Source organism: Paenibacillus sp. FSL M7-0656 (assembly GCF_038003225.1).
Taxonomy (GTDB): Bacteria; Bacillota; Bacilli; order Paenibacillales; family Paenibacillaceae; genus Paenibacillus; species Paenibacillus amylolyticus.
Window position 1 is genome coordinate 3,517,957 of sequence record NZ_JBBOOT010000001.1, and the last position, 115,343, is coordinate 3,633,299.

Genomic DNA, 115,343 nt, shown 5'->3' on the forward strand with positions numbered 1-115,343 from the left:
CGGGACTTCTCACGCTGGGGCTCCTCTGCCCGATAACCGAAGGCTGCCATCATAGAGACGCCCCATGCGCCATTTTCCAGCAAGCCCTCTTCTTCCATAATACGGTGGACGCCCTCACGGCTGAAACCTTCGATTGGACAAGAATCAATCTCGATCTGAGCTGCCGCCGTCATCATGTTGCCGAGTGCAATATAAGTTTGTTTAGATGCCCAGTCAAATAATGATCGTGGATTATCCAGAATCTTCTGGTTATTTTGGAACTTTCCATAAGCCTCACTTGTTAGCTCAAATACGTTATTTGGCATTCCCTTTGTTTCCTTCAACATGTACTCCGCATAAGGAGAATTATAACTGGCATCTGACCGTGCCAAAATAACAACAAAATGGCTTGCTGTAGCCAATTGCTTTTGCGCGCCGGAAGAGACTTCGGACAGACGCTTACGCAGGTTCGGATTTTGTACAATTAGAAACTTCCACGGTTCAAGTCCAATGGAACTTGGAGATAATCTGCCTGTTTCCAATATAAATTGGAAATCCTCATCCGAGATTTTGCGGGTATCATCAAATATCTTTGTTGCATGCCGGAAATGATACGCCTTTAAAATGTCTTCCTTTGTCTTAGACTTTGCTGTAACTTCCATGGAGCTCCACGTCCTTTTTATATATTTTTTTTTTATGTTGAACAATAATGTTAAAGTGGTTTCATCTCAAGTATTAGTTTAGGACCTATGTGTATAAATTAAAAGTACGCACATTATTGTTTCTTGGTTTATAAAAGTAAGTATTGGATGAAAGACAGCAATAATCCACTGGGCATATACATGGCCCTAGTGGATTATCTATGACTCTTTTCCTTTTAAATCTTGAAATCTTGAACCAGCTTATTCAGATTTAATGCACTATCCTTGACTTGATCAGATTGTTTAACTACTTCCACAGATTGCGCAGCAGAAGCGACCATATGTCCTGCGATTTCCTGACTGGATGCGGCGGATTGTTCACTGGCTGATGCAATCTCGTGAATGGAGCCCACTAGTATTTTGATATTTGCAGTCACTTGTTGTGAGGTTGCATTGAGATCTTTAACTGCATTGGCATGATCAAGGGAATCGACATAATACTGTTCAGCTGTATCCTCCAATAATTTATAATCTTTGCCAACCTGATTGAACATAAAGGATAGCAATTCTTTGGCATTCGAGGACAGATTGGTTACAGACTGCATAACTTCTTCCGTGACCTGCTGAATTTGATCGGCAGCCTGTCTGGAATCATCAGCCAACTTTCGAATCTCGCTTGCAACAACCGCAAAACCCCTGCCTGCTTCTCCAGCCCTTGCAGCTTCAATGGATGCATTGAGTGCAAGCAGATTAGTCTGCGCTGTAACATCCAAAATAGATTGAGATAATATACCAATCTGATCTACAGCAGTTGCACGTTCCAGCGCTTCTGACATCTTCTTACTCGTATGATCGTACATGTCTATGGCTGCTCGGCTCGATTCGCGGGCTTCCTGCTTCAACTTTTCAGCCTTCGTGCTGGTCACATAGGCGGACTCTGCTTGTTTAGATGTCTGTTCCGATATATATTCAGCTCCCTGTTGCATCTCTTTAGCCGAATGATTCATATTTTCCGTATGGGCTGAAGCCTCTTCCATTGCAGCAGAGAGCTCTTCAACTGTAGCTGATACTTCACGAATTCGTTCATTCAGACCAGCCATGTTCTGGTTGGTAAGATCGCTAACCTGGTTGATATGATGAGATTCCTGAACTACACCACGAATGACATTTGTTGTGGAATCGCTCATTGTACGAATAGCTCGTGCGATGACACTTATCTCATTATTTCCCTGTGTTAGATGCGGATCTAAGGATGCCGTTAAGTTGCCTTGTGTTATTTCTTCACAATAACGGGTGATAGCTTTCATTCGTTGACGTATACTGCGAATCACTACAAATGAAATAAGAATAAGTGCTGCAAGTGAAAACAAAAGAACCGAACCGAGCACCAATGCTCGCTGCTGAATTACTTCCTGTGTATCCGCATAGAGCTTGGCTGACTCTTCTTCGTTATGCGCACTCAAAAGGGTGATCGTCTCCACAATCGCTGTACTGCTTTTGTTAATTCTTCCTCTCTCATCACTATCGTAGGTGCCCGACATCTTTTTGGTATCCATGATTTGCTCAATATCCTGATAATATGTATCCATCTTTGCTACCAAATCTGCAAATATCTCTTTTTCTTTGGTATCCAATGTTCTTGCTGAAAATTCATTCAAACCATCCGTGATACTCTTCTTACCTTTCTGAACCTGATCGTACTGTTTGTCGGTATACTCTGCATTATCAAGAACCTTTGTATAATTGGCACGCATATTATAGAAATTACTTTTCAATTCAAGAACATTGGTTTGATGCTGGAAGCGATCATTGTAGAGGATACCTTGTCCCGTTTTTGCTTCGTTCATTCCGAAAATCCCAATCAGAAAAACAGTAAACAAGCCGATTAGACTAATTACAGTCATGATGACCATCGTTGTTGTTAATTTCATATTTTTGAGTTTATTTCCTTTCTTATTTTTTGGCTTAGACTGAATTGACATGATTTTTCCCCCACTTTAAATAGTAGATAGCCTTATATATCTTATATCTATATCGTATGTATCCATATTGTTTGTTAGCATTTCAGGAAAATCGACTTTATTCTTTTATTGAGAAAAGTAATGGGAGACAACAGAAAAGCCGCCAGGATATAATCCAGCGGCTTTTCTGTGAATATGAAACGATATCTGTGCGACCTATAGTTGCTGCATCCACTCATTTTCAGAAATGACGGTATATCCTTCTTGTCGCAGCAATGCTGAGGTGACACCTTCTCCAGTTACCTTGTGATTGGCAAAATTCCCATCATAGATCATCTGTGTACCACAGGACGGACTAAACTCCTTCAGTACCACACAAGATACATTCAATTCTCGCGCCCATTCGAGCGTCTGATAGGCTCCCTTAATATACAACTCTGTGACGTCCTTGCCACTTTTCTCGATCACTTTTGCAGTGCCTGCCAGTACGTCCTTGCCCGTGCCACCGATAATTTCAGCTGGTTCCCGTGGAGTGGAGAATCCGCCGAGCAGCTCCGGACATACCATCTTAGCCTGCTCCTGCTCCACCAGCTCCTGAATCTTCTCTTCCAGACTCGCTGTTCCGTTGTAACGGCAAGCTACCCCTGCCAGACATGAACTCACCAAATATTTCATCGTTATCTCCTTATACCCATTCCATATATGAAGTAAATTGTAACATATAAGATCAAGCTCTATAAATCGCCTCTGGTGATCATCTTGATCCGTCCATCTTCCCTGTATTCAACCTGAAAAACATCCTTGCTCGACTCCAGTTCAAATGTGACCATGCCTGGACGGTCAGGATTACGGTGAAGTTTATACGCTTGAAGATCCATTTTAAATATTTTTTTAATTATAGGTTCTACTTCTCCTCTAAGAAGAGACTCCTGTATGTTATATAGTTCCTGATAATAAGCCTCTATTTCTTCCCAGTCTGCAAAGTCTTGCTCATAGTGATTAGCATCCCCAACCGTATAACCCATGCCCGCTTTTCCTTCGGTCATCTGTACAAAGTAGTTATCTTTAAAGGAAAAAAAGACTGTATCCTTACCGAGTTCATCATCTTTGCTTCGGCTTGCTCTTACCAGATCAAGATTGGCTTTACCAGACAGAGCCTCAATCGCGTTTCTGGCATCCGTCAGCGCTGCCTGGGATACTTGATCAGGTCTAAGGTCGCCTGTGATCGAGACAGCCTTGTCCTGCTGCCATACAATCTCCCCATAACCATCGCCAGTCTCATTCTCTAACGCTAATGTCGTATGCGATATTGGCTCCGACTCCCCTTGCTTCATACTCACAAAACGTTGGACTGATGCAGGTTTAAGCGTTGGAGTGCTGCCTATACTTTGCAAAAGCGATGGAACTTGACGCAGATAACGGTGTTCCAGCTCGCTTGGCTGCATCTCTCGTCTCATCTGTACTTCACGCAGATTTCCTGTTGTCGCATCGAGCCATATCTGTGCATACTCCTTCTCGCTTTCATTTCCAGCCTCTACATATACTCTGCCGGACACAGGCAAGTCTTCCACTTTCTTAATCTTCAGCTGTTTACCCAGATCATCTCGCATCGTAATCGCAACATTTCTTTTCATTTTGTCGGTTAGCAGATTTGTGTTCAAACCATCGAATAACTGTAACGCTGCTGTCGGATAGACCTGCTCGATCACGGGTTTCACCAGCTGTCCATCATCCCAGATCCATAGGAACAATCCAGCAGCAATAACCAACGCACCCGTCCCGGCAACAAGAGGCCCTCTTTTAGGGCGACGCTTGTGTGACACGTTGCCTACTTGCGGCCTGGATGACCTGGATGACCTGGATCTGCTCTCTCCACTATCTCCCTTGCTTCCCTCTTCCGACTTCTTCATCCACTCCACCTGTTGAAGCACCTTTCGCTTGTGATCCTCTGTAAAAGGAGACGAAGCAAACGGTCCCTTCCGGATTTCCTTCTCCCATTGCTCATCCTTGTGTGTCATTTGCTTCGCTCCTCCCATTGTTTCCGTACCTTATCCTTACCTCGGGATAGTCTGGATTTTACTGTTCCTAAGCTGATTTTCAACATCTCAGCAATCTCACTCGTCGTAAGCTCATACTTCAGATTCAGCAAAAGAATCTCCCGGAACTTCTTTGGCAACGCCAGAACAATATCCCAGATTTCATGGATATGCTCCTTACGCATCACTTCCATCTCGGCCGAAGGATGTGCAGGCTGCTCTGCAATCATGACTCTTTGGCTCGAACCCCCACGCTCCGTCTCAATGGGTAACGTCTCTCCCCACAGACTGCTGCGGAAAAATCTGGATTTTTGATATGTAAAAGTCGTGTTCCTAGTAATCGTCAACAGCCAGGTTTTCAGTGAGCAATCTCCACGATAATGAGCGATCCCCGAGTACGCCCGAATAAATACCTCCTGTGACAATTCATCTGCCTGTTCGGCACTTTTGGTCAGAAAATAAGCGTAATTCCACACGTCATTTCCGTAGTCATCCATTATGCTGCTAAGTGTGTAATTATCTATGGTCTGAGCCTGTGCCAGTAATTGATCATCCAACTGTTGTTCACCTCACTTAATATGACTGAGTCTAATGTGGTTTGGTTCCCTGTTTTGGACATTATTTCTTATTATTGTAGCAAAATAAAAAACAGCATGTTCAACATCGCTGAACACGCTGATTCCTTCAAGTTTGCTTAGTTAGAAATCTCTATCAGAAAGCTTTTAAGCGAACGCTCCACTTCCTCAGTTTCTTTCTGCCCTCTGGTCTAACGTATCATTTTCATCGTTATACTTTCACCGCAGCAATCATCAGAAACATCGGTCTTCGATTCTCGTCTCTCATGCCTGGGACCTGTTCAATCATCTCCGGTGATGGTTTGGATTCAGCCACCTTTTGAATAGCAAACCCTGCCTTAATCAGTTCATTGAGATGTGTTGCCAGAGTGCGATGATATTTGACCACATCCTGATTCAGAAAGTCCGCCACACGCTTCCCTTCATCGTGGTAATCATCCACGGGCCAGTGTAAGATCTCACCTTCGGGTCCATAATGCCAATCCTGCGCAGCACGAGCGGTAAAAATGGGATGTTCAGATGAAAGGACAAACGTGCCCCCTTCTACGAGACAATCATTGATCTTAGCGTACACCGTGTCTAACAGTTCAATATAATGCAAGGCAAGTGAACTGATCACAACGTCGAATTGTCCCGGTGCAAAATCAATATCTTCAATTGCCAGCTGCTTGTACTGGATCTGCGGGTCGTCCGTCATTTCACGAGCACGTTGAAGCATATTTTCAGACAGATCTACACCGATTACTGAACTCGCTTGTTGCTCTCGCGCATACCGGCAGTGCCAACCAAAACCACATCCCAAATCCAGCACACGCTTGTCCTTCAAATCAGGCAAAAGAGTCTGCAGTTCATGCCACTCCCCGGCTGCATCCAGCCCTTGAACGGAACGAGACATCTTACTATAGTTATTGAAAAACTCTGCTTCATCGTATTTATTTTGTTTCATCAAGAGATTCCTCCCGCCTTATAAATATCCACCTACTCTATCACATAAACAATATTTAAACGCAAAAGTTGCCAAGAGAATTCATGGCGTGTTATCATACAGAACGAACGTTCAGTATTATTAAATACAGAATGAACATTCAGTTTACTAACGGAGGTCATTATGAATACGAATTGGACGCATCCATTGGAAGGGCAATCTGTAGGTAAAGCTTTTATAAGTTACCTCGTGCCTTCTGTATTGGGGATGCTGGTAGTTGCTTTTAATTTTATTATCGACGGCATTATGGTTGGACACAAACTGGGTTCTACCGCAATGGCCGGGATCGGCATTGCCTCACCTGTCTACACGCTCTTTGTTGCCATGTCGCTGTGGATTGGTATGGGCGGGGCAACGTTGTACTCCAACGCTATGGGTAGAAAAGATATCACTTCAGCCAAACAAATTTTCACCAAATCCATTATGCTCATTATGTTAGTTACGGTAGCCATTGGATATGTTGCATTTACATTTAAAGACAAACTGGTATACTCCCTCGGTGCGAACGCCGAGACTTTCCCGTTTGCTTCGGACTATATGAATATCATGTTATTGTTCGGGTTCGTTTTCACCATTGAGAATGCACTCTCTATCTTTGTACGAAACGATGGGAACCCCAACACGTCCATGTACGCTCAGATTACGTTTGCTGTAGCCAATATCATCATCAATTATATAACATTATATGTACTTGAATGGGGTGTACGCGGTGTGGCCCTCGGTACAATTGTATCGGCGTCTCTTGCGCTACTTGTCCTGTTTACTCATTTTTTCAAAAAAACAAATAATCTCACGTTCACCCGGTTCAAATGGAAAAACAAACTGCTGGCTTCCCTGCTGCTCATTGGTTTCCCCAGCTTTCTGGCTGAACTTGGCATGTCGGTCTTCTCTGTATCTCACAATATCTCCATGGACCGCATTGCGGGCACGGATGGTGTAGCATCCTTTACCGTATTGAACTATATTCATGGTGTGGTACTGTTAGCGTTCCTGGGTCTGGCGTCTGCTGCCCAACCTCTGATCAGCTATTATCACGGTGCGAAACAGATTAAACGGGTACAACAAACGATACGTTTAGCTACCAAAACGGCTCTGGCATGCGGTCTATTGTTACTGGTTGTTGTTCAGATCGGTGCACCTTATTTCGTGCAAATCTTTGGAAACTTCAGTAGTGGCGTAACGGATAATGCCGTTTACGGATTACGTATATTTACATTTGCCTATGTGTTTATGGGTGTTAACTTTGTCATGAGCACCTATTTCCAATCTGTTGGTAATGCCAAAATGGCCATCTGGATTACAGCTGCGCGTGAAATGATCATCATGATTGCGTTGATTGCGATCCTGCCTTCATTCTTTGGTGTCACGGGTGTGTGGCTTGCCGTACCGCTGTCCGAAATGCTGGTTCTCGCAACCATAGCCCTGTACTATAGAAAACGATCCCTTACGGATCGAATAAACGCGTTGCAGTCTGAATAACGTTAACAGATAATAACAGCAACAGATAGAAGATCAATGGAACGTAGATAAACTGTAGGTAGACCTCATAAATAATCTAATAAACAAATTAATAAAGCCCTGCACGATCAATATAGATCGGTCAGGGCTTTTGTTTTATCCTAAATTTAGATGGAATTAGATACGTATATCCAATCGACCATTGCTGTCTGTCGTTGCGTTTGCAATCTCCTTAGGGGTAGCTACGCCCATTCCATTGGATGGTGGTTGGGCAGGTGGAGCCTCCTTCGTAGCAGTTGTACCGGCTCCTTGAGAGCTTTGCTGTGCAATCTGTGTCTCAATCTGTTTGATCTGCTGTTCACGCTGTTTGGTCTTTGTCTCCTTAGTCTGTTCATCGTCCTTGCTGGATTGCACTTTCTCCAGTTGAGCCTCAAGCTTCGTCTTTTGTTTCTCCAAGCTACTTGAATTGTCCGAACTCGAAGATGTCGATATGTATGATGTAGTGGAGCTGGCTGTAGAAGATATATTCATTATGATTCCCCCCCTCTTTACTTAGCTTCACTATACCCTATCCCACTGAAACGTACGTTAAATTCAACTGAAAGGTTGCTGAAGGAGCTAAGAATAAGAAGTCGAACAGATGGAAATATACCTACCAGCATTAATAGTCTGATCAATAATATTGGAAGTCTTCATATAAGTGAAGAATCTTAATTTCGTCTCATCTGTAAGTTAGTTGTTTGCCAGTGTAAAATAGTAAAAAAAAAAGACACACTCGATATCATCAAGTGTGTCTTTAGATTGCTTGGCGGCGTCCTACTCTCCCAGGACCCTGCGGTCCAAGTACCATCGGCGCTAGAGGGCTTAACGGTCGTGTTCGGGATGGGTACGTGTGGAACCCCTCCGCCATCGCCACCAAACGCATAGCTTAGCTTACATTTCAGAGATCGTTCTCTGAAAACTAGATTCGAAACGAAACATGCGAATTATCACTTGCTATTGGATAAGCCCTCGACCGATTAGTACTGGTCAGCTCCATGCATTGCTGCACTTCCACCCCCAGCCTATCTACCTCGTCGTCTTCAAGGGGTCTTACATACTGGGAAATCTCATCTTGAGGGGGGCTTCACGCTTAGATGCTTTCAGCGTTTATCCCGTCCGTACATAGCTACCCAGCGGTGCTCCTGGCGGAACAACTGGTACACCAGCGGTACGTCCATCCCGGTCCTCTCGTACTAAGGACAGCTCCTCTCAAATTTCCTACGCCCACGACAGATAGGGACCGAACTGTCTCACGACGTTCTGAACCCAGCTCGCGTACCGCTTTAATGGGCGAACAGCCCAACCCTTGGGACCTACTTCAGCCCCAGGATGCGATGAGCCGACATCGAGGTGCCAAACCTCCCCGTCGATGTGGACTCTTGGGGGAGATAAGCCTGTTATCCCCAGGGTAGCTTTTATCCGTTGAGCGATGGCCCTTCCATGCGGTACCACCGGATCACTAAGCCCGACTTTCGTCCCTGCTCGACTTGTAGGTCTCGCAGTCAAGCTCCCTTATGCCTTTGCACTCTTCGAATGATTTCCAACCATTCTGAGGGAACCTTTGGGCGCCTCCGTTACTCTTTAGGAGGCGACCGCCCCAGTCAAACTGCCCACCTGACACTGTCCCCGCACCGGATTACGGTACCAGGTTAGAACCTAGATACGATCAGGGTGGTATCCCAACGTTGCCTCCACGCAAGCTGGCGCTCACGTTTCAAAGGCTCCCACCTATCCTGTACAGATCGTACCCAAATTCAATATCAAGCTGCAGTAAAGCTCCATGGGGTCTTTCCGTCTTGTCGCGGGTAACCTGCATCTTCACAGGTATTAAAATTTCACCGGATCTCTCGTTGAGACAGCGCCCAAGTCGTTACGCCATTCGTGCGGGTCAGAATTTACCTGACAAGGAATTTCGCTACCTTAGGACCGTTATAGTTACGGCCGCCGTTTACTGGGGCTTCGGTTCACAGCTTCGGATTGCTCCTAACCACTCCCCTTAACCTTCCAGCACCGGGCAGGCGTCAGCCCGTATACTTCGCCTTACGGCTTCGCACAGACCTGTGTTTTTGCTAAACAGTCGCTTGGGCCTTTTCACTGCGGCCCCCTCGTGCTATTCACACTACCGGGGCACCCCTTCTCCCGAAGTTACGGGGTCATTTTGCCGAGTTCCTTAACGAGAGTTCTTCCGCGCGCCTTAGAATACTCTTCTCGCCTACCTGTGTCGGTTTGCGGTACGGGCACCATCACCTGGCTAGAGGCTTTTCTTGGCAGTGTGAGATCATGACCTTCGCTACTATAATTTTCGCTCCCCATCACAGCTCAGCCTTACAATGTGCGGATTTGCCTACACATCAGCCTTACTGCTTAGACGGACATCCATCAGTCCGCGTCACTACCCTACTGCGTCCCCCCATTGCTCATAACGGCTTACGGTGGTACAGGAATTTCGACCTGTTGTCCTTCGACTACGCCTTTCGGCCTCGCCTTAGGTCCCGACTTACCCTGAGCGGACGAGCCTTCCTCAGGAACCCTTAGGCTTTCGGCGGATCAGATTCTCACTGATCTTTTCGTTACTCATACCGGCATTCTCACTTGTATAATGTCCAGCGCTCCTTACGGTACACCTTCAACCCTTATACAACGCTCCCCTACCCCTGATGCAAAGCATCAAGCCATAGCTTCGGTGGTGTGTTTAGCCCCGTTACATTTTCGGCGCAGAGTCACTCGACCAGTGAGCTATTACGCACTCTTTCAATGATGGCTGCTTCTAAGCCAACATCCTGGTTGTCTGTGCAACTCCACATCCTTTCCCACTTAACACACACTTGGGGACCTTAGCTGATGGTCTGGGCTGTTTCCCTTTTGACAATGGATCTTAGCACTCACTGTCTGACTCCCGGAAGTAAGTCTATGGCATTCGGAGTTTGACTGAGCTTGGTAACCCTTGCGGGCCCCGCACCCAATCAGTGCTCTACCTCCACGACTCTGTTTTCCGAGGCTAGCCCTAAAGCTATTTCGGGGAGAACCAGCTATCTCCGAGTTCGATTGGAATTTCTCCGCTACCCCCACCTCATCCCCGCATTTTTCAACATGCGTGGGTTCGGGCCTCCAGTGCGTGTTACCGCACCTTCACCCTGGACAGGGGTAGATCACCCGGTTTCGGGTCTACGTCCACGTACTATGTCGCCCTATTCAGACTCGCTTTCGCTACGGCTCCGGCTCTTCACCTTAACCTTGCACGGGAACGTAACTCGCCGGTTCATTCTACAAAAGGCACGCCATCACCCCTAAAACGGGCTCTGACTTTTTGTAAGCACACGGTTTCAGGTTCTATTTCACTCCCCTTCCGGGGTGCTTTTCACCTTTCCCTCACGGTACTGCTTCACTATCGGTCGCTAGGAAGTATTTAGCCTTGGCAGATGGTCCTGCCGGATTCATACGGGGTTTCACGTGCCCCGCACTACTCGGGATCCGTCTCGGAGGGAACAGACTTTCAACTACAGGGCTTTTACCTTCTTTGGCGGGCCTTTCCAGACCTCTTCGCTTAACCGGTTCCTTTGTAACTCCATGTGAGACGTCCCACAACCCCAAAGAGCAAGCTCTTTGGTTTGGGCTTCTCCGCGTTCGCTCGCCGCTACTGACGGAATCACTATTGTTTTCTCTTCCTCAGGGTACTTAGATGTTTCAGTTCCCCTGGTATGCCTCTACATAACCTATGTATTCAGTTATGAGTAACTGGAAATTACCCCAGCTGGGTTTCCCCATTCGGACACCCCCGGATCAAAGCTTGCTTACAGCTCCCCGAGGCAGTTTCGTTGTTCGCCACGTCCTTCATCGGCTCCTAGCGCCTAGGCATCCTCCGTGTGCTCTTAGTAGCTTAACCATTTTGTTCCGGTTTCGGTCGCTCGCTTCCCTTGTTTTGCTTGCGCAAAGCCAAAAGTCGCTCTCACCCGATACCCTCACAAAAGCAATTTAACTACCTTTATACACTTGACTTGTTTGCACAAGTTCAGCTTAAAGGAATGTTCTAATTCGCGTTTGTTTCGTTTCGATATCTAGTTTTCAAAGAACAAGCTCCATGCAAAAGCAAGCTGTTTGAGAGTTTGAGCTCTCAAAACTGAGCAACGAGTGAGTGTTTGCAGCTAAGCTGCGTATTTGAATGTTTCCGTTGCAGGAAACGATTCTCCATAGAAAGGAGGTGATCCAGCCGCACCTTCCGATACGGCTACCTTGTTACGACTTCACCCCAATCATCTATCCCACCTTCGGCGGCTGGCTCCTTGCGGTTACCCCACCGACTTCGGGTGTTATAAACTCTCGTGGTGTGACGGGCGGTGTGTACAAGACCCGGGAACGTATTCACCGCGGCATGCTGATCCGCGATTACTAGCAATTCCGACTTCATGCAGGCGAGTTGCAGCCTGCAATCCGAACTGAGACCGGCTTTGTTGGGATTGGCTCCATCTCGCGATTTCGCAGCCCGTTGTACCGGCCATTGTAGTACGTGTGTAGCCCAGGTCATAAGGGGCATGATGATTTGACGTCATCCCCACCTTCCTCCGGTTTGTCACCGGCAGTCTATCTAGAGTGCCCATCCGAAATGCTGGCAACTAAATATAAGGGTTGCGCTCGTTGCGGGACTTAACCCAACATCTCACGACACGAGCTGACGACAACCATGCACCACCTGTCTTGAATGTTCCGAAGAAAAGGTACATCTCTGCACCGGTCATTCAGATGTCAAGACCTGGTAAGGTTCTTCGCGTTGCTTCGAATTAAACCACATACTCCACTGCTTGTGCGGGTCCCCGTCAATTCCTTTGAGTTTCAGTCTTGCGACCGTACTCCCCAGGCGGAGTGCTTAATGTGTTAACTTCGGCACCAAGGGTATCGAAACCCCTAACACCTAGCACTCATCGTTTACGGCGTGGACTACCAGGGTATCTAATCCTGTTTGCTCCCCACGCTTTCGCGCCTCAGCGTCAGTTACAGCCCAGAGAGTCGCCTTCGCCACTGGTGTTCCTCCACATATCTACGCATTTCACCGCTACACGTGGAATTCCACTCTCCTCTTCTGCACTCAAGTCACCCAGTTTCCAGTGCGATCCGGGGTTGAGCCCCGGGATTAAACACCAGACTTAAATGACCGCCTGCGCGCGCTTTACGCCCAATAATTCCGGACAACGCTTGCCCCCTACGTATTACCGCGGCTGCTGGCACGTAGTTAGCCGGGGCTTTCTTCTCAGGTACCGTCACCTTGAGAGCAGTTACTCTCCCAAGCGTTCTTCCCTGGCAACAGAGCTTTACGATCCGAAAACCTTCATCACTCACGCGGCATTGCTCCGTCAGGCTTTCGCCCATTGCGGAAGATTCCCTACTGCTGCCTCCCGTAGGAGTCTGGGCCGTGTCTCAGTCCCAGTGTGGCCGATCACCCTCTCAGGTCGGCTACGCATCGTCGCCTTGGTGAGCCGTTACCTCACCAACTAGCTAATGCGCCGCAGGCCCATCCCCAAGTGACAGATTGCTCCGTCTTTCCAGTTTCCTTCAGGCGAAGAAAACAATTATTCGGTATTAGCTACCGTTTCCGGTAGTTGTCCCAAACTTGAGGGCAGGTTGCCTACGTGTTACTCACCCGTCCGCCGCTAACCATCCGAGAAGCAAGCTTCTCTTCAAGTCCGCTCGACTTGCATGTATTAGGCATGCCGCCAGCGTTCGTCCTGAGCCAGGATCAAACTCTCCAATAAAGTATTGAAAAGAGCGATAAGCTCATTTTGAATCTGACGAGATTAAAAATCTCATTTGTGCTCCAGTCGATCCAAGCCAAGGCTTGTCTCAAACTTTTGCGTTCATTCTGCAAGCAGAATGTTTACTCACTCGTTGTTCAGTTTTCAAAGATCAAACTCGTTTTGTTACCGAATGTTGTTCTCTTCAGCAACTCTTATATAATATCATGTCCGAACCAACTTTGCAAGCTCTTTTTTTAAGTTTCTTTCGAAGCTTATTTCAATCGCTTGCCGCACCGTGTATCTCGTGTTTTTTTGGCCGGAAATAGAATATACCATGTAGAACACACACTTGTAAAGAGTTAATTTCAAAACATATCAAATCCACGATCTAACCATATTAAGGACCTTCAATCTACAATGAACTCTTAGGTTCAATTTTATTATCCTCAGCTTAATCTTCTTTATTTAAATCTGTCTTTCTTCTATATATAAGAAGGCAACCCTCTCAACTCTCATATTCGAGACGAAAGGGTTACCTTCTATAGTAATCTATATTTATTTCCGTTCTACTTTATATCCTTTATCCTCAAGCAGTTTCACGATGCCATGATCGCCCAAGTAGTGTGCCGCACCAACAACAATGAAATACTCCTCACCTTTGCCGTTTTTCAAGTAACCATCGATTTTGTCCGCCATACCAATGTTACGATCAACCAGCATTGCTTTGTTATATTCCTCGTTAGTGGAGAAGCTGTTTGTCAGTTCAAGCAGTTGCTCGTCATTACCCGTTTTCCACATCTCAGCCATTTCTTTCACACTGTTATCCAACACGTCGAAGTTTTCGATTGTCGCTTTCAGTGTTTCCTCCTGTGTTTCTTTGGAAAAGTCGTTAAACATGCCAAGTTGAGATTGATAACTCTCCAACTCAATAACTGGAAGTTTGCGCTCGATCGCTTTCTGGATGAAATACAGATCCACTCCTGCTGACGCTTCGTATCCTGCCGTTGTGGACTTCAAACTTGCAAGTGTGCTCTCTACTACCCAAGGCTTAAATGCATCCAAGGCGTTAGACTCCAGACCATTTTTCTTCAATACATCACCCAGCTTAGTATACGTTTCACTGGAAATGTGGTCTTTCAGTGTTGTTCCATCTTGATACGAACCCAGACTTAGAACCAGCTTTTGCTGCTCTTCATCAGCGGCTTTGCTAATATCAATCTCTACCCCGAGATAGTCAGCTTCCGCAAAGGCTTCTTCAAACTCCGGACGCAGTGGATAGAAGCTCTCATCCGCAATATGCATGGACCCTACCAGATAGATCGTGTTGCCATTGCTTTCAACTTCCCACATGAAGCCACGTCCACCGGTTTGAGCAGTTTCAGTTGCTCCATCTTTGGATACCAACAGCACGGTGCGCGTTGCAGCATCCCAGCGAACTTCATAACCCGCTGCATCACCGACGATGCGGATTGGCGCATACGTTACACCGTTGATGCGCGTAAGCTTGCTTTTAAGTGTAATCGTTTTGCCATCTACCACTGCTGTGATCGTATCATCTGTCGCAGTTGTTAGCTTCACATCCATAGCATCCAGCGTAGTCCGCAGTGGAACCAATGTTGTACCTTTCTCCAGGATTGGTGCTCCTGTAGCATATTTCACAGCTTGATCATTAACCTTTACGGAAGTTCCTTGTGGAGCAGCCATAGCTGGCACTGCAGATGCAAGCAAACCTACTGAGATGGTTAGAGATAAGAGCATGCGTTTCCAATTCTTCATATTATGTAATCTCCTTTATTGAATATAGTTGCCAATCCAATTTTTAATAGAATAGACATACTTAGATACTACGGTTAAAGATGGGAATTGGTGCCACTCCAAAACGGAGCGCACTTTCTCCCTTCATTACTCTCATTAGATAAGAAACAATAAAAACGAAACCAACATACAGGTTCAATGCAACATATTCGCAAAGCCAAAGCTATTCCTTGATAAATAGATACTTATCAGCGCTAGGAAAAAAAAGGCTATAGAAACCTTCGGATTGCCCCACAGCTTCACTCCATATGCGACGAAGAAAATAGCGATAGCTAATTTGGAGATGCTTTGGTAGTTGCCCTGCTCTGAAAAGGCTGAACTGCTAAATACAATTGAAAGTAGTAGTGTAGTCAGGATCGATCAATGCTTTAAACCACAGAGGTTCCCTCAAAAACTTTATATAGAACCCTTTTAACTGTTGCATGATCATCGACCCTCTCCTGAACTCGATTTAATATGACCACCGACACAGCACACCACTTGTCATAATTAGTGAGAGAAAGTCATCAATAAAGCTTATCTATCAGGACATATTTTCATGATAAGTAGGAAAAAGCGCAAAACTCATTTTGCATCTTCATGCATGCTAATATATACGGATTTTTGCGATATTTTTTCTTAATTATACATAGCAAAAAGACCACTATCTAGTATTAGATAACAGTCTCATTTTAGAATACTTTATTCATTTAAATTAAAATCATTCCGTCTTCTATTCTTCTACAGAAACATAAATACTTAATCGTATGCGAATTGCCGCTATCTCAAAACCAGTTAGAATCATAATCCAGTGATCTTTCCTTCCCTTCTTTCTCTAGTAATATGTTCAGGAAAACATCAAGCAGCTCCTATCAGCTTGAGTACAACTAAAAATATTGCTGGGATAATCGAATTGATGGAATTAAATATTCAGTGAACGATGATATTCGACCATATATTTCTGATAGCTCCTTCTAAAGTAAGTAGAAGCTGGATCCTTATTCTTGCTGCTTCATTCGGAAAGAATCTCACAATTTTTGTGCTTCGGCATGTAGTTGTCATGATTCATCCTCTGGTATAGAGTCTAACTAATCTTCTTGCACATTTCGGTACAGTTTATCTAATATCATTTTTAACTGATTTAATTCATCGTGTTCCAAACCTCGTGTAACATAGTCATGCGCGTTTTTAACTGTTAACAACAGTTTTCCTTTAACTTCTTGACCTTTAGAGGACAAATATAGATAATGTGAGCGCTTATCTTGATCATGAACAATACGTCGAACCATGCCCTTGCGTTCTAAAGAATGTATCATTCTCACTACCGTTGTTTGATCCCGATCGATGGCCTCCGCCAGCTCTTTTTGAGTCATAGCTTTATCTATATTAAGACAAGAGATAATGCTCCACTGCTCCGGTGTCACCTTGTAGGGCTTTAATTGTTTCGTAAAATAGTTTGTAAGCTTGACATCTGTACGATGGATCAAGAAGCCGGTAATATTATATAAGTCCATTGCAGTACCCTCATTTATCATTTTCTTAAATCAAATATAGTCGATCTCTCAAAGGTTACACATGAAATCCGTCAAAAATTCGTTAATTTCGTTTAGAAAAAATGATACATGGATACAATCAAGCTAAGTATGAACAAAATGAGTGCTGGAATGGCCTTCTGAATCGGATCTTTAGCTAAGACTATTAAAGTAAACGCTCCAGCAAGCATTGTTCCGGCTAGAAGCAAACCAGCTAAAATTGCTGCGACAGGCATCCAGATGCCAACGATCATACCAGCTGCCCCCACAATTTCGAACGAACCAGTCAAAACATTAAAGAACGATGGCAGTCCAAAACGTTTAAACTCATTGGCCATTTTACCGGAAATAATTTTGCTTCCTGTAAAAAGGAAAAAACCACCTAATAGAACCTGTAAAACTGTGATAAAAATGAACATATCTACCCCTCTTTCATAAAGTTATGCATATGAATTTTATATATGCTATAGCATGTATTTTGTTTGAAATTTTATATATTGTCAACCCTAAAATAAAGCTTTATAAATTATAGCCCTCTTATATCCTTTTAATTTTTCTTAGATTATCGTTCCAAAGGAAGGTTTCTTTTTCACATATCGTTAATATTTTCTAGCATGGATAATTCAATTTCTGTTCTTTGTTGAACTGTGGTAAATTTCTCTGTAATCAGCCAATTAAAAGCCTATGCTTCTTACTTTCAATAAATTTAGTAACAAACAAAGGTAATTTACTTAACTTATTGTCAATTCGACCTACGGAATGTAATTTAGCTTGTTTATACAAAAATCAACCATCCCAAATTAAATATAACTTCTAAGTAATTATTCGTTCTTGACTGTTTGTATCGAACACCATTAAACAACATGTAGCGCGTTCAACATTAAATTGGCCACCAATGGCTGCAAGCTAATTTCAAAAAGAGATATGCGTATTTATGGATAAATACGCATATCTCTTTTTGCGACAACACACATTATTAAAAAACACTCAACCTAGATCTTATATGCCTTCATGGCTTTAAACAATTCCTTAAAGGTTGGGCGTTTACCGTACATCAACACACCTGTGCGATAGATTTTGGCTGCAAGCCATCCGAAGATGATAATGGATACGATGAGAATCGCTAAGGACGTTATAATCTCCCAAGTTGGCGCAACTCCTGCGCCAATTCGAACCAGAATCGCGGTCGGCGATGTGAATGGAATGAAGCTTGCGATTTTCAACAACAGAATGTTCGGCGTAGAAATACTGAAGATCGCAATATAGAAGGAAACAAGCGACAACATCGTAATCGGCAGAACAGCCTGACCGAGTTCTTCAGTACGGCTTACCATTGAACCAATGGCAGCAAACAACACGGCATACAGGAAGTAACCCAGAATGTAGAATATGAGTCCGTACACAATAACCGCAATATTCACATCACTTACACTCATATTGAAATTACCTAATACTGCACGGTTATGCGGCAGCAAGATATTTCCGGCAACCACCGCTCCGAAGATCCCGATTTGCAGCATCCCCACCATGAAAATCCCGATGATTTTACCAAACATCTGACTGAGCGGTGATACACTCGTAATCAGAATCTCCATAATACGTGAGCTCTTCTCAGCTGTGATCTCAGAGGCAATCATGTTACCTGTCATCATCGTTGAGGTAAACAGCAGGATGATCAGCAAGTACACCACAATATAGTTAATCGGGCTCATATTACCTTCAGACTCAGTACCTGCTCCGCTCTCATCTGTACTCAAACTTTGCTCGGTGAGCTTCACAGGTGTTGTAATCAGTTCCTTCTGCTCCGCTGTGAGTACATCCTTCACAACCACATCCAGCTTCACACTCTGCAACGCTGCTTCAATGGAAGCAATGATCTGAGGTGATACGTCTTCTGCTGAATATAGAATGGGCTGCGGGAACTCTTGCCCGGAAACAGCTTCAAACTTCAGATAACCATCGGTAAGCCCTGCTTCCACATCCGCCGCAAGAGCAGCCTCATCTTTGTCACCACTGGCAATGAATCGATAGGCCTGATCTCCTTGAGCCGCAGAGAAGCTCTCCAGTTTCTCGGAAACTTCAGGCTGCCCTGTACTCAAAAGACCAATATTTACAGGATTACTGCTTGAAGCTCCACCAATGGAACCCCCATTAAATAAGGTAATGAAATACGGGACATTGAGTCCGATTGAAATTAAAAGTGCAAGTACAATGGTAGTTACCATGAATGATTTCGTTTTAACTTTGTTTTTGAATGTAAAACCCGTAATCGTTCCCATTTTATTCATTCGACTCACCTACCTCACGAATAAAGATTTGGTTAAGCGTTGGTTCCTTCAGTTCAAAGTGTTCCACTGTCGTCTGGGTCATGGCTGTTCTGAGAATCTCTTGAGCCGCTTCCACCTGACTAATATGTATCAGGTACCCACGCTCATTCCGCTCGACTTTCTTCACACCAGACAACTGTTCAAGTCCTTCCACACTACCAATCGTACCCAGGAATACCTGTTCACGCGGATACCGGCTCTTGATCTCCTTGATCTCTCCTTGTACCACCGTGTTGGAACGATGCAGAATGGTGATCTGACGACACAACTCTTCAACGTGCTCCATACGGTGTGTTGAGAACAGAATGGCCGTGCCTTCGTCACGCAATTCTTTGACGGTGGACTTGAGTAATTCCACGTTCACGGGATCCAGTCCACTGAACGCTTCATCCAGAATGAGAATCTGCGGTCTATGCACCACAGCCGCGATAAAACCCATTTTCTGCTGATTACCTTTGGATAACTCCTCGATCTTCTTATCGTAATACTCAGGTACCTCAAACCGATTCAGCCAATACTTGAGGCTCTGATCTGCGTCCTTACCATTCATGCCACGAAGTCGTGCCAGGTAATTAATCTGTTCGCTGACTTTCACCTTCGGATACAATCCGCGCTCTTCCGGAAGATAACCCATAATCTGTTGCAGCTCCGTATTATAGGGCTTGCCGTTGTACAGGATATTCCCTCCGTCAGGGTGAATCAGTCCGAGCACCATACGCATTGTGGTTGTTTTACCTGCACCATTGGCTCCGAGCAGTCCGTAAATCTCCCCCTCTTTTACATTGAGCGTGACTCCATTAACGGCTGTTTTGTCTGCATATTGCTTGACGACTTGCTTCAATTCCAATCGGTTCATCATTTATCGTCTCCCTTCGGTTATTTCCACTGTACGGGTGCATACCCGGCAATCCAGAATGCCAGCACTTCATCCAATTCCAAGTTACGGATTCTCAATACCCGGTTATTGGACAGCTCCAGCCTCTCCTGCGCCTCGCTGACCCGGGTTGTAATTACGTGAACCAGACCTCCCTCTTCTATAGAAGATTCCACAACACCGGGGATACTCTCTGGTCTTAAGTCTCCTTCATACCAGACTTCCTTCCACTGATCGAGCACCATATCTTTCTCGGCCATCCCCAGCGACTGACCACGGTGCATCAATACGATGTAATCCGCAAGCCTTTTGACTTCGTCCGCAATATGTGTGGCAATCAGAATCGTGGTGTCTCCCCCCGCCATGAAGGTACGGAACTGCTCAACCATCACTTTCCAGGCAAAGGGGTCCAATCCTGATGAAGGCTCATCCAAAAGCAATAGTCTTGGGCGAGCTGCAATTGCAGCTGCAATCTCAAATTTTCGCCGCTCTCCCTTGGACATCTTGTTCAGCTTCACATCAACAGGTACTTCCATATCCTGAATCAGTTGGTCGAACAACTTCATATCCCAACGTGGGTACCAGTACGCCCGGAAATGGGCCGCTTCTTGTGCTGTTATCCGGTTCTCTTCTGAACCAGCGTTATCTGCCACAAAACCAATCTGTTGTCTCAGTTCAATGGGAAGTGGCCCATCATGTTCCTGACCAAACCATATAATCTGCCCAGCATCTGGCAGCACCACTTGCTGTAACATGTTAAGAAGGGTGCTTTTGCCTGAACCATTGTGACCGAGAATAGCCACTATATACCCTTCCGGGATGGTCAGATCAATTGGGCCAATAACTCTGCGTTTTCGCATTTTGGATACGCCGTTCAACTGGATTGCTATGGGTTCCACGTATGAATCACTCCCTTACTTCACGTAAATAGCCTTCAGGACTTCCCGGAATAGGCTCTCCATCTCTTCTTCCGTACAGCCTACCGATTTCCCGGACTGCACCGCTGCCTGCATCGCTTCCTGTGCGGCCTTTAATCTATAATTTTCTCTGTCACCGGCTTCTACCTGGGCCACAAATGTACCTGTCCCCTGCTTCGTACGAAGCAAGCCTTCATTCTCCAGATCCTGATAGACCCGTCTAACCGTAATAACACTGCAATTCAGTGCTCCGGCGAACTCACGAATGGACGGCAAATGTGTTCCCTCCCCCAACTGACCCGTAATAATTAACGATCTTAACTGATTTTCAATTTGGTGGTATAAAGGTTCAGCGCTATTTTCATTAATTTGAATGGGTATTTTCACATCTTGCACCTCGCCCTCCGGTACACTCCAGTCTGTTACCTGACCGTGCCGGTTTCATCCTGTATTCGTACATAAGCTCAATTCTCATTTTAATTCAAATCCCGATGAACCAGCTTCTTCAGCGTAAAACGACTAGACAGCCATAATCCCGCTACGCCAGCCACCAGAGAAATCCACATGATCGGGGAAAGCAGCCCCCATGATTTACTTCCATCCATTACAATCCGCAATCCGTAACTGCCTGATATTCGAATCAGTATGGATATGACAATGGCGAATGGTATAAAAAGCATACTGAGAAGCAAGTATTTCTTGCCACTGTTCAGAAACTCTCCGTAAATATAGAACCCTGTTACCAAAAGGCCATAACCTGTACAGGTAAGGCTAAAGGCCAGATACTGATCCCATCGGAATCCTTCGGCATGAAGGTTAACCACGTATAACGATCCGTAGAAAAAGATTCCATTGTACGTAAACGCCATCAGAGACTGCTGTAGCCTGGACCACATCACCACTTGTTCAGGAATGGGAATTCTACGATAGTAGGCCAGCATCTGCGTATAAGAATCTTCCTGTATGTAACGGAAGGAGCGCCTGCAGAACATAAACCCTTGGAATGGCAACATGATTAAAAAGAAGGAATCCACTACTGGATTAATAATATCTGTCTGTTGTTGTCCTAAAAACATCACACCGCTCATACCGCCAGTGTATATCATGAATAATGCAGACCATAGCCATTGGAGCCTATCCTTACTCATCTGGCTGCGGGTCAACCACCACGCCTGCTTCCATTCGTTCATATGCATGCCTGCCTTTCACCTGTCATTCACTCATGTTGCTTACTGTGATTACTGTATATATCAATATACACAGTATACAGACCTGTTTCTCATCCCGTCAACCCCTAATTTTCCTGAATCAGGAAGACGGGATGGGACACAGTACGAATTTACGTTAAAATAAATTATAGTAACGAATCATAGAAAGGAAGGTTACAGCTATGGATTGGCTGGTAGAGATCGGATTTGTCCTCCTTTTCCTTATCGTCGTAATCTGGTTGGTCCTCCGGGATGAGCCTCATCGTCATTCTGCCAAAAAAGGCAGACACCGCATCCGCCGTAACAACGGTTATACCGACTCTGCTTCGGGATATCCGGTCATTATGGGAGATGACCCCTACGATCGACATGCTAGACACACACCGGATCACAAACATCATGATTCAGATTCTTCAGGAGGCACACATTCTCATCACAACAGCGATAGTGGTAGCAGCAATGACAGCAGTGGGGATAGTGGCGGCGGAGACAGTGGGGGTGGCGGGGATTAAACATCATTTCCCAATCACAAAAGAAGGGCTGTACCCGTTATTGTGTAAACACAATTCGGGTACAGCCCTTTGCCGCTCTCTAGCACCTGTTAGAAGAAGAGGCCTTACGATTAAACGAGGTTATAGCCACTAGGCAGACTGCGATCCCTGCGGATTGCGCGAATCTGAGCCAGCGTTAACCGTTGATTGGTGGAGATCAGGGATTCCACGTCATTGCCACGGATCAGATCATCCAAATCTCTCAAGTTGGTGTTGCCTCGGAAGACTCGGAATCCACCTTGGAAGTTAGGACGTGTAAACACAACCAGTGTTGCATTGGAACTTGTTGAGAAAAAGCGCAGGCTCTCCACCCCATCCAAAATATTGTCCAGGTTACGAAGACCCGTGTTGCCACGATAGATGCGGCTTCTCCCTCTGTAGTTCTCTTCTGAATACACGGTAAGACGTGGATACGTTTGACTGACGTTGACTGTTTTTTTCATTTTGTTTCCCCCTCTCGAACTCATTCTATGAATGAATGAGAGAGGAAGCGTGGACGAATGATCTGCTAGATTCGTCCATTTTCATATTTTCAGAAGAGAGTAGTGACGCCGCCCAAGTAACAGGAGGTTATATCTCTACTTTTATACGCCGAGGATAACTTCCCATACCGGACGTGTATGACCACCAGGATATAAGAGATATAGAAGAACATACACGACAACACCTGTTAGCGCTGACCCGAACCAGATCATGGACGTGAACTTACCCCAGCGGCGATGTTTTCCGAACTTCTTTTTGAACCCCAGCACCAGTGTGGAGATGCCAAATATCGCTGCCACGGTAGCCAGGATAATATGAAAGATCAGAAATATCCGATAAAAGATCTCCAGATCCGGGTCCCCGCCCCAAGCCGTATTGCCCACGAACACTGTACGAGACATATAGATCACAAAGAAGATTAGAGCTGCAATCGCACCTGCTACCATGGCGGACTGATGAGCCTCACGTTTCCCCCGAATAATCAGTACCCATCCAATCCCCACCAGTACTGCACTAATCACAATGAAAGAAGTACTGATCGTTGGTAGCCAAAAATACATATCCATCGTGTGTTCCCCCTCTTGTCAGAACATTACTTCATTATTTGGCAGCCGGATTGAGCGGCCCTCCTGCGCCCCCTGCAGGATACGAATCATCATCATCTTCCTGCTTCTCTTTCCGATACCATTGGAAAAAGACATAAGCCAGCATCGAGGCAAAGATTCCTTCCTGAATAAACTTCATGACAATGCCACCGACCTGCTGATCTTCTTTCGCAGAAGACAGGAAGTTGAAGAACGCAGGCCCACCGAATGAGCGAAGTAATGCCGTAGAATCTCCAGACACACAATACCGCATTGCTTCAGCCCATACGGCCGGGTTGCTGTACGTCTGATACAACGGCTCGGCCGCAAAAATAATCAATCCACACGCAGGCGTGAGCAGTACCATATTCAGAAAAATAAAACCAATCTTGGATAACCCCGATGCTTGTCTGCCTTCTGGCAACGGATTCAGCAATGTCCACCACATGAGCATCGAGGTGATGAACAGCGCAATATAATACAACCGGTGAACGGTAAAATTCAGCATGACGTAATCATGTACAATCGGTAGGTGATACAGCGAGAACAGCCCGTTAAAGAGTACTGCCGCAACGATCGGATGAGCCAGGAACGATAGCTGTCGTGTAGGCAACCAGCGCACGATTCTGCGCCATACCCAGATCGGCAAACCTTTCATCATCAGCGGCGAAGCTACCAGATAGGAGAACGCCATACTTACCATGTGGAAGCTAAACATCACGTGACCAAGCAGATTAAAGGGTCCAGCTTGAGCCAGATACAGGACAAACAGTCCTGTAATAAACATGATTTTCTGTGCAGCAGTCGCAGGTTCTGCATCCTTTATTTGTTCGCTTAACGGTCCCACAAGTACCAGATAAGCCGCAGCAATGATTAGAAATAAAGCCAATATAAGCGGACTCCATAAATCGTTGAAGCTAAAATATTGCAACCCGAGCATACGGGAAACCTCCCCGTGACCTGATTTGGTTGTTGCCATCATTACTTTGTGAAGATTCATTCGCCAAAAAGGGGAAAAGACGGCGGCAATGCGCCGCCGCCATCTCTTTTACCACCAGACCCAATAGAGTGCCATAATGATGCACGTAAAGGCTACGAAAAAGCCAAAGGCCATGAACAGAATCGGCATCAAGTGCCCTTTGTCCTTCAAGTGCATCCAATAACCCAATTGAACGAATACTTGAAGAATAGCCATGACGAGCAAAATAATAATGATAAAGGTTGTGTTGACCCCTCCGGCAGAAGCAGCCGCAAACGCAATCAGCGTAAGAATAATGGAGAAGATAAACACCACGACGTGTTTCTGTGGCCCTTCCGTCCGGTGACGGTGTTTCACAGGCTGTTGATCTGTCTTATCCTGTGCCGACATGTGCTACCCCACCTTTCCGAGCAGGTACACGACCGTAAAGATGAACACCCATACCACGTCAATAAAGTGCCAGTACATTGCGGAGACGTATACTTTAGGTGCGGTTACGACCGTCAATCCTTTTTTGAACAGCTGACCGATAATGATTCCGATCCACACAATACCAAAAGCAACGTGGGCTCCGTGGAACCCGACCAGTGTATAGAATGCTGAACTGAATGCACTCGTGGTCATGCCAAACTCTTTATGTTTCACATACTCGTAGAACTCGTAAATTTCCAGTGCGAGAAATCCCATACCCAGTACTACCGTGATGCCAAGCCACAACGCTAGTGCATCTCGCTTGCCCTTATGCATGGCCTGAATCGCAAATACACTCGTCAAACTACTGACCAGGAGAATGAACGTTGCAGCGGCCACAAGTGGCAGGTGGAACAGTTCATTCGCCGTAGGTCCATCATTGGTTTGGCCACGAAGAGCCAGGAAGGTAGCAAAGAGTGTACCGAACAGTACCGTTTCGCCGCCAAGGAACAACCAGAAGGCGATAAGCTTGTTACGGCCTTCCAGCGTTGCTTTCTCCGGTTCATGCGGCAATTTGTCGTTCACCGGTTCGGCATGTGAGGTTGTCATGTTCTAGCCCCCTTCTCATCCTGATCCTCCGGTTCAATATGCCAGCCATGATCATCATAAAGTGAACGAAGTGCCATTGCACCAAATGTGATTACGAGACCAATAATAACTACAATATAATTGTTGAAAATGACATTCATAAATGCATTACCAAATTCATCATTGCTGAACATCAAGCCAAGTCCGGCGATAAAGATACCTACTGACATTACAAACGGCAACGGCGTTGCTGAAGGCATATGAATCGAACCTACAGGTTCTGCCGGTGTCATCTCCGTATGTCCTGCCATTTTTTCCTTCCAATATGCATCAATTCCGCGTACCAGCGGCGTCTGCTTGAAATTATATTCCGGCGGCGGAGATGGAATAGACCATTCCAGTGTACGGCCGTCTTCCCACGGATCGTTTGGCGCGCCAGCCGGTTTTTTCATTGTGATCACGATGTTCACGAGGAACATGATAACCCCAACACCCATTAGAAACGCACCGACGGAGCTGACCAGATTGAGCAGGTCAAAGTCCTGATTCGGCAAGTATGTAACGATCCGGCGCTGCATCCCCATCAGACCGAGGAAATGCTGTACAAAGAACGTTAATTGGAAACCGATCATAAATGTCCAGAACGTCCATTTGCCCAGTGTTTCGCTGAGAATACGTCCGAACATCTTCGGCCACCAGTAATGTAGTCCCGAGAACAATCCAAGTACGAGTCCCCCTACAATAACGTAGTGGAAGTGGGCTACAACAAAGTACGTATCATGGAACTGGAAGTCTGCCGGAGCAGATGCCAGCATAACGCCTGTAACACCACCCATAACGAAGGTTGGGACAAATCCAACAGCAAACAGGTTTGCCGCTGTAAAACGGATCTGTCCACCCCACATCGTAAAGAGCCAGTTAAAGATTTTGATCCCGGTAGGTACGGCAATCAACATCGTGGAGATGGAGAAAAGCGCGTTGGCTACATTACCCAGACCTGTTGTAAACATGTGATGCGCCCAGACCATGAAGCCCAGAAAGGCAATCAGGATGGTGGCAAATACCATGGAGCTGTATCCGAACAACCGTTTACGCGAGAAGGTCGGAATAACCTCCGAGATAATACCAAATGCCGGCAGAATCAGAATGTATACTTCCGGGTGCCCGAAGATCCAGAAGATGTGCTGCCAGAGTACGGGGTTACCGCCACCTGCGACATCGAAGAAATTCGCTCCCAGTATACGGTCAAACGTCAAAAGTACAAGCCCTACCGTGATGGCAGGAAAAGCAAAAAGGATAATGGCAGATGTAATAAATGTCGTCCATGTAAACATCGGCATCCGCATGTAGGACATGCCTGGAGCACGCATTGTAATAATTGTTGCGAGAAAGTTAATGCCCCCGATGAGCGTTCCCAGACCCGCGATCTGAAGGCCGATGGTGTAGAAATCCACACCATGCGTTCCACTATACTCACTGCCCGAAAGCGGCGTATATGAGGTCCAGCCCGCATCCGGTGCTCCGCCCATAACCCAGCTCAGGTTCAGCAACAATCCACCAAACAGGAATGTCCAGAAACCCAACGCGTTAAGAAACGGGAAAGCAACGTCCCGTGCCCCGATCTGCAAAGGCACGACAGCATTCATAATGGCAAAAATAAGTGGCATGACACCAAGGAAAATCATCGTTGTTCCATGCATTGTAATCAATTCGTTGAAGATCTGTGCCGATACAAAATCATTCATAGGCTTCATCAGTTGAATCCGAATCAAAATGGCTTCAATGCCGCCGATTCCAAAGAAAAATCCACCCGCAACCAAATAGAGAATGGCAATTTTTTTGTGATCGACGGTGGTGATCCAATCCATCAAGCCCCTGTACCTCTTGACGCTATGCGCATGAGCCAAGGTTGTGTACCCCCTTCTTCGTCCTTGCTGTTCTATTCATAGTCCAATTTGTAGTTGGCCAGATATTCGGCAATTCCGTCGATTTCTTCATCCGTCAACCCAAGATCTTTGGGATTCGGCATGGTATTGCCCGGCTTCACGGATTGTGGATCATGGAGCCATTCTTTCATGTTATCCAGTACCGGACTACCTTCTTCCTGTCCCTCGCGAGAATTCAGCAAAATGCCTGCGACAGATTCCTTGCCGCCGATTCCCGTCAGGTTAGGTGCAACCGGTCCACCTTGATCACCAACAGCGTGGCAAGAAAGGCAGTTTGTTTTGAACTTTTCAGCCAATTGAGTGTCTTCAGGAAGGACTGCGGGTGCTTTCATCTGGTTCACCCATCTGTCAAAGGATTCCTGACTCACTGCTTTTACCTTAAACTCCATGAAAGCATGCGATCTGCCACATAATTCGGCACATTTACCACGGTAAACGCCTTCATTCGGTGCAGAGAAACTGAACTTGTTAAGTGTTCCATCCGGGTTTGTGTCCATTTTGCCCGCAAGTGACGGCACCCAGAAGGAGTGAAGCACGTCAGCGGTTTTTAATTCGAATGCAATTTTTGTTCCGGTCGGGATGATGAGATCTTGAGCGGTGGTTACGTCATATTGAGGATAAGTGAATTCCCACCAGTACTGATGCGAGGTGACTTGGACCTTAAGTGCATTTTTGTCATTGGACAGATCTTCGCCTTGGGCAAAAATCGTTTGGACCGTCGGTACTGCCAGAACAATAACCAGCAATAACGGAATGGCTGTCCAGATTACTTCCAGCTTGAAATTACCTTCAACCTGTTCGGGCATCTCAGTCTGCCCGGCTCGTCTACGAAACCGGATCAGAACATAGGCCGCTATGGCAAATACAATGATGAGCACCACGATCATAATCGCGATGGATAACTTCATCAGATCATATTGGCCTTGCGCTACAGGACCCTGAGGTTTCATTACCGACAAGTCTTCCCGCCCGCATGCGGATAGCAGCAAAGAGAACACCGCCAGCAAGGGGAGAATTCGCTTTGCAACCTGCCACTGTTTCATCATTGATCTACCCCACTTTTTTACGTTTTCGTAGATTACCGTTGTCGTTCGGTAGAAAGGCAACAAAAGGTACGTTTCAGCACGATACGCATAATCCTCTTCATCATACAGAACGCTTAGAAAAATAACGCTTCCAGTACTCCCGTGATTTCCTGCTCAGGGCATGTCTGCGCATTCTTCCAATTCATTCTATATGCTTCAATCACTTATTAAATATAAGTTGAGGGTATGATTTTGTCAATCTTTGGACACATGTTCACAAATTGTTCACTTTATGTAAAAAACCGCTCTACAACTTGATTTGCAAACGATTTCAGTTAAAAGTATTACACTCTACATTTGAAAATTTTTGCCAAATTTCGGTGATAAAACTCGATTTATTGGTGATTTTTCTCACAATGAAAACATGTGCTATTATGCAAAAGAAAGATCAGAATTTATGGAAAACCTCTTCCATATCCATTCAGAAGACATGCCTATCGCTCCATACCGCTATCTTCAAGCTCAAAACAGCATGGAGCATTTCGGAGAAAGTTCAACTCAAGCCCTCTTCTTCACTGAGTTCATCTCACGTGCCATCGGTCAGAATCAAGGGGCCATTCCCAGTAATCGCAACCGTATGCTCATACTGGACCCCCCAGCTGCCATCTACCGTCCTTACCGTCCATCCATCTTCATCCCAGACAACGGCCCCAGAACTGCCTTTTGTAAAGATTGGTTCAATCGTAATAACCATGCCCTCGGTGAGCATCGTGCCCGTTCTACGTTTGCCATAAGGCAGAACATTTGGGGGTTCATGAATATATTGACCAATCCCATGACCGATGAGAGGCTTCACAATCCCGTACCGATACAGTCTGGCTGTTCGTTCAATGGCACTTCCAATATCTCCGAGTGTATTCCCTGGAACTGCCTGGGCAATCGCCCGCTCAAGTGCCTTCTCCGTGCGCCTCATCAGCTTGCGAATGGATCTGCTTGTTTCACCAATTCCATATGTCCAGGCCGAGTCAGCAAGCCAGCCGTCTTTGTTCACCACCATATCGATGGTCACTACATCCCCGCTCGCCAACTCCTCTTCCCCAGGAAATCCGTGGCAGACCACTTCATTAACAGAGGCACACGTCGCGTAAGGATATCCTTTATACCCTTTTTGCTCCGGTGTGGCTCCTCGTGCTGCCAGAAACTCTTCCACCCGCTCATTAATCGCTGCTGTCGTGATACCAGGGACCATCCACTGCTCAATATGCTGGTGACAACTTCGCAAAATTCGTCCTGCTTCCCGCATGTAGCCAATCTCTTCTTTGGTTTTCAAAATAGGGTCCACATGCATTCATCCTTCCCGCTGTAGGTGTACTCCCATATATATGCAGCAGGAACGCAAAAAAAACCGCCTTCCGGAGCTTAACGCCCGAGAGACGGTTCTATTCATTATCGGAACAGTATAATCAGAGTTGTGTGTTGTTTCAGGACACGGAAGAATCCATCTTGACAAGCTCATGCTCAACCACAGAAGTCAATTCTTCCTCATATCCACCCGTAATCCGGTATTTTCTCACGTACTCCTTCACGAATTTTTTTGGATCTTTAGGACGGAAAATCCGAGTCATTTCCCTCAAACTTTCTTTGACCTCATTGTGACCTTTCGTTGCCATTGTAATTCCCTCCCAAAACGTTGAAAGTGAATGCTCCGTTTAGAGAATGCCGAATAAGTCTTAAATGCCATCCATGAAGTTGTGTGCGCGGCTTAAAGCAAGCTTTAGGTCGGGAACCTCGCTAGAAAGCAAGTACCTGACACTATAAATACCCGATATGATTCGGAATGAATCATAATCTTATTGTAGCATATTCGGAAGTATCTTACGACTTGACGATTTCCTCTAATAAATATAACGGTTTTCATGCCCAAAAAGTTTAATTCCGAATCATATGTTAAGATTGCCACCATTCTATACGGAATTAATATATCCAGCATAACACTGAACTATTCGGGGGATATTATCACGGACAACCCATACAGTTAAATTACTGGTATCCAAAGGAGGCGTCGTCTCATGGACCGCAAAGAACAAGATATGCTGCCCCTTTCGCATGAAAAGGTGGAAGTAGACGGAGTTTACATCAATGAAGCCGGACGTGAGGAACATCTGCACCGGGGGCAACATTTCCCGGCTGATCCCGTTCTTGGCAAGTCGGAATGGAAACTGACGGAATATGCATATGATAATCATCACGAAGGAAGAACCGATGAGCGGTTGGTTCCCAAAGAAAACGACACCGATAAAAACGGCAAGATCAACAGCCCACGCAGACAGATCGAGGGCGGGTAGTCTTGTTTGTTAAACGTATGTAGTGCTAGAAAAAAACAAGTGCAGTACAAGCCATATATCGGCTTGTACTGCACTTGTTCCATTTTAAGATAAATTTCAATTTTTTTGTTAGTTTCCCCTTAAATCACTCAGTAGAATTTTCTGGGAGCTCTGTTCCAATAGACGAAATTCCTCGTTGATTTTCCGTTCTCTGGCTGCATCAGGCCGATAACCCGGAATCATTGCCCAATGCTCTCTTATCAATTCAATGCGATACATTGTTGGAGGATGATACGCATGATCCTGGGTATCACGTGTTACCTGCAAACGTTGAAGTCGAAGAATCTCTTGGCTTGGAACGGCAGAAATACGACTTCTGAATTCCTCATACAATTCCTTGTTGTACTGATATTCTGCCACTTGCTCAGCTGTAAGTGCAAAAAGGCCTGCCATCTCAGACTTTAAGAACAAAGACTCTACCGCTTTACTTCCAGCTGTCTCCGAAGCTTCATGATCTGCGATGTAGAAAGCTCGCTGCATCTCAGGCCTCATGCTCCAAAGCAATAAGACATATATCCCACCAACAATGGCAAGCAACAATAGACGAAATATGATGATTGGGAATACTACCCAAGTTAATAAACCGCTTCCCTCCGGATTAATCGTGTCGAGCCAGGAATGAAGCACGTGTTTGGCACGTTCAACGAAAGAGCTATTAGATATGTTGGGGTGTGCCAACTGACTCATTTGATGACTAATTGCGGCTACCTTCTCCTCTAGTGTCAAGGCTGCAAACAAAGGGATTCCCAAGACGATAGCTCTCTTTTTTCTTTTGAGATGTAGTACGTACCCGTTATATTCCTCATTGATGAGAATCATATCCACAGGCGGAACATTCATACGCTCCCCAATCTCATCAATCATCCCATACAATTCGGGAAACTCATCTCTTCTGATGATTCTACCTGGAAGACGTTTCCGATACGGCAAGATAATCGTAATCCATAGAAGTACCAGGGCAATACCTAATACAAAGAGCCAAGAAGAAGTGGTTGAAAAGAAATAAATTGCCAATCCTAAAATAGCTAATGTTGAGCTATGGACTAGAAGGGCAATCAAATAGGTAAATATACTCTTTTTAGTAAAGGGAATCTCTCTATTGATACTGTACTTGAATTCCTTAAGCAATGGATCAGAAGATTGTTCCCTTGTTTCGTTGTTCAATTTCTCAGATATGAATTCTCTACCTTGATCCCCTTCCCCATAAATGTTCCAATTACACTTCTCACACCAGGTCATGTACCCTGGGTTTACCTCCATTTGATGTCCGCATTCAGGACAATGCTCTTGCTCTGTGTGATACAAAATTTCTTCCACTCCTTGGTTAAACTTATGTACTAGGAAAATATTATATAAAAAGTAATCTTTCACTTAAAAAGATATTATATATCACTCTATATAAATCGGGGTTTAATGGAATATTTTGAATATGTAGAAAGTCTCAAATTGTATGTGTGTTTACGCACTTGAATTTCTAAATGAATCTATAGTCTCACATGTTTACCTATATATTATTTTCTTTTGTTCATCTGGAACATTCCTTAACCAAACCGGTTCAGTTCTGTCCACCTCTCTCATAACCTAGTTAAAAAGGTCAAAGGAGGCTGGACCGGATGTCCCCCATGAAATCGTCTAGCGGTCTGGATGAAAATATTGCCGGTATGCTTTGTTATCTGTTTACCTTTGTAGGTGGGATTGTCTTTCTCGCTGTGGAGAAACGGAGCCGGTTCGTGTTATTTCATGCGCTGCAATCTGTAACGGTCTTTGGCATCATTATGGTTGGGCATGTATTATCGGCTTTCCTTCCGTTGTTCGGACCACTGGTGGCATCGCTATTATCCCTGCTTGGTGTAGTGGTCTGGCTTATTATGGTTGTCACCAGCCTGCAGGGGAAATGGCTGAAGCTGCCTTGGATTGGCGATTTTGCAGAGAAACAGATGCGGCATCTGTAACTGCAAGCAAAAGGTACAAGTGTTCCAAAAGAAAAGACGATCCATTCCCGTTCAACCGGTTGTGGATCGTCTTTTGATTATAACGAGGAAAAAGAGTCAACCTCTCACCCTTGTGTCATGAACACGTGGCTTAGAATGCTTTTTACGGATCGGAATGAAACTTAGATAAGTACCACATCTCCATACCCATTCCAGCGGCCCATACTGGAACCAGCGCATCCACAGATTACTCGCGATGACTTGTACAATAACCATGCCAATGCACACAAGGGTAGACACCGTATACGATACAGCAGCATCTGCAAATATGAGTTGGTATACCACCAACAAAATGATGGTCTGTGCAATATAATTGGTCAGGGCCATTCGTCCGAATGCATGCAGGGGACTTAACATTTTGGCAAAGGTCATGTTCTGGTTCAATCTCAGTAATGTACTTAGATAAAAGATGGATACCACCGGACCAATTGCCACACCGATATGTTCTAATTGAAAAGCAGCATCCATATTGGCTTGCTCAGCAACAGGCAGGCTCGCACCAATCACTTCGTATAGAAACGGACTCATCGCATCCGGAGGAGCAACCCACCACATGATACCGATCCCCACCGTAGAAGCGATGAATGAAATGAACCAGATTCTGCCCAGATACGGGAGTCCTTTCTGGATCTTCTCCATCAGTTGATATTGGCCTGCTGACAATCCCAGTATAATTAAAAAAGGAATCGTTAGCATTTTGACACCTATCGCGGCGGCCGCACTGAATCCCACCACACCGAGCACCAAATTCACAGTTCGAGGTGCCCAATATAACGGAATGACAACCAACCCTATGATGGCATAAAGAAATAAAGCTTCTCCAGACTGATACTGTTGATGAATATATCCCAGCGCTAATAAAATAAGCATCCTGCGGATATAGAGAAACAGCTTGGTTTGACCTTTGGGAGCTGACCGGCTTAGAAAAAGATAAAATCCAAGGCCAAATAAAAAACAGAAGATATCGTAAAAACGTGCCTCCACCAAAAAATATAATGCTCGTTGGATCCAAAAATCTACACGAGTATCCGGCTTCAACATAACCCACAATGCCAATATATTTACGAATGGTAGGCCTATCAAGGAAAACCCTCGAAACAAATCCAGAAACTTCATTCGATCTTGTTTTGATACAGGTTGATAATTCATCGTTCCTCCCAGTGAAATTATTGTTATGTAATCAAAAAGCGATTGGATCACTTATCTCTTGGCTGTATACCCCCGTGCATGATAACAGTCTATCCTTCATTCAACTTGGCTTGCCATCGAATTAGGTGAATAACTTCTTACATCCGGCATAAGGTCTTGTTCCTGTATTGTTCCTGTACAGCGGCACATTGGACGCTATGCTGATGATAAACAAAATAAAAAAAACACCGAAAACACGACTCTGTTGAGCCTGTATCTTCGGTGTTTCACATATAAAGAGGGCTTGTTCATGCGATTGAATATTCATAGCATAAATGATGTATGTCATAAACCATTCATGCTGTATATCTTCATGATTAACCTGATTCATTATCCATCTTGTGAATCGTCTATTTATAACAGTTAACATAACAATCCTGCTGGATGATAATCCTGGCCTAATTCGGTTAATTAAGCTGACTTGCCCGTCTCTCCAAGGATGGCATCTGCCTGTTGTTCAGCCATTTTGGCAGCCGTTTCCTTGGTACCCAGACCGTTGAACAGCAGGTTCATGAAGATCGCCGTGAAGCTTCCTGCAATGATACCATTACCGAGCATAATCTGAGCCCAGGCCGGTGCACCTGCGAACAACTCAGGTACAACGGTAACCCCAAGCCCCATACCTACAGAACAAGCGATGACAAACAGATTCTCATGTCGGTTCAGATCGACCTGACTGCCGATAATTCGAATGCCTGATGATACCACCATGCCAAACAAGGCCACCATGGCTCCGCCAAGTACTGCCCCTGGAACGAGCTGTGCGAGGGCTGCAATTTTTGGTACAAATCCAATGACCACCAGGATTCCACCAGCCACCACAATGACATCACGTGTCTTCACACGTGTCATCTGTACCAGCCCTACATTTTGCGAATACGTTGTATACGGGAATGAGTTGAAAATACCACCTAACACAATGGCTAGACCCTCTGCGCGATAACCGCGCGCCAGATCCTTGGACGACAGGTCCTTGTCCAGGATTTTGCCCAGAGCCATAAATACACCTGTGGACTCGGCCACACTGACAATCGCCACCAGAATCATCGTCAGGATCGGTACAATCTCAAATGTCGGTCTGCCGAAGTAAAACGGCTGAACAACGTGGAACCAACTTGCATCGCGGATAGGAGTGAAATTAACCTCGCCCATAAACCCTGCCGCAATCGTACCTACAAGCAGACCAATCAATACTGAGATGGAACGGATAAAACCTGTAGTGAATCGAGTCATTAAAATGATAAAGAGCAACACGCCGAAACCGAGCATGAGATTAACTCCGCTGCCAAAATCTTCTGATCCCTGACCGCCGCCCAGATCGTGGAAAGCAACGGGGATCAAGGTTAAACCGATGATCGTAACCACCGACCCCGTAACCACTGGTGGAAAGAGCCGAATAAGCTTCCCAAAGATTCCGGAGAAGATCAATACGAATAGTCCTGAGGCAATAATCGCTCCGTAAATGGCAGATACCCCACTATTCATCCCGATTAGGATCATCGGGGACACGGCCTGGAATGCACAACCGAGCATGACAGGCAGCCCTACGCCGAAATATTTATTTCCCCATACCTGAAGCAGTGTAGCCACACCACATGCGAGCAAGTCAATGGCAATGAGATAGGTTAGTTGTTCCTGTGTAAAACCCAATGCGTTACTGACGATCAATGGGACAACGACGGCTCCTGCATACATAGCAAGCACATGCTGTAGTCCGAGGGAGAACGTTTTGATTGGATGCCGATGACGCTGAAAAATACGTTCGCGTGCCATATTAGTTCGTGCCCTCCTCGTCCGCAAATGTAACCTGTCCATCCGACAGTGCCCCGATGCGAACCAATGATTCCACACGGTATCCTGCTTCTTTCAGCAAGCGACCTCCCGGCTGGAATGCTTTTTCAATCACAATACCGATACCCACCACTTCAGCTCCAACCTGCTCCACAATGCGAGCCAGACCAAATGCTGCTTCGCCATTCGCCAGAAAATCATCAATGATCAGCACGCGATCACCAGGCTTCATGAACTTCTTGGCAACGGTAATTTCATTGGTCTCCTGCTTCGTGAAGGAGTAGACCTTCTCTACCAGAATGTCTTCCGTCAGTGTGAGCGACTTCTGCTTCCGTGCAAAGATCAGCGGCACGTTCAGCTCCAACGCAGTCATGATACCTGGGGCGATCCCTGACGACTCAATCGTCAGCACGCGAGTAATATTCTCGCCTTCAAAGCGGCGAATGAACTCCTTGCCCACTTCCTTCATCAAAACCGGGTCCATCTGGTGGTTCAGGAATGAATCCACTTTTAGTACTTGCTCGGACAGGACGATACCTTCCTGTCTTACCTTGTCTTTTAACAATTGCATTGTAATTCTTCCCCCTGAATGCCCTCCGCACAGAAGCTCACATGCTCTTCCAATCGCATGGTAAAAAAGCAAAAAGCCCGCCTTTTCACACGCTGCGGAATAACCGGAGACGGGAAAGACGGACTTGTACGTATATGGACAAGCCGTATGGATGCTGCAAGTGTGCTGGATGGACAGAATGACAGGAGTTCTATCCTGCTCTGAGAAACCTCAAACAGTGTAATCGGAAACAGATAAAAGCCACTTGAACCTGCTCTTCAGTCAAACTGTCTGAGAATGATCTCATGCCAACCATACAAAACATTGCAACATCTTTCCCGTAGTCCGATCATTTCGGTGATCAGGTAGAGACATGCAGGCCTATTCCTGCACATATACGAGTAACGGCATATTTAATTTTTTGGCTCCATGATTCGTTACAATGTATGATCGCGAACCTGAATGTAAAAGGTTAAACATAACTGACAATGTTAGAAGTATACCGAATCGACGCCGTGAAATAAAGAAGTATTTTCATGGAAGTTGCGGAAACTTGTCTTAATTTGCAAACAGGGGGTGATTGGAATCTATTTTTTATGTACAATATGAGAACGGAAGCGCGGATCTGAACGGAGAATGGATGGAAACGCGGCCTAGATTTTGAATCGAATGATCAAAGGAGATATGTAAACATGAAAGGCGTACTTAACGAATTCAAGGAATTTGCCGTCCGAGGCAACGTCATCGATCTGGCGGTCGGTGTCATTATTGGGGCTGCTTTTGGTAAAATCGTCACATCCCTTGTGAATGATATCATCATGCCCCCGGTTGGAAAACTGATGGGTGGGATCGACTTCAGTCAGAAAATCATCAACCTGGACCGGGATATCAAAACAGCAAACGGACAGGACATCACCACCCTCGCTCAAGCCAACGAAGCTGGGGCTACCGTGATTGCTTATGGACAGTTCATCAACGTAATGATTGATTTTATTATCGTTGCTTTTTGTATTTTCATGCTTGTTAAAGGTATCAACTATATCAAAAGCAAAGAACACAAAAAGCCCGAGCCGCAAAAAACGACCAAGGCTTGCAAGTATTGTCTATCGGAGATTCCAGCCGCGGCCACCCGCTGCTCGCACTGTACTTCAGAATTGGAAGCAGAAGGCAGCGGCGCACCGGCGTAACCACAATGAGCTTATAAAGACGCACCGAGTTGAATTACGGATAAATCCTGATGCGGGGGACAACCTCTTACTTGCTAGGGTTTATGTATGAAAAGCTAGCCATATGGGCTTCATTAACAATGGGTTGCGTAGCTTAAAGGTTTGAAGGTTCCACCGTAAAGGTGGGGCCTTTTTTGTGCCTATCATACATGTATTACATATGCTCCCCCATGAATTTCATTTGCGGCCATGCTCATGAATTAGAAGCGGCGTGGCAGCAAATGCTCCAGGATCGACTTCAGATCTTTATCTTCTTTGTAAACTTCTTCTCCAGTATCAAGCTCTGTCACACGAATATATTCAAAGTTTGCCGAAGCATCCACTGGCTTGAACAACAACTGGGCCTCATCTTCCAAACGTACATTAAATCCCATATCCTTAAACATGCTGCTTAACTGACTGTTAGCCGGTTCCTGACCTTGCCCTACAAATATAAGTCCTCTAAGACTTTTACGTTCCTGAGGTTGCGGATAAATCACCTGAAAGTGTACAATGCATTCCATACGATCTTTCCCCTTTCGTTTAATACATACTTTGTGAAATTTTGAACTTTAAAATCTGCTATATAAGGAGATACGTTTCATGACCCCAGAACGTTTCGACATTTATGACGATCAGCAAAATTGGATCGGCACTTCACTACGCAGCGAGGTCCATGCCAAGGGATATTGGCACCGTTCATTCCACTGCTGGATTGTGCGTGACAAAGACGAACAGCGACAGGTTCTTTTTCAGCGGCGGCGTGATATTAAGGATACCTTTCCCGGATGTTATGACATTACAGCAGCAGGTCATCTCACCGCAGGTGAACAACTGCAAGACGCCAGTCGTGAGCTGGAGGAAGAACTGGGTGTTTATACTCCATTCGAGGCACTAACCTATCTACTCACGGCTACACAGCAGCTCCAAGGAGAGGTGCGTGGTGTCCCATTCATAGATCGGGAATTCAGCGCCGTCTATGGCTTATGTCTGAACCAGCCGCTCGAAGCCTACGTTCTGCAGCCTAGCGAGGTGGATAGCCTGTATGAAGTGCCGCTGGATGATCTACTCGCTTTGTTTCGTAATGAGATCGACGTCATTCAAGCTACCGGAGTTCAGACTCAGCCGTTGACATCACCGCCACATTCCATCGGTCATAAGGACCCATTAAGTGATCATGCAGCTGATGAGCCGGAACGTATCGTTCGCGAGATTCGGGCAACGGAATTTGTACCCCATGGTACAGCTTATTATACGGACGTGCTGGAAGCTCTGTATCACGTGCCCAAAGAATGACGTGTACAATCCTGTTCAACCCGATCCAGTTCAATCGAATGTTCATAGCTTCATTTTCTCAAAAATAGCATAACTTCATACCTTTACTATCGACTTGACTGGGAACAGATGCTGTGACGAACATCACTGTCATATCTCAAACCAGCACAAACAGGCGTCTGCCTTTGGGCAGCGCCTGCTTTATGTACACACGTATTCGTTTCGTCAAGATAGGTACCTATGTACTGGCATGATCACTCCATCAGAGGTGAATTAGTCGCCGATCTGTCTAGCTCTGGTCACCCTCTCCTGAAGGAGAAGACCAATAACGCGCAGAGAGTTCTTCGTACCGGTGCCCATAGCGGGACTCCAGTTCCTCCCCCATATCCTGTTCCAATTCGTACAACACCAGCTCTTGAGCAAAATGATTCAGCAGCAGCCCGGTCATTACCGGATGCTCCGTCACTACTGCCTGTGTGGCGCATGATTCACCGCGCATGCCCAGCATGCACCAGCGGCGATCCACCACCAAGGAAAATTTCCGACCATTACCTGTACCATACATAGGCAAACCCGGCCAAGGGGCAGGCTGATCGATCATGCCTTCGCCACCATCACACGACCATAACAACCGCACACCCCGAGCTTCAGCCTGCTGTAAGTCATTACGCAGCAACTCTGCCTCTTCACGCCAAACGTCTACGACAATCTCATGCTGAGCCTCAGCCAATTCACGGCTCAGATTCTCAAACACATTTTTGTCCCCTTCGACGTTATAGAAGACAGGCTTCTCCGGTTCACTCTTAGGCATGCTGCTCTGGACATAATCCAGCGAGGTACGCATTTGATCGGAGATCATACGTGTCATCTCCTCCGGCTTCAGCACACTATACTTCGCCGGTTCCCCAGGACTACACCGCAAGAATCCACGCTGTTCCAGCCGTTGCAGGGTCGCATATACATTGGAACGGGACACGCCCAGCCGCTTCGCAACCTCATATCCTGAGGCTGATCCCTGACGGGCGAGTTCCACCATAATTTTAGATTCCATCTCGGTAAACCCAAGATGACGCAAATGATGCAGCAGTTGGTCCATATTCCCGTCCCCCCATGCTGTCAGCAACCCGCACTGCCTCAAACTGATGCGGCAGTGCTTCTACTGCATCAGATCAGATCTGTTCGGCACCACAGCGCGGGCACCACTTCGACCCTTTGGGTAGCTCGGCTGCACAAATCTGACAATTCACCATTTCACGTGATACTTCGGTCTGTACGTCCACCGTGTTCACGATCGGGTTGTTTTCTTTCCAGTAGCGGATGCGTTCATCCAGTTCCTGCTGACGCTCACGTTCCCGTTGCATCTCTTCATCTCTGCGACGTTCCCACTCCGCATCAAACGCTTCCTTTTCTTCCTGGGTAAATTCCGTACTGTTATATTCCGATTCCGTTTCCAGATCCGCTATGGACGGAATGACCGTATGGTACGGCTCGTCTTCCTCCAGTTCCAACTCAGGTGGCGCATCGTAGAAGTCCGGCTCTGGAGTTGGGGTCTGAGCTACAGCTGCCTCCTGTCTTGCGGCTGTGGTGGCTCCTGCAACTCCTGCTGCTACTTTAGGCGTTGCTGTCTTGAGTTCACCCAACTTACGTCCGCATTTAGGGCAGAAGTTGGCATCCAGGGAAGCGACGTGTCCACACTCGCACAACCGTTCGTTCTTAAGTTGTGCAATCTTGTTGCGCAGACCATCAATCTCGTCCTGCAATTCGTCGCATAGCTGCGACAGATCCACCATCTCTTTTTCTGCACGCGTCATATCCTGTGCCCGATAACCCTCATAGAAGATGCGACCCATATCTGTAAAATGGACTTCCTGTTCCTGTTGCAAGCCCACAATCTGGTTGTTCAGTTTCCCAATCTCAACGGCGTGTTGGGCACGCTCTGTTGCTTTGTTCGCTCCGTCTTTGATGCGCTGAAGCAGTTTCATGACCATTCCTCCTCTGTCCCGTCAAAACCAATATTATCATTTCTATTTAGTAGTAAATTAGCATATTACATCTTTCATGCAAAATGCTCAGGCATATAACTTATACGATATCATGCCAAAAAGTTGCGTAATCTCGTGCAGGTGCCCGTTTTATACCGATACTGGATGAAATCGGGGGCTTTCGTCAAGACCATATGTTCGGGTATAATGAAGCTTTGGCCCTACTTAACCGCCTGCTTAGGCGACTAACTCTATCATACCAATTTACAATGCGATTGTGAAAAGGGCAAATGGTTTACTTTTAGCCGGGATAGTCCTATCCCTGAATGCATACAGAGGTGGATGAAACATGTTAAGTCCGAACTCAACGTTCTACCCCCGTCCGCTCGGGGTTACCCCGGCGGCGTCCCTGCCCCAGTCCCCGTCTGCTCCGCTGGAGACCAGTCGGCAACTCGTGGGTAATGAGCAACAGGATGCCTTTTATTTTCGTTCTCTTGAAGAGGCAGGCATCAAGTTAAACGCACCACAAATCTCGGCAGTCCGTCACGGCAGAGGACCGATTCTGACTCTCGCCGGAGCCGGTTGTGGCAAAACAACTGTACTGGCTGCAAGAGCCGGTTACCTCATAGAGGTCAGTGGCGTACATGCAGGCAGTATCCTGCTGGTGACGTTCACGAACAAAGCTGCCACCGAGATGAAAGACCGGATCGCCGCATTGCCAGGCATACGCCCGGCAGCCGCGAGAGCCGTACAGGCTCGCACCTTCCACTCTTTTGCGCTGACATTATTGCGTCATTACGGTGTGCAGGAAGAGATCTTTGGCGAGTCGCGAGCCCAGCATACGGTGCTGAAGATGCTTCTTCGCCAAAATGGCATGAGTGAAGCCTTCCAGCCTGAAAGTCTGCTGGCTATGCTGTCCGCATGGAAGATGCAAGGATCGGAAACAACCGATCTGCCTGAAAAATCACAGGAAGAACGCGATGCCAAGCGTGTTCTGCTTGGTTACGAAGCCTGGAAGCAGGATCGCGGCAAAATGGATTTTGATGATATTTTACTACGGGCAGCCGCGCTGCTTCGTGATCCTGCTGTTCTGGGGCCGCTTCAGAAGCGTTTCCAGTACATTATGGTGGATGAGTTCCAGGATACCAACCATCTGCAGTATGAAATTGTGCAAAAACTGGCTTCCGCTCACCGCAATCTGATGGTTGTGGGAGACGATGACCAGACGATCTATACCTTTAATGGCGCACGCCAGGAATCAATTTTGGAATTCGATAAAGTATACCCCGGTGCACGCATTGTGACGCTGGATATCAATTATCGCAGTGATGCACGCATCCTGGGACTCGGAAGTGAACTGGTCGCCCGCAATAAACGTAGACGTGACAAACGGCTGCGTGCCGCCGGAAACCGCGGCGATGCGCCCCGTTTCGCTACACCTTCCAATGCAGAGGAAGAAGCGGCGTGGGTTGTAAACCAGCTGTGCCAGCAGGTTGAAGAAGGACAACACACCTATCGCGATATTGCGATTCTTCACCGGACAGCAAGTAGCAGCCGGGCTGTATTTGAGCAGCTTGTGTTGAAAGACGTGCCTTTTGTACAGCATGGTGCTTCTCCGGTGTTCTATGACCAGTCTCTCATCAGACCCCTGATGGATCATTTGCGTCTGTCTCTTGATCCACGTGCCATGGATGCTCTCCCAAGTGCATTAGGACCGCTCTATGTATCACGAGATACAGGACTGGAATGGATACAGCGTTGTGAACAACAACAGGCGAAGAAATACCCGCTCATCCATCTGGTGAAATGGGACAAGCTGAAACCGTTCCAGCAGGAACAGGTCAAGGAACGCATCAAACTGATCAAATCACTGCACAAACTAAAACCCATCATCGCCATTCAAGAGATGCGCAGGCAGTTCTACGACAAGTATATGGAAAGTGGTGATCCCAGCATCTTCACCCATTATAAGGAAACGATGCTGGAAACTCTGGATGAATTCGAAGCTGCTGTCAAAAAATTCGAAACGGTAGAAGAGTTCATCCAATTCGCGGATGAGCTGTCCCGCAGACACCGTGAGATGGAATCTTTGCGTCGTGCGCAGGATAGTGACGCGGTACAGCTGATGACGATCCACCGGGCCAAAGGATTGGAGTTCCCTTGTGTGTACTGGATTGGAGCCAGTGAAGGCATTGTGCCTCACAGTACAGCACTTCGCCAGGATATTCCCGAGGATCAGAAAGCTGCGCTTGCTATGCAGCAGACAGATGCCGAACTGGACATGGCGCTGGAGGAAGAACGCAGGCTCGCCTACGTTGCCATCACACGGGCCAAGCAGTACTTGTATGTCACCTCACCGGCGAGCCATCACGGAAAACCAGCGGATGTGTCCCGTTTCCTGCTTGAAGCCTTCGGCATGGAAGTTCCGGACAAACGCAAACCTCGTGAGGAGAGCCGGACGAGCAGTCAGGCTTCATATGGTAAAGGCAACGGACAGTATGCCCGCTCGTCCGGCTCAGGTGCCCGTTCAGATGGTCGGGATGCGGCACAGCGTCGTGCCATCAGCCACAGTGACCGTCGTGACTACGAGGTCCACAACGAACGTGATGAGGATCGCCTCGGTGAACGGCGTGGTAGTGGGGAGATTCGCAACCATAAGGCATTCAGCACCACAGGTCTGAGTCCAACAGCTGCAAGTTCCTCCAGTTCACATTCGCACACTTCAGGTTCAGGTAATGCTGAGCGTACGGAGACCGTTGCGGTCTGGAAGTGTAGTTCATCCACCTGTAAAGCGTGGCTAAGACAGAAGCCGGCTGTGCCTTCAAAAGCAACCAAGAAGGCATCCTCGGGTCCTCCCGCCTGTCCCCTGTGTTCAGGATCGATGGAGGCCGGCACCCGCCAGGTGCCCGTAACGGGGAGATTTGGGAAATAACTCAAAGGAAGAGGTCCCTTATGGAGTTAGAGATGATTATTAAAGAGCGGATTCAAGAAAGATTCGACACCCTACAGGAATTGTACGATATGTGGTTTACCGAAAATCCGGCTTATATCGCTCCCAAAGAAAAACTTTTTCCACAATCACATATTGAGAAACTTAGAACCATTACTTATCTATTGGATAAAGGGTTCATCGTCGTTAATCCCGTTAAAGATGAACCATCACTCGTGTCAGTCAGTATTACAGTAGATGGAATTGACTTTTTTGAACAAAGTCGATTAGAAGGTAAAGGTAATGGCTGGTCATATGTGACTGAACATGTGGATGAGTAAATAACACACGAGCACAGTAGCTCGTTTCAGGGCGCTTTTTGCTGTTTATTAACAGTAGAAGCGTCTTTTTTCCATTTCAGAATGGGGGTTGGATTATGCAGGACGGCAAACAACATCTGTATGTATCGGTAACTCATAACCTGATTGAACGAACAAAGAACGAATCTACACCCTTTGAGGTGTTGGTGGATGACGAACAGTTGGGCCGATTGAAAGATCTGATGAAGGTGCTGGAGGATGACGATGCCTATACATTGCAACGGGCGCCAGTACCCTACAAATCGGCAGACCATGATGAGGCAACGGAGCAGTTTTCGGATGGCATGACCTTGCTGTACACATTTCTGTATGACCACGGCACGCCGGATACCCGGCAGGCAATTGAAACCATGAACGTGCTTCCAAGGCTGCAGGATACGGATTATGATGACCCTGGATACGAGAATTCACCACTGAATAAATGACCTTATGCCAAAAAGCATGCGTAACCGCAGATCACGCGGAAGACGCATGCTTTTTAATATGATGAAGGACAACTGCCATGTAAAATGAACTCAATCCAGACGAATCTCCTGCCCTTTCTCAGCGGATTCGTAGATTCCGCACAACATGCGCGTGGAAGCCACACCATCCGCGATTGGGCTGATCGGCTCAGTCCCGTTCAGGCAACAATCCACAAAGTGGTCGATCTGGTTCTGGAATGCACTATGAATATGGAGACCCGTATTGTCCGTCTGGGGTTCAATATTCAGGATGGTGTTATTTTTCTCCGTGACGATCAGTGTCTCCGGCTCCAGTTCGAACCCACCACGCTCGCCGTATAATTTCACCGAAGATTCATCTCCGCGTGCATGCAGGGTAAAGCTCACATCCACCGCCAGCGAAGCCCCGTTTTCAAACCGAATGAGCGCATTCGCCATATCTTCTACGTCATTCACAGCTGCGCTGTAGTCGGCTGCTTTGTAAAAAGAAAGATGTTCGATATGGGCACGATTGCCCAACTTCCGATACGTATTACCACTGACCGAAATAGGTTTCGGCCTGCCCATGAGGTACCAACATTGGTCGATAATATGTACGCCCAGGTCAATCAGAGGGCCGCCGCCGGAACGGCTTTTGTCAGCAAACCAACCGCCCGGATTACCGTGCCGCCGTAGAATGGAAGCTTTGGCATAATACAGTTCACCAAACTCCCCGGCATCAATGAATCTGCGCATCATCTGCATATTGTTATCATAACGCCGCACAAAACCAACGATAAACGTACGTCCGCTCTTCTTCACCGCTTCTTCAATCCGCAGTGCATCTTCCACATTGGTTGCCACCGGTTTCTCCAGCAATACATGCTTGCCTGCCTCCAGTGCAGCAATGGCAAATTCCGCATGTGTATTATTCCAGGTACAGATACTGACAGCATCCACATGCGGGTCCTCCAGCATCTCCCGATAATCGGTGTACACGGATTGAGCATCATACTTCTGTGCCGCAGCTTTAGCCCGTTCTTCGTTCAGATCGCAGATCGCATAGATGACGGCATCCTCGTTTTTGGCATAACACCTCATATGAAGATCCGAGATTGATCCCGTACCGATCATTCCGATGTGCAACATTTGTTTCGTGCTCATCATCGTCCTCCCTTCCTTTTCCACAGCTTCCACAACATCATTATTGTCTAGTCTGCCCGCAGCATACCTTCGTAAATACCCGGCGTTGAATTTTCAATCTTCACTGCACCCAGCGTCCGGGCATAGAAATCCACAGGTCCCGCTGATCCGATAATCGCATACCCGTAACCGTCCGCCTTCATCGCATGCATACAGGCCAGTAACAAGGCTGTGCCTACACCTTTGCCCCGTGCATTCTGGCTCACACCTGTCGGTCCGAAGAAGTTGCGACATGTCGCCTCGTAACAGGCAAATCCAATCATTTTCCCATGCTCAACCGCAATATAACAGGACACCGGCTGACGCGCAAAAGCGACCTCACATTCATCCACCCAAGCCTGACTAAAATGTGACCTCACCCAATCCAGTACAAGCTGTTTCTCTGGGGCAATGGCTCTTCGAATCACAATGGAGGATTCCTCCAACGCTCTCAGTCCACTCTCTTGCTCCGGCAAACGATAGAGCGCTACCAACATATCACTCATCTAATCCGTTCCTCCTCGTACTTGAATGTGCAATAGGACAAAGGTTTGGCCACTTACCTGAAATTAACCTGATCCTGCTGCGGATAACCTGCAATACAAGCGATATTTCTAATTTAAACTAACCTACCGCTTACATTCATTGCATTTCAACTGCAACACTTAGACGATTTGTCCCGTCTATTAACTTGAAGCGCGGCCCTAAGGAAGATTTTACCGCGTCAGTACACAGATTAGAAGGGATGAATATTGATGAACAACAACATGAAAAAAGTAAGTGCACTGATGGCCCTATCCATGGCATTGGGTGGTGGAGCCGCTTATGCAGCAACACTGGACAACACACAACCAGTCCATCAAACATCCGTTTCAGCAGATAGTAACGCAGCGAGTGTAGTAAACGTATCCGTGAATGGTGCAACCATCTCTGATGGTTATTGGAACAAAGATGGCAAAGTAGCCATGATCCCGCTGCGTGATCTTACCGACGCACTGGGTATTGAACTGGAATGGAATAAAGAAACTAAAACTGCAGAGCTGACTCGTGGTGCTCTCTGGACACAGGTAATCACAGGCAAGGATCAATATTCCGTGAATAAAATGCTGCTCACGCTGGGTACAGCGCCCGAAATCACAGGCGGCAAATTGTATGTACCGGTTTCTTTTGCTGAGAAAGCACTGCATGGACAAGTGAACACAACAGGAAATCAGGTGACTATCTCGAGTGAAGAGGACGTGAAGACGGTTACTGAACGTGGTGTCATTACCAGAATCTCGAACCAAGATAAATATCAGTCCATCCAGATTGGCGGTGCAGGTACGGATGGTATTGTGCTCAATCTGAGCGATGAGACAAAATTCATCTCAGTTGAGGGAAAAGAGATTGCACTGACTGATCTGGCCATTGGCATGAACGTGGAAGCTGAGCATTCCCTGATCACCACCCGCAGTCTGCCACCACAAACGCCGACCTATACAGTCACTGTGTTGGATGCGGCTACAGCATCTGAGGTACAACCTAAAGAGCTTCTGGGTACAGCGGGTACAATTGAAAATGTAACATCAGCTGAAGGCAGCATCTCACAGATTGAGATTACAGGTACACGGTTAACAGAAACCGCTCCTGACCATGTCGTGCTGAACATTGCTAAAGACACGCTGCTCGTGAACCACGAAGGTGAGACGGTGAAAGCTGAAGAACTGACCAAAGGCGCTAAAGTCATTGGGTTCTTCAGCCCTGTGTTGACGCGTAGCCTGCCTCCAATCGGAACAGCTTGGAAAGTGGTTGTTGAAACACCTGCAGCAGAACTGGAAGCGAAATAATACGATTGGAAAAACGTCTGGCTGAAACACATGTTATATGTTGTTGCAGACGACCGTGTGCATCGCTTAGCGCGGGGTCATGAGTGTGGAGCATCATAATGACCAGCCATCCGCATGTAGCTCCTGACGCGCGGTGTAATGAGTTTGGCGCATCAAGAACTCAGCCGTGCGGCCAGGCGGCGAAGTCAATTCAAAATAACCTTATCCGCTTGTCTTTTGACAGGCATGGATAAGGTTGTTTTTTTTGTTTTGGTTTTTTAGAGTGTGTCTACAAACTGCTTCAAACCGAAGGGTATCTGAAACTTGTCCGGAGCAGACACGTGCGATGTGCACTGCATACGAAATACATTGCTTACCGAATGTAAGAGCAAGCGGAGTTAACGCTAACGAATCTGAGGCATCTTATTCAAGGATTTGAAGTACCCGCAGAAATCTAAGGAATCTCAGGCACGCTAATTTGAATTAATAGCTGTTTATAGCATTTTTATCAGAGTAATTTGGGAAATAACGTGTCTGATGTTCTTTACATTTTAGCAAGAGGACCTGAGGGCCAAATAAGACGTCCTGGGTTCCTTAGATATCTTCCGGATAACGGTCAGAATCAACCGGCTTGGGTTTCATCTTCAACAATCGCTTCCACTTCAATCTCAACCATCAACAAGGGATCAATGAGTGCGCTAACTTCAACCATGGTGGCTACAGGCTGGATCTGTCCAAAAAATTCACCGTGTGCCTTGCCAACTTCCTCCCATCTGGAGATATCGGTCACAAACATCCGGGTTCTCACCACATGCGACATGTCAGCCCCCAGTTCTTTCAGTGCATTCTCGATCGTCTGCAAAACGAACCTTGTCTGTGCATACGGATCACCTGCCCCAACAACTACACCATCTTGCATCGCGGTTGTACCCGCCACTTCGATTCGGTTCCCTACACGGATTGCACGGCAATATCCCACCAACGGTTCCCATGGGGAGCCCGTAAAAACCTGCTGTCTGCTCATTCTCTCGTCCCTCGCTTTGGTTGTATTTGTCTCTTCAGATTAAACATGAATTATATCAATCCCCCATCATCTCGGACAATGGAATCAAGTTTAATTCTATCTTAAATCCATTAACATTTTTGCACAGAAAAAAATCCCCTGAATGACTGCCCATTGGTTAGATCAAGGACGGTTCATTCGGGGATTTATGAGAAATAGTATCTTGTCTTTTTCTTTAAGGATGAAACATCCAAATTACAACTTGATATTAGCCTCATCGAAGTATTCTTCTAGAGTTAACCCACTCTTCGCCACATCCGGTGCCAAATCTGTACCGATGTACCGGATATGCCAAGGCTCATAGACGTAACCTGTGGTATCTTCTTCACCTTGCAGATAACGGATGACATATCCGTATTCTGCAGCGTGTTCAGCCAACCACTGGCCTTCCTTCGATGTGCCAAATACCTCTTCCAGCACATTGCCCACACTCGGGCTGGATACATCAATGGCAAGACCGGTCTGATGTTCGCTTCGGCCTGGCACAGAGCTCACGCGATCCGTGTATTCTTGACCTTTAGTTTTGACATTATTGTTATAGATGGATACCTGACGCTGATATGAACGATAACCGGATACCGCACGAAGCTCAATGCCATCCGCTTTTGCACCTGCAAACAACTTCTCCAGTGCCTCCGCAGCTTCCTTGCGCATATGCCGCTTCTCGTGTGGTTCGTCGAAGGAGAACGGTACATTCGGCTCTACCAGATCGTCCGGCTCGTAACCGTCAGGCAGACTCCGTTGTTTGTTCACAATGACGGTCATAGACTCGGCATTGGTCACCACGGATTGTGCATCAATCGTCGTTTGCAGTGCGCTGATACTGCGTTTCTCCAGCAATGGGTCTTCCGCTGTCGCCCCGTTACCATTGTCCGAAGAGCCCTGCTCTCCGCCCGCTGAAGCATTCCCAGACTCGCTATCCGTGCCTTCACCGCTGTTGCCAGAAGATGATGTGTCATCCCCGCCAGCATTGTCGCCATCCGTTCCTTTATCCTCCGTAAAATGAACCGTTGTGCCGTCCGTCTCCTGTTGTGTGTTACCTGTTCCATTCGGATTCTGGCTTTCCTCTGTGCCTGAACCGTTCTGGCACGCGGTAAGCAATGCTCCGCATATCATCAATGAGGACAGCATAACCACCATGCGGCGCTGTCTTCCTGTAGTTGATTTCATGTAAAAACTCCTATCGCAATAATATAAATGTTATATAGTTCTCAGCGTGCAATGTTCCCTGCGACAGTATACCTTAATTGGGAGCGAAGCTCCACCGGTAAAGACCTCCTTTAGAAGAGATCCGAATGAACTTATACGGGCTGTACAGCCTGTATGATCGTTTTTTGGACTTTTAGAGCAACATCCCCGAGCTGTACACAATAGAATTGAAATGGGAATATACCTTCATATATCCAATATGCAAAAAATTGATTATACCGAGATGCACTTTACTAATGAGCATTAACATTGTTGGATAAAGACAAAATTCATCTTGTACCGGGAAATGATGTAATTCGAATAATGCAACATGCTGCAATAAAAACAAGCAGGGGTGATCTGAGATCTCCCCCGCTCTGATGGGTGCATCATTTGGTTGCTGGGCTGTCCGTCTTCTTCTGGACAGCCTGCCACATCCGCGCGGCTACACGCTCGCGGATCAAATCCAGCCCTGCGGTGGCCGGCACGCCCGGCAGCAGCGCCGTCAGCTCCGGCAAGGCCGGCGGCTTGCCCGGCTGCGCGAGGCGCACCTCAACGGCGCCAAAGCCCGGCCCCGGCTGGTGCATGGCGCCGTCCGCGGCGGCCTCGGCAATCCACTCGCCGACGGCCGCGCCGCCTTCGCCGCCCCGCACTTGCGGGCGGCCAGCCGTTTCCGCTGCGCGGCCGGGGCCACTGGGATCATGGGCGAGTTCCTCCGCCCATGCCCCCAGCACGCCGGCGAGCAGCGCTTCGCGCGGCAGGCCGGCGTGCGCCAGTTGCAGCAGCGGCGCGGCCGCGAGGCGCGCGGCTACGGCGCGCTCAGCGGCCGCGGCATGCGCGCAGCTGGGGCGGCCGCAGGTGCACGCCACGGCCGCACTGGCCGTTGCTGCGCCTGGCGAGCCATCGGGCGCTTGCGTAGCCGGCAGCAGCCCGGCGAGCTCCTCGGACGCCGGGCCGCCGCGCAGCAGGGCGTACAGCGTCAGCGGGCGCTTGCGCAGCTGAGCCAGTACAGCCTCGCGCTGGGCTTCGCTCAGTCGCGCCGGCGTTCCCGTGACTGTGAACATGCCTGCGGCTGATCCGGTCTTGCCCTCAGCAGCGGAAGCGGAAACGGAAACTTCCTGGTCCGCTTCCGCTACTGTATTTACTTCTGCTGTCCATCCACCGGGGGACATATGCAGCTCGATCTTCCATTTTTCGCTCACAATAATCCCCCTTTCTCAACATCTATATTCCTCTGAAAGTTCAAGGTCACAGCCACGTCTCACCCTGAAGAGAAATCAGGCCACGCAGCTCATCATCCGACATCTCGGTCAGCCAGTTCTCACCCGAACCAACGACCTGCTCGGAGAGTGCCTTCTTACTTTCGATCAGCTCATCAATCCGTTCCTCCAGTGTTCCCTGACAGATCAACTTGTGAACCTGCACATTGCGATTCTGCCCGATTCGGAATACACGGTCCGTCGCCTGGTTCTCAACCGCGGGATTCCACCACCGATCATAGTGAACAACATGACTCGCCCGTGTCAGATTCAGACCCACACCTCCGGCACGAAGAGATAGAACAAACATGGACGGCCCCTCTCCTTTTTGGAAAGTCTCCACCATATCATCTCTTTGCGCCTTCGACACACCACCATGCAGGAAATAAGGTTCTTCCTCATATCGCTGTTTCAACCTCGATACCAGCAGATCTCCCATAGCAACATACTGCGTGAAAATCAAGGCAGATTCCCCGTTATCACGGATGGCGTCCAGCAGTTCAAGCAAACGTTCCATCTTACCAGATGCCTCAGCCTTGCCGTGGTCTTTCCGATTGCTGTCCGCCAGCACCGGATGATCACAGATCTGCTTGAGCTTGGTCAGGGAGGACAGCACAATCCCCTTACGGGCAATGCCATTTCTGCCGTCCAGCCCCCCCATCAGATCATCCACCACACGCTGGTACAACACCGTCTGCTCCGGCGTCAGGGAACAATAGGATTTCAGTTCAAGCTTCTCTGGCAGATCCTTGCGAATATCCGGATCACTTTTCAGCCTGCGCAGCATGAATGGAGATACCAGTCGATGAAGCTCACGCAAGGATGCTGCACTTTCTTCGGATGGCCCCAGTCCCGTATATCGCTGGCGGAACGATGAAGCTGTGCCTAGATACCCCGGATTGAGAAACTGGAAAATCGACCAAAGTTCGCTCAGCCGGTTCTCTACAGGCGTTCCCGTCATCGCAATACGATGAAGTGTAGACAGGCGCATTACGCTTTGCGCTTGTTTGGTACGGTAATTCTTAATATATTGTGCCTCATCCAGCACAATGGTGGACCAGTGCAACGAAGCCAGATCCGGGCCATCTCTGCCTGCCAGATGATAGGTCGTCAGTACAATGTCATGCGTCTGCGCTTCTGCCTGGAATTCGTTCCCGTGCAGCCGTTGTCCGCCATGATGAATATATAGCGACAGATCCGGGGCAAACCGCTTCAGCTCACGCTGCCAGTTTCCAAGCAGCGAGGTAGGACACACAATAAGTGCAGGCAGATGAACAGGCTGCTCATGCGTGTGCTGATCCGCCGGGAAAGAATGATCTGATCCATTCAACAGCTCATTCTCACGGGCTTCCTCTTCAGCTGCCTGGCGTTCCTCGTGTTTGCGGTCTAGCAGACAGGTAATTACTTGAATCGTCTTCCCAAGTCCCATATCGTCCGCGAGACATACGCCAAAGCCCAGCTCACGCATCGCGGATAACCATTGGTAGCCTCGTTCCTGATAAGGTCTGAGTTCACCATGCAATTCTGCCGGAACCTGACGAGGCTCAATACTGCGAAGCACCTGTCCATCGAGCAGGAAAGCAAGCATCCCATCAGATTCGGCACCAAAGACGGAGAGGCCCTTCCATGCGGAATCCTCCCCTTCATCCGCTGCCAGATGCAGCCATTCGGAGAGAGGCATATATTGTTCTTCTTCTTTTTTCATATAACGCAGGACTTGGCGAATCTCTTTTGTATCCACTTCAATCCATTCACCACGGAACATGACATACGGAACTGTGGATTCAGCCAGTGCTGCCAGTTCCTCCGCCGTGACCGGTTTCCCATCCAACATAGGCTCCGCCTTGAAAGCAACCAATTGTTCCATGCCCAGTGCCGATGTGGCTCCAGGCAACCGCTCTGTTCCCCGATTCAACATCTGCAGACGCAGTCCCGCACGACGTTTCCCGGCACGACTCCACCTTGAAGGCATGAGAACGGTTATCCCAGCCTTCTGCAAACGTGGAACCGCATGCGTGAGAAATTCAAAGAAACCCTGCTGCTCCAGCTTAATTTCCTCCGGACGAGCAGTAAGCAGCGCTGTCTCCAGTTCAGGTGCCAGTTCTGCTGCTTGCCCGAGTGCCATCAATAATTGCTCTGCCGCCGAGGTATATAACACCTTCCCCCGGTCCAGATCTCGCTCTGGATGTGCCCAGATAGTCCGTGCAGGCAACCTCAAGCTTGGTTCCTGCTCACTGTCCGCCCAAAAGCTGATTCCCCAGATCGTTTCATGTTCGCCCAGCGGTGGCTCCAAGCGGAGCACCAGCTTCAATTGGCCTTCAGCAGGTGCCATCTCTTCTGCTCCCACGATTGGCATTGACGTTCCACCAACTTCTTGCAACGTATGAATAAACGCTGTCATATCGTCCGTCGGCCCTTGCACCGTCACAGGACGGAACATCGAGATCAGACTGTTCCACCAGAGTTCGGCTACTGGCGAAGATCCGCGTCGATATGGGGTGCGGTAACGGGACAGTTCACTGTCCATGCCCTCCAGTTCACTTGTCACCACAGCATGAATCATGCCACTCATGAATGAAAATAATACCGCAGCCCCTGCTTCTTCACGCGTTTCCGGTTCCAATGAAGCATAAGCTCCAGGAGCAGCCAATCCAATCGGAGGCATCGCTTCAGCAAGATCGCGGAAGCGTTCGATGTCCTCCTCCTGCTGCAAGCGTGGCCGCCATACACCTGTTAATGTCTCTTGTCCGGTCCGTCGCCGTGCTCCGGTCTTTGCTGCGAATTCAGCCGATGGAGCAATTGTTCCCCGCAACAGCAGCTCCTGTGTGAACTGCGCCGCCTTGATCCAGTAACGCATCTCTTCTCCAACCTGAATTCCGGCTGCATTTAACAAACGGTCATCCCATTGCAGCAGCAGCCTGAAGGCATCCTTAGGCGAGACTGCCAATCCTTCCAATGTGCGTCCCAGCAGTTGACGCCGCTTTGTGTTCTTCGCTTCAGCCGTGTTCCTTAGCGGATTCGGCCAGCGCAGCTCCGCAAGACGCAGAGCGGCAGGCTGAAACAGACGACCCCCGTCGCCAAAATTCAACCTTCTTACCACGTGGCTCCATGCATCCACACGTGGTTCCGATGTTTCACCGGAAAAACAAAAAAATACGTCACCAAGCCATACTCCATACAGCGATTGCATCATTAAAGTCTCCCGTCATCCCTTCGCATTGTTACTCTCCATCATATACGAAAATGACCGGATTTAAAAACCTTTGCCCATAAAAAGTGGTTATTTCAATGGTTAGGGCGTGTCTGAAAACGCCCTAGCGGCACAAAAAAATGTCCCTTCTCCCGAAAAGCGGATGAGGAACATTTGGGTAAACCGAAGGATAATACTGAATATTGAAAGAATTACGGATCGTTATACTCCTATGATCTGATCAAGCTGCCCAGTAATACATCGAGGTTCAAAATACCTGCACGATGATCTTCACAGAACCCGATTTTGTCAAAAACGCCAAGCATGAAACGACGGTGTTCCTCAGCTGGTTCCTCGAAACGATCGTAACTTACGACAGAATCGACCATATCTACGATCAGCGGTACAAATCCACCTTTGTAAGGCACCACAATAATACGTGTAGAAGAGGTATCCTCCTGGTCTGGCATGCCTAACAATACACGAAGACTCACCACCGAAACGACCTTACCGTACAGCGAAGCAAAACCTCGGATCTCCGGGCTTCCAAATGGAACTGTTGTCACCTGCACCATTCTGATGATCTCATGAACTTCATCAATTCGTAGTGCAAAGATCTGGTCTCCTACCGAAAAATTAATATATTGCATTCCCTCGTCCATAGTTATCCCCATATCCTCTCATTCCGTATAATCAGATCATTATAAAATATAAAAACAAAACCACATGAAGAGCACTTTATTTGGCTAAGTGACCTGCTTGTGGTTCGCATTCACCAAGTCACCACAGGTACTTTCGTCCCATTAGATGTTACTTTGGTGTATCGGTTATTTTTGATCAAATGTTTAGGCTTCAGATCAATTTTGCCAACTTCAACAGACGTTGCATTACGGTTGCTGTCTCCGCTCTGATCATTTGCCCTGTTGTGGAGGGTGGTGGAAGCCAGTCGTTTTAGAATTGAGCGTAAGTAACCTGACATAGGATTGAAAAATTATATTCATAAAAAAGACCCAAGATCAGCTTTATGCCGATTTCGGGTCTTTTTTATCCCTATATATTATGGATCTGTTTCTATGTTTTCAAATACTTGGAACAAAAAAGCGATATTCCTGTGGATAACTTGTTTGATTACTCCAAAACGACTGTTTTATCGGATGAAAACACGAGTTATACCTGATTTGTGGATAAGTTGTGCACATATTGCACACATGCTGTGGATATCTTTGGCGTTTCATGTGGATATTCATTAATTTAATGTGGACATGTTGTGTATTTGTTTGTAAATCTGACGTAAAATCCGAATTTTCGCTTCAGTTATCCATTACTGTGGACACGTTGTGGACATGCCCAATTTCCTTCGCTGTAGTTATTCGACCAATTCACCCTGACGCATGATCAGCCTGTCATCGATGTACACGTCCGGCTTTTGTACAACTGCATCGATATGAACACCTGCGGCAATCGTTCCACCAAATGTGTTATTGCTGCCAAAGGCCACATGAATTGTGCCGTACACCTTCTCATCTTCCAGCACCACACCCGTGATTCGCGCCTTGTTATTGGTACCGATCCCGAATTCGCCGAGAAAACGACCATCGCCCTCACCAAGCGTTTCCAGTAATTGAGCCCCATCTGGTCCTTCAGCTGACACCAACCGTCCTTCACTAACGGTCAATAACATCGGTTCACGGAGTGCCCCAATTCCAGCAACGGAACCATCTACAACAATACTGCCCTCGCCCTTGCCCTCAACGGGAGCAATATAAGCTTCTCCTGACGGCAAGTTGCCCGATTCACCAGGGTTCAAATACATACCTGTGCTTGGTACACCGTTACGATCTTCAATGGAAAAGGAAAGACTATGGCCCTGCTTCTCTATTCGCACATAGCGACCTGCGGTTAATAGAGCCGTTACCTTCTCGGTCAACGCCTTTACTTGCGAATATTCAGCTGTAATGGCTCCGTTCACAAACATATCCTCTGTCATGCCGGGCATGGTTGCCACTCGGGTCCCTGAAGCAGCGGCTTTTTTGCGTGCCTGGGTATGTGTTAATGAATATTTCGTTACACATACGGCTACATCTGCTCGAATCATGGCCTCTGCAATTGGCGCAGGTGGCTCTTCGCCGGATCTGTTGCGTTCCTCCATGATTAACAGGACCGACTCTGCACCCAGTGCTTTGCCTGCCTCATAGATGGATTCAGCCAGATCCCGTTTCATATCGTCTGCGACAACTACCAGATTCTCTCCGCTGCGCAGTCCGAGACATTCCGTTAGCACATTTTTACTGATTTCCACACGTTGCTTGCTCATACATTCATCTCTCCTGTCTTTGGTTCAGCTCTCAAAAGTCGACTTGACCCTTTCGACAATTGGCACGGGATTCCTGCATGTCCAAACCTAAACTCACCTTAAGGTATCGGCCCATTCGGCGAGAATTGCAGCTGTTTCCTTATACTGAAACGTCGGAAAGTAATGTCCATAGGGTACATCTATCCGTTTGACCTGTGAGTTCATATCCTGGGGATAGTGATATTCCTGATCTTGATTGGCCCACACAACTAATACATTCTTGGCATAATGCTGACTTTCCATTTTCGCCCACAACGTTGATCTGGCGCCTTTCCTCTGACCCGAGTGAATCCAGCACAACAAGTCTGCATGTGCTCCTGCAATGCGAGGGGACTGGAGACTGGAGCGTATTCTCTTGCCCATGGTATCGGCTATAACACTGCTGTCGCCTACGCCACTATGTGAACTGAACATTTGATTCCAACTTTTCTCCGATCTGCCACGCAGCAGGGAGCGCATCACCCCTCTTGGCAAACGGGAAATCCATCTCAGCACATTCGGATTCGAATTGTTAGCTACTGGCTGAAGCAACCCCAGTCGAATGTCTGTCCGCCCGCTACGCATCTGTGCCGCAGCTGCAATAGCAGCCCCGATCGAATGACCAACCAGCTTCACCGGACCTTCAAACTCACCAAGAGCCGTAAGCAGTGCATCCACCTGACCTTCAAACGCTTCATCCCCCTGATGCACCGGAGACCGTCCGAATCCAGCGAGATCGATTAACCATACCGGGTTCCCGGTCCGGTCCCTAAGCTGTTTTCCTAAAGGTAACATCTCATCCGCAGATTGAAGCAAACCATGCACAATAATCCAAGGCTCTCCCTCACCCTCCCAACGAAGCATAGCCATATTTCCACTTCGAGACCGAATATAATCTGTCGGAAAACCCTCAGGTAACGGCGCATACCGAAAACGATAGTCTAGATCGGCTGTAACCAGCGGAAGCTGTTCCCGGATGTCCGGCCAGGATTGCCCCATACGTGTGAACAGAGCCTCCGTCTCTTCAACCGGGAATGACCTGTTGGTAATAAAAGCAACCGACTCCGCTGGAACACCACTGATGCGTGAACCACCTGATTTCATGATCCATCGGATCCATGGTAATGGGACAGCCCCTTTGGGCTTGGGTACGTCCAATTGCTGCGCCAAGAGTTGCAGCATTTCCTTCATATTGGGACTGTCTTCCTTCCGCGCCAACAGTGGATAAGTTCCTCCGACTGGAGCAGCTTCCCTGGATAGAAAAACAAGCGTCTGTGCAACAATGTCATTCTCCACAAGCGGTAACCAATAGGATGAACCTCCCGGCACCACTGGCATAAGTCCTTTCTGAATCGCCTGAATGAGCAGCCCAATCCCACCCGTTTGCTCGGTTTCACCTGTAGGACGTGGCCCAACCACTGTACTCGGATTTACAACGGATAAGGGATAGTGATGCTGTTCTGCATGCTCGCGAATGTGCAGATCGGCATGGAACTTCATCTCTTCATATGCACTTTCATTGTTATCCACATGCTCAACCTGTAGATAATTCCCCTGTTCATTCCGCTCTCCATAAGGACTCATATAACCAACAACGTGGATAAAGTGTCTCAATCCATGAGTAGAGTGGATTTCCTGTGCTAGCTGTGCCAGTTCCCTGGCCCCGTTCATGAATATCTGCTCGGCTACTTTTCGTTCCAAAGTGACGTCCATCGTTCCTCCCGCATGCATGATCACATTCGCTTCAAGAGCACGCTCCCGATCTGGTGCGGTAAGGCCAAGACCCGAAATGGACAAATCACCTTTAATAAAGGTAATCCGGTCGAGATCCTTCACTCCATAAGCCTTCAGCACAGTTCTGGCTCGCTGTTCCGAACGAACCAGCAAGAGCAATTGTGCGTCTCCCTGCGTGAGTTGTTTGACCGTTTCTTTGCCGATAAAACCTGTACTACCTGTCATAAAAATGGTCGTGGCTGCAATATCAGACTCACTTATTACCTGATTCATGTTTGTTGTATGTACATTCATTCTGTTACAGCTCCTTTTAGTACTATATAGTACTAGTTATATTCAAAAAAAGAGCTTCGATTAACGAAGCATCTGACAAAACGTACGTGCCGATTGTTCAATAATCCCAACATCACGGGCAGTTCCCGCTAGGATTAGTGAACCTTCCAATGCGGCAATAAACAACAACGCAGCCGGTCCCGGTTCGATTTCTTTGCGAAATTCACCGCGATCCAAACCTTGCTGAAACAACTTCTCCACCATAGGTCTAAGCTCACGAAAGAATCTGGATATGCTTTCCTTCACTTGGGGTGCACTGTCCGGTGTCTGCATATATAACGTAACAAAGGGACAGCTCCCTTCGTAATTTCGGCCCTCAATACCTGCCGACAGCAATGCCATGAATGAGTAGATACGCTCCTCCACTCCTCGTTCACGCTGACTGAGCAGCAGGTACAGCTCCGACTCATACTGGGCAATCCAGTATTGTACCACGGCCTGGAGCAGCTCCTCCTTGTTTTTAAAATGATAATAAATATTTGACTTGGATACCCCACTCACTCGCACGACCTCATCCATGCTGACGTAGCTGTACCCCTGACGCAGAAATAATTGTGCGGCCACCTCAACTGCCTTGGTCCGGTTCACCGGATTGGTACTTTTGGATTTGGCGGGTCCCGTGTTCATTTTTGTATTTGTCATATTTAGAACTATATAGTACTAATCAGTTGAAAACAAGTATTTCTGTTAACAAAAGAGGACTTCCCACTCCAGCTACTCCATACTTGTCCACATTTAGAGTGTTATACACACAGGATATCCACATATAGTATTAACTCTGTGTTAAATACGTTATTAGATCGTTAAACTGCTTTGGAGTTATCCACATTTCAGGAATATAGCTGACTTTGAACTTTTCAGAGAGCGTCATTGGCTCCTCGGAAAAACAAAAACAGGCCAACCAGAATAAGATTTCTGGCTAACCTGTTTCAATTAACTCATATATCCGATAGACTAACTTTTCTATCCGAAGATTTCTGAACAGTTTTCGGTAATCTGTGGATACCGTCCATGATCCGGATTATTTTTTCAGACTATCCCAGTTCTGTTGCAATGCGTCTAGCAATCCGGCTTTATCCGATTTGCCTGCAACGTAAGCCTGAATCGTGCTACCATACTCTTGTGGAACCCCTTCAGGGAAACGGTTGAAGTTCCAGCTGAGTGTTTTATTTTCCTGGCTATACTTCATGATCTCTGTGGCGAGGTCACCCAGATCCTCTTCGGATGCCGTGATGGAACTGAACGCCGGAATGAATTTGAATTCTTTTGTCATGTATTGTTTCCCGATATCCGAAGTTACGAGCCATTCCAAAAACTCTTTTGCTTCCGGTTTCACTTGGGAATTCTTGTTCACAACCCAATAGTTCGGCACGCCGACAAACAATTTGTCATTGGGTTCATTGTTAATTGGCATTGGGAGGATACCCAGATTCAGATCTGGATCGATTCCATCGATCTGTACTTGAGTCCAGTTTCCTTGTTGCATCATCGCCGCTCCTCCACTCGCAAACAACGTAACTTGCGTATTGTAGTCGGTTGTCAGCGGGTTTTTGTTGCTGTATTTCAGCGTTAAGTCGAGCAAGTTGATCCAGTCGGCGAACACTTGGTTGCCAGGAATCTTCTCCGTACTTTCGTTGAGTCCTTGGATGAATTTCACCGGATCTGCCTGATTTGCAAATGCGACGTTTACGTTATGATTGCCCAGCACCCACCACTCTTGATATCCATTAGAGAATGGGGTAATGCCTGCGGCTTGAAGTTTCTGTGCAGCTTGATCCAATTGTTCCAGTGTCGTTGGAATTTCGGTAATACCTGCTTTTTGGAAGAGGTCTTTGTTATAAATGAAACCATAACCCTCCAGCGCGAGCGGCTGTCCGTAGAGTTTGCCGTCTTTGGTCATTGGCTCTTTGGCTACTTCGAGTGCATCCTTGGCCCATGATTCTCCAGACAGATCTTCCAGATATTCAAGCCATGTATCCAATTCACGATAACCACCTACGTTGAAAATGTCCGGTTGTTCGCCAGCCGCAAACTTGGCTTTTAATGCAGCACCGTAGTCACTGCCGCCACCTACAGTTTGAATGTCCAGTTTGACGCCTGGATGGGAGGATTCATATTCCGCTTTGAGACGGTTGAGCGCTTCCGCGATTTCGACTTTGAATTGGAAGATCTTAATGGTTTTATCTCCAGCAGCAGCCTCGCCACCACCTTGAGCATCCGTGTTGACCGGACTGCCACTCTTGTCCCCATTGCCACAACCCGCGAGCATTACCGAAAAAGCAATCAGCATAAGCAACGTCAACTTTGTCATTCTTTTCATACATACACTCTCCCTATAGTAGTTTCAGTATAACCGTTCCACTAATGAATATTTACACTGGCACTCCGATGACAGAATAACCTTCCATTGAAGCGTGTTTTCATTCTAACGAACCGAGCGCACGTTATTCGCACCTATTTGCACAGGTTCCAATTTTAACGAATCACAGCGACGTTATTTCGTCGATTTGGTCGAATTTTAAGGCTTTGACGCCGTTTTGTACCCGAATAACGTTGCTGAGATTCGTTACAATTTGTATTCCTTGATTATCCACCTATTAAGATGCGGTGGATTCGTTAGCGCTTTGAAAAAGGAGCATACCCTCACTTCACTCTGAAGAAGAAGTTCCTGGCTGTACAAGCTTCTTTATTGCTCCTTTCTCTTTATCGACGCTTTCCCTTCCCTAGGAGTCATGCCAAAGCTATGCGGGCATGACTCCCTTTGCACACCTCCATGCGAGGTGTGCAAAGGGATCAGGATACGATGGAGGAGCGGAGCGTTCGCCTTTGATACTCGGTGGCTTCCTTGCCCCAATACATTCAGGACACCGAGGAGCAACAGCGACCGAAAGCGCAACTTGAGCCCGCAGCGACCTTGTACTCGCACTCGCACTCCACGCTTGAGACCGTCAGCGACCCTGCCCTTATACACTCACCTTCTGCCTTATCAAACCTGGTCTTAAAATCATTTCATTCTTGGTCTTTTCTCTTTATTGCTCTTTCCCCAGGAGTCGTGCCCAAGCTATACGGACATGCTCCCTTTGCACACCTCCATGCGAGGTGGGAGCAAAGGGATCAGGATGCGATGGAGGAGCGGAGCGTTCGCCTTTGATACTCGGTGGCTTCCTTGCCCCAATACATTCAGGACACCGAGGAGCAACAGCGACCGAAAGCGCAACTTGAGCCCGCCAGCGACCTGCACTCGCACTCTCCCACAGCGACCCTGCACTCGCACCCTCACCCTTTAACTGATCCAGCCGTAATCCCCTGAATGATGTACTTCTGCATCAGCAGGAAGAAGATAATGATCGGCATGATGCCGAGCACAAGTGCTGGCAAGGCCAGATCCCATTGCTTCGTATATTGACCGAAGAGTGCAAAAGTCGCAATTGGGATCGTACGCAGGTTGGAGCTTTGCAGGATCAGCGATGGAAGCAGATAATCATTCCAGATCCAGAGTGTGTTCAGAATGATGACGGTTACATACATCGGTTTCATGAGTGGAAATACGATCCGGAAGAACACTCCGTAGACCGAGCTTCCATCCACACGAGCCGCTTCCTCAATCTCCAGTGGGACGGATTTTACGAATCCGTGGAACAGGAAGACAGACATCGGTGCCCCGAAACCGAGATAACAGATAATGAGGCCGCCAAGGCTGTCGATCAATCCCAGATTACTGGTTACAGTAACAAGTGGAATCATGATAGACTGGAACGGAATCACCATAGCGGCAATGAACATGCCGAACAAAATACGGTTGAACCGGGTATCGCTGCGGACCATTCGGTACGCGGCCATGGAACTGATCAGCACAAGCAACAGATTGCTGACCACAGTAACGATAAGCGAGTTCATCAGCGCGGACGGGAAGTTAATTTTCTCCCAGGCGTTCGCATAGTTGCCCCATTGAAATACTTCCGGCCATGCAGCCGAATTGGTGAGTAGATCACCGAAGGTTTTGACCGAATTCACGAACAGGAAGTAAAACGGAACCAGGAATAAAAGTCCAAGGAGTACCATGACAATCTCGGTTACAATGGTACTGAAGCGGTAATTTTTTGTCGTCTCCATTAGGCTTCTACCTCCTTGCTCTTCGTCAGACGTACCTGAATCATGGTGATGATGGCAACGATTACGAAGAACACGAGCGCTTTGGCGGTTCCGATGCCATATCTGTTATTTACAAAGGCTTCATTGTAAATATTAAGTGCAACCGACTCTGTCGATCCGAACGGTCCACCTTTGGTCAGTGACAGATTGAGATCGAACATTTTGAACGACCAGGAGATTGCTAGGAACAGACAGATCGTTACACCTGGCATAATGAGCGGAAGAATGATGCTCCGCAGTACCTGCCAGCGACTTGCGCCATCAATCTCGGCGGCTTCCAGCAGATCAGGGGATACATTTGTCAGAGATGAGATGTAGATGACCATCAGATATCCTGCGGTCTGCCATACAAACACAATCACGATTCCCCAGAAGGCGGTTGGTTCGTCTCCCAGCCAAGGAAGGTTGAAGAATGACCAGCCGGTTACATCGCCTACTGCTGAAAACCCTTTCACAAATATGAACTGCCAGATAAAGCCGAGCAACAACCCACCGATCACGTTAGGCATAAAAAAGATCGTACGCAGAATGTTTCTCGTCTTGAGCGGTTTGGTCAGAAAATACGCCAGGAAAAAGCCAATCACATTGGTCAGTACCACACCAACCACGGTGAAGCGCACCGTAAACCAAAACGCCGTTTGGAACTTGGGATCATTCACAAAAACATGCACGAAGTTATCAAACCCTACCCAATTAATGTTCTCGGATACCCCGTTCCAATCCGTGAAGGAATACACCATGCCAAGCAGGAAAGGGACCACGATGATGAGAATAAAAAACACGATGGAGGGACCCACGAACACAAGCTGCTGTAACAGCTGTGAAGATTTGCGATGCTTCATATCGTTCTCCCCTTCTATAGATGGATGAAATTGGTCTCTTTTTCTATTAAACCCCATTATCGCCGAGGGAAACACCGACCCTTGTGAACAGTTGGGGGTAAAATATTGTCCTCTCTAAACCTGCAACCAGAAGGGGTGTTCCGATGTCCAAATACTACAGTATACGCACCAAATTGATTGCCTTTATGCTCATTGCTACCACCCTTCCGCTGCTCGCATCGATCAGCATGACGTTTATCCAGACCAAAACGGCCCTACGGGAACAGGCTGTGGAAGAGAACAAACGCCTGATCTACCAAGCGTCCACCAATCTCAATAACTATGTGGATAACGTGGCCAGAGCGTCGCTCGCTGTGTATAACGACCCGAACTTTCTGCGTAACTTGGCAAAAATTCCTGGTGATTATCGTGCGGTGGCCGAAGTGTATACCACTTTGCAGACAATACGCGCGGCTGTGCCGGATGTATTCCAGCTGTATTTGCACTCTTTTGCCGCCAATCAATCCACCTTAATTACAAATCCCTTTCCGAAGCGGGAGGAACGCAAACAGGCCTATTCCGGCTCGCTTCATGGAAAAACAAGCGGTGACAGCCCGGATATCTGGGTGGAATCGGCCCATATGAGTCACACGTACGGATTCAAGGCTGCCTCCCCCGATGACCCTGCCAGAACGGTCATTACCCTGCATCGGGTGATCAAGGATATTCCGTCCACTGAGCGTCTGGGTGTACTCGCCATTGATCTGAATATGAATACCATTGCAGCAATCTGTAGCAGGCTGTATGATCCGGCTAAGGAACAGATCTATGTGGTGGATGGTCAGAATCAGATCATTTACCAAGGACGTTCCGAGGTCAATCATACAGATGCACTACGAGAGGAAACGGCTAGTGAACTGAATATCGCGCGATCTAGCGCAGGTACAGCCCAGAATGTTGCAGGGCATTTTGAACAGGATCGTTCCATGTATGTATACCAGCAACTTGGCAGCACGTACGCCGATTGGACCATCGTCAAACAGATCCCGAATGAGACGTTATATGCCAGAGCCACCACACTTACGTGGAATAACGCGATGATTGCCATTGCGGCACTTGTATTGGTCATTGTTGCAACCTTGTTCATCTCCATCCGAATCACCGGTCCACTCAAGCAACTCATGCGGTATATGAACCAGATTCAAGCCGGGCGTCTGCATGTGGATATCCATCTATCCAGCCGAGATGAATTCGGGGTACTCGCTCGTCATTTCCGAGATATGATGGATACGGTAAACAATCTTATTTTGCGGGAATATCGACTCGAAATCGCCAATAAAACGAATCAACTCAAAGCATTGCAAGCGCAGATTCATCCGCATTTTCTGTATAATACACTGCAATCGATCGGTACACTTGCCCTTCAACAGCAGGGACAACGGGCGTATATACTACTCTCTAGCCTGTCCAAAATGCTGCGCTACAGCATGCGGGATCAGACCTGCGTGACCTTACGCGAAGAGGCGGAGCATGCCCGATTATATCTGGAACTACAGCAGGAGCGGTTTGGTGACCGCCTTGAGGTGGATTTGGATTTTGCCGAAGATACTCTATCTGTCGAAATGCCAAGAATGACGTTACAACCTTTAATTGAAAACTATTTCAAACATGGAGCAGATATTCAGCCTGGCAAAGGTCACATATCCCTATCCAGCCGCCGGATCAACGATCATTGGATTGAAATAGAACTGAATAATAACGGCCCCTCCATACCTGAAGATAAATTACTGGAGATCCGCGGATGGCTGCATCCAAGTCATACAACAACCGGGTTATCCACACAAGAATCCGACGAGTCTGAATCCATCGGTCTACGAAATGTAATACGCCGACTTCAATTGAACTCACATCCCGGTCACTCAGCCAGGCTTGAGATCAACAATCAGGAACCCAATGGTGTGAAGATTACGGTTAAACTATACGCGGGAGAGTGAACAACATGAAGGCACTGCTTGTAGATGATGAAAAACATGTCCGCGATGCCATAAGGTTGCTTGGTCATTGGGAAGAGTTTGGCATTGATACATTACTTGAAGCAGCAGACGGGGATGAAGCCATCGCCGCCATCACGGCACATCAACCTCAAATCATACTCAGTGACATGCGTATGCCGGGCAAGGACGGTATGGCATTGCTTGAATGGATATCGGCTCATACCCCGCACAGCAAGGTGCTGGTTATCAGTGGATATGATGATTTTGAACTCGTGAGGCATGCAATCAGGCATGGTGGCATGGACTACCTCCTGAAACCTGTGGAAGCAGATGAGCTGAATGCATCTCTATTAAAGGCCGTTACAGCTTGGGAAGAGGAAGACGCCATTCGGATACAATCCACCAGGCAATCCATTGTTGTTAATCGAATGCGCCCCCACTACCAGGATCGTCTACTCACCGAACTTGCCGTCGGAAGAGGCAGCAGCCCATCACACATGCAGCGATTGCAGGATGAGTTAAATCTCCCCTGTCTAATCCCTGTCTGTAGTGTCGCTGTCACCAGCCTGTCCCATCTGGATGCAGATTGTCTGGCAAAATACCGCAGTCAACCGGACCTGCTTGTGTTCTCGGTCCTCAATATCTGTGCCGAGATGTTATCCACACCAGACGAAGGCGTAATGTTTCGCCAGTTGGATCAACCGGACGAGATTGTTCTGCTGCATTGGGGTCCATCCACTTCATTGGAACATATTCTGGACAAGGTCAATCATGGATTGGAGCAGACGATTCAGCGCCGGCTTCATTTTGGCATCTCCACCTGTGAGTCCTACCCAGGCGGAATCTCAGCGGCCTATCTGGAAGCAAGTTCAAGGTTGTGGCGACGTAATGCTGTGCAAATTAAACAGCGAATCCATGCCTCGGTGGAATCATCAAATGGGAATAAAATCAGGCGTTTAACCGCCCATGAAGAACCCCTGCGTATGGCAGCCATGAGTTGCCGGGCTTCCAGTGTAGTTGCTGCGGTCGCCGAGTGGCTTGACCCGATTACTGATCTTGCGGTTGTCAGTGCTGAGCAGATCCAGCAATGGATCGATGAGCTGGAATGGATGCTGAGCCGCTGGCTTGATGATACGGCAGGTTCGTCATTCCATGAGGAAGAAGTGACGGAGGAACAGTCTATTCCCTTTGCCGAGTTACCTTTGGACGCTGAAGGACTGTTATCCTTCCCCCTGCTTCGTTCATCATTGGAACAACGACTGCTTGCGGCCGGTAAGGCGCTCACCGCCAATCACCACGCCAATCCTGATCCCATGAGTGAGATTGCACGTTATATGGACGCGCATTATCAGGAGGACCTGTCCTTACAGCAGATTGCCGCACGTTTCTATCTGAGCCGGGAGTATATCTCACGCAAATTCAAACAGCAATTTGGTCTGAACTGGTCGGAATATCTGGGCAAACTGCGGATCAACAATGCCAAGCTGTTACTGCAAAATCCTTCCCTGCGTGTCGCCAAAATCTCGGAGATGGTTGGATTTCAGGACGAAAAGTATTTCAGCAAAGTGTTCAAAAAGATGGAAGGCATCACGCCAGCAGAATATCGTAAAACATTATTGGAGGCTTGAATGTAATACCTTGAACTAAACTAAAAGGACTCCTCACGGGAGTCCTTATTTCTACTTACTAAACCTGAATAGAAGCATCGCTCAAGATGATTTTTTAGCTCTTTCTTTTCTAAGATAAGATACAATCCGAAAGATTATTCCAAGTAAGAATATAGTCATAATTACGTAAGGGAAGTTGCTCTCCGTCTTCTGAGCTTGTATAGGGAAAATAATGAGGATGAACAGTAATAAAGCAATATCCAAGTAGAACATCACTTTCCTATAAATAGCGATATCCACACCCCCTTTGATTTACCAAAAATGGTTTTATTATTTATATTAGATCATAACATAGATACGTCCTAGTCCGCTCACCGATCCCGCAAAATCACCGCAGGTACAAGTCGAATGTAGATTAGCTCCCCTGCAAGCTCCACCATCGTCTGTGTAACGATGACTGCCGCAGCTATAGTTGCCCATTCTGGCGGGAGTGCCAGCGCCAGCGGCAGAACAACCAGCGAATTCCGTGTGGCTGAACTGAAGATCAACGCCCGCCCGGCGCCTGGATTCAATCCAAACCAAGTAGCAATGAGCCGAGATATCCAAGGCATAAGGATTAGAAAAGCAACATAGATCGGGATCACGTTTACGATGATCGCCATATCATTGTAGACTTTGCCAATCTGGGAAGCGACAACCACGATCAGCGCAAGTGCCATCATCGGAACCGGGAGCCATGCCGTCGCATTTATGACCCGCTCCCCGCTCGCTTTACCTCTTGAGAGAACTTGTGTAACAACAGCGAGCAGCAGTGGAATAACGATCAGGAACAGAAAAGCCTCTACAAACGGCCCTAACTGCATGATCTGCGCCACCTCGGTACCCATCAATAGCCATAAATAAAACGGCAACAATATCATTTGTATAACAAATAAAAAAGGTGTTGCGGCGAGCATCAGTTTCTCATCACCCCTGCCGAGTTGTGTGAACACAATGACGTAATCAATACAGGGTGTTAACAGCACCAGATAGACTCCGATCAGAACGCCTGGTGATTGCGGAAAGACCAGTGTGAGCAACCATACAACTACAGGTACAACGACAAAATTAGCTACCAGTAACGCGCCCATAAATCGAAGATTCGACCAAGACTCTTTTAACTGTAAAAAGGGAATCTGTACGAACATGCTGTACAACAGAACGGCAAGAACCGGGGACACGGTGTAGTGTAAAACATTCCCCCATACCGGATTACTCAGCCCTATCGCTGCTCCTACGAACAGTGCAACTACATAGAACCAGGTTTGCTGTTGCTCCATCGTTTCTCTTGTGAGCATTCTCTTCCTCCTCTTCTAGTGGGACATCGTAGGCATGGACATATTTCTGCTTCGTTTCGCGTACATTGGGACAGAGTGCCGTTCCAATATAGCGGCAGAGCACAAGGATCTGAAAGATCAACTTGTGAATTTTTTGCGGCTGTTATTAGAATGTGCAAGAACTGGGTATATTCATTGTAGACTGACCCGTGGTTCATTCATTCGTTAAACCAAGGAGGAAACACAATGTCACGTAACAATCCGTACAAGTGGTTAAACGCCATTGGTTTTATCGCTGTAATTATCGTGAACTACCTCTCCAACGCTCTGCCGATCGGGGGCAAGACCAATAAAGAAGTATCGGATATGTATCCTGTGCTGCTCACACCTTCTGGATATGCCTTCTCTATATGGGGTTTGATCTACCTGCTGTTGGCAGGGTTTGTGATCTATCAGTTCGTGCCCGCTTCCTGGAAAAGGGATTCGATTACCCGTCTCGGGTATTGGTTTCTGGCAAGCTGTGCCTTCAACGTAGCCTGGATTTTTGCTTTTCAAAACTTGCAGACCGGTCTCGCCTTACTGATTATTGTACTGCTTCTGTTGTGCCTGATCATGCTGTATGTAAAAACACGTACCATTACGGTTCCAACCACTGCCGAGATCTGGCTTGTGAAGCTGCCATTCAGCATCTATCTCGGATGGATTAGCGTGGCAACGATTGTCAATGCAGCTGTACTGTTATATAAAATTGGCTGGGATGGTTTTGGTATCAGCGAACCAACCTGGACGATCATCATGCTGATTGTGGGTATGGTGCTGGCTGTACTCGTTAGCTTCCGTTATCGCGATAGCATATACCCACTTGTATTCACATGGGCGTATATCGCCATTGCACTTAAACAAAAGGATGTCACTTCCGTATATTATACGGCAATCATCATTGCGATCGTACTGGCCATCTATGCGGTATGGCTGTTCTTCGCCCGGAATCAGGATCGCGATTGAGTAGTTTCCATCATATATAACGCTTAAATATAACGAAAAAACATAAAAGCAAAAAGCCGATTCTGGTCATTCGACCTGAAATCGGCTTTTTATGTATACCCGAGCGAATGAAGGTTGTCCTATTTAAGGGCAATAACCTCAATCTCCACCAGTGCATCTTTTGGCAAACGAGCAACTTCCACTGCACTGCGTGCAGGATACGGCTGTTCGAAGAACGTGCTATACACTTCATTCACAGGAACGAAGTCGTTCATGTCCTTCAGGAACACCGTCGTTTTCACGATTTTATCCATACTTGTACCTGCTGCTTCAAGGATAGCCTTCACATTGCTCAAAGACAGACGTGTCTGCTCCTGTACATCTGCGCCGAACTCTCCCGTTTGAGGATTCAGACCAAGCTGTCCGGAAGTGTAGATGAAATCGCCTGCATCAACGGCTTGACTGTATGGACCAATGGCGCCTGGCGCATGATCGGTAGAGATTGGTTTTTTCATGGACGAGTTCTCCTTTGTGTTCGTTATCCTGCTGCCGCATGGAGTCAGGGTTCGAACTCATTTTTGTTGCCTATTATACCACGATCTTCCTCGAGCGAGAAACGCTCCTCCCTAGCCACATGAAGTAAACAGCTCGTTCAAAGGTTTCTTAGCCCCCGTCCACACCAAGGACATGAATGACTTCATTCGAATACACATGGTTTCCCTGGGTTTGCACGAGAGCAATCTTCGTCATGGCCTGTGCAATGGTTGCAGCATGGACCGCCCGGTATTTGTCCGCTCTGCCTTTCATCCAGCGATCTAGAAACTTCATCGCATAGGCAGCCATCTGCTCACCGAACCGCTTCTCGTTTCGATCTCCCAGAATTAAGGAAGGGCGGAAGATATGCAATGACGGAAAACCGATATCGGACAATGCATCCTCCATTTCCCCTTTGGTCCGACTGTAAAAGACCCGAGAACCTGCACTCGCTCCCATGGAGGAGATCACCAGCATCTGTAATACACCATGTTGCTTCGCAATAGTAGCTGCACGAACCGGGTAATGATAATCTACCTGACGGAAATTGTCCTGACTGCCTGCTTTTTTGATCGTTGTACCCAAACAACAGTACAGGTCATCGATTCCATCGAATAAGTGGTCTTGCCTCTCCAGCTGTTCCCAGTCCACTACATGCTGTTCCAATTTGGGATGTTGCAGCTCAAGCGGACGTCTAACCAGAACGCGAACCAGGCTGTATGCCGGGTGCTCCAGCAGATTCTGAACCAGTAATTCGCCTACAAGCCCGGTGGCTCCAATCACCATGGCTTTCCGTTCGAGACGATTCAAATACATCCCTCCACTTCGCCATCTTTTTTGAAGTCATACCAGATACATATGATCAACCTAATGATTTACACGATAACGGAGAGGACAGAAATAACCTGAAGAAGCGGAGCTAAAAGCTTTCTGAAAGAAAGCTTCATCGGAAGCATACGCTTCGCCTTTATCCCCGGATTTTCCCTTTTCTAAAAGGAATCAAAAAATCTGGGGATAACAGCGATCGGAAGGTTGTTCTGTCATCGAAGTGCCCGTGTAAATATTCAATATCTATTTTAACAGTACACGACGTCCAAGGGTAAATGTCAGAATCAGCATCACGACACCAACCCCCATCTGAAATCCATAGGCTGAGATCCAGGCCAGCGCATCGGACCAGGTTTCCATCTTTTCATACAACCAGCCACCCAACAACGGCCCGAGAAACGAAGTGACTCCGGTCAGAGCCGAATACACCGCGACAAACATCGGTCTTTCACTTTTGGGTGTGTCTCCAATCGTAAAGTTAAATGCCAGCTGGTTGAATCCACCTACACCGATCCCAAGGAAGATATGAGATAGAAATAGTGCGATCAATACGGGCATGAACGACATTAACCCCCACGACAAACAGGAGAGTGCAATGACTGGCAATGTCCAAAATAGGAGGGTTTTGTTGCTGAATCTGGCATTCAGATTGCCCCAAACATAGAAACCGGCCATCATAACCAGTGTCTGGACTACCGTGATCAGGGATACCGTCTGATAATTGATGTTCAATAAATCGAGCATAACATAGGAATAAAGCGGAACAATCAAGGTCTGGATCAATAACCATGAAGCCAGGAACAGCGTTGCTTTCAGGAAAGAACGATCCTGGAACGGCTTGATGAACATGCGCCAGAAAACCTTTTCGGTAGAACGTTCGAAGGGAACGTCCGGATAGAAGAAATAGATGACTGTATTGGCAATAGCACAGATCCACACCGGAATAAACAGGATCAGAAAGCCCATTTCTCCCGGGTAACGGTCCAAAACAATACCGCCTGCAAATAAGCATACGCTTCCAAGAGCATTCAGAATCGTATTTCGAATTCCAAAATAACGCCCTCTCACCTTAGCAGGTACGATATCGCCAATTAGTGAAGTCCAGATCATACCGCCGATGGTATTTGATATAAAAGCAACCGTATACACGCCAATATATACGCTTACCCACCACTCTTTGGGGAATATGAACGGGATCAGTCCCGTTGCACTCCACAAGATGCGATGTGTGCCCACAAATAACAGAAGCATGCGTTTACGGCTGCGAATACGCTGCATCCAGTAAGCTGCTCCGATCTGGGCAATGTTCACAAACGTGGTAATCGCGAGCACAAAGCCGATATGTCTCGACCCGGCCCCAAGGTACAGCAGAAATCCGGTTAAAAATGGGCCTCCCAGCAAGGTCTGTAAAATAATTGCCGGTACACCCTCCCATGTTGCAATCGATAAATTCGTGCGTTGTGTCGAACCCTTGCGCCGTGGTTTGCTTGCTAACGCGGGAGGGTTAACGTTGACCGTCTTCTGTATGGGGATACACTCCTTAGACCGGGTCTCAAAAGCCGGTCGATGCTAGTTGTCATCCCAAATTCTACTCACGGCGCGAAGGTTGTCAACTCATTTTTTCACGGTCCAACGGGAGATAGAGATAGAAGGTGCTTCCTTTACCTTCAGTGCTCTCAAGTTCAATCGATCCCCCCAGTAATCTCGCTAAATCCCGACTGATTGACAGGCCTAGTCCGGTACCGCCAAATTTTCGACTAATTGACCCGTCAGCCTGCTGAAATGCTTCAAATATGGAATGATGCTTGTCCTCAGAAATACCAATGCCTGTGTCCTGAACGGAGAAAATAAGCCATCTATTCTGAATACCTGCATTCTTAATCTGCTTGGTGCTTACGGTCAGCGTGACCTTCCCCCGGTGAGTGAACTTGATGGCATTGGACATCAGATTCCGCAAAATCTGTTGAACCCGCTGGGGATCAGACCAGAGCGTCTCAGGCAGTCCCTGTTTTTTGTCCAGAACCAACTGAATTCCCTTTTTCTCGGCAACGAGTTGAAAGTGGCTCATGGCATCTTCTGTAAGTTGTGCAACACTGATATCCTCCAATACAATATCCAGCCGCCCCGCTTCTACTTTGGAGAGATCCAGAATATCGTTAATGAGCGTGAGCAGTTCCTGCCCGGAGTGGTCGATCATATTGGCAAAACGTACAATATCCTCCTGATCCATTGTGTCGGCATTCTCGCTGATCATCTGGGCAAAGTTAATGACACTGTTCAGTGGTGTACGCAGTTCATGAGACATATTGGCGAGAAATTCGGATTTGTACTGTGAGGCAATCATCAATTGTTTCGCTCGATCCTCCAATACAATCTGGGCTTTCTGTAACTCTTCCTTTTGCACAGATAAAAGCCGGTTTGTACTCTGGATCAGCAAAATTCGATTCTGTTCATTCTGAAAATCACGTAAAATAAATGCAAAAATAAGGCTCAGCAAAATGCCTGTAGGAAGTGTATAAGGCATAATATGTGAAAAGAAGTATGTAGCCGGGATCACACCAACGATAGCGATGTTTATACTGTTGACCACATTGACGATAACTGTAACAAGGATTCCTTTAATAATCAGCCTGTAGTTGCTGCGTCTCATCCATATATTCAGACCTGCACATATCACGCCCAAAATAGACATGTTAAGTACTGCCGCCAATGTAGCATCCGTGATGCCAAAAGTCAGCCTCGACAGCCCAATTCCAATACCCACGATAATTACGCTATAGGGTTGTCTATACGTTAGAACGGCAACAATTAAAGGAACATATCGAAGATCAAAGACCACTTCATCGGTGAGTTGAAACCCAAAAACCGTACTGATCCAACCTGCAAAAATAAGGACAAGCACGGAGCTGATCTGCTTCACTCGGGAAGAGGTACGTATTACGACATATTTATAGAACACACTGGCAAGATATGCAATGGTAATAAGCATCCCCATATTCAATACGAACATTTTTGAAAATTGCATTCACTCACTCCTGTTGTACCGACTTTACTGGCCAAAGTGCCTTCGTCCGTATGTGTCTCTATCATATCATGCCCATTGAAACTTCCGCATTCCTTCTTCGTCAAAAAAATACACAAAAATACACAAATCAGGATTCAATTTGTGCGCTGGTCGTAGTAGAATATATTGTTGTTTAAATTTGAATTAGTTATTTGCTGGGGTCATGCTCCTAGGGAGCATGAATGAAAGGAGTAAGGTGTTGTGCAATTGTTAAAAAGCAAATCCTATTGGCTGTCATTGAGTTTAATGCTGTCTTTGGCCGTCATGGGGCTCTTCTATGATATTCTTAATAGTCCAGAACGCGGGTTCGTAGTGCTTGATTCGCCGCTTGACCGGATCATTCCTTACGTGCCTGGCATGTCCATTCCATATTTGGGCTGGTACCCGTTTGTATTCGGTGTGCTCGCTTACCTGTGTGCCAAGGATCGCCTGACGTATTACCGCGTCTTGTTATCCATGAATATCTGTGTCTGGATATGTTATCTGATCTACTTCAACTTTCAGACCATGGTACCGCGCCCGGAACTGACGGGTACAGGCCTGGGAGCATCTGTTCTCGGATGGCTCTATAGCCAGGATCGTCCTTATAATTGTTTTCCAAGTATTCATTCTCTTCACTCTTATCTGGTTATGCGTGCTGTTCTTTCGGTTCCAAGCATCCGTAAACCCATCAAGATTTTGGTCGCCGCCGGGGCAGCAACTATTATAGTATCCACGCTAATGATCAAACAACATGTGATCTATGACGCCTTGGGTGCAGTCATACTCGGCGAATGTGTTCTCACCATCATAACAGGCCTCGCTCTTCACCGGAGACGCAGAAAAGAATCGAAGTGGACAGAGGGAATCAGCTGATCCCTCACTTCGATTCTTTCTGAAGATGCTGTTGTCGTCTCCATTCATCAATAAACAAACCTGCAAAATAGGGGTCCCACTGGGTCCCTTTTCCTTCTTCCAAAATCGTTAGCGCTTTCTCGTGACTCATCCCATTCCGATAGGGTCGATCAGACGTCATGGCATCAAAGGCATCCGCTACCGCAATGATGCGGCCAAAAAGGGGAATATCGTCACCAGCCATCCCATCCGGGTATCCTTTGCCATCATATCTTTCATGGTGAGATCGTACACCAGGCAGAAAGTCAGCCATGGCATCAATGGGTTCTATCTGGAGCAGAATGCTCTCTCCCTGCACGGGATGTGTACGAATAATCGCGAATTCCTCATCGCTTAGTTTTCCATCCTTCAGCAGTACCTCATCAGGTATGCCGATTTTCCCGATATCATGAAGCAGGGCTGATTTGTACAATAAATCCGCCTGTTCCTCATTCATTCCGCTCAGCTTACCAATCATCAGCGAATACTCTGCCACACGCATGGAATGCCCTGCCGTGTACTTATCTCGGGCGTCTAAAGCAGCAGCCAGCGTAGAAAAATAACTTTGCAACAGCTGTCGATTGCGTTCCTGTCTCATCTCCAGCCGATTAATCATCATATTAAAACCGGAGATCAGTGCCGAAAACTCATCCGCATATAGATCCGGAGCTCGTCTGCCAAGATCTCCCCCCTGAATTCGGTTCATCTCATGCGTCAGTTCAGCAACTGGATCACGAACATCACGAATCAACAGCCAGCTTCCCACCAGCGCAAACCCCGCGCCCAGAACAACGATGAGAATTCCCCACAGTATGTACTCTTTCGCAAATTCACTGTCCATATACTGAAGTCGGATATATGTAGCCAGGAAAAATAGAAATAGAGGAAATAAGCCAATCAGTGCCGTACTTAGCTGAAATTTACGCTGGATCGATACCAGGATGCGCCCTCCCAGTGAAGGTTCCATCCCGTATTGGACTTTGCCTCGATGTCGAATCTCAAGTAACAGGGGTCTAATCGCCCGCACCGTTAGGTAATACTCAATCAGCGCATGCATGATGGCAATCAGAAAGGCACACGCAGCGGCCACGACAGTATAGAAGTAAGGAAATTCAAGCCACCCTGTGGATATCATCCATAATGTTAATCCGGCTGCCGGAAGTGAGAAGCCAAGCATGTGCGGACCCATGATCCGATATATGGTCTGTCCCGGAAAACGATGAATTTTCTCATACATGTGGTTCAATTCGTCTCTCTCGTGATGCTCGGAATTGAAAAATTGTCTTATGGGCCCAAGCTGCACCCACAGCGTAATTAATTCTGCAACCAGCATGAACAAGAGTGAAATCAGTACAATGAAGATGAGTCGAACAAATTGAATATTGGGTATTTGCAGAGTAGATACCATAACTACTGTGCCGACAACAAAAACAGCTGCCAGTGAACCGATCAGATAATTGCGTATCAGGCGAAAGATAAATGAACGGTATGCTTCCAACTGAACCCCTCACTCTCTATGTGCAACCAGTTCTCCCTTGAGACACAGGGAGATTAAGGGTATTGCCTTCTATTTGTTTATCGGTTGCTCCAACTAAAAAAATTAATAAAATCCAATGGATGAGCATCAGAACTGGAAAACACAAAAAGGCTGCTCCACGACGGAGCAACCTTTGGTGATATATCCTATATTTATCCTTTAATCTTGGCAGCCAGAATCATCGTACCGCGCGGCTCATCTCCCATTGCATCCGGTTCAAGCGTGATGGCAACCGTATCATAGTCGTTGGCCGAATCCAATGTGTAATATACCGCTCCCGTTCCGTCACGACTAAGGAAAGTACCCGCATTCTGAGGGGTATCTCCTTTGATCAACCAGACCTGAAAAGCCTCGTTGCCTTCCAGGTTCGGCAGGTTCTCAGCCTGCACAACCAGGTGAGTGCCTTTGCTGTCAATAACGATGGTTGCGAGACCCTGAGCTACAATGTCCTGCGTTGCAGGATTCAGCTTCACTGCCTCGCCAGTCTGCATGCCCTGTGCAGGTTCCAGAGCTGATGCCAGCTGCTCTTGCAGCTGTGCATTCTGCGCCTGTGCCTGCACCAGTTGCTCTTGTGTAGCCGACGAGCCCGCCGCTTGCTGCGTCAGCGAGTCGATCTGGCTCCGCAGCTGCGCCGTGTACACGCCCAGCAACAGTGCCGCGGCCGCAAGGCCGGCACTAGCTATGCGCCAGGCGCTGCTGCTGCGCGCACGCGCGCGCGCTTGTGGCTGCCATGGCTGTGCCTGGGCAGCCTCTTCCACCCGGGCCGCAGGCACAGCCGTTACCGGCGGCAAGCCTGGCCCGGGCTGCGCCGCACGTTTGTGCTGCGGCGCAAGATCCTCCTGAAGCACCACGGGTGCTTCAGGCTCTGCAGGAGTAGCCGCTGGCTTCGCCTCGGCGCTCTCCTGCCCATGTCCGAGCACGTTGCCCAGCACACGTGCTCGCATGCCTTGCGGCGGTGCTACAGGTTCCGCCGCAAGTGGCAGGAAGCCAGTCACTTCCTGCAATTCCCTTACCTCCTGGCGGCAAGGTTCGCAAGTTGCCATATGCGCTTCAAACGCCGCCACTTCCTCTGCTTCCAGTCCGCCCAGCACATACATCGGTGCCAGATCAGACCACTCCTCATGTCGTTCTATCATGGATGTATGCCCTCCCTTCCCGCGTCCGGATGCAATTCAGCATCGGCCAGCAACTTTTGGAGCTGTCGCATGGCAAGCCTGACACGGCTCTTTACTGTACCCAGCGGAATCCCGAATCGGCTGGATACTTCCTGCTGGGTTAATCCCGCATAATAAATCGATTCTATAACTTGTTGCTGATCACCGTTCAATTGGGACAACGCCTCTTTAATCCGGGTACCTTCCCATTTACGCTGCACTTCTTCTTCCGTGTTTGTATGTTCATCGGCATAGGCTGCCAGTGTCTCGTGTTCAACTGAAGTAGTCGCTGCCCCTTTTGATTTCCGCCTCAGCATGTCCACTGCAATGTTACGCGTAATCGCAAACATCCATGTGGTCAGCTTCCCCTGTGAGGCATCGTAACGTTCGGCATTATTCCAGACCCGCATAAAAAGTTCCTGAACGGTCTCTTCTGCCGTCATGGGATCACCAACGATCCGGTAGGCAAAAGAATACACCGCTCGCTCATAACGGTCATATAAAAGCTCCAGTGCGGAGGCATCACGTTCCGCAATCTGCCGCATTAACCTGCTGTCCTCCATCGATTCAGTCATGCGAGGGCCCCTTTCTGTTTCTTCCCTCTTATTATAACCTACGCAGAATCTTTTGAAGAGGATTACCCCTATGAAGAAATAGTTTGAAAAATTTTCTGTATCTTTTCAAACCAACCTTTCACTTTCTAACATAAAAACAGTCCGAAAACATGCTGCTCTGGTCGCGCTTTCCTTTTTATTGCAGAAAATTACAACCTGTGGTATACTATAAGAGTTGTATTAAACAACCTCATATGATTTCTGTCTTCTTTAAACCCCGGAATATTTTCTTCATGCTGCGACCGCAGCGAACTATAAGCACAATTAACCTATGAAGATTGAAGAACCTGAATCACAATAACCCGGTAGTACAGAGTTTCACAAGATGTTCCCATTCACACTGGCGCGGTCATCGGAGCCGCAAGGACAAAAGAGAGGTAGGGCTTTTGTTGTTTTGGATATCACTTATTCTTGAGAAGATTGAAAACATACACAAAGCACCCGGAATTGGGTTCCGGGTGTTTATCCATGTCTACATACACATTTCAGCATCATCCACAGACTGTCGACACCGTTTTTTCATTGAGAAAAGTCTTCCCTTCACATATCAGACTAGCCAGATATATTCGGCTCTGTTTTTAAAAACTTTTCCATGCTCCGACTGACTGCACTCCTCGATACTTACTTCCTTACTTCCTTACTTCCTTACTTCCTTACTTCCTTACTTCCTTACTTCCTTACTTCCTTACTTCCTTACTTCCTTACTTCCTTACTTCCTTACTTCCTTACTTCCTTACTTCCTTACTTCCTTACTTCCTTACTTCCTTACTTCCTTACTTCCTTACTTCCTTACTTCTCCAATTGTGCAAATAACCCCGGCTTATAAAGCAAATGTTTACGCTTATCAGACGCTAACGAATCCTGCACACCTTATATCGAGGATTTCTGTGCTATGTAAAATCTAACGAATCTCAGCCACGTTAATCCATGTCACTTCATGAATATAGGCTCCAAACATGCCCAGATTCAGATAATAAGACGTCTACGATTCAATAAACTTGTGAAATGGGAAAACTGCATGGAATAACGTCTGTGGAGTTCGTTAAAGAAAGTAATCCCAACGCTCCTTCACTTCTAAATAAAAAAGGGACACCGCAGGATGAAATCCTACGCTGTCCCGCTCTGAATCATAGGTACGTTATGCCCCAACATGGAACTCAAACTCGGAGTTTATTTGGAGCACCTATCGCAACGATCCACGATCAGCAAAGTCTCCTTGCACTCACAAATACTTAGATAAACATCGTTTTGGAGATGATGACCAGCAAGATGAACAGTACGAGGATCGTACCCATGGAACCCCAGCTTCCGCCGCCATGACCATAGGATACTCCACAACCCTGTTGATAACCGTGCATCATTGGAGCCTGATTGGCATGGTGTCCGTATCCATAGCCATATCCCATTGGCATTGTTCCACAACCATATCCATACCCATGCATTTCATGACCTGTGTATTGGTATCCTTGCATATGCTCATAACCTCCCATATGTCCGTATACGTGTCCCTGTCCGTTCGGTGAATTCGGTTTTACTTCGCTCATTGTTCATTCCTCCTTAACATTTGCCTACACCCCTAAGCTATGTATTCAGCCTACCTCTGGACCGGGCTATTGCCCTCATTTTGACAAAATGGGCGTTTAGCCATGAGGTACCTTCCCCATTTTCGAAGCATACGCCATCCTTCCTTTTCTTGAATTCCACCAATTCTTCCGTTCAACCACAAGCTATCTTATATGCCTGGCTCTCCACCATGCTTGTCCTCTAGAAAAAAAACCCCACCGGTTGCCCGGCAGAGCTCGCCATATTATACCCAGAAAGATTTAGTGATGATTACGAGAAGAATGAACAGAACCAGGATTGCTCCAGTCGATGTCCAGCCGCCGTATCCTACGCCTTCAACTACGTTGCTCATGCAGAACCCTCCTTTACAAATATATTAGGGTCCAAGCGGTTTATTAGATCAAGAATGCTTTAGAGATGATGACCAACAAGATAAAGAGAACCAAGATCGCGCCAGTCGATGTCCATGCGCCGCCGTATCCACCTACTACTCCACTCATGTAAACCCCTCCTTTGATTTGAGGTACAGTTCACTATATGCACCAATCACACATGGGACCGGGCTCAGGTCGAAAATGGGCTGTTTTTTTCCACCGACTATTCGTTAATTTCACCTACATAAAGGGTTAGTTCTTAAGTCGGAATGTTATGTTCATATATATTTAAGTCATAAATAAATCCCACGGTTATATCAGCCCAATGTATGTACTATCGTTCAAAATGGATACCCATACGGTATATTATTAGCTTTTAACTTGTTAAATACAGATAAATTACCTTTTTAGTAATTATGAATACTGAAATATTTATTTACCAATACAGAACTCTATACCATGACGTTAACCTCCGCCAAGGATACTTATAATCAGGATGAGATCAAAGATATCATTGATTCCCTAAGCATTACTACTTCTCTGGAGCAAACAGCACCAACTGCAACAACTGGAAATTCATCTGCCACAGCATCAGCAGCGGATTTCTTTAATGAGTTAACTCCGTACATTACAGAAGACACAGCCTTTATGGAGCAGGCATCTTATGATTTCTTTGGTAAACATAACGATGTATTCCCTGCCATTACGGCAGAACTAAGCAAAAAGGTACAGGGGCTTGTTGACTCCAATGTAACGACCCGTCATCTGAATAAAAATGTAGCCAACTATTACAATACTTTCGTACAAGTTAACGGGGAAGTCATTTCCGTTGAAGAAGATAGCTCTCTCGGAGCAACTTTCTCTATCGTTCATGTCATGGATGAGAACGGAAACGATATTATAGCGTTTTATCCTGCAACGACCGGAGATTTGCTTGATGGTGATTATGCCACGGTTATCGGTGCGCCAATTACCAACTTCTCTTTTGAAAATGTTGGCGGTGGTTACACCAACGCCACGTTGATTGGTGCATCATTGGTAGTTGCAGATTAATTAAAATGTTAAATGAGTATACAAAAAGACCCAGCTTAATGAACGTTAAGCTGGGTCTTTTTTGTCTTTCAGTTTATAGATGTCAGAAATACACGTTAACTACACAGACAGACACAATCTAACCTTTAATTAATGACTTATAACATACCGAATAACCGTATATACGGATGTTTATACTAAACCATTAATTAGGTCTTGCCTGAAGTGACGTCAGTTTATCCTGAACCGATTGTAACTTCTGTATACTGGAGGCATCCGGTTTATCACGACGGTCGTCAATTTTGACGGATGTGGAAACACGCTGAGCTCCTGACAGAAACGGCGCTTCATGCAGAGCCGCAATTGCTGTAAAGATCTCGTTAAGTGGTCCCTCAATAATGGTGCTCATGGAAGTTAACTGATATGTAATGCCCCGTTGATGTTCCAATACCTTTTGCATGTCCGCCACATAACTGCTTAGACTGGTTGTACCCGTTCCGATTGGAATTACAGTCACTTCTGCTATTGCCATTTTGCTCCGCCTCCTCTGGGCCCCGTGAACAACCGCTGCCGCTAATTTTAGTTGATTTTTGACTATTTTTATTCTACCAGTTGAATGCGTTACAATTCAAACTGACGTGAAGACGTCATTCAAATTGGTCAAAAAATTTTTTTGATAAATCTTCAAATCTTCCAGTCCTTTTCCTTTGCGGATTCCTGGCTTAAATGGTATACTCGGAATTACGTTTTACTGTATCGGCCCACTTTACAAACACAATATGTTGGGTTACAGTATGTTGACAGCTACAAAATGTAGTAACACTAGATTTCTCCGCTTCTATTAGTCACCTTCTGCATTCTCGCGAAAAACAGGATGAAATCACCTCCAAAGGCACGTCCCTGTAGGTGTAAATCGCTTTCTCGAAACAGAGTTGACATGGAGGTTAACGGGGCTGTTTGGACTGCATCCGGTATCCTCAAACTACAGGCACATCTGCAATAGACCAAAGCTTACATAAGCACCCTTTTCTGTCGATATCCTGAACCTCTAAGACAGTAAGGAAGCCAGAGCATCCATGGGCATTTTCAGCCGCGAGGCGGGAGAATGCTTTTTATATGAGCATGTTCTGAATTGTGCTGTTTTGTGCTCCTCAAGTTGAGCGATTTAAGACATGAACTTGTCACCGCCGTTTCAGTCTGCCAAAAGCAACCTTTACCTTTTTCTCACCGTAAGACAACACTCAATTCTTTATATAAAGAATTTCTCCAATTTATATCTTTAACATGCGAAAGCGAGGAATATTCATGCCACAAGTTGTGACCAAGCCGAACAACCGCCAGCTTGCCTTTGATGATATGCGCATCTCGGTATATGCCGACCGTACTCTGGAAGGACTGGAAATGCTGGACAAGGAACGTCTTGTACGTGGGGTAAACAGCAAGCTCCGCCGTGATGAAGTTACCGGAGACGAAATCAGCAACGCTTTTATCATGAGCGCACTGGAACTGGTAACTAAAGAGGAGCCTAATTGGAAATTTGCAGCGGCACGCTCCCTGCTCACTTCCCTTTACAAAAAAGCGGCTACTAACCGCAGATACAAGTCTTACCCGGACGAGCCTTATGGCGCATTTCACCCTCTTCTTGTAGATCTCGTGAAGAAAGGTATCTACCGCGAAGAATTACTGGAATGTTACACCAAAGAACAGATCGACGAACTTGCTGAGTGCATTGACTACCGCAACGATCTGCTCTTCGATTATATCGGCTTGCTCACACTGGCAGAACGTTACCTCGCTCACGATTTTGACGGAAAAGTAATGGAATTGCCGCAAGAGCGTTACATGGTTATCGCCATGTTCCTAATGCACCAAGAGCCTGCCGAGAGACGTATGGATCTCGTCAAGGAAGCATACTGGGCCATGAGCAACATGTACATGACTGCAGCTACTCCTACGATGTCCAATGCAGGTAAAAAAGTAGCCGGTCAACTCTCCAGCTGCTTCATTGATACGGTGGACGACTCACTCGAAGGTATCTTCGATTCCAACACGGATGTAGCTCGTCTGAGCAAAATGGGGGGCGGCATCGGCGTTTACCTCGGCAAAGTCAGAGCTCGTGGTTCGGATATCCGTGGTCACCAAAATACAAGTTCCGGTGTAATCCCTTGGATTCGCCAACTAAACAATACAGCGGTCAGCGTAGACCAGCTCGGTACGCGTAAAGGTGCCATTGCCGTGTACCTGGACGTTTTCCACAAAGACATTCTGGCTTTCCTCGATCTGAAGCTGAACAACGGTGACGAGCGTATGCGTGCGCATGACGTATTCCACGGCATCTGTCTGCCTGACTTGTTCATGGAGCGGGTATCCACCCGTGGCGAATGGAGCCTGTTCTGTCCGCACGAAACAAAGAAAGTGATGGGCTGGAAGGACGAGAATGGTCGTGCACTCGGACTGGAAGATTTCTATGATGAGTCCTTTGGCGAAGGTGCCTTCCGTGATAAATACGAAGAAGCGGTGAATCACCCATTGCTGTCCCGGATTACAGTACAGGCGATTGACATCATGAAGCGTGTACTGAAATCCCAACTGGAGACAGGTACGCCATACATGTTCTACCGGGATACGGTTAACCGCTCGAATCCTAACCGTGCACACGGTATGGTATACTCCTCCAACCTGTGTACCGAAATTATGCAGAACCAGTCTGCCACTGTAATTGAAAAGGAAGAACTCGTAACCAAGGATGGACAAACTCGCATCGTGATTTCCAAAGTGCCTGGCGACTTTGTTGTCTGCAACCTGAATTCCATCCATCTGGCACGTGCTATACCTCATAATGTATTGGAGCGTCTCGTTCCAATTCAGGTGCGCATGCTGGACAACGTTATCGACATTAACAACATTGAAGTGTTGCAAGCCCAATATACCAACAGCCAATATCGCGCAGTCGGTCTGGGAACATTTGGACTTCACCACCTGCTTGCTCTCGAAGGCATTCATTGGGAGTCTGAAGAAGCTGTAACATATAACGATAATCTGTATGAAAAAATTAACTACCTGCTCGTGAAATCCAGTATGGAGCTGTCCAAAGAAAAAGGACATTATCCGAAATTCAAAGGTTCCGATTGGGAAAGTGGTCATTACTTCGACCAACGCGAGTACACATCAGGTGAGCGCGTAGGCGAGTTCGTGACAACCGAACAGTGGAAAGAACTGCAAGCCGAAGTGCGACAAAACGGTGTACGTAATGCTTGGTTGTTCGCCATTGCACCTAACGGTTCCACGTCCATTATTGCCGGTTCCACCGCTAGTATTGATCCGCTCTATGAGCTGTTATCTTATGAAGAGAAAACAACTTACAAAATTGCCAATCCGGCTCCGGATCTGTCCGAAAAAACAAGCCCTTATTACCAAACAGCGTTCCAGGTGGATCAACATGCTTCCATTAATATGGCGGCTGCCCGTCAGCGCCACGTCGATCAGGGACAAAGTTTCAACTTCTACGTTCGACCAGATATCAAAGCAACAGAATTCCTGGAATTGCATCTGCACGCCTGGAGAGCCGGCATGAAATCAACCTATTATGTTCGTAGCCGTGCATTAACGATTGAAGAATCTTGATTTTTGCGCAAGTTACGCTTTTATCCATGATAGAGAAGATTTACTAGATTCGAGGTGACCACCAGGGCATCCTGTTTTGATTGCAAAATGGCGTTGCCCTGGTTCTTTTTTACCTAAAACACGATCACAGCATCGCAAGATGTTGATATAGATGATTTCCCAAAGTTCTGTCGGCAGAACATTATGAAATTTCAAGGAGTGAACGGAACAATGCAAGTACAGAAAATTTTTAACACCGAAGCCCCTAACCAATCAACCCGTATTATTGAAGGTGAATGCTCCGGTATCCTGAACTGGAACGACATTCGTATGCCTCATATGTACAAATTGTACAAAGTACTGCTACTTAACCACTGGATCGCAGACGAGATTCCAATGTCCAAAGATGCTTCCCAGTTTGCTCAACTGGATGAAGAAGAGCAACGTACATTCAAAATCAACATCTCCCTGCTCGCGGTACTTGATTCCATGCAGACGATGTTTGTTGGTGACGTAAAACGTTACTTTACCGATTCTTCACTCGAAGCGATCTCGGCCATTATCGGACAACAGGAAGTCGTTCATAACCAATCCTACTCCTACGTCCTGTCTTCGATCGTATCTGATCGGGAGCAAAAGGAAATTTTTGAATACTGGAAACATGATCCAGTCCTGCTTGACCGTAACCGTTTCATCGCAGACATTTACCAAACATTCCGGGACGAGCCGTCTCCACAGACGTTCTTCCAAGCTATGGTAGCCGATCTGGTACTCGAAGGTATCTTCTTCTATAGTACGTTTGCCTTCTTCTACAACCTGGCCCGTGACCAGAAAATGATGGCAACCAGCCAGATGATCTCGTATATCCAGCGGGATGAAAACCAACACTGTTACTTCTTCGCTGAAGTGTACAAACAGTTGCTGGTGGACTTCCCTGAACTGAACACACCTGAGAACATGGACTACGTATACACAACCATCCATCGTGCTGTTGAGCTTGAAACCAACTGGGCACATTACACACTCAGCAACGTGCGCGGTATTGACCTGAACGAGTTGGAAGATTACATCAAGTACATCGCCAACAAACGTCTGCGTCTGATGGGTATGGAAAAAGCATATGAAGGTGTGGATGTAAACTGCATGCCTTGGATCAAACCATTCTCCGATGAAGCTCTGAATGCAACCAAAACAGACTTCTTCGAAGCTAAATCCCGTAACTACGGTAAAGTTGGCGACGATAACGGATTTGACGATTTGTAATAAAGAATAGATTATAAAAACAACACTCCCTGAACTGTGGCTATAATGCCTAAGTTCAGGGAGTGTTGTTTAATTCGTATGTACAAACATCATATCAGCGTTGAACTATTATAATTTAATAGAGATATTTCTTAATCTAATAAATTCAAGAATCGTATATAATTCTTGAAATTTTTCATTATTCAATCTTCTCTCATTTACCGTATGAATATGAAACGGGTCATACATCGTAATATTAGCAGGTGTTTCATCAGGATGATAATGAGCATGGAATTTCATAATCAACTCTTTTTGATCATCATACCAATATAACTCGATGAATCCCCCGTTTCGATCTATCTCCTCTACACAGTACATCTTCGATAAATCATTAAAGACAATTGTTTTACGAATAGTTCTAGCACTGCTTGGAAGACCCTGGGCACCATCTCGAATCTCCATAATAATATCTGAAAAATCATTCTCAATAAAACGAAAATTACTTTTCGGTATCTTTAAAGCCAAGACGCTGCCTCCCCAAATGGTGTTTCCAAACTTGTGCATCGGTTTCTTCTTCAGGTGTTAAGTTCAATTTAGTTCCGAGTGTCCGTTCGAATTCCCCTTTGTATTTATCTTCATATAAGGCAATTTGCCCTGTGTGGTAATCCAGGTCACTGACTTCTATTGTGGATTGGCGTTCTGCCTCTTCCTTTTTCCACATAGTCACAATCTCTTTAATCGTCGTTCTCTTACCTGATCCATATACATATGTAGTATCGTCTGGGATGAGATTATGTTTGTTGGACCCGGCTCTTTGAATCCCCATAAAACGGCCTTGATCAATCCAGTTAAAAATCGTCGTAATACTCACTCCAAAAAATATAGATAATTCTTTAGGAGTATAAGAATGTACAACTTCAATAGAAGGAATAGAAGGAACACCACTGTGAATTCCTGTCGGTACATCCACTGCTTGACTTAACGCATGTTTGAGAAGAGTAACATACTTTTCTCTAAAAATATCAGCATCTTCAAAGATAGATTCATCCAGGTTACGAACAAATTCAGCATTATTTCTGACTGCAAGTGCCAGCACTTTGAACAGTAAAATACTATTATCCGAATTACTCAAGCTCTGAACTAACTCAGAAGCAATCTCATCCGTGTTCTGACTAAATATATTCTTCTCAACTCTTGTGATTCCCATATCCATCTCACCTCACACTCCTAGTATAGGATAGTAAAGTTTAACTTTCAACATCATACTTAAACAAAGTTAAACACAAATTAAACTTTATAGATCAAACTTAAAGTATACTTAAACAGTATGCTACGAAGAGCTTGATTTATACATTCTCCTACCAACACACACTTATTATATAATGAAAGAGATTCATACCCCTCCTACGGAAGTGAGGCCTATTCATGGAAAGAGAACTGCTGGAACAAATTAACTTGTGGCATGAGCAGGACCAATTCAGTCTCATTATTGAACATATTGAACGAATCCCCGTCTCAGATCGGGATTATGATCTGATTGGTCAACTCGCCAGAGCCTATAACAATGACGCACGTTACCGCGAAGCCATTCAACATTTGTTGTCTGTCCAGGAGCAAGGGGTAAGCGACCCTCTCTGGCAATACCGCTTGGGTTATGCATACTGTCATATAGCGAGTTATGAACAGGCACTACTGGCTTTTGAGAGAGCTGATGAACTTCTGCCCCATGATGAATCTACCCTTGAATTCCTTCGCGAGATTCGTCCCGAAGCGGACAAGATGCGTCAAGATCGCCAGCGTCATGAAGAGGAACTTGCCGCATTCGAGCAGAGCGGTATACAGAACCATCTAAGAGCCGCTTCAGGGACTTATGATCCCGCAACGTTCTGGGTACAGAGTGATTATGCGCAGGACAATCATGTATCAGAACCTTTTGATGAAGAAGAGATTTTGACTATTGAGAAAGAATTGGGTTACAAGCTGCCCGCTTCCTATATTCAACTGATGAATACGCAAAACGGCGGTATCCCTGCGCTCACTGTATTTCCCACCAAAGAAGCGACTTCCTGGGCTGAGGATCACATTGCCATTTCAAGCATTATGGGAATTGGACACGATAAAATATACGCACTCGCTGGTGAGCTGGGAAGTCGGTTCATGATCGAGGATTGGGGATACCCCGACCTGGGGATTGTGATCTGTGATTGTCCATCCGCTGGTCATGATGTTGTTATGCTGGATTATCGCTTCTGTGGCCCTGAAGGTGAACCCTGTGTAGTTCATGTCGATCAGGAAAATGATTATGAGATTACATATCTTGCGCCCAATTTTGAAGCTTTCATCCGTGGATTGGTCGATGAGGATACGTATGACCTGTCTGACGAAGAGAATGAGGACTAACACCCAGGAGGGTCTGGCCATATGACAACCCGTATATATTTTGGTTCCAATCAACTTGGCGAAGTGGCCGCAGTTTTATTACAGGATGCGCTGAATGAGCTTGACCTGGGAACTCTTGAAGATTATCGACGAACGGATAAAGGTGTTATGGGTCAGACACTGCTCATTCGCTCTTCCCGTGGAGAGTATATTCTAAAAGGCAATCCTTTATATGCAGGACAGTTACAGGAAGAAAAATTCTTTGTAGAACAACTGGCAAAACATACGTCCATTCCTGTCCCTGATCCATATTTATTACATGAAGATACCCATCTGATAGGCTGGAGTTATGCCATAATGCCACGCCTGCCCGGGAATCACCTGTATGATCCAGCATTCCAGGCTTCACTGTCACAGCAAGATCAGGAAGAGATCGCCTGTATGTTTGCCCATACTTTGGCTGAACTGCACCGCTGGAAGGTGCCTGATGCCGGGGAATATGATCCTGTAGCACAGCAGATTGTTTCCTTTGCAGGCGATTATCTGGACTGGTTGTACGGAACCATTCGTCACTGGTTACATGATGCTGAACAGTACTCGGTGATTACGGATGAAGATGTTCAATGGGTGGACGAGCAATTCAAGAATGCTGAACCGGCATTTCGGTCCAGAGCTGTTCCGTGTTTTGTTATGGGAGACTTCAAGGTCGAGAATATTCTGATTCAAAATCTGGACGGCCGTTCTTCAGGGTGGCAGATTAGTGGTTTGTTCGATTTTACAACGGCCTATTTCGGAGACGGAACAGCCGACCTCACCAAAATATCCACCAGGTATGTTCGTGAGGGTCAACCAGAACTGGCCGCGCAGTTCCTTCGCTGCTACCGTGATCTGGTCTGTGCAGCAGATGAGGAGAAATGCCAACACTTCCGCACACGTCTCCGCATGCATCTGCTCTATCAACGTATCTTGTGGTGGGGGGAAGCCAACGCCACAGGACAAGTGACTTGGGCAGCCGACCTGCCTTTTGCACAGTGGGCGCAGCAGTCCATTAATTCGATTGTCGCATTGTTAGATTAGTAGATTAGTTAGTAGATTTGGACAGGTCGCTCAATGGATAGCGGCCTTCCAAACTAACGTATGTATCGTTCCATACATAGCGCCCAACATGCGGGCGCACGTATAAAACCGCCAGAGATCATCCTTGATCTTTGGCGGTTTTCCTCATCTCACTATATTTAAGTCAACGATGGAATCTCTCAACTTAAGCTTGTGCGACGGGAGATTCCTGATGTTTCTGCAAAAACTCCAGCATCCGGCGGTACACGAGAATCTCGTTTGTCTTCCTGGAGAAGCCATGACCCTCATCATCCAAAACGATGTATTCCACATCAAGTCCCTTGGACTGGAGCGCAGCCACGATCTGATCGGATTCGGCCTTCACGACCCTTGGATCATTAGCACCCTGAATGACCAGCATTGGATTCACCATCTGATCGAGATACGTAATCGGTGAATCCTTCGTTAAACGTTCGCGGTCACGGACCGGATCACCCAGCCAGTTATCCATCATCGGTTTCCAGTCTTCCGGTACGGATTCCAGGAATGTGAACAAGTTACTTGGCCCAAAAATATCGACCGCTGCCCGAAACAGTTCCGGATGGCGACCTGCCAATAACAGGGTCATATATCCCCCATAACTTCCACCTACCACAAACAACCGCTCTGGCGAGGTAATCCCCTGATCAAACAACCAGTTGATGCCGGCAACACAGTCCAGTCTTGGGCCTTCTCCCCAATCCCGCTCAACCAATTTGACGAATTCCGCACCATACCCGGTACTGCCCCGGAAGTTAGGTGCAAAGATATGATAGCCCTGAGCGAGCATCATCTGGAACATCGGCCGAAAAAACTTTGCTTCGGAAGATTGCGGCCCACCATGAGGCCAAAATACGGTGTAACCATTGGCCTGCTCTGGTTTTGCTTTGAACAAGAGAGCTTCAATCTCCAGTCCGTCGTAGGAGTTATACTGAATAACGTCAGGGTACACGAGATCACTTGGGTCCAGTCCGGTTACCCGATTGGCAGTCAGCGGCTCCCAGGACTCAGCACCTGCTATTTTGCGATAAATGTTATGCGGTTGGATCGCTCCACGTCCGAGGATATACACATTGCCAGCCTTTGTAACGTTCACCTGCTCTATCGTATCCAGCGGCATCTCTATGCGCCGAGGCTCATCGGCATTTTTGCCCAATACGTACATACGATTCTCCGGCCCTGTAAGTGTCCAGAAATATAAGGTCTCGGAAGCCTGATGCCAGCGGATAAAATCCACATCTTCCCCTTCGATTCTGCACAATAAGCGGAATTCGCGGGTATCGATACGGTATTCAGCCACATAGGCGTATGCGGAGTCATCATTGGTAATGAACAGAAGACGATTATCATCTGCAAAAATCAGATCAGATACCTGACTATAACGTTCTGAAGCTGGCAGAATAACCATTTCTTCATTGTTACGATACAGATGCGCCGTCTGATACGTATTGGAGTACATTTTTAAAATAACATAACTCTTCTCGTCAGGACTTACAGCAACCAGGCTGCTCGTAACCTCTTCTCCACTGTATAACAGTTCATCTTCCCCTGTCTCCAGATCGATGCGGCGTGAATTCAGATAATTCGGATTACCCGCGCTGGTAACATAATAGAGACGCTGTCCATCCTCGGACAACTCAGCGAAATAACAGCGATCATTCGGTTCTGCCGGAACCACAGGCAGTGGAACACCACCCTCGGGTGGAAGTGCATACAGATGATAGTTCTCATCTCCATCCCGATCAAACGCGGTAAGCAGATGACGTCCTTGCGGGTCTGCTTTGATAAATTGACTGCTCTGATTCAAGTACGTTAAAGGATACGGGTATCCTCCAGGCAAATCCATCGCCCAAATATTCGGCTGACCGTTCAGATTGCTGTCCATGAACAAACGTTTCTCGTCTGCCGATACGGCAAAATGTGAAATACGGTACGTCTGAAAATATTGCTCGACATCCGGTTTAGGGAACTGAATCATGACAAACCTCCTTGGAATTGAACCAACGAATTTAACATTGGTAAATTAAGGTACCATTTGTCCATATTATAGGTAATTCCAATGTTTAGACAATAGATATGTGAGTTATAATTCCAGATTTTCTCGATTTGCACATGAAACTCATGTATAAAAGGTCATATGATCTTTGTCTTCGCGATAATAATCCAGCCTTTGCTTCATCGTACCTGTATGCAGTTCAAACAAATGACCATCCGGATCGGTAAAATAAACGGATAATGCATCCCGCGGATCTCTTAGCCTTCCGGGAAGAATGTCAGCACCCGCTGCTCGCAGCTGCTGCACAGACGCGTCGAACTCCTCTTCTGTAACGGTAAATGCAATATGGGTATAGGTTCGTTCCGTATAGTTGCGAATAACATCCTCCTGATTCAGGGCAATCCACAGACCGGCAAGCTCAAAATAAGCCAGTTTGCGTCCTTTCACCTGAATTTGGGCACCGAGAGCCTGCTCATAAAAGGTAATGGCCCGCTCCAGATTGGATACGGAAAAACACAAATGATTAATTCCTTGAATATTCATGTGGCTCCTGACACCTCCATCGATTTAAGGATCTATCCTTATTATGGTATATTCTGTGCAAAAAACAACCGCTCTGCTGTTTCCCCCCGCACCTTCTTCTGGGCGAATGCATAGGTTATCCGTATCAATGAACGTTCGAGGAGGATGTAAAGCGAATGAATCCTGTCTATCCTTTTTATGGTGAGAAAACGGTATGCAAGGAGCAAAAGCTGGCATTTCCACCCCAGCATCAGGACCAGCAACCCGGTCTGGAAACCCTGATGGTGCCTGAACCGATCAGTGAAGATCCTGCCTATATCGGTAGCTGCAAACTCCAAGGTAAAGTTGCCATTATTACGGGTGGTGACAGTGGAATCGGCCGGGCGGCCGCCATCGCTTTTGCCAAGGAAGGTGCGGATATCGTCATTGCTTATCTATATGAACGGACAGATGCCGAAAGGACTCGTGAACGGATCGAAGAACTGGGACAGCGCTGTCTCTTAATCGAGATTGATCTCCGCTTAAAGAAAAACTGTGAAGCCGTCATTCGCACAACCATGGAAACCTACGGAAAGATCGATATTCTGGTCAACAATCATGGCGTACAGTATGTGCAGCCAAGCATCGTTGATATTACAGAAGAACAGCTGTATCACACCTTTCAGACCAATGTGTTCGCCTATTTCTTTCTGATTCAGGCCGCTCTCCCCCATCTGTGCAGAGGTGCCTCCATTATCAATACAGCTTCCATTACAGCATATAAAGGTAATACCCAACTGATCGACTACTCTTCTACCAAAGGAGCCGTTGTATCGCTGACTCGTGTACTCGCCCAATCGCTCGCTGCACAGGGAATCCGTGTGAATTCCGTCGCCCCGGGACCCATCTGGACGCCGCTCATCCCTGCCAGTTTCTCCGCTGAGGATGTACAGGTATTTGGAACAGATACGCCCATGGGTCGAGCTGGTCAGCCTTACGAACTGGCGGCAGCCTACGTTTATCTCGCTTCCCGCGATTCATCCTACGTCACAGGTGAATGCATTCATGTAAATGGCGGCGATATGGTAACGACATAAACTGATGTCAGGTTGGATTTGGCAGGTGTGGCAGGATATCGGTTGTCCAGTTGCGAAGAGGGTTAGGAGTATGATCCGGTTATGCCGGAGCCTGACATCTAGCGACAAGGAGCTGAACAACCTGATGAACTTCGATCCACTCTACCAACCGTATCCCTCTTACCGCGTGCCTGTGTATGCGAAACAAGGCATGGTCGCCACGTCTCAACCACTGGCTGCACAAGCCGGTCTGGATGTATTGAAAAAAGGCGGCAATGCCATCGATGCCGCCATTGCAACTGCGGCAGCCCTCACGGTGCTGGAGCCAACGTCCAATGGCATTGGAGGCGATGCTTTTGCCCTCGTCTGGACCGAGGGCAAACTGCATGGCCTGAATGCCAGCGGCCCTGCGCCTCAGAGCATATCCATTGAGGCGCTTCAAGCGGCAGGCCATACGGAGATGCCGAAGCTCGGGGTTGTTCCGGTGACGGTGCCTGGCGCACCGGCGGGTTGGGCTGAGCTGAGCCGCCGTTTTGGGCGACTCACGCTGGCGGAAGCGCTGGAACCGGCCATCCGCTATGCGGAGGAAGGTTATCCGCTTGCGCCTGGGCTGGCCCGCCACTGGGCAAGGGCAGCCGAGATCTATGCACGCCAGGGTGATGCGGAGGCAGGGCGTGCGTGGTTTGAGACATTTGCTCCAGGCGGGCGTGTACCCGCAGCTGGAGAGATGTGGCGCTCGCCGGATCATGCGGCGACTTTGCGCCAGATTGGCGAGAGCGAAGCGCGAGACTTTTACGAAGGAGAACTGGCAGAGCGCATTCATTCCTTTATGGCAGAGCACGGTGGTTATCTGACTCGCGAAGATCTGAAGGCTTTTCAGCCGGAGTGGGTTGATCCCATCTCCGTCTCCTATCGTGGCTACGATGTATGGGAGATTCCGCCGAATGGACAAGGATTGATTGCTCTCGCGGCGCTTAATCTCCTGAAGGGATATGATTTTGACGAGAAAGAATCCGTTCTGGCATATCATCGGCAACTTGAAGCTATGAAGCTGGCATTTGCCGACGGGGAGAAATATATTACTGAAGAACGCAAAATGGGTGTGACGGTGGAGGAACTCCTGTCCGAGGCATACGCGGAAGAACGGCGCAAACTCATTGGTGATACCGCACGAGCACCTGAGGCAGGTGATCCACGAGCAAGCGGAACGGTCTATCTGGCTACGGCGGACGGTGAAGGCAATATGGTTTCCTTTATCCAGAGTAATTATATGGGCTTCGGGTCTGGGCTCGTTGTTCCGGGAACAGGCATTGCTTTGCAGAATCGCGGACATAACTTCTCACTGGACCCTAATCATGCGAACGCCCTGGAGCCAGGCAAACGAACGTATCACACGATCATTCCGGGGTTCCTCACCCGTGGCAGCGAAGCGGTTGGGCCATTCGGTGTCATGGGTGGTTTCATGCAACCGCAAGGTCATGTGCAGGTGGTTATGAATACGATCGATTATCACCTGAACCCACAGGCCGCCTTGGATTCTCCGCGCTGGCAGTGGACGAAGGGCAAAACAATTCTCGTGGAACCGGGTTTCCCGCAGCATATTGCACAGGCACTCGCCCGCAAAGGACATGATATTCAAGTGGCACTCGATCCATCCCAGTTTGGACGCGGTCAGATCATCTGGCGCAACCCGGACAATGGCGTATTATGCGGGGGTACGGAAACCCGAGCGGATGGCTCGATTGCGGCTTGGTAAAACTCGCGTCATTTTTATAATAGGATGATCACCTTATCATCCGTATAGGGTGAAATTTTAAGGCACAACAGAGATGATTCATGTCATCTCTGTTGTGTCTTTTTTCGACTTCTAACATCAGTAAACAACATACTGTAGATATTTATGTACCCTTTTAACCAGAGAAATGTAAAAATAATGTGTAATTCATGAAAAATACTTATTTTTTCGTAAATTTTCACTACATACCATAAATCACAGTGCCTTTCTGACCGATATAGATAAAGGGAAATCCTCACCATACGTGTCATCATGCACACGTACTTCCCTGGAGCTAAGGAATCACGCAAAACAGAAAAATGCGACTACAGAAATGAGGGTACCACACATGAAAACAAACAAGAACAGACGCGCAGGTCTAGGTCTCACCCTAATGATGATCCTGACGGTACTGATCCTGGGGGCATGTTCAGCCAACAATACAACAACGGCAACAGACACAAGAACAAAGGTTGGGATCGTGCTTACGGAAGTGGGTCTGGGTGACCGTTCTTTTAATGATGCTGCTTTTGATGGACTGGTTCAGGCCAGAAATGAGAAAAGCATTGTCTTTGACTATCGTGAACCGGGCGACAATGCCGAAGCTGCATTTGAAGAGTTTGCGCAAACCAAATTCGATCTGGTTATCGGCCTGAGTGATGCTATCCAAGCGGATATGGAGAAAGTTGCAGCCAAATATCCTGACCAGCAGTTCCTCATGATTGACAGTCAGTCCGAACTGCCTAACATTGCCTCCATTTCATTCCGGGCGGAAGAAGGAAGTTATCTGGCAGGTGTTATTGCCGCTATGGCTTCAACGGAAGATCATGTTGGCTTCCTTGGTGGAATAGAGATACCGGTCCTTCGTAATTTCGAGCAGGGTTTTAAACAAGGTGTTCTGGCTGTCAAGCCGAATGCAACCGTTGATGTCGTCTACGCAGGGGACTTTGGCAATGCCGAGCTGGGTGAACAACTGGCTACAGAGATGATTCAGGAAAAGGGCGCTGACGTGATCTACGTTGCTGCCGGTCTCACAGGCGTAGGCGCACTGACGGAGATTCAGAAATTAGGGAAATACGCCATCGGTGTAGATACCGATCAATTCTTTTTAGCAGAAAAATCCATTCTTACGTCCATGCTGAAAAATGTGGATGTCTCTATCTATAATGCCGTTAACACGTTTGTTCAAAACAATCATACCTTCCCTCAAAAGGAAATCGTGGAGGGGCTGGCGGAGAACGCCGTGGGTCTGACTGATCTACATAATATCACGCTCAGTGATGAACAACAGCAAACCTTCGAAGATCTGAAGGCAAAGATCTCTTCCGGTCAAATCAAAATTACGCTTGATCAATAACCCATCGGATACAAGGAGGTACGCACATGAAACTACAGGGAAAACTGATACTTAATGCTCTAATTTCACTACTTCTATGCCTTGTGCTAGTCGCTTATATTATCATGCAATTGCTCAACATGAATGCCAAAAATCAAAATCTGGTACCAGCCATGCTCAAGGTGAGTGAACTGAACGCCAATCAGATTCAGACCCAGCAGGCGCTGGATGTCTACTCGTTCTCCATGACAGCAGGAAACCAGGACGCCGTACTTCGCTTGCTGGATGAAGGTCAAACGATGATTCAGGAACTTACGGACGGATTGCTCGAAACAGATCAGCAGTTACAACTTATTCAGTCCATCGAGACAAAATTAGAAGCTCTCAACCAGGGAGCCACCGAAGCGATGAGTGCGATGAACAGTGCGGAAGCGAAACGTTACAGCACTCGGGTTCGGGGCATACAGAATGATATCTATTCGTTGGATGAGATGACTCGGGATCGTTATGATCAATATACCGTCGATTTGGAACGTGACATTCAGCAAACGTGGCAAACCGCTCTGGTAGGAGCCATCGTATTGCTTGTCGCCGTAATGCTGTTTAATATGTATACTTCACGTCAGATCGCCAAGCGTATTCGAACACTCAAAGACGCTGCGGGACAAATTGCGGACGGTGACCTAACCGGACAATTACCGGAATCTCGGGGCAAAGATGAACTCGATGACCTGAGTCGCTCCTTCGGTATCATGACTCATAATATCCGCGGCATTATTCAGTCGATTGGTGAAGCGGGTCATCGTGTCGATCTGATGGCGCAAGATATTGACCGTGGTAATGATACAGCCCAAGCGATTGTGCAGCAAGTATCCCGCACCACGGAGGAACTCTCGATTGGCAGTCAAAAAATTGCCGAGGATCTGAGTGAAACAGTGATGGTTGTGGACAAAATGCAGTCTACCTTCAATAGCAATCTCGAGTCCACTTCCCAATCGGTAATCGATGGTCGTGAAGTATTAACTACCGTTGAGGAAGGTAATAAGGCTGTAGCGGAGCAACTCCGCTTGGCCGAAGTGAATCGTACGGCGATGGCCGAGGTAGAACAAACGGTGCGGGAACTGGAAGAAAGCGCGGTTCGAATCACTACGATGACGACATATGTATCGGAGATTGCCAAACAAACAACCATGCTCTCGTTAAATGCCTCCATAGAGGCTGCTCGCGCTGGAGAAGCTGGACGTGGCTTCGCTGTTGTTGCGGGCGAGGTGAACAAACTCGCCGAACAATCTGCGCAATCGGTCAAACATATCTATGCGGCTGTGGGCGAGATCACAACCTCCATGGACAAGGTGAAGAACTCTGTAGCACAAAGCATGCAGCTATTCGGCGAACAGGAACAAGCCACTGGCCAGACTCGCGAATCTTTCTCTGCCATTCGTGAAAGTGTGGAGCGCATTAGTACGGGTATCCATCAGCTTGCTGAGGACATGCAACACTCCAATGAACTGAGTACACAGGTGCAACAGGCCATCGAAAATATCAGTGCCATCACCGAGCAGTCGGCTGCCAGCAGTGAAGAGATCACCGCCTCCACGTCGGAACAACAACGTTCCTTCGCTGATGCAAGTATCAAGGTGAAGTCATTGCGTGATATTAGTGCAGAGATGCATCAGGAACTGCTGCGATTCCGGCTGTAAGCAGGATGCCGCGAGAACTTGGGCCAGACGTAGGTCGGATGTCGTTTAGATGCAGGTTAGATGCAGGTTATAGGCAAGTTATGGTCAGGTTATAGCCAAGCCAAGATCAGGTAGCGTGAACATACAAACAAACAAATAAAGGGGAGCCTCCGTCATGAACCATGACAGGGCTCCCCTTTTCAGTAACTAATCGGTGTTTCATCCAACCATTAATTCGTTTCAAAGATATGAAAGTATATAGATTGAACTAAACATTTACACAAAACAGAGAAGACAGAAAGAACCTGAAAAAGCGGAGCTAAAAGTTGTCTGAAAGAAGCTATTTCGGAAGCATAGGCTTCGCCTAAAAGCTTCTTGAAAGAAAGCTGCTTCGGAAGCATAGGCTTCGCCTAAGAGCTTTTTGAAAGAAAGCTGCTTCGGAAGCATACGCTTTCCCGGATTTCCTAATTTATAAAAAACTGGGGATAACAGCGATCGGAAGGTTGTTCTGTCACCGGAGTGTCCCGTGTAAATATTCTTTAGTTCAACTTATATAGATAATAAGACATCAGCATTTCAGATCCAAACGTTTAACGAACCGTGCAAACCTTATTGGGCCATTAATTGCAGATTATAAAATCTAACGAATCTCAGGCATTCTATTCCCTAATTTAGTCCGGTTTTTCAGGTGTTTTATCTGAAATACACAGAAATAACGTGGATGAGGTTCGTTAGCTTTTGCTCCTCGATGTAAACCGTGGTATAAGGTGTATCAGGTTCGTTAGGGCACTGGGAATTGGGTAGTGAGTACTGAGCAATGGACAATGGGCATCGGGCATTGATCATTTAGCATTGAGCAATGGACATCGTGCACTCATCTACTTTTGATGCGCTGGTGCGCTAGTTCGTTGGATCACTTGCAGTTTAGAAATGATTAGTCATAGGCAGTAACCCAAAACCATGAGCTTGTCCCACACCTGCCCCATCCTCACAGTGCGTCGATGATGTCTCCGGCCAGCAGGGACGATGGGTCACCGCGCAGCAGTGCTGCACGTTCAGCGGCCTGTCCGTGAAGATATACGCCGAACGTGGCGGCTTGCTCCGCGCTGAGCCCTTGGGCAAGCAGACCGGCGATGATGCCGGTCAATACGTCTCCGGCACCGCCAGTCGCCATGCCGGCGTGCCCGGTGGTGTTGATGTACGCCTCGCCGGACGGCGTTGCGATGACCGTTCGTGCTCCTTTGAGCACAAGGGTCATGCCCTGCTCGCGGGCGTATTTTGCAGCGTGCCCAATGCGGTCACGCTGCACTTCTTGGGTCGACATGCCCAGCAGTCGGCCCATCTCGCCAGGGTGCGGCGTCAGGATTGTCGCCGCACTTCGCTGGCCCCAGTCGCGAGGCCCATGTGGGCCAGCGTCTGCCAGCATGTTGAGGGCGTCCGCGTCGATGACGAGCGGACGATCCGTATGTTGCCACAGACGGCGCAGCCAGTCTGTGTCGCCCTGGAAGCGGCCAAGGCCTGGGCCGGTCGCGAGCACGTCGCGGCTCTCTGCGAGACGCAGCACGGCGTCGGCGGAAGCCGCGTTCCATTCGCCGCTGTCGCCATCGGAGGCGGCAGCAAGCATGAGCTCGGGCACGGTGCCGATGACATACGGCAGCAGTGCCGCGGGCAGCGCCCATGTAGCGAGCCCGCAGCCTGCGCGCAGCGCGGCCTTGGCCGAGAGCAGGCCAGCGCCGCTCATCGGCAGACTTCCTGCGGCCAGCAACACGTGGCCGTAGGTGCCCTTGTGGCCGTCCGGTGCCCGGAGACGGCCTATATCCACGCGCAGCGCACCGCGCAACACCTCGTCCGTCAGCAGACGGACCGAGGGGCCATGCTCTGGCGCAAGCCGCGCGGGAATGCCGATGGCGCGCACCACAATGCGCCCCGCGGCAGAAGCGCCCGGGTACTGCACCAGCCCGCGCTTAAGCAGCGCGAGACATACGGTCACCCGAGCTTGAATGCAGGGCTTGTACACCTCTCCGGTGTCGGCGTTCAGCCCGCTCGGCACATCCGCGGACACGACCGGCTTGCCGCTGTCGTTCGCCGCCTCAATCAACGCCGCGTAATCTCCCCGCGGCGCCCCCCGCGAGCCGGTGCCCAGCAGCGCATCCATGATGCCTGTGCACCGGCTGAAGTCCACGGCTTCGCGCCCGTGGACAAGAGCAGGGATGCCAAGCTTCGCGGCGGCATCCCGTTGCACTGCGGCTTCGCCCCGCAGTGCATCAGGGGCATCGGCGTAGACCAATGTCACGCCAAGCCCTGCTTCAACCAAATGGCGCGCGGCAACCAGCCCATCGCCGCCATTATTGCCCTTACCGATCAGCATGTACCACAGCTGATCTCCCGGGCGCTCCATCACCAGCGCCGGATCGGCGATGATGTCGCCACCATAACCTTGCCGATCACCGGGCCCGGTGTGTGCCCGCCTATCATCTGTCTTGCTGCTATAGCCAAGCTGCCCTGAATCCGCAAGCCAACCTTCTGCCTGCCCTTCCCGGCACAGCTTGATGACTTCCTCGGCTATGGCGCGGCCTGCATTCTCCATTAGACTAGCAGCAGGAATACCCAGCTTATGAATGGTATACTCGTCCACAGCTCTCATCTGTTCAGCGGTTACGATAAACAACGTTCATCCCTCCCCGTGACAAGCTCATCTCATACTTAAAAGTAGCAACTTTGCACCTAAACGCTGCATCTTATATGTGTATCGCTATCTTTCCTCTTACCTCATCCAGTTACCGCGATCCACTCGATACATCATCGAAAAATCTATCGATCCCGTGTACGAGACCTTCAGATTAAATTATCCATTCCAAAGCCTGTCTACGCTTAATAACCTACCGTAAACCGAGCTTGGATAAATTGCGGGTCGTCCAGTTCGTCCACCAAAGCCGCTGCAAAATCGCCAACGGAAATCGAGCTTTCCCCGATATCATCCGTAATCACCCGGTTCATGCCAACCCGGAACTGGCCGGTGCGACGTCCTGTTGTGATTGTCGCAGCAGGGCTCATGTAGGTCCAGTGAATACCCGATGCTTCAATCAGGTCATATGCTTCTGCATGGGCTTTTGCCAGTGGTTTGACTTCTTCCGGGAATCCCGGCGTATCCATCAGCATATCACCAGAATCAGTTAGCAAACTTCCTGCTCCACCAACTACAACCAGACGTCCTGCTTTTGCCCGGCGCACACCCTCGATCAACGAACGCGTCACTTCCAGCATCTCTTCTTCTCCACCAAACTTCGGTCCATATGCACTCACAACCACTTCTTGACCCGCTGCAAAATCAGCCACCTGATCCGGGTTAAGCAGATCTCCCTGTTCTACACGCAAACGCTCATGAACCATCTCAACCTTCGAAGGGTCACGCACCACCGCTGTCACTTCATGCCCACGATCCATCAGCTCCCACAGAATCATCTTGCCAATCGCTCCGGTTGCTCCAAAAATGGCTACTTTCATATGAATTCCCTCTTTTCTGTAGATATCATCTTGTCAACTTACCGTTATTTTAATACTTAATCCTATTGTTATATACCTTAAACGGCTCACGCCATCTTAAACCGGATGTGACATCTTGTAAACGTTAATGTTCATTCTCTTAAGCTCTCCAACTATGCACCAGACCACGAACAACACTTCCCCTACCGCTTTTCCTTTCCATATCATTACCTTAAATATCGCCAAAAAAGCCGCATTTGCGGCTTCAACATCACGTATTTATCTTACGTGGATACTCTACTGCAGGTTAGAAAATCAACAGCCTTCTGCGCCCAGATTCGCTCCGAATAAACCTCATGCGCCATATCCTGTACAATATGAAGCTCAATTCTGCCTACAGCTCCAGACATTTGCTTGTTTTCCATGATGTCCAGATATAACCTCTCCGTCTGTTCTACGGGACATAGTTGATCAGCCTGACCGTGAATGAGCTGGATATCCACCTCACTAAGCCCGGATACATAAGCTGTTGGGCTTCTATCCCGCAGGGCAGATGGATCATGCAAAAGCTCACCGATTTCAGTTTCCAAGAATGATCTCAGCTTCGCTCCGCCGCCTGCGTACAGTCCTTCCAGATCCGTAAACGGTGCACAGGCAACCACAGTACTCCATAGCGCCGGACTTTTACCTGCTACCAGCAATGCCAGATAAGCCCCATAGCTCACCCCATAGAGAGATACGTTTGAATAGGAAGATAACATCTTCTCCCGCATGAATTGGACGACATCTGCATCCACGCCGCCCCAATCGTTCTGAATGCGCATCCTGTAATCCATGCCGAATCCTGAACTGCCGGGATAGTTCAGCCCGATGACCCGCACTCCTGCCTGATATAATCCGCTGATGACCGGACTAAAGCTGTCAAACAGGCAATTATGAGGCCCGCCATGAAGATAGATGACCACCTGTTCTGCATCCTCCGGGTGCATGTCCATGTACGGAATCATGTCATCCCCATAACGAACCCATCCATAGATTACATCGGGTTCCTTGTCAGGATGCTTGCCAATTCTCTCATCTCGCTCAACCGAGAAATGGGGAATCGTACGCGTTTGTTCCGAAAACCGATATATCTCCGGCACCGGAGGATGTACGATAGATTCATATTTTCCGATCAACCCCTGCCTGTCCCTGCTGAGCACAGCCTGTGTCAAGATTCCTGGATAATCATACAGCTCATACCTCTTCTCTCTGTCCAATGTATATTGGACATATTGCCACCTGCCGCAGGTTATCCCTTCGCAGAGAACTAGCTGTTGATGTGGATCGAGCTGCATTCTAATCAGTTCAGAAAAGGGTTGGCTATCCCTTGAACATTCATGTACCCGATCCTCTCCTTGCCTGATCCATCCAGGCTGGAAACCATCTTCCACAGGAATAGAAACGGCTATCAGTTCCCCCTCCTTATCCATCACAGGGTAGGCATACTCCGTATAGGGTATTTCGGATGATGGAAGGATCTCTTCGGAATATGAATACACTCTTCCGAATCCACCAACGTTTACACCAACCTCTCGTGTTGATGCAGACCAGAATACAAATTGCGGGTTGTCCAGATCAGGAGTAACCCATCGCGCCTCATCCTTCTCGGGATCGTAAAGACCTATACGGACAGCTCCTGAACGATGTCTAATGGAAAATAGCAGAATTAATTGCCCCTCTTGCCAAGAGGCCTGCATCACAGGAAATGGAAACTTCACAAACAGGGTCTGAACCAGCCTTGCTTGCTCCTCATCCTCGTATAGATGAAGCCATTTCCCCACCTTATCCTGTGTAATCACCAGAACCTGGTTACTGCCTATAAACTGAATATGCTGCGTATGCTGCTCTGACTCTGTCCCATGTTCAGAGAGGCTCTGCCGGCTATCAATCCGGCCTGTATCATCAAGACTGCACCATTCACATGTATTGTCATCATAGCCCAAGAGCATACTCGTTCGTTCCTTATTCACACTCATTCGTGTCAAGAATGGATAGCCCAACCGGATTTCCTCCTCTCATTCCAGTGTTTTAACTGCTCCCATCCCTCCAACTGCGATTCCAGTTTATTGATATACTGGTCCTGTGTGTATGCATCTAGGGGCGTAACGCTCCCCAGTCTGCCTAATGTTTCCCGAATCAATCTGATCTGTGGCAGACTGGCAACCGGCAGCCCCATCATCAATAGACGGTACACCCGGGATGCCCGTTCCTCTGATCCTTGAGTAATCAGCGCGCCAGCGATTTCCACGGCACGACCAAGCAGTTTGGAATGGATAGTGTTTGTCTTCATGCGTAACAATTGAATCAATAGTTCATATTCCTGCTCCTGCTCACCGAGCTGTTGATGCAGTATCATTTTTAATTGCAGTACATGCCCCAGCCAATCTACATACGCATCCACACATAACTTCTCCGCAGCCAGCAACGTCCTACCTGCCTCTGCATAGTGACCTGCCCGGAGCTGCAAGCCCGCAATGTTTAGTAGTGTCTGAATCTGAAAAACTCGCTTATCCGGTCCATCAGGAAGCTGGCGTATACGCTGACCCGCCTGTTGCTCCAACGTAATTGCGCGTTCTACATTGCCCTCCTGCATCTCAATTAATGCTTCACCATTATCAAGCGCAGCCCATTTCCCAGTACGATACGTTTCAGTTAGCTCTTCTTGGGCAATGATTTCACGAGCTTTCGAATAACAGTGTCGTGCTTCAGCATAATGCTTCCCGTTTTTGGTCAACAGCTGACCCAACTCAAACCAGAGTACTGCCTGCTGTGTTGCCGACAACCGTTGAAATAACGAATTATGGTCGAAAAAATGAAAACAGGACGTGTAGCGGGCCGGATCAGCCGATTTGGACAACAAAACCCATGCGAGCCTATTGTAGAGCGCCAATGCGGCCTCTTTTTCCTTCCCTTTATCCTTACTTACCATTTGTAGATGTTCTTCCAGCAAACGTCGGGTCTGATCGGGCGTATCCCTGACAATAGATACAGGAAGTTTGGGGATGTCCTCAGGATTACTCGCTATGGTTGGATATCGATGAAAAAAAAGCACTACACTTACTCCCCTTAGCTTCTGTCGATACAGGATATAGTGGATGGCTCCCAGATCCGCATGGTGAAGGTAGGAAGATACTTCAACCAGAACCCATTTCCGATTACCAGGCGCCCACCCTGATCTTTGGAATCTCAATAACGCATTTTTACATGCCACAAGATCATCTATTGGCTGAAATGGATTTAGTTGATAGATCAGCGGGAGAGTAGCATACGGATCACCAACAGCAATTTGTATAGCCTTATCCTGCCAATGCGTTCTCAGTTTGTGAATTTCATGTTTTACCGCATCTGATGTACCTTCAACGACAAACAATCCAGGTTCATGACTCACACGAAACCATTTACTTCTCAGATCATGATAATCGGTACTTTCCAGTGAGACAGGCATCATGAACGTTCACTCTCTTTCGTGATTCGGCATACGTGTATAAGTTCAGGCACCTTTTGTAAATTCAGCGCCGTCATCAATTGATAACTGCCCCGGTTGTTTGCATCAAGTGAAGCTTTAATTCGCTGATCCGGATCTGAACTGCACCGATGGAGGCCATATGCAACAAGCCAACGGGCCCATCCTTGACGTTTCGCTTCTGGTATTGTGAATATATGAGCAAGGAGTACACTGCCAAACTCATCGCTTAACAGGCAGCCCCCAATCTTATTTCCCTCCAGTTCCACAAGCCCGGAACCTTTCAGCAACTTGCCATATACCCCCTGATAAATATCCCCGATAGCTTGACGAGCAGCTTCCCAACTTGGACAGGTAGAATCACTGGCCTGGAGCAAGTGTGCAAGGGAATCCGCCTGCCCCTCCGAAGACATCCAAACCGCGTCTTCATGTGGCATAGCCGGCACGGGAACGTCCTTCAACTTGCCGAAAAATCGATACCGATGGGCAAGAACGTCCGCCCGGTATCCAAGCTTCTCCCACGGAAATGAGGCAGGAGCAGTTGCATATAGAGAGGACCATGTGATTTTATCCAAAACGGATGACATCCGATCTTTCCAATAAAGATTGGAATGTGCTTCACTCCATAAATCCAATGTATACTGCCCCTCACCCTGATCAATCATCATGAACGAAGATAGGGTTTCGTCATTTCCAGGCTCAACTGCATAATAGCGATCACCCGTCTTCCCTGATTCGTGCTGGCATTGTGGCAGGATATCAGATATGGATGTTAGCATCATACGCTTTCCCCTCCCTGTTATAATCGAAACCTGAATAAACCAGTGGTTCGGATGCAACAGACGGATAAAACCGGCGTAGCAGGAAGGTATAGATCCCCATATAACCGGTCATATAATCCGGGGAGAAGGACTCCATGTCCTCCAGAGGCCACATCCATATGTCTTCCTGTGGATCACTTCGCAATACATACAAGCTCTGTGTATACTCCGCTAGTTTGGTTTCATATCTGCCTGGAAACTTGCGGTTAGCCAAGAGCAGAAAATCTCCATTGCCTGCAATTCCGTGACACTGCCCAAAGGAAGCAAATACCGTTGCCTGTGCCACTGCATCCGCTGCTTGAAGACCAAGTCTGGTACAGAGGGGATCTTGCAAAATATCAGCTGCTGCCATCAAAAATCGACCAATACCCGCCGATCCATTACACCAATGTACCCAGAGTGTATCCGGTTTTTCCGGGGATGCAGGCCACAGGCTCACGCCATTCTGTCCTCCATGACTCGTACGATCAAGTGTATCTACAATCCGCTTCACAGCAGAATAGTACGCTTCCTTTCCTGTACGCTCCGCCAAGGCAAGTAAATAATATCCGATGCCTGCGATGCCATGAGAGAATCCAAGGGAATGATGGCCTTTTTTGTCCGATTTATCCTTCACTTTCCACAAACTCAATGATTCATCTGTCTGCTCTTCTTGTTCCAAAATATAAACACCCAGTTCCTCTGCTCTTGCCAGAAGTTCAGGGCGGCCGCCAATACGGTATATTTCAAGCAGCATCAATCCCAACCCGGCCGCTCCATGACTAATATTGGTCTGTACTGGCTCATGCCGGGTGATTTCCAATGCCAGATCCTCTGCACGTCGAAGCAACGATGGATCATTTATTCGTTCAGCCGTCTCTGCCATTGCCCAGGGAACAGCGCCATATCCAAAGTATAATGCTACAGGTGTCTCATCTGGAACGTAAGGGTGATTCGTCAAAATCCATTCCAATACTTCACGTGCATATTGATGGTATTGTCTGTTTTGTGTAATCTGACCAAGCTGATTAAAACCAAAGATCATCCCTGTCCAGCCAAAGTTGAAATTCGCCGGATGAAACATCTTGCTCATGCTGTTTTCCGGGAACAGTTGCAAGGGGTTATTAAAATCAAGAGAAGTATACAGCGTGTTTACCATACGCTCGGCCTGACGGAGTACTTCTTCTGGCTCCATATTGCATTCATCCTTCTCTATTACATCCATGCTTTCTCCTGAAGTGACCTCTTGCTGCTCCAGCAATTCAACCAGTGTTTCACGAATTTCTGATAACTCCACATGTCCGCCAGACATGATCTCGATGCCCAAACTTCCCAAGCCACGAAGCTGTGTATTACTCTGATGATCCAGATAAGCCTGTGCAGCTTCCAGATGGGATTGCCGATATTTCAGATAGGGGTCGATGGATGAAGCCATGTAATAGAAGACACCTCCCAGTGCATACAGATCATCCGCATAACTGGATCGCCTGCTGTGCTCACGTCCCCGTGGCACATAGCCCGGAGTATGACCGGTCAATGGATCGGCCTGACCCTCATCACTTCTGACATAAGCCAGTTCAAGATCAATCAGGCGTACACTTCCGTCCGTCAGCACAACAATATTGTTGGGCGTCAAATCATTGATCACAATTCCTTTATCGTGACATTGCTGCACCATATCGAGGATATGTATACCCATCCGATGCATATCCGCCCGGTTGTAATCTGCGGCTACATGTCTGCGATGGATATATTCACGCAAGCTGATGCTTTCAAAATACTCCAGAATCAGATAGCGGTTATTTTCAGTACTAAACAGATCAAGCGGCCTTGGGGTAACCCCCGTATCCTTCATCAGATTAAGCACGCGATATTCATTATCCAAATAGTTATGAGCAGAGCGCCCACCACCGTCTACACGCATGCGGTAGACCGCTTCTTTCATGACAGCCTGTTCATAGGATGTGTCAGAGATGAGAAATACTCCTCCCTTGCCGGACTTCTTGAGTACACGTCTCACACGAATATTTCGTATACCAAACTCATTGTTATTGGAATTAGAATGACGAGAAGTTGCCCGATTCTTCTCCATGGCTTGAATCCGCAGTAACTCCTCAGGTTCATTCACCCACTCCGGTTTATACCTGCCAGGTGTTCTTCGATCCTCCTCCAGCTTACCTTCTGGATTCTGGATGGCATACACTTTTGCACCCGAGTACCGGTCATAGTAGAAACGATCAGTGAATGCACCATAACGATAAAATACACACTGGCTACCGAGGTATGCCCGATCTGTAGGAATAACTGGTCCTTTCAGATCACTTGTACATGAATGCATTAGCTCAAGTAACTTCAAGAATTGCTTTTCGTCTCGTGCGTAGATGGTGACACACTTCCCCGTCTGAGGGAGAGGTATGGAACCGTTAGATGTTTCAATCAGTTTCAGACCGCTGCTCACTACTTTCCATTGCACATCATTTTCTGTAAGAACAGGTGCAATGCGTCGCAGCAATTCAGCTCCTTCCACAGGGATAACAGACAGATGAATTTTCCAGCCCTGTGCGGGAAGCCTTAATTCTTCCGGTCTAAAACAAATCCAATGGCCGTCATTCGACCATTGGATGGATTGGGGAAGTTCCCGGATTATATGTTCCAAAGCGTTCTCAAAGGCGTCCTTCCTGGGCGTTACGCTTGCGAATTTCAATGAGAATCACTCCTTTTTGGATAAAGTAAGAGGGGGAGGTACAATTATTTTAGTAATGCGCGAAAATCAAAGACTTATCTTTCAAATGATTCAGTGAATAGAGCGTTTAAGGAATTCCTAGCTCTCTACAACAATCGTTTCCGAGCTGGTCCAGCTGCACACTGTACACAAGCTTGTTTCCTCAAACATGTTGTTATCCTCTTCAACCTCTAGTGCCATCAAATCCTGTACAGATAAAATTTCCTTGTTTTCCATGATATATTACCTCCCATTTGTCTCCCCCTCTTATAAACCAAATTCTACATAAAATTTGATATTCCTTCTTTTTAATTGAATTATTTTACATAAATTATTTATAAAACCCATTTATTTCGCCTGATCATGTCAAATTATTGATTCCTCGGACTAAAAAGAGGCACAATGTGACATCAAATTCCAGACTACATCGAGGTCGTTTGTTGCTGGGTACGCTTGCTCCGTTCTTCACGGAAAGGTCGGACAAATAGGCTTGCCATGCCCATACAAATAACAAATGTACCAATCCCCATGTACACCCATGAAGGGTTGTACGTTTCAATGAACCACCCTCCCAGTAACAACCCAAGCGGATTACTAATGCCACTCATCAAGACACCCATACTGTTCATGACACGTCCTCTCTTTTCTTCCGGGGTGGATAAAAGAATGGAAGTCACCAGCGGTACATTCACAAGAGCAAGTCCCATCATCAACAAAAATGAACACGCAATCGCGATATACAGGTTAGGAAACATCGGCATGAGTAGCAAACTTGTACCTGAGATGAGGTAACTGATCAAAAACCAGTGAGCGAGTGAGAGTCGTTTGGCATATTTGCCACTGAGCAGAGAGCCTGCAATACTGCCAGCGGCAAAGGCTGACTGAAGCAGACCGTAGCCTTGTGGCCCGGCTTGCAGCACCATATTGGCAAAAATCGGCGTGAAAATGTGCAGTGGCGCACCTGCAAAATTGATAATGGCTCCAAAGATAATGCAGCAGGCCAAAATTTTACGGGAGAACAGGAATGTAATTCCCTGCATGCTATCTTTGACAAAACCAGAGACTCCTTTTTGCTTCACTACTTTGGTTACAGGGATGCGGATAAAGAAAATGGATATGGCGGATAGCAGAAACGTAACTGCATAGATGAACAGGATGGACTGAACGGAGATGAACGCGATCAATATGCCCCCTATGGCGTATCCAAGTAATTCAATCGTTTTGGAGGAAGAGTTCAGTAGTGCATGGGCTGGAGCTAATTGTTTTGCAGGTTCTGGCAAAATCGCGGGGATGACTGTCTGGGTTGCCGGATTGAACAAAAAACCAAGGATTGCAATGAGCAGATTGGCTGCGTAAATATGCCACGGAAGCATGGATCCTGTCATGAACAAAAGAGCCAATATGCAAGCTACGCCTGCGCGCAATATATCTGTCCAGATCAAAAGTTGCTTTTTCGGCAGACGATCACTGATCGTAGCCAAGGGAATGCCCAAAAATGCATAAATCAAGTACGGCAACATCGGAATCAGCGCGGCAGCAAGTGCCGACTCCGTTAATTGGAGGATATACCACATGGTTGCCATAGAAAATAAAATCTGCCCTGCGCCAGAAATCAATCTACCCACAAGGAGCACAACAAAAGAAGGAAGGCGCAAAACCGCTCGATAGCTGTCGCTGCGAATTTCATTTTTCATCTTTTTCACGCACCTCTCCCTCGTACGTAACAGATTCATCATCACTAATACGATGCAGACGCGTAACCAAACCTGAATCTCGAATGGTCTGTTGTATCTTGGCTTTTACCCGTTCCAGTTCAGCCGTATACTCGCGTATCTCGTTCAATAAGGTCTGATGGGTTCGTATACCCTCCCTAATCAACATTGCAGTCGCATCAGAACGGTTTTTGGCTAATTCAAGAAATACAAGCTGATCTATGATATCAATCTCTTCCTGACTTAATCGAACGGAAACAACTCCCTTGGCTCCCGAAAGATTTTTGTTCGCCTGCTCCACAGATCGTTCCACCATCTGGTTAAACTTAGCTTTCTGGTCATTGTACATATACATTTCCTCCATTCTTCACGAGTGCACCTGTATATCGTAATTTGTAAATCGTAAATTGGTTTTAATTTACATTATACCTGTAAATAAATGGTTGTAAAGCAAAAAACCTTTGGATATCCAAAGGCTCGCCGAATATGTTATTTAGCTAGTTCACTAGTCTCCCTGCCTCCACCACATACCCTCCGATTTCGGGCTGGTGTATTCAAATCCAAATTGAGCATAAAGTTGATCAGCCGGAACATCCGCCAACAGGCTGACTAAACCACGGGCAGGTACTGCTTTACGCAGATAATTCATAATCTCGCTCATGATCAGTTTTCCATACCCCATTCCTTGAACATCCGGGTGTACAGCAATATCGACGACCTGAAAGAAACAACCTCCATCTCCAATCACTCGCCCCATGCCTATCAGCATATCCTCTTCACGCAGACATACGGCAAACAGGCTATTCCGTAATCCAATCTCTGCCCCTTCCCTGCTCATTGCACTAAGGCCGGCAATCTGCCGTAAGGCAAGATACTCCACCGCTGCGGGTGGTGTGTGTTCAATACTCACATGATCCATGAATTGTGCCCCTTTCTGCTTGAATTCATCTACTTCCTGTGTAATAGTGAGAGAAAGCTTACGTGAAGCGTGTTTCATGATACTTGAAGTTGGTGCAAAGGAGGAACAAGTGTGTTTCAACGTTGGATTGAAGATCTAACATCGCGCCCAGGCACTGTGGCTGTGCTGTTTGGAGTCATGGCTTTGCTTCTGGGGATATACATATGGTCTGCCACTGAAGTTCGCCGCAGCCACGAAAGGCGAATGAGAAGGATACGAGATACATTATACATAAGTACAGCCCTCTTGGGACAACTTACCATCCAGGAAAATCGGAATTATGAACGATCGGAACACGAACATGACGATCTGATAACAGCAATGTTAGCCTGCAAAGCTGCATCTTACCTATCTCCTCAGCTACAGGACCAGATCCGTGACTGTATTAAGGATCATGACCCTGCCAGAATCGGACTGATGCACAGAGCACTGGAACGGGAATGCACCGTATTATCGGATGAACTCAGCCGGGAGACTCATGCAGATCATTGGGGCACAGCGGTATGGACCATCCTTCGGCCTGCAGCCGAACCATTGGCACTAGCAGCCACAGGGTTTCTAGTTACAGATCTGATATTTCGTCAGCGGATGTTGGACGTCCATGTAGACTCATGGGACAGCATCTTGCCATGGATTCGCGCAACTTCCATAATGATCACCATAATATATGGTTACCTGCTCTGGGCCAGCCCACGACGGGATAGGTCACGTACAGTAACCAAAATGCTCTCCTTGCTGATCGCGCTATGCTCCTTGCTCCATCTGATTGGACTTGTTGCTGCGCCCTACGCACTGGGACTACAGCTTATTATATTCACTTCGGGTTTCGGGTTAACTGGGACACGCTCTCGAAGTGATCGCCCCTACGCAGGACATACGGATCTGGAACCAACGAAGCAAGTCTCTACGGAGATGGAAGGAAATACACGTCGTACATCTGGTACCAACACCGACGAATAACCTACGATTCAGCCGCTTCCGTATGATTAAACTTAGATACCCACATCGATGATACGAGACTTGGCCCTCCCTCGGCTGGATTTTCACCGATCAGGTCGTGTCTCCTTACTCGGCATGCTATACGATGATGGATGTCAGTGTCCCAAAATTATGGAACTCCCGTCTGGATGTTCCTATTGAGTAACCAGTCGATTCTCTAAGGAACACAGGACGTCTTATATTACCTCTACAGCCTCTTTCAAAATTGTAAAGAACCTCAGACACGTTATTTTCCAAAATCGCTCGATAAAAACGCTCTAAAACGCCGTACATTTCGATATAACGTGTCTCAGATTCCTTAGATTTCTGCGGGTGCTTCAAACCCTTAAATAAGACGCCTCATATTCGTTAGCGCTCAATCCCTACTCATGCTCTGTTCCAAACGCGACTAAGAGGACAACCTCTAAATTCTTCAAGTACGCAAAAAGGACTGAAACTACATTGTAGCTTCAGCCCTTTTCTATATTACTAATTTTGTCTTGCGAAGAATGATCGGAAGGTTATTCTGTCATCGAAGTGGCATGTGTGACATTCTTTAGTTCACTTTATATCATGGATAATTACTTCACTTATTTGGCTACAACATGTGCAATGACGCGGCCCTTTTCGTACGTGACAGTCACGTCATAACCATCTGCCGTTACACTGTCGAATTCACCTGTAATTCCATTAGCCGTGATTAACGTAATATCTTTGGCACCTTCAATCTTATAGTTGGACAAGTCGAGTTTGAGACTTCCTCCATCAATATAGAGCTTTCTGCCAACATTCAGTTGACTGTTGTTGTCAGTCACTACCAATTCCAACGTACCGTTATCCATGGTAAAGTTCCTATTTAAGTTGAGTGCTCCGTCGACATCAACGACAACTGTTCCATTCTCTACATACAGATCACCTGTACCAAAAGCAGTTGCAGATTCAGCTACCAGCGTTCCTGCTTGCAGCAATGTTCCGCCAGTGTAGCTATTTTTCCCTGTCAATGTAAGGGTACCTGTCCCCTTTTTCGTGAGCATTCCACTACCGGTGATATCATTTCTCCACCAATCTTCTGCATTGAAGCGCCCTTTGGAAGCGTCCATATCCACAGTTACATTGTTCAAGAATGCGCCGTAGCCATCCGCAGCCGTGACCAGATCAATTCTACCCCAGCCCTTGGATTCATCCAGTACAGGATATCCAGAGTCAATGGATGTTGTATACAATACTTGTCTGCGTTGCTCATCTGTTAAATACGGTTGACGTGTTTCTAACAGGGCTTCTGCTTCTTGCGGTACAACTGGAGCCAAACCTTTGGTTCCGGTTTGTGGTAGACCGTAAGTCATCTTTTCTCTATAGAAGGCTTTATTGGCATCATGATCTTCCCATTTGTGTTCATCGTAAGCACTCTTGAACGTGTAATCCTCAGTTACGGTGTGTGCATACTCATACAGACTCATATTTTTTTCCTTGGCTGCAGCTCCAAATACTTCTCCTGCATTCTCATAACCTTTCTCTAACACATCTTTATTCTCAGCCTTATTAAGTGCATATGCAGCCATGGCTGTGGATTGTATTCTTCCTCCGATAACATCAAGCGGAGAGTGCATCCCCGTTACGATTCGATTCTCGCCCAACTGAGCTGCTCTCGTTAACAATTCAGTGAATCGTTCTGGTGTAGCGTATGCCAAAGGAAATACGGATAAGTACGCTGCACTGGTATGTCCGCTCGGAAATGCGCCATCTTTCCCTCTTCCATCCTCAGCGATTCGTTTGACATAAGTTAACGCAGGAATAAGCTTAACGTTAGTTTCGTATTGCTGGTAATGTTTTTCTCCTGTTGATTTGGTGCCGCCTGAAGCCAAAGGTACTTCTTTTTTCTCACCTTCGCCCAAGGTTTCCCATACAGGCAGTCCTTTGCTGTCAACAACTTCTTTCACTTCTCCATTGGAATTCATTCTCCACGGTCTAGGGGAAGAGTAGAAATATTTAGAGGGATTAGATGAGGCAGGAATTTTAAATCGAACCAGATCAACTAAATGAACCAAGTCTGCAAGTTCCGTCTTTGCTTCCCAATCTCCAATGCCTTGGCTTTCATCTTCCACTGTTTCTTCGGTCAATACCACATTCATCTCGTCCACCGTTCGTTCAACGTTTGTCTTTGGCTTGATGATATCTACATACGTGTTAGCCAACGGACCAAAGCCCTCCATCACGCTATAGATCTTATCTCTTTGGTCATCATAATAGGCTGCCAATGTCTCTTCACCTGTGCGATTTTGCGTGACCTTTTCTACATATTTGATATTGGCTTCCCAAGTCGCTTTGTTTCGGATCTCTTCATTTGCATATGTTTTCTGATCAGCAACAGCTACGGTTGGATCATTCTTAAAGCCGTCATAATATGGAGTCGGTCCATCTCCATACTTTGCATTTTTCCCGTCAGCTCCAATTTTAGTTGCCGCTGTTCCATCTCTCCAATCCGCTAGGTTCATGGACCATACTTGATCAAAACCGTCTAAAATATCAATAAACGGATTGGTTTCCGCAATATTTTTCAAGGTGTCGTCCCCGGCATTGGCTCCGTGCTTCACGGCGGATAACCGAGCTTCATCTGCTGGGGGATTAACATTCAGAACGGTTGCCGTTCCTTTTGGCTTAGCTGGTTTGGTAGCTGTAGTAGCATCTGTTTCCACAGCTTTAACGAGCGCAGACACCGCTTCGGCACGAGTAATGGAATTAAGCGGTTTGAAGGTTCCATCTGCATATCCGGTGATAATTTTCGCTACTACCGCTCCACCTACAGCTCCCTTGCCCCACGCCGCTATAGACGATGAATCGCTAAATACATTCGCTGCTGTTTCAGTTAACTCCAGATTCAAAATGCCAGCGATCACTTTAGCTGCTTCTTGACGGGTGATCGGATCTTGCGGCTTCATTGTGCCATCGGTGTATCCATCTATATATCCATTCGCATTTGCAATAGAAATTGCTTCGTAATACCATGCACTCTCAGACACATCATTAAAGGTAATTTTAGCTTGTCCGGAATATCCAAAAGCACCGTTTACCAAATTCATAAATTCTGCTCTTGTAATATACGTATTCGGTTTAAATGAATGATCCAGGTAACCTCGAATTAATCCTTCATCACCCCATGCTTGAATATTTGCTTCCGCCCAGTGTCCCTTAATATCAGAGAACTGAATCTTCTGATCGGCTGCAAAACTTTTCTCTGCAAATGTCGGACCTACC

General features: G+C 47.2%; 97 protein-coding genes, 3 rRNA genes and 1 riboswitch (2 of these 101 only partly in view). Of the genes, 25 read left to right on the plus strand and 75 right to left on the minus strand.

The features are described from left to right. From MHI01_RS15505 to MHI01_RS15530, 6 genes are all read right to left on the minus strand, one after another. Nucleotides 1-641 carry the 5' portion of an NAD(P)H-dependent oxidoreductase gene (locus MHI01_RS15505; RefSeq protein ID WP_036614223.1) on the minus strand. Its footprint begins 37 nt before the window's first position, so the window shows 641 of its 678 coding nt (coding positions 1-641); its start codon is at nt 639-641; the stop codon falls past the left edge of the window. 215 nt (nt 642-856) lie between these two features. Continuing rightward, nucleotides 857-2,551 (minus strand): methyl-accepting chemotaxis protein, encoded by a 1,695-nt coding sequence (locus MHI01_RS15510; RefSeq protein WP_340983529.1) that lies wholly within the window; start codon nt 2,549-2,551, stop codon nt 857-859. A 246-nt stretch (nt 2,552-2,797) separates the two neighbouring features. Further along, nucleotides 2,798-3,256, minus strand: coding sequence for a DUF523 domain-containing protein (locus tag MHI01_RS15515; protein WP_340388850.1), 459 nt, complete (start codon nt 3,254-3,256; stop codon nt 2,798-2,800). A 59-nt stretch (nt 3,257-3,315) separates the two neighbouring features. Beyond that, the gene (locus tag MHI01_RS15520; RefSeq protein ID WP_340983530.1) at nt 3,316-4,599 is read right to left on the minus strand and encodes a hypothetical protein; all 1,284 of its coding nucleotides are present in this window, start codon (nt 4,597-4,599) and stop codon (nt 3,316-3,318) included. Then, nucleotides 4,596-5,174, minus strand: a complete 579-nt coding sequence (locus tag MHI01_RS15525) for an RNA polymerase sigma factor (RefSeq protein WP_340983531.1) — start codon at nt 5,172-5,174, stop codon at nt 4,596-4,598. Before MHI01_RS15525 ends, MHI01_RS15520 begins: the two co-directional genes overlap by 4 nt. A 229-nt stretch (nt 5,175-5,403) precedes the next feature. Next, nucleotides 5,404-6,138: a class I SAM-dependent methyltransferase gene (locus MHI01_RS15530; RefSeq protein WP_340983532.1), complete on the minus strand. Its 735-nt coding sequence runs from the start codon at nt 6,136-6,138 to the stop codon at nt 5,404-5,406. A gap of 162 nt (nt 6,139-6,300) precedes the next feature. Between MHI01_RS15530 and MHI01_RS15535 the strand changes: the two genes are divergently transcribed. Then, nucleotides 6,301-7,656, plus strand: coding sequence for an MATE family efflux transporter (locus MHI01_RS15535; RefSeq protein WP_282319511.1), 1,356 nt, complete (start codon nt 6,301-6,303; stop codon nt 7,654-7,656). Between the two features lie 156 nt (nt 7,657-7,812). Here the strand turns inward: MHI01_RS15535 and MHI01_RS15540 are convergent, their stop codons facing one another. From MHI01_RS15540 to MHI01_RS15595, 12 genes are all read right to left on the minus strand, one after another. Beyond that, on the minus strand, nt 7,813-8,166 hold the full coding sequence (locus tag MHI01_RS15540; RefSeq protein ID WP_127551718.1) for a FlxA-like family protein: 354 nt from the start codon (nt 8,164-8,166) through the stop codon (nt 7,813-7,815). Between the two features lie 272 nt (nt 8,167-8,438). Further along, nucleotides 8,439-8,555, minus strand: a 5S ribosomal RNA gene (rrf, locus tag MHI01_RS15545). 79 nt (nt 8,556-8,634) lie between these two features. Further along, nucleotides 8,635-11,560: ribosomal RNA gene (locus MHI01_RS15550) — 23S ribosomal RNA — on the minus strand. Nucleotides 11,561-11,868: 308 nt separating this feature from the next. After that, nucleotides 11,869-13,421 (minus strand): 16S ribosomal RNA (locus MHI01_RS15555). The 16S, 23S and 5S rRNA genes sit together here, the layout of an rRNA operon. Before the next feature lie 537 nt (nt 13,422-13,958). Continuing rightward, nucleotides 13,959-15,179 carry a TraB/GumN family protein gene (locus MHI01_RS15560; protein ID WP_340983534.1) on the minus strand — a complete coding sequence of 407 codons (1,221 nt, stop codon included), beginning with the start codon at nt 15,177-15,179 and terminating at the stop codon, nt 13,959-13,961. A 1,106-nt stretch (nt 15,180-16,285) separates the two neighbouring features. Then, nucleotides 16,286-16,711 (minus strand): MarR family winged helix-turn-helix transcriptional regulator, encoded by a 426-nt coding sequence (locus tag MHI01_RS15565; protein WP_340983536.1) that lies wholly within the window; start codon nt 16,709-16,711, stop codon nt 16,286-16,288. Nucleotides 16,712-16,803: 92 nt separating this feature from the next. Beyond that, entirely contained in the window at nt 16,804-17,148 is a 345-nt protein-coding gene (locus MHI01_RS15570) for a DoxX family protein (protein WP_036668601.1), read from the minus strand. A gap of 573 nt (nt 17,149-17,721) precedes the next feature. Then, nucleotides 17,722-19,017, minus strand: a complete 1,296-nt coding sequence (locus tag MHI01_RS15575) for an ABC transporter permease (protein WP_340983537.1) — start codon at nt 19,015-19,017, stop codon at nt 17,722-17,724. Further along, nucleotides 19,010-19,912 carry an ABC transporter ATP-binding protein gene (locus MHI01_RS15580; protein ID WP_036668607.1) on the minus strand — a complete coding sequence of 301 codons (903 nt, stop codon included), beginning with the start codon at nt 19,910-19,912 and terminating at the stop codon, nt 19,010-19,012. The genes MHI01_RS15575 and MHI01_RS15580 overlap by 8 nt, the downstream gene beginning before the upstream one ends. 20 nt (nt 19,913-19,932) lie before the next feature. Continuing rightward, nucleotides 19,933-20,829, minus strand: a complete 897-nt coding sequence (locus MHI01_RS15585) for an ABC transporter ATP-binding protein (RefSeq protein ID WP_340983538.1) — start codon at nt 20,827-20,829, stop codon at nt 19,933-19,935. A gap of 15 nt (nt 20,830-20,844) precedes the next feature. Further along, the gene (locus MHI01_RS15590) at nt 20,845-21,234 is read right to left on the minus strand and encodes a GntR family transcriptional regulator (RefSeq protein ID WP_036613231.1); all 390 of its coding nucleotides are present in this window, start codon (nt 21,232-21,234) and stop codon (nt 20,845-20,847) included. 89 nt (nt 21,235-21,323) lie between these two features. Beyond that, nucleotides 21,324-22,037, minus strand: coding sequence for a hypothetical protein (locus tag MHI01_RS15595; protein WP_282319517.1), 714 nt, complete (start codon nt 22,035-22,037; stop codon nt 21,324-21,326). 200 nt (nt 22,038-22,237) lie between these two features. Here MHI01_RS15595 and MHI01_RS15600 point away from each other — a divergent pair, with 200 nt between their 5' ends. Further along, nucleotides 22,238-22,567 carry a hypothetical protein gene (locus tag MHI01_RS15600; protein WP_340983539.1) on the plus strand — a complete coding sequence of 110 codons (330 nt, stop codon included), beginning with the start codon at nt 22,238-22,240 and terminating at the stop codon, nt 22,565-22,567. 110 nt (nt 22,568-22,677) lie between these two features. On the opposite strand, the gene MHI01_RS15605 is transcribed toward MHI01_RS15600, so the two are convergent. From MHI01_RS15605 to MHI01_RS15645, 9 genes are all read right to left on the minus strand, one after another. After that, entirely contained in the window at nt 22,678-23,049 is a 372-nt protein-coding gene (locus MHI01_RS15605; RefSeq protein ID WP_036613171.1) for a hypothetical protein, read from the minus strand. Between the two features lie 141 nt (nt 23,050-23,190). Continuing rightward, a complete protein-coding gene (locus MHI01_RS15610) occupies nt 23,191-23,655 on the minus strand; it encodes a DUF420 domain-containing protein (protein WP_074093349.1) in 465 nt (154 codons plus the stop codon). Between the two features lie 34 nt (nt 23,656-23,689). Further along, a complete protein-coding gene (gene ctaG / locus MHI01_RS15615; RefSeq protein ID WP_340983540.1) occupies nt 23,690-24,613 on the minus strand; it encodes a cytochrome c oxidase assembly factor CtaG in 924 nt (307 codons plus the stop codon). Nucleotides 24,614-24,721: 108 nt separating this feature from the next. Continuing rightward, a complete protein-coding gene (locus MHI01_RS15620; RefSeq protein WP_036613178.1) occupies nt 24,722-25,042 on the minus strand; it encodes a cytochrome C oxidase subunit IV family protein in 321 nt (106 codons plus the stop codon). Between the two features lie 3 nt (nt 25,043-25,045). Further along, nucleotides 25,046-25,672 (minus strand): cytochrome c oxidase subunit 3, encoded by a 627-nt coding sequence (locus tag MHI01_RS15625; protein WP_047840264.1) that lies wholly within the window; start codon nt 25,670-25,672, stop codon nt 25,046-25,048. After that, a complete protein-coding gene (ctaD, locus tag MHI01_RS15630; protein ID WP_445744928.1) occupies nt 25,669-27,519 on the minus strand; it encodes a cytochrome c oxidase subunit I in 1,851 nt (616 codons plus the stop codon). Before ctaD ends, MHI01_RS15625 begins: the two co-directional genes overlap by 4 nt. 71 nt (nt 27,520-27,590) lie before the next feature. Further along, nucleotides 27,591-28,643, minus strand: a complete 1,053-nt coding sequence (gene coxB, locus MHI01_RS15635) for a cytochrome c oxidase subunit II (RefSeq protein WP_047840266.1) — start codon at nt 28,641-28,643, stop codon at nt 27,591-27,593. Between the two features lie 565 nt (nt 28,644-29,208). Beyond that, the gene (map, locus tag MHI01_RS15640; protein WP_047840267.1) at nt 29,209-29,970 is read right to left on the minus strand and encodes a type I methionyl aminopeptidase; all 762 of its coding nucleotides are present in this window, start codon (nt 29,968-29,970) and stop codon (nt 29,209-29,211) included. A 133-nt stretch (nt 29,971-30,103) separates the two neighbouring features. Beyond that, a complete protein-coding gene (locus MHI01_RS15645; RefSeq protein WP_017690840.1) occupies nt 30,104-30,292 on the minus strand; it encodes a hypothetical protein in 189 nt (62 codons plus the stop codon). A 399-nt stretch (nt 30,293-30,691) separates the two neighbouring features. Here MHI01_RS15645 and MHI01_RS15650 point away from each other — a divergent pair, with 399 nt between their 5' ends. After that, the gene (locus MHI01_RS15650; RefSeq protein WP_127551109.1) at nt 30,692-30,967 is read left to right on the plus strand and encodes a transposase; all 276 of its coding nucleotides are present in this window, start codon (nt 30,692-30,694) and stop codon (nt 30,965-30,967) included. 108 nt (nt 30,968-31,075) lie between these two features. Here the strand turns inward: MHI01_RS15650 and MHI01_RS15655 are convergent, their stop codons facing one another. After that, entirely contained in the window at nt 31,076-32,377 is a 1,302-nt protein-coding gene (locus tag MHI01_RS15655; protein WP_127551111.1) for a M48 family metallopeptidase, read from the minus strand. A 242-nt stretch (nt 32,378-32,619) separates the two neighbouring features. On the opposite strand from MHI01_RS15655, the gene MHI01_RS15660 reads away from it, so the two are divergent. Further along, nucleotides 32,620-32,958 carry a DUF4870 domain-containing protein gene (locus MHI01_RS15660; protein WP_340983542.1) on the plus strand — a complete coding sequence of 113 codons (339 nt, stop codon included), beginning with the start codon at nt 32,620-32,622 and terminating at the stop codon, nt 32,956-32,958. Between the two features lie 96 nt (nt 32,959-33,054). Here MHI01_RS15660 and MHI01_RS15665 read toward each other — a convergent pair whose 3' ends face one another. From MHI01_RS15665 to MHI01_RS15675, 3 genes are all read right to left on the minus strand, one after another. After that, on the minus strand, nt 33,055-33,867 hold the full coding sequence (locus MHI01_RS15665) for a DUF418 domain-containing protein (protein ID WP_340983543.1): 813 nt from the start codon (nt 33,865-33,867) through the stop codon (nt 33,055-33,057). 729 nt (nt 33,868-34,596) lie between these two features. After that, nucleotides 34,597-35,958 (minus strand): nucleobase:cation symporter-2 family protein, encoded by a 1,362-nt coding sequence (locus tag MHI01_RS15670; RefSeq protein WP_127551115.1) that lies wholly within the window; start codon nt 35,956-35,958, stop codon nt 34,597-34,599. Nucleotide 35,959: 1 nt separating this feature from the next. Then, complete coding sequence (locus MHI01_RS15675) at nt 35,960-36,547, minus strand: xanthine phosphoribosyltransferase (protein WP_036613196.1); 588 nt, start codon at nt 36,545-36,547, stop codon at nt 35,960-35,962. Nucleotides 36,548-36,604: 57 nt separating this feature from the next. Here MHI01_RS15675 and MHI01_RS15680 point away from each other — a divergent pair, with 57 nt between their 5' ends. After that, nucleotides 36,605-36,751 carry a hypothetical protein gene (locus MHI01_RS15680; protein WP_157116037.1) on the plus strand — a complete coding sequence of 49 codons (147 nt, stop codon included), beginning with the start codon at nt 36,605-36,607 and terminating at the stop codon, nt 36,749-36,751. Between the two features lie 96 nt (nt 36,752-36,847). Next, a riboswitch (purine riboswitch) is annotated at nt 36,848-36,947 on the minus strand. Between the two features lie 271 nt (nt 36,948-37,218). Further along, on the plus strand, nt 37,219-37,713 hold the full coding sequence (gene mscL, locus MHI01_RS15685) for a large conductance mechanosensitive channel protein MscL (protein WP_339189973.1): 495 nt from the start codon (nt 37,219-37,221) through the stop codon (nt 37,711-37,713). Between the two features lie 239 nt (nt 37,714-37,952). On the opposite strand, the gene MHI01_RS15690 is transcribed toward mscL, so the two are convergent. Then, nucleotides 37,953-38,255 (minus strand): hypothetical protein, encoded by a 303-nt coding sequence (locus MHI01_RS15690; RefSeq protein ID WP_017690846.1) that lies wholly within the window; start codon nt 38,253-38,255, stop codon nt 37,953-37,955. A 79-nt stretch (nt 38,256-38,334) separates the two neighbouring features. Here MHI01_RS15690 and MHI01_RS15695 point away from each other — a divergent pair, with 79 nt between their 5' ends. Beyond that, entirely contained in the window at nt 38,335-39,027 is a 693-nt protein-coding gene (locus MHI01_RS15695) for an NUDIX hydrolase (RefSeq protein WP_340983544.1), read from the plus strand. Nucleotides 39,028-39,295: 268 nt separating this feature from the next. Here the strand turns inward: MHI01_RS15695 and MHI01_RS15700 are convergent, their stop codons facing one another. Beyond that, on the minus strand, nt 39,296-40,102 hold the full coding sequence (locus tag MHI01_RS15700; RefSeq protein WP_340983545.1) for a TrmB family transcriptional regulator: 807 nt from the start codon (nt 40,100-40,102) through the stop codon (nt 39,296-39,298). Nucleotides 40,103-40,175: 73 nt separating this feature from the next. Beyond that, a complete protein-coding gene (locus MHI01_RS15705; protein WP_282319529.1) occupies nt 40,176-40,988 on the minus strand; it encodes a zinc ribbon domain-containing protein in 813 nt (270 codons plus the stop codon). A gap of 349 nt (nt 40,989-41,337) precedes the next feature. Here MHI01_RS15705 and MHI01_RS15710 point away from each other — a divergent pair, with 349 nt between their 5' ends. The 3 genes from MHI01_RS15710 (at nt 41,338) to MHI01_RS15720 (ending at nt 44,722) form a co-directional block, all read left to right on the plus strand. Then, on the plus strand, nt 41,338-43,920 hold the full coding sequence (locus tag MHI01_RS15710; RefSeq protein WP_340983546.1) for a UvrD-helicase domain-containing protein: 2,583 nt from the start codon (nt 41,338-41,340) through the stop codon (nt 43,918-43,920). A 20-nt stretch (nt 43,921-43,940) separates the two neighbouring features. After that, nucleotides 43,941-44,258: a hypothetical protein gene (locus MHI01_RS15715; RefSeq protein WP_282319531.1), complete on the plus strand. Its 318-nt coding sequence runs from the start codon at nt 43,941-43,943 to the stop codon at nt 44,256-44,258. A gap of 95 nt (nt 44,259-44,353) precedes the next feature. Further along, nucleotides 44,354-44,722 (plus strand): hypothetical protein, encoded by a 369-nt coding sequence (locus MHI01_RS15720; protein WP_339189982.1) that lies wholly within the window; start codon nt 44,354-44,356, stop codon nt 44,720-44,722. 90 nt (nt 44,723-44,812) lie between these two features. Here the strand turns inward: MHI01_RS15720 and MHI01_RS15725 are convergent, their stop codons facing one another. Together MHI01_RS15725 and MHI01_RS15730 are read right to left on the minus strand one after the other, a co-directional pair. After that, a complete protein-coding gene (locus MHI01_RS15725; RefSeq protein WP_340983547.1) occupies nt 44,813-45,883 on the minus strand; it encodes a Gfo/Idh/MocA family protein in 1,071 nt (356 codons plus the stop codon). Nucleotides 45,884-45,930: 47 nt separating this feature from the next. Further along, a complete protein-coding gene (locus MHI01_RS15730; RefSeq protein ID WP_340983548.1) occupies nt 45,931-46,407 on the minus strand; it encodes a GNAT family N-acetyltransferase in 477 nt (158 codons plus the stop codon). 261 nt (nt 46,408-46,668) lie between these two features. Here MHI01_RS15730 and MHI01_RS15735 point away from each other — a divergent pair, with 261 nt between their 5' ends. Beyond that, a complete protein-coding gene (locus MHI01_RS15735) occupies nt 46,669-47,727 on the plus strand; it encodes a copper amine oxidase N-terminal domain-containing protein (protein WP_340983550.1) in 1,059 nt (352 codons plus the stop codon). Nucleotides 47,728-48,328: 601 nt separating this feature from the next. On the opposite strand, the gene MHI01_RS15740 is transcribed toward MHI01_RS15735, so the two are convergent. The 12 genes from MHI01_RS15740 to MHI01_RS15795 form a co-directional block, all read right to left on the minus strand. After that, a complete protein-coding gene (locus MHI01_RS15740) occupies nt 48,329-48,730 on the minus strand; it encodes a RidA family protein (RefSeq protein WP_076332718.1) in 402 nt (133 codons plus the stop codon). Between the two features lie 234 nt (nt 48,731-48,964). Then, complete coding sequence (locus MHI01_RS15745; protein ID WP_340937113.1) at nt 48,965-49,939, minus strand: M15 family metallopeptidase; 975 nt, start codon at nt 49,937-49,939, stop codon at nt 48,965-48,967. A 407-nt stretch (nt 49,940-50,346) separates the two neighbouring features. Continuing rightward, complete coding sequence (locus MHI01_RS15750; RefSeq protein ID WP_340983551.1) at nt 50,347-51,159, minus strand: hypothetical protein; 813 nt, start codon at nt 51,157-51,159, stop codon at nt 50,347-50,349. Between the two features lie 46 nt (nt 51,160-51,205). Beyond that, nucleotides 51,206-54,409, minus strand: a complete 3,204-nt coding sequence (locus tag MHI01_RS15755) for a DEAD/DEAH box helicase (RefSeq protein ID WP_340983553.1) — start codon at nt 54,407-54,409, stop codon at nt 51,206-51,208. Between the two features lie 227 nt (nt 54,410-54,636). Further along, nucleotides 54,637-55,056, minus strand: a complete 420-nt coding sequence (locus MHI01_RS15760) for a chemotaxis protein CheW (protein WP_164783412.1) — start codon at nt 55,054-55,056, stop codon at nt 54,637-54,639. A 122-nt stretch (nt 55,057-55,178) separates the two neighbouring features. After that, nucleotides 55,179-55,385: a hypothetical protein gene (locus tag MHI01_RS15765; RefSeq protein WP_340983555.1), complete on the minus strand. Its 207-nt coding sequence runs from the start codon at nt 55,383-55,385 to the stop codon at nt 55,179-55,181. 387 nt (nt 55,386-55,772) lie between these two features. Then, nucleotides 55,773-56,720: an aminopeptidase gene (locus MHI01_RS15770; RefSeq protein ID WP_340983558.1), complete on the minus strand. Its 948-nt coding sequence runs from the start codon at nt 56,718-56,720 to the stop codon at nt 55,773-55,775. A gap of 93 nt (nt 56,721-56,813) precedes the next feature. Continuing rightward, on the minus strand, nt 56,814-58,745 hold the full coding sequence (locus MHI01_RS15775) for an alpha/beta fold hydrolase (RefSeq protein WP_340983560.1): 1,932 nt from the start codon (nt 58,743-58,745) through the stop codon (nt 56,814-56,816). An 81-nt stretch (nt 58,746-58,826) separates the two neighbouring features. After that, nucleotides 58,827-59,393 carry a TetR/AcrR family transcriptional regulator gene (locus MHI01_RS15780; protein WP_036607516.1) on the minus strand — a complete coding sequence of 189 codons (567 nt, stop codon included), beginning with the start codon at nt 59,391-59,393 and terminating at the stop codon, nt 58,827-58,829. 433 nt (nt 59,394-59,826) lie between these two features. Further along, nucleotides 59,827-61,125, minus strand: a complete 1,299-nt coding sequence (locus MHI01_RS15785) for an ABC transporter substrate-binding protein (protein WP_340983563.1) — start codon at nt 61,123-61,125, stop codon at nt 59,827-59,829. Nucleotides 61,126-62,081: 956 nt separating this feature from the next. Next, complete coding sequence (locus MHI01_RS15790; protein ID WP_036607337.1) at nt 62,082-62,918, minus strand: carbohydrate ABC transporter permease; 837 nt, start codon at nt 62,916-62,918, stop codon at nt 62,082-62,084. Continuing rightward, entirely contained in the window at nt 62,918-63,799 is an 882-nt protein-coding gene (locus tag MHI01_RS15795) for a carbohydrate ABC transporter permease (RefSeq protein WP_017690864.1), read from the minus strand. The genes MHI01_RS15790 and MHI01_RS15795 overlap by 1 nt, the downstream gene beginning before the upstream one ends. A gap of 143 nt (nt 63,800-63,942) precedes the next feature. Here MHI01_RS15795 and MHI01_RS15800 point away from each other — a divergent pair, with 143 nt between their 5' ends. Together MHI01_RS15800 and MHI01_RS15805 are read left to right on the plus strand one after the other, a co-directional pair. Next, entirely contained in the window at nt 63,943-65,772 is a 1,830-nt protein-coding gene (locus MHI01_RS15800; protein ID WP_340983565.1) for a cache domain-containing sensor histidine kinase, read from the plus strand. Between the two features lie 5 nt (nt 65,773-65,777). Further along, a complete protein-coding gene (locus MHI01_RS15805) occupies nt 65,778-67,400 on the plus strand; it encodes a response regulator (protein ID WP_340983567.1) in 1,623 nt (540 codons plus the stop codon). Nucleotides 67,401-67,750: 350 nt separating this feature from the next. Here the strand turns inward: MHI01_RS15805 and MHI01_RS15810 are convergent, their stop codons facing one another. After that, nucleotides 67,751-68,716, minus strand: a complete 966-nt coding sequence (locus MHI01_RS15810; protein WP_340983568.1) for an arsenic resistance protein — start codon at nt 68,714-68,716, stop codon at nt 67,751-67,753. 225 nt (nt 68,717-68,941) lie between these two features. Here MHI01_RS15810 and MHI01_RS15815 point away from each other — a divergent pair, with 225 nt between their 5' ends. Beyond that, nucleotides 68,942-69,700, plus strand: coding sequence for a tryptophan-rich sensory protein (locus tag MHI01_RS15815; protein WP_017690869.1), 759 nt, complete (start codon nt 68,942-68,944; stop codon nt 69,698-69,700). A 119-nt stretch (nt 69,701-69,819) separates the two neighbouring features. Here the strand turns inward: MHI01_RS15815 and MHI01_RS15820 are convergent, their stop codons facing one another. From MHI01_RS15820 to MHI01_RS15835, 4 genes are all read right to left on the minus strand, one after another. Next, nucleotides 69,820-70,194 carry a RidA family protein gene (locus MHI01_RS15820; RefSeq protein WP_127551150.1) on the minus strand — a complete coding sequence of 125 codons (375 nt, stop codon included), beginning with the start codon at nt 70,192-70,194 and terminating at the stop codon, nt 69,820-69,822. 148 nt (nt 70,195-70,342) lie between these two features. After that, nucleotides 70,343-70,999 (minus strand): oxidoreductase, encoded by a 657-nt coding sequence (locus tag MHI01_RS15825; protein WP_445744929.1) that lies wholly within the window; start codon nt 70,997-70,999, stop codon nt 70,343-70,345. Between the two features lie 285 nt (nt 71,000-71,284). Further along, on the minus strand, nt 71,285-72,442 hold the full coding sequence (locus MHI01_RS15830) for an MFS transporter (protein ID WP_235193865.1): 1,158 nt from the start codon (nt 72,440-72,442) through the stop codon (nt 71,285-71,287). A 208-nt stretch (nt 72,443-72,650) separates the two neighbouring features. Further along, on the minus strand, nt 72,651-74,066 hold the full coding sequence (locus tag MHI01_RS15835; RefSeq protein ID WP_340983573.1) for a sensor histidine kinase: 1,416 nt from the start codon (nt 74,064-74,066) through the stop codon (nt 72,651-72,653). Between the two features lie 240 nt (nt 74,067-74,306). Between MHI01_RS15835 and MHI01_RS15840 the strand changes: the two genes are divergently transcribed. Next, nucleotides 74,307-74,960 carry a phosphatase PAP2 family protein gene (locus MHI01_RS15840; protein ID WP_036607365.1) on the plus strand — a complete coding sequence of 218 codons (654 nt, stop codon included), beginning with the start codon at nt 74,307-74,309 and terminating at the stop codon, nt 74,958-74,960. A gap of 4 nt (nt 74,961-74,964) precedes the next feature. On the opposite strand, the gene MHI01_RS15845 is transcribed toward MHI01_RS15840, so the two are convergent. The 6 genes from MHI01_RS15845 to MHI01_RS15870 form a co-directional block, all read right to left on the minus strand. Then, entirely contained in the window at nt 74,965-76,476 is a 1,512-nt protein-coding gene (locus tag MHI01_RS15845; protein ID WP_340983575.1) for an HD domain-containing phosphohydrolase, read from the minus strand. Between the two features lie 191 nt (nt 76,477-76,667). After that, on the minus strand, nt 76,668-77,651 hold the full coding sequence (locus MHI01_RS15850) for an anti-sigma factor (RefSeq protein ID WP_340031779.1): 984 nt from the start codon (nt 77,649-77,651) through the stop codon (nt 76,668-76,670). Further along, complete coding sequence (locus tag MHI01_RS15855; RefSeq protein ID WP_036607374.1) at nt 77,648-78,244, minus strand: RNA polymerase sigma factor; 597 nt, start codon at nt 78,242-78,244, stop codon at nt 77,648-77,650. The genes MHI01_RS15850 and MHI01_RS15855 overlap by 4 nt, the downstream gene beginning before the upstream one ends. Nucleotides 78,245-79,515: 1,271 nt before the next feature. Continuing rightward, complete coding sequence (locus tag MHI01_RS15860; RefSeq protein ID WP_017690878.1) at nt 79,516-79,827, minus strand: hypothetical protein; 312 nt, start codon at nt 79,825-79,827, stop codon at nt 79,516-79,518. A 263-nt stretch (nt 79,828-80,090) separates the two neighbouring features. Beyond that, nucleotides 80,091-80,198: a hypothetical protein gene (locus tag MHI01_RS15865; protein WP_017690879.1), complete on the minus strand. Its 108-nt coding sequence runs from the start codon at nt 80,196-80,198 to the stop codon at nt 80,091-80,093. A gap of 43 nt (nt 80,199-80,241) precedes the next feature. Then, nucleotides 80,242-80,346 (minus strand): hypothetical protein, encoded by a 105-nt coding sequence (locus tag MHI01_RS15870; protein WP_017690880.1) that lies wholly within the window; start codon nt 80,344-80,346, stop codon nt 80,242-80,244. Nucleotides 80,347-80,679: 333 nt separating this feature from the next. Between MHI01_RS15870 and MHI01_RS15875 the strand changes: the two genes are divergently transcribed. After that, nucleotides 80,680-81,273 (plus strand): hypothetical protein, encoded by a 594-nt coding sequence (locus MHI01_RS15875; RefSeq protein ID WP_340983577.1) that lies wholly within the window; start codon nt 80,680-80,682, stop codon nt 81,271-81,273. 184 nt (nt 81,274-81,457) lie between these two features. On the opposite strand, the gene MHI01_RS15880 is transcribed toward MHI01_RS15875, so the two are convergent. Next, nucleotides 81,458-81,784, minus strand: a complete 327-nt coding sequence (locus MHI01_RS15880) for an MTH1187 family thiamine-binding protein (protein ID WP_017690882.1) — start codon at nt 81,782-81,784, stop codon at nt 81,458-81,460. A gap of 773 nt (nt 81,785-82,557) precedes the next feature. Here MHI01_RS15880 and MHI01_RS15885 point away from each other — a divergent pair. Together MHI01_RS15885 and MHI01_RS15890 are read left to right on the plus strand one after the other, a co-directional pair. Then, complete coding sequence (locus MHI01_RS15885; RefSeq protein ID WP_036607378.1) at nt 82,558-84,876, plus strand: ribonucleoside-diphosphate reductase subunit alpha; 2,319 nt, start codon at nt 82,558-82,560, stop codon at nt 84,874-84,876. A 210-nt stretch (nt 84,877-85,086) separates the two neighbouring features. Then, on the plus strand, nt 85,087-86,118 hold the full coding sequence (locus MHI01_RS15890) for a ribonucleotide-diphosphate reductase subunit beta (protein WP_036607380.1): 1,032 nt from the start codon (nt 85,087-85,089) through the stop codon (nt 86,116-86,118). Nucleotides 86,119-86,226: 108 nt separating this feature from the next. On the opposite strand, the gene MHI01_RS15895 is transcribed toward MHI01_RS15890, so the two are convergent. Together MHI01_RS15895 and MHI01_RS15900 are read right to left on the minus strand one after the other, a co-directional pair. Then, on the minus strand, nt 86,227-86,622 hold the full coding sequence (locus tag MHI01_RS15895; RefSeq protein WP_340983579.1) for a toxin-antitoxin system TumE family protein: 396 nt from the start codon (nt 86,620-86,622) through the stop codon (nt 86,227-86,229). Further along, nucleotides 86,597-87,310, minus strand: a complete 714-nt coding sequence (locus MHI01_RS15900; protein ID WP_340983581.1) for a hypothetical protein — start codon at nt 87,308-87,310, stop codon at nt 86,597-86,599. Before MHI01_RS15900 ends, MHI01_RS15895 begins: the two co-directional genes overlap by 26 nt. A 212-nt stretch (nt 87,311-87,522) precedes the next feature. Here MHI01_RS15900 and MHI01_RS15905 point away from each other — a divergent pair, with 212 nt between their 5' ends. Continuing rightward, nucleotides 87,523-88,497: an SMI1/KNR4 family protein gene (locus MHI01_RS15905; RefSeq protein WP_282319552.1), complete on the plus strand. Its 975-nt coding sequence runs from the start codon at nt 87,523-87,525 to the stop codon at nt 88,495-88,497. A 21-nt stretch (nt 88,498-88,518) separates the two neighbouring features. Continuing rightward, on the plus strand, nt 88,519-89,553 hold the full coding sequence (locus MHI01_RS15910) for a phosphotransferase family protein (protein WP_340983583.1): 1,035 nt from the start codon (nt 88,519-88,521) through the stop codon (nt 89,551-89,553). 184 nt (nt 89,554-89,737) lie between these two features. On the opposite strand, the gene MHI01_RS15915 is transcribed toward MHI01_RS15910, so the two are convergent. Continuing rightward, complete coding sequence (locus tag MHI01_RS15915; protein WP_282319554.1) at nt 89,738-91,549, minus strand: S9 family peptidase; 1,812 nt, start codon at nt 91,547-91,549, stop codon at nt 89,738-89,740. Nucleotides 91,550-91,690: 141 nt separating this feature from the next. Then, a complete protein-coding gene (fosB, locus tag MHI01_RS15920; protein ID WP_339285298.1) occupies nt 91,691-92,110 on the minus strand; it encodes a metallothiol transferase FosB in 420 nt (139 codons plus the stop codon). A gap of 155 nt (nt 92,111-92,265) precedes the next feature. Here fosB and MHI01_RS15925 point away from each other — a divergent pair, with 155 nt between their 5' ends. The 4 genes from MHI01_RS15925 (at nt 92,266) to MHI01_RS15940 (ending at nt 97,954) form a co-directional block, all read left to right on the plus strand. After that, entirely contained in the window at nt 92,266-93,165 is a 900-nt protein-coding gene (locus MHI01_RS15925; protein WP_036607429.1) for a glucose 1-dehydrogenase, read from the plus strand. A 124-nt stretch (nt 93,166-93,289) separates the two neighbouring features. Then, entirely contained in the window at nt 93,290-94,900 is a 1,611-nt protein-coding gene (locus MHI01_RS15930; RefSeq protein WP_339287074.1) for a gamma-glutamyltransferase family protein, read from the plus strand. 367 nt (nt 94,901-95,267) lie between these two features. After that, on the plus strand, nt 95,268-96,275 hold the full coding sequence (locus MHI01_RS15935) for a BMP family lipoprotein (protein ID WP_340983585.1): 1,008 nt from the start codon (nt 95,268-95,270) through the stop codon (nt 96,273-96,275). A gap of 26 nt (nt 96,276-96,301) precedes the next feature. Next, a complete protein-coding gene (locus MHI01_RS15940) occupies nt 96,302-97,954 on the plus strand; it encodes a methyl-accepting chemotaxis protein (protein ID WP_339285294.1) in 1,653 nt (550 codons plus the stop codon). A gap of 967 nt (nt 97,955-98,921) precedes the next feature. Here MHI01_RS15940 and MHI01_RS15945 read toward each other — a convergent pair. The 10 genes from MHI01_RS15945 to MHI01_RS15990 all read right to left on the minus strand — a co-directional run bounded on the left by MHI01_RS15945 (nt 98,922) and on the right by MHI01_RS15990 (nt 111,074). Further along, entirely contained in the window at nt 98,922-100,601 is a 1,680-nt protein-coding gene (locus MHI01_RS15945; RefSeq protein WP_339285292.1) for an NAD(P)H-hydrate dehydratase, read from the minus strand. A 203-nt stretch (nt 100,602-100,804) separates the two neighbouring features. Next, nucleotides 100,805-101,437, minus strand: a complete 633-nt coding sequence (locus MHI01_RS15950; RefSeq protein ID WP_036607440.1) for an NAD(P)-dependent oxidoreductase — start codon at nt 101,435-101,437, stop codon at nt 100,805-100,807. A 263-nt stretch (nt 101,438-101,700) separates the two neighbouring features. Next, on the minus strand, nt 101,701-103,458 hold the full coding sequence (locus MHI01_RS15955; RefSeq protein ID WP_340983587.1) for an alpha/beta hydrolase family protein: 1,758 nt from the start codon (nt 103,456-103,458) through the stop codon (nt 101,701-101,703). Beyond that, nucleotides 103,440-104,906, minus strand: coding sequence for a tetratricopeptide repeat protein (locus MHI01_RS15960; RefSeq protein ID WP_340983588.1), 1,467 nt, complete (start codon nt 104,904-104,906; stop codon nt 103,440-103,442). The genes MHI01_RS15955 and MHI01_RS15960 overlap by 19 nt, the downstream gene beginning before the upstream one ends. Continuing rightward, nucleotides 104,903-105,703 carry a hypothetical protein gene (locus MHI01_RS15965; protein WP_340983589.1) on the minus strand — a complete coding sequence of 267 codons (801 nt, stop codon included), beginning with the start codon at nt 105,701-105,703 and terminating at the stop codon, nt 104,903-104,905. Before MHI01_RS15965 ends, MHI01_RS15960 begins: the two co-directional genes overlap by 4 nt. Then, nucleotides 105,681-108,425, minus strand: a complete 2,745-nt coding sequence (locus MHI01_RS15970) for a lanthionine synthetase LanC family protein (RefSeq protein WP_340983590.1) — start codon at nt 108,423-108,425, stop codon at nt 105,681-105,683. The genes MHI01_RS15965 and MHI01_RS15970 overlap by 23 nt, the downstream gene beginning before the upstream one ends. Nucleotides 108,426-108,542: 117 nt before the next feature. Then, nucleotides 108,543-108,680 (minus strand): hypothetical protein, encoded by a 138-nt coding sequence (locus MHI01_RS15975; protein ID WP_164783248.1) that lies wholly within the window; start codon nt 108,678-108,680, stop codon nt 108,543-108,545. Between the two features lie 185 nt (nt 108,681-108,865). Beyond that, on the minus strand, nt 108,866-110,137 hold the full coding sequence (locus MHI01_RS15980) for an MFS transporter (RefSeq protein WP_164783249.1): 1,272 nt from the start codon (nt 110,135-110,137) through the stop codon (nt 108,866-108,868). Beyond that, the gene (locus MHI01_RS15985) at nt 110,127-110,504 is read right to left on the minus strand and encodes a hypothetical protein (protein ID WP_127547768.1); all 378 of its coding nucleotides are present in this window, start codon (nt 110,502-110,504) and stop codon (nt 110,127-110,129) included. Before MHI01_RS15985 ends, MHI01_RS15980 begins: the two co-directional genes overlap by 11 nt. A 156-nt stretch (nt 110,505-110,660) precedes the next feature. After that, nucleotides 110,661-111,074 (minus strand): GNAT family N-acetyltransferase, encoded by a 414-nt coding sequence (locus tag MHI01_RS15990; protein WP_047840325.1) that lies wholly within the window; start codon nt 111,072-111,074, stop codon nt 110,661-110,663. A 111-nt stretch (nt 111,075-111,185) separates the two neighbouring features. Here MHI01_RS15990 and MHI01_RS15995 point away from each other — a divergent pair, with 111 nt between their 5' ends. Next, nucleotides 111,186-112,073 (plus strand): hypothetical protein, encoded by an 888-nt coding sequence (locus MHI01_RS15995; protein ID WP_340983594.1) that lies wholly within the window; start codon nt 111,186-111,188, stop codon nt 112,071-112,073. A gap of 608 nt (nt 112,074-112,681) precedes the next feature. Here MHI01_RS15995 and MHI01_RS16000 read toward each other — a convergent pair. After that, nucleotides 112,682-115,343, minus strand: the 3' portion of a protein-coding gene (locus MHI01_RS16000; RefSeq protein WP_340983595.1) for an S-layer homology domain-containing protein. Its footprint extends 50 nt past the window's final position; only the last 2,662 of its 2,712 coding nucleotides appear in the window; the start codon falls outside the window, past its right edge; its stop codon occupies nt 112,682-112,684.

Excerpts from the sequence above, each read along its gene's own strand:
- MHI01_RS15510 (WP_340983529.1), bottom strand. The coding sequence starts at position 2,551 with ATGAAATTAACAACAACGATGGTCATCATGACTGTAATTAGTCTAATC.
- MHI01_RS15515 (WP_340388850.1), bottom strand. The coding sequence starts at position 3,256 with ATGAAATATTTGGTGAGTTCATGTCTGGCAGGGGTAGCTTGCCGTTAC.
- MHI01_RS15520 (WP_340983530.1), bottom strand. The coding sequence starts at position 4,599 with ATGACACACAAGGATGAGCAATGGGAGAAGGAAATCCGGAAGGGACCG.
- MHI01_RS15530 (WP_340983532.1), bottom strand. The coding sequence starts at position 6,138 with ATGAAACAAAATAAATACGATGAAGCAGAGTTTTTCAATAACTATAGT.
- MHI01_RS15535 (WP_282319511.1), top strand. The coding sequence starts at position 6,301 with ATGAATACGAATTGGACGCATCCATTGGAAGGGCAATCTGTAGGTAAA.
- MHI01_RS15540 (WP_127551718.1), bottom strand. The coding sequence starts at position 8,166 with ATGAATATATCTTCTACAGCCAGCTCCACTACATCATACATATCGACA.
- MHI01_RS15560 (WP_340983534.1), bottom strand. The coding sequence starts at position 15,179 with ATGAAGAATTGGAAACGCATGCTCTTATCTCTAACCATCTCAGTAGGT.
- MHI01_RS15565 (WP_340983536.1), bottom strand. The coding sequence starts at position 16,711 with ATGGACTTATATAATATTACCGGCTTCTTGATCCATCGTACAGATGTC.
- MHI01_RS15570 (WP_036668601.1), bottom strand. The coding sequence starts at position 17,148 with ATGTTCATTTTTATCACAGTTTTACAGGTTCTATTAGGTGGTTTTTTC.
- MHI01_RS15575 (WP_340983537.1), bottom strand. The coding sequence starts at position 19,017 with ATGAATAAAATGGGAACGATTACGGGTTTTACATTCAAAAACAAAGTT.
- MHI01_RS15580 (WP_036668607.1), bottom strand. The coding sequence starts at position 19,912 with ATGAACCGATTGGAATTGAAGCAAGTCGTCAAGCAATATGCAGACAAA.
- MHI01_RS15595 (WP_282319517.1), bottom strand. The coding sequence starts at position 22,037 with ATGAACGAATGGAAGCAGGCGTGGTGGTTGACCCGCAGCCAGATGAGT.
- MHI01_RS15600 (WP_340983539.1), top strand. The coding sequence starts at position 22,238 with ATGGATTGGCTGGTAGAGATCGGATTTGTCCTCCTTTTCCTTATCGTC.
- MHI01_RS15605 (WP_036613171.1), bottom strand. The coding sequence starts at position 23,049 with ATGAAAAAAACAGTCAACGTCAGTCAAACGTATCCACGTCTTACCGTG.
- MHI01_RS15610 (WP_074093349.1), bottom strand. The coding sequence starts at position 23,655 with ATGGATATGTATTTTTGGCTACCAACGATCAGTACTTCTTTCATTGTG.
- ctaG (WP_340983540.1), bottom strand. The coding sequence starts at position 24,613 with ATGCTCGGGTTGCAATATTTTAGCTTCAACGATTTATGGAGTCCGCTT.
- MHI01_RS15620 (WP_036613178.1), bottom strand. The coding sequence starts at position 25,042 with ATGTCGGCACAGGATAAGACAGATCAACAGCCTGTGAAACACCGTCAC.
- MHI01_RS15625 (WP_047840264.1), bottom strand. The coding sequence starts at position 25,672 with ATGACAACCTCACATGCCGAACCGGTGAACGACAAATTGCCGCATGAA.
- ctaD (WP_445744928.1), bottom strand. The coding sequence starts at position 27,519 with ATGGATTGGATCACCACCGTCGATCACAAAAAAATTGCCATTCTCTAT.
- coxB (WP_047840266.1), bottom strand. The coding sequence starts at position 28,643 with ATGATGAAACAGTGGCAGGTTGCAAAGCGAATTCTCCCCTTGCTGGCG.
- map (WP_047840267.1), bottom strand. The coding sequence starts at position 29,970 with ATGCATGTGGACCCTATTTTGAAAACCAAAGAAGAGATTGGCTACATG.
- MHI01_RS15645 (WP_017690840.1), bottom strand. The coding sequence starts at position 30,292 with ATGGCAACGAAAGGTCACAATGAGGTCAAAGAAAGTTTGAGGGAAATG.
- MHI01_RS15650 (WP_127551109.1), top strand. The coding sequence starts at position 30,692 with ATGGACCGCAAAGAACAAGATATGCTGCCCCTTTCGCATGAAAAGGTG.
- MHI01_RS15660 (WP_340983542.1), top strand. The coding sequence starts at position 32,620 with ATGTCCCCCATGAAATCGTCTAGCGGTCTGGATGAAAATATTGCCGGT.
- MHI01_RS15665 (WP_340983543.1), bottom strand. The coding sequence starts at position 33,867 with ATGCTTATTTTATTAGCGCTGGGATATATTCATCAACAGTATCAGTCT.
- MHI01_RS15670 (WP_127551115.1), bottom strand. The coding sequence starts at position 35,958 with ATGGCACGCGAACGTATTTTTCAGCGTCATCGGCATCCAATCAAAACG.
- MHI01_RS15675 (WP_036613196.1), bottom strand. The coding sequence starts at position 36,547 with ATGCAATTGTTAAAAGACAAGGTAAGACAGGAAGGTATCGTCCTGTCC.
- MHI01_RS15680 (WP_157116037.1), top strand. The coding sequence starts at position 36,605 with ATGGTAAAAAAGCAAAAAGCCCGCCTTTTCACACGCTGCGGAATAACC.
- mscL (WP_339189973.1), top strand. The coding sequence starts at position 37,219 with ATGAAAGGCGTACTTAACGAATTCAAGGAATTTGCCGTCCGAGGCAAC.
- MHI01_RS15690 (WP_017690846.1), bottom strand. The coding sequence starts at position 38,255 with ATGGAATGCATTGTACACTTTCAGGTGATTTATCCGCAACCTCAGGAA.
- MHI01_RS15695 (WP_340983544.1), top strand. The coding sequence starts at position 38,335 with ATGACCCCAGAACGTTTCGACATTTATGACGATCAGCAAAATTGGATC.
- MHI01_RS15700 (WP_340983545.1), bottom strand. The coding sequence starts at position 40,102 with ATGGACCAACTGCTGCATCATTTGCGTCATCTTGGGTTTACCGAGATG.
- MHI01_RS15705 (WP_282319529.1), bottom strand. The coding sequence starts at position 40,988 with ATGAAACTGCTTCAGCGCATCAAAGACGGAGCGAACAAAGCAACAGAG.
- MHI01_RS15710 (WP_340983546.1), top strand. The coding sequence starts at position 41,338 with ATGTTAAGTCCGAACTCAACGTTCTACCCCCGTCCGCTCGGGGTTACC.
- MHI01_RS15715 (WP_282319531.1), top strand. The coding sequence starts at position 43,941 with ATGGAGTTAGAGATGATTATTAAAGAGCGGATTCAAGAAAGATTCGAC.
- MHI01_RS15720 (WP_339189982.1), top strand. The coding sequence starts at position 44,354 with ATGCAGGACGGCAAACAACATCTGTATGTATCGGTAACTCATAACCTG.
- MHI01_RS15725 (WP_340983547.1), bottom strand. The coding sequence starts at position 45,883 with ATGAGCACGAAACAAATGTTGCACATCGGAATGATCGGTACGGGATCA.
- MHI01_RS15730 (WP_340983548.1), bottom strand. The coding sequence starts at position 46,407 with ATGAGTGATATGTTGGTAGCGCTCTATCGTTTGCCGGAGCAAGAGAGT.
- MHI01_RS15735 (WP_340983550.1), top strand. The coding sequence starts at position 46,669 with ATGAAAAAAGTAAGTGCACTGATGGCCCTATCCATGGCATTGGGTGGT.
- MHI01_RS15740 (WP_076332718.1), bottom strand. The coding sequence starts at position 48,730 with ATGAGCAGACAGCAGGTTTTTACGGGCTCCCCATGGGAACCGTTGGTG.
- MHI01_RS15745 (WP_340937113.1), bottom strand. The coding sequence starts at position 49,939 with ATGAAATCAACTACAGGAAGACAGCGCCGCATGGTGGTTATGCTGTCC.
- MHI01_RS15755 (WP_340983553.1), bottom strand. The coding sequence starts at position 54,409 with ATGATGCAATCGCTGTATGGAGTATGGCTTGGTGACGTATTTTTTTGT.
- MHI01_RS15760 (WP_164783412.1), bottom strand. The coding sequence starts at position 55,056 with ATGCAATATATTAATTTTTCGGTAGGAGACCAGATCTTTGCACTACGA.
- MHI01_RS15765 (WP_340983555.1), bottom strand. The coding sequence starts at position 55,385 with ATGTCAGGTTACTTACGCTCAATTCTAAAACGACTGGCTTCCACCACC.
- MHI01_RS15770 (WP_340983558.1), bottom strand. The coding sequence starts at position 56,720 with ATGAGCAAGCAACGTGTGGAAATCAGTAAAAATGTGCTAACGGAATGT.
- MHI01_RS15775 (WP_340983560.1), bottom strand. The coding sequence starts at position 58,745 with ATGAATCAGGTAATAAGTGAGTCTGATATTGCAGCCACGACCATTTTT.
- MHI01_RS15785 (WP_340983563.1), bottom strand. The coding sequence starts at position 61,125 with ATGAAAAGAATGACAAAGTTGACGTTGCTTATGCTGATTGCTTTTTCG.
- MHI01_RS15790 (WP_036607337.1), bottom strand. The coding sequence starts at position 62,918 with ATGGAGACGACAAAAAATTACCGCTTCAGTACCATTGTAACCGAGATT.
- MHI01_RS15795 (WP_017690864.1), bottom strand. The coding sequence starts at position 63,799 with ATGAAGCATCGCAAATCTTCACAGCTGTTACAGCAGCTTGTGTTCGTG.
- MHI01_RS15800 (WP_340983565.1), top strand. The coding sequence starts at position 63,943 with ATGTCCAAATACTACAGTATACGCACCAAATTGATTGCCTTTATGCTC.
- MHI01_RS15805 (WP_340983567.1), top strand. The coding sequence starts at position 65,778 with ATGAAGGCACTGCTTGTAGATGATGAAAAACATGTCCGCGATGCCATA.
- MHI01_RS15810 (WP_340983568.1), bottom strand. The coding sequence starts at position 68,716 with ATGCTCACAAGAGAAACGATGGAGCAACAGCAAACCTGGTTCTATGTA.
- MHI01_RS15815 (WP_017690869.1), top strand. The coding sequence starts at position 68,942 with ATGTCACGTAACAATCCGTACAAGTGGTTAAACGCCATTGGTTTTATC.
- MHI01_RS15820 (WP_127551150.1), bottom strand. The coding sequence starts at position 70,194 with ATGAAAAAACCAATCTCTACCGATCATGCGCCAGGCGCCATTGGTCCA.
- MHI01_RS15825 (WP_445744929.1), bottom strand. The coding sequence starts at position 70,999 with ATGGTGATTGGAGCCACCGGGCTTGTAGGCGAATTACTGGTTCAGAAT.
- MHI01_RS15835 (WP_340983573.1), bottom strand. The coding sequence starts at position 74,066 with ATGCAATTTTCAAAAATGTTCGTATTGAATATGGGGATGCTTATTACC.
- MHI01_RS15850 (WP_340031779.1), bottom strand. The coding sequence starts at position 77,651 with ATGATAGAACGACATGAGGAGTGGTCTGATCTGGCACCGATGTATGTG.
- MHI01_RS15855 (WP_036607374.1), bottom strand. The coding sequence starts at position 78,244 with ATGACTGAATCGATGGAGGACAGCAGGTTAATGCGGCAGATTGCGGAA.
- MHI01_RS15860 (WP_017690878.1), bottom strand. The coding sequence starts at position 79,827 with ATGAGCGAAGTAAAACCGAATTCACCGAACGGACAGGGACACGTATAC.
- MHI01_RS15865 (WP_017690879.1), bottom strand. The coding sequence starts at position 80,198 with ATGAGCAACGTAGTTGAAGGCGTAGGATACGGCGGCTGGACATCGACT.
- MHI01_RS15870 (WP_017690880.1), bottom strand. The coding sequence starts at position 80,346 with ATGAGTGGAGTAGTAGGTGGATACGGCGGCGCATGGACATCGACTGGC.
- MHI01_RS15875 (WP_340983577.1), top strand. The coding sequence starts at position 80,680 with ATGACGTTAACCTCCGCCAAGGATACTTATAATCAGGATGAGATCAAA.
- MHI01_RS15880 (WP_017690882.1), bottom strand. The coding sequence starts at position 81,784 with ATGGCAATAGCAGAAGTGACTGTAATTCCAATCGGAACGGGTACAACC.
- MHI01_RS15885 (WP_036607378.1), top strand. The coding sequence starts at position 82,558 with ATGCCACAAGTTGTGACCAAGCCGAACAACCGCCAGCTTGCCTTTGAT.
- MHI01_RS15890 (WP_036607380.1), top strand. The coding sequence starts at position 85,087 with ATGCAAGTACAGAAAATTTTTAACACCGAAGCCCCTAACCAATCAACC.
- MHI01_RS15900 (WP_340983581.1), bottom strand. The coding sequence starts at position 87,310 with ATGGATATGGGAATCACAAGAGTTGAGAAGAATATATTTAGTCAGAAC.
- MHI01_RS15905 (WP_282319552.1), top strand. The coding sequence starts at position 87,523 with ATGGAAAGAGAACTGCTGGAACAAATTAACTTGTGGCATGAGCAGGAC.
- MHI01_RS15910 (WP_340983583.1), top strand. The coding sequence starts at position 88,519 with ATGACAACCCGTATATATTTTGGTTCCAATCAACTTGGCGAAGTGGCC.
- MHI01_RS15915 (WP_282319554.1), bottom strand. The coding sequence starts at position 91,549 with ATGATTCAGTTCCCTAAACCGGATGTCGAGCAATATTTTCAGACGTAC.
- fosB (WP_339285298.1), bottom strand. The coding sequence starts at position 92,110 with ATGAATATTCAAGGAATTAATCATTTGTGTTTTTCCGTATCCAATCTG.
- MHI01_RS15925 (WP_036607429.1), top strand. The coding sequence starts at position 92,266 with ATGAATCCTGTCTATCCTTTTTATGGTGAGAAAACGGTATGCAAGGAG.
- MHI01_RS15930 (WP_339287074.1), top strand. The coding sequence starts at position 93,290 with ATGAACTTCGATCCACTCTACCAACCGTATCCCTCTTACCGCGTGCCT.
- MHI01_RS15935 (WP_340983585.1), top strand. The coding sequence starts at position 95,268 with ATGAAAACAAACAAGAACAGACGCGCAGGTCTAGGTCTCACCCTAATG.
- MHI01_RS15940 (WP_339285294.1), top strand. The coding sequence starts at position 96,302 with ATGAAACTACAGGGAAAACTGATACTTAATGCTCTAATTTCACTACTT.
- MHI01_RS15950 (WP_036607440.1), bottom strand. The coding sequence starts at position 101,437 with ATGAAAGTAGCCATTTTTGGAGCAACCGGAGCGATTGGCAAGATGATT.
- MHI01_RS15960 (WP_340983588.1), bottom strand. The coding sequence starts at position 104,906 with ATGATGCCTGTCTCACTGGAAAGTACCGATTATCATGATCTGAGAAGT.
- MHI01_RS15965 (WP_340983589.1), bottom strand. The coding sequence starts at position 105,703 with ATGATGCTAACATCCATATCTGATATCCTGCCACAATGCCAGCACGAA.
- MHI01_RS15975 (WP_164783248.1), bottom strand. The coding sequence starts at position 108,680 with ATGGAAAACAAGGAAATTTTATCTGTACAGGATTTGATGGCACTAGAG.
- MHI01_RS15980 (WP_164783249.1), bottom strand. The coding sequence starts at position 110,137 with ATGAAAAATGAAATTCGCAGCGACAGCTATCGAGCGGTTTTGCGCCTT.
- MHI01_RS15985 (WP_127547768.1), bottom strand. The coding sequence starts at position 110,504 with ATGTACAATGACCAGAAAGCTAAGTTTAACCAGATGGTGGAACGATCT.
- MHI01_RS15990 (WP_047840325.1), bottom strand. The coding sequence starts at position 111,074 with ATGGATCATGTGAGTATTGAACACACACCACCCGCAGCGGTGGAGTAT.